Here is a 114,259-nt window from a genome sequence, read left to right as displayed (position 1 = left end):
AGGGACGTCAACTGGCTGATCGACAACGCCCGGGACAAACCCTACAAGGGCAATATCACGGTGATCTGGGATTCGGAGGTCGGTTAGCGGAGTGAGTCCTTGCGGCCATGCCATTCAGCTATCACGCAGGATGAGCGAAAACCAATTTGTGGCGTTACCAGAGGCCCTCGCAAAATATGCACATCATGATCACGACAAAAAAGGGTTGGGGCCTGTTGGCTTGGCTGCTGGCAGGTTTGTTTGCCTCCACGGTGCGCGCCGCGAGTCTGGATATCACCGCGGTGTTTCGCCCGGATCCGTCGAATCCTGCCCAAAATGAGTTTGAAAATACGACACCACAAGGCGGGTATTGCGGCAATTACCCGACGCTTTGCGAGAATGGCGTGTTCAGTCTTAGCCTACCCATTCGCTTCAAGGCGGTAGCGCCCATCGAGGCACTGCATGACGAGCGCAAAGGTCCGATGTTCCGGGTGCCGTCGTCATGGCGCGACGTCCAGGTCGTTCATGAAGGGACGGGGGAAACCGAGACCGTCAGGATGCGCGTCAATGGCATAGGTGCAACTTACGCCATCACGAAACCGCTTCTGGCCGGCACCTGGCCTGGTTGGGTCAATGCACCCGCGCCCTGTCGATACGGCGGTGTCGGCTACGGTACTCAAGTGTGGTACGCCTTTTTCTGGCGGGTGCCGCTCGATGCCGGGGTGTGCTCAAGGCAGGCAAAGTTAACGATCGACGAGAGCTACGGTTTTTCCTATCGGGATACGGGGTTTTCTTATCAACTCATCACCCCCAACCCGCTCAGAATGTCAGCCGGGGTCTATCGCGGCGTATTGAATTACACGGTCGGGCCGTATGGGGATTTCGACATGGGCGATGTCATGCTGGCGGATGACAGTGCCATCAGCCTCAACTTTGCCTTGTCCGTTGAACACACCCTGAAGGTCGACATCCCGCCCGGCGGCAACCGAGTGGTACTGGAGCCCGTCGGCGGCTGGCAATCCTGGCTGGATCAGGGCCGCAAGCCGACGCGTTTGCTGCGTGACCAGACTTTCAATATCTGGACGTCGAGCCATTTCAAGATGAACCTGCAATGTGAGTATTACAGCAACAACACCTGTGCGTTATGGGAGTCGACCTCCGGCCACTCGGCGCCGCTGGAGGTCAGTGTGACGTTGCCCAACGGCCTGACAGATGGCGCCGGCCAGCCGGTCAACCGCCGGCGGTTGCTGCGTGACGGCAGCGGCACCGAGTTGTTTCAACCGGGCTTTTACCTGGATCGCAAGGTCGGCACTTTGCACTTCGAAGTCGCGCAGGATGCGGTGGATGAAATGATCAAACCTGGCACTGCCCGAAGCTATTCGGGCAGTGTCACGGTGATCTGGGATTCTGAGGTGGGTTAGCGGAGTGAGTCTTCGCGGCCATGCCATTCGGATTCAGCCATTGCCGCCATCGTCACCTGGGTATTCGCCGGCGGTCGGCATTGCGAGTCGCTGCCCGGTTGCAGGTAGGGCGTCAGAATCGGCGCCATGCCCTTGAGCACCTGTGTGGGCAGGGCCGAGGTGAATTTGAAGGTGTCCGCTGAGCGCCCCGGCACGAACGCGGTGAGGGTGCCGAAATGGTGATCGCCGATGTAGAACACGAAGGTCGCGGTGCGGTTGATCGACTTCGAACTGAGGATTCTGCCGCCCGATCCGATGGCCTGTATGCGGTTATCACCGGTGCCCGTTTTGCCACCCATGGCCAATGGCGTGCCATCAGCCAGTTTGAAACTGCCGGAAACACGTTTTGCCGTACCGGCATCAACAACTTGTGAAAGCGCTTCACGCATGGCTCTGGCGACTTCTACCGGCATCACCCGTTTGCCGACATGCGGGTCGTTGACCAGGCGGGTTTCGTAGGGCGTGCCGGCAGCAAAATGCAGGCTGTCGATGCGCAGCGTTGGCAGGCGCACGCCGTCATTGAGGATCGTACCGATCAGCTCGGCCAGCGCCGCAGGGCGGTCGCCGGAGCTGCCGATGGCGGTGGCGAGTGACGGCACCAGGTGGTCGAACGGATAACCGACGCTCTGCCAGCGCTGGTGAATCTCAAGAAAGGCTTCAATTTCCAGCATGGTGCGGATTCGGCTGTCGCGTGCGCCCTTGTGCTTGCTCTTGAACAGCCAGCTGTAGACTTCCTGGCGCTCGAAATGGCTGGCTTTGACGATCTGACTGAACGTCGCGTCCGGATGGTTGAGCAGGTAGCCCATCAGCCATAGATCCAGCGGATGCACCTTGGCGATGAAGCCCTGATCCGGCAAGTCGTAGCTGCCCGGGCCGTAGGCATCGTAAAGCCTGATCAGGCGATCGTCGGTGAGTTTTTCGTTGAGTTTGCTGCCCTTCAGATGCGAGCGCACGAAGCTGTTGAAGTCTTTCTGTTCGGCCTCGGGCAGCAGGTAGCGATGCACGGCGGCCAGGCGGATCGGCGTCGGGCGCATGCCGTCGAGGAAGGTCTCCAGTCGCGCCTGGGTGTCCTTGTTCCGGTACTTTTTCCAGAACTTGAGCAGGAACGAGGTGCCCTCGCGGTCGGCAAAACTGGCCAGGTATTCCTGACGGCGCGGGTCGCGGTCATCCTTGAGCAGTTCGGCACTGCTGTTGGGGCCGGAGTAGGTGATGTAGCGCACCACGTCGCGCATCAGGCGAATGAACGGCAGGTTGATCGACTCGCGCAGGGCATCGCGCAGGGTCGGCAGGCGACCGTTGTCCTCTTTGCGAAAGTTATTGAAAGTGTGCAAGCCACCGCCGGTGAAAAACGCCTCGCCGGGACTCGCCGAGTATTTGCGGTCCAGCGCTGCGCCGAGCATCTTCGACAGGTCGTGGTCCTTGTTCTGGATCAGGTAATCGAGGACCCAACGGCTCAGGCGATCCTGCTCAGGGATCTCGACTTTTTTCAGTTCCGGCACGCCCATGGTGGCGTACTTGTCGTGCAGTTCGGCAATGATTTGCAGGTAAGTGGTCAGCACGCGCATTTTTGCGGTCGAGCCCAGTTCCAGTTTGCTGCCTTCGTTGATGTCGAACGGCTGGTCGGTGCTGTCGGTCTGCACACGCACGCGGGAGCCGTCCGGGGTCAGTTCGAACAGGGTGAAGCTGTAGCGCACCTGGGTGGTGCTGGTCGGAGTCAGCAGGCGTTCGCCGAGCAGACCGATTTCGGCGGCATAGGCCGGGTCGGCGAGTTTTTTCAGGTAGGCGGTGGCCTGGCTCTGCAAATCGCCTTGCAAGGTGCTGGTGGCGGAAAGGTCGAGGCGATCGAGGTCATACAACGGCCGGTTGAGCATGCTCGCCAGGCGGCTGCGGGCGACGCTGATGCCTTTGTTGGTTTCAATCGGCTGCATCGTTGGCTGGGTCTGCCAGTCGCGGTAGCTGACGGTGCTGGCCAGGGCGGCGTCGGCCAGTGCGCTGTCGATCACGCCGTTCTGCTTGAGCAGGCGCAGGTGGCTGTCGGTGAGGTTGGCGAGCTCTTCGCGGCCCTTGGTCAGGTAATGCGATGGGCGGCGCTGGGCGATCATCAGCGAGAGCATTTCGCGCAGGGCCAGGCCTTTGGCGGCCATGCTTTGCGGATCGGTGGCCGGGCTGTTGAGTTGTTCGTTGGCCTTGTTGAAGTCGCTGCCATACCAGACCCGCAACCCTTCGGCCATGCCGTGCACTTCACCATGCCCCGGCACCGCCGACAGTGGCACGCTGTTGAGGTAGTCGCGCACAACGTTCTGCCGCGCGCCGAGGGTTTGCGGACCCTCCTGATAGGCGCGCACGCTGGCGGAGATCATCTGGCGAATCTTTTCGGCACCCGACACAGTCAGGCCATCCGGTGAATGCCGGTACTTTTCCAGTTGCGTCGCCAGCGTACTGCCACCGGCCGACTGTCCCGGCAGGCGCAGCAACTTCGCCACCTGCGACCACGCCGCCATGCCAAAGCGCGGCCAGTCCACCGCCGGGTTGGCCAACGGTTGTTTCGGGTCAAGCAGAAAGCGGTTTTCGATGAACAGCAGGCTGTTGACCACCACCGGCGGAATCGCCGCGAAGCTGGCGTACAGCTGTTGCGGATAGTTGTATTGGTACAACGGCGCGGCGCGGCAATCGGTGATCGACAACCCGGCCTGAATCTTTTCGGAGTAGGGCACGAACAGACCCTTGTCGGTGTAGCTGAGCAGGGCCGGGGAAAAACGCGTCTGCTCGGTAATCACATAATTGCGTTTGAGCAGCCGCGGCAGAAATTCGTCGAGCGAGCTGTAGCCCAGGCGCAGATCGAACGGCCCGTTGCCGGGATAACGAATCGCTTCGCTGGGGCCGGGTTCAAGCTTGTAAGTCAGCGAAGCGGCGTACTGGCTCAATTCCCGGGACTGAAAACGCGAGGTGCGCATTTCCTTGGACGCAGCCAACCCCACAACGACCGCAATGATCACCAGCAACAACCAGAAAGCCTTCCACCCATGCCGGTGACGGCGGGTTTTTTCAGGAATAGGCGCTTCATCCACACGTTCAGTCGGAACCACGGCTTTACTCGAATCGGTTTGCCACAAAGCGCCCATAGTCGATTGATCCATTCACGCAGATTGATCGCACTTGCCTGAAGCTTAGACGGTGGTTGGCGCTGGTGAAAAAATTGTGAAGGGCGGGGGAGGCGGATTATCTGAATAAAACTGGAGCGGACAATTGAACGTAATGATGTATGGATTTATGCAACGAGCCGGTTTCCTCCGTCATGTGAAGATTCACCGTGGCGAGGGGATTTATCCCCGCTGGGCAGCGAAGCGGCCCCAAACCCGGCCAGCAGCGTTTTTGCAGGCACACCGCGTGTAGGGAAGTTGCGACTGCTTCGCAGCCGAGCGGGGATAAATCCCCTCGCCACAGAGATCCTGCTCCGCTCAACGCCGCAAGCATCTCAAGTGTTGTCGGTGTGACGAGAGAATTTTGTAACGAGCGGGTTTTCTCCGTCATGTGAAGATTCACTGTGGCGAGGGGATTTATCCCCGCTGGGCAGCGAAGCGGCCCCAAACCCTGGCAGCAGCGTTTTTGCAGGCACACCGCGTGTAGGGGAGTTGCGACTGCTTCGCAGCCGAGCGGGGATAAATCCCCTCGCCACAATAAATCCCCTCGCCACAATAAATTCACTTATTACAGAGAGCTGTTGCGCTCATAGCCAGCAGGCATCCCAAAGCGGGTAGTCACCGATTTTATCGACCAGTCCGGCTCGCAAGGGATTATTGATGAGGTAGCGGGCGAATGGCTCCCAGTCTTCGCCGTCACGGATCGCGCGGTCATGGTAGCCGGATTGCCACAGCGGTCCGTGACGTCCGGTTTTTCTGTTGACCGCGTGCGTGCAGCGAGCCTTGATACCGCCAATGACTTCGCCAAGTGAGCCGCTTTGCAACTGCATCAACCAATGAAAGTGGTCGGGCATGACAACCCAGGCAATGGATTTCGCGATGCCTTGCTCATGAACCCGACGCAGCTCTGCAACCAATAATCGGCCTGTTTGCCAATCTGAAAATACGGGCCGGCGCTGGTGGATAACCGCGGTGATGAAATAGGCACGCCCCTTTTCAGAGAATCGACCTTGGCGTAGACGGTGGGAATTGGGACGGACTGGCACGTGAGCTTCCTTGCTTGTGTTCCTGGCTTCTCTAAAGGTTAGTGGTTGATTGCTTTGGTTGGCGCTGCAATCGTTGAGTGAAATTTCTGAATTCGCCGGGTGATTTATCGGTGATGAAGCGCAAGGAGAGAGATAGCAGGTGAATCAAGTGCACGGGGGCTGGGGCATGACGCTGCACCATTGCTGTGCAATACTCGGCGCCTTTTTCAGTGGCGAGTCTTCCTACGCAAGGCAGGTAATGCCTTCTGCAAACCGCACTTGTGCCACGACTTGTCACTGAATGTTGTGATTTATAGAGTGAAAAGACCTGCGAAAGGCTTTTTATACTGCACGCCCCGCTGATCTTGCAGGTTGCCCTGCAAGACGCGTCTGCCCACGAAGCCGACGCGGTTTCCTGCCCAGCCAACGCCTATCGGCCGACGCTTCGAGACCCGGTGGTCATATCCAATAACAAAACGAGGTTGCACCCTTATGCCAGTCGGCAATCATCTGCCTCACGGCGAAACCGCTCAGGGCGGTCCGCTCAAACGCGAACTCGGCGAAAGGCATATTCGCCTGATGGCGCTCGGTGCCTGTATCGGCGTCGGTCTGTTCCTGGGTTCGGCCAAGGCCATTGAAATGGCCGGCCCGGCAATCATGCTGTCCTACATCCTCGGCGGTCTGGCGATCCTGGTGATCATGCGCGCCCTCGGCGAGATGGCGGTGCACAACCCGGTGGCCGGTTCGTTCAGCCGCTACGCCCAGGACTATCTCGGCCCGCTGGCCGGTTTTCTCACCGGCTGGAACTACTGGTTCCTGTGGCTGGTAACCTGCGTCGCGGAAATCACCGCGGTGGCGGTGTACATGGGCATCTGGTTTCCCGATGTGCCGCGCTGGATCTGGGCCCTCGCGGCGCTGATCAGCATGGGCTCGATCAACCTGATCGCGGTCAAGGCCTTCGGTGAATTCGAGTTCTGGTTCGCCCTGATCAAGATCGTCACCATCATTGCCATGGTCATTGGCGGCGTCGGCATCATCGCCTTCGGTTTCGGCAATGACGGCGTGGCGCTGGGCATTTCCAACCTGTGGGCCCACGGCGGCTTCATGCCCAACGGCGTAACGGGCGTGCTGATGTCCCTGCAAATGGTCATGTTCGCCTACCTCGGCGTCGAGATGATCGGCTTGACCGCCGGCGAAGCGAAGAACCCGCAAAAGACCATTCCTGATGCGATCGGCTCGGTGTTCTGGCGAATTCTGCTGTTCTACGTCGGCGCGCTGTTCGTGATCCTGTCGATCTATCCGTGGAATGAAATCGGCACGCAAGGCAGCCCGTTCGTAATGACGTTCGAGCGTCTGGGCATCAAGACCGCCGCCGGCATCATCAACTTCGTGGTGATCACCGCAGCGCTGTCGTCGTGCAACGGCGGCATCTTCAGCACCGGCCGCATGCTTTACAGCCTGGCGCAGAACGGCCAGGCCCCGGCCGGTTTTGCCAAGACATCGAACAACGGCGTGCCGCGTTGCGCGCTGCTGCTGTCGATTGCTGCGCTGCTGTTGGGCGTGCTGCTCAACTATCTGGTGCCGGAAAAAGTCTTCGTCTGGGTCACCTCGATCGCCACCTTCGGCGCGATCTGGACCTGGGTGATGATCCTGCTCGCCCAGCTGAAATTCCGCAAAGGCCTGAGCGCCAGCGAACGTGCCGGCCTCAAATACAAAATGTGGCTGTACCCGGTCAGTTCGTATTTCGCCCTGGCGTTTCTGGTGCTGGTGGTCGGCCTGATGGCGTACTTCCCGGATACTCGCGTGGCGCTGTATGTAGGGCCGGCGTTTCTGGTGCTGCTGACGGTGTTGTTCTATGTGTTCAAGTTGCAACCGACTCAGGTGTCGCAAGACACGGCGCGTTCGGTTTCGTAACGTTCAATCGCTGAAAACAGAAAAGCCCCGGTCGTGAGTGAGACCGGGGCTTTTTCGTGAGCGCTGCACAGCGGGGAAAACTACGTGTCAGCATATTGCCAGTCTCACGCAGCTGCCACCTCATTCGGCTCAAAACTGTCCGCCCGCGCCATCTGCCACATCCGCGAATAAAACTCCCCGTTCACTTCCCCGGTAAGCAATTCCCCTGGTTTCAAAAACACATGCAACTGCGAGAACAACTTGATCTCGGTCGCCGACATGCGCCGCACCAGATGCTTGGCCGACAGTTGCGACGGATGCTCAAGTCCGGCCGCCGCGAGCATTTCCGCCAAGGCTTTCAGAGTGCTTCGATGGAAGTTGAACACACGCTGCGCTTTATCCGGGACGACGAGCGCACGCTGGCGCAGGGCATCCTGAGTCGCCACGCCGGTCGGGCATTTGTTGGTGTGGCAGCTTTGCGACTGGATGCAGCCAATGGCGAACATGAAGCCGCGCGCAGAGTTGGCCCAGTCGGCGCCGATGGCCAGCACGCTGGCGATGTCGAAGGCGCTGACAATCTTGCCGCTGGCGCCGAGTTTGATTTTGTCGCGCAGGTTCAGGCCGACCAGGGTGTTGTGCACGAACAGCAGGCCTTCGCGCATCGGCACGCCGATGTGGTCGGTGAATTCCACCGGTGCGGCGCCGGTGCCGCCTTCCTTGCCATCGACAACGATAAAGTCCGGAAGAATGCCGGTCTCGAGCATGGCCTTGGCGATGCCCATGAATTCCCACGGATGGCCGAGGCAGAATTTGAAACCCACCGGTTTTCCGCCCGACAGCTCACGCAGTTGCTGGATGAACTGCATCATTTCGATGGGCGTGGAAAACGCGCTGTGGCGTGACGGCGAGACACAGTCTTCGCCCATCAGGATGCCGCGGGTGTCGGCAATCTCTCGGGTGACCTTGTGCTTGGGCAGGATGCCGCCGTGGCCGGGTTTGGCACCCTGGCTCATCTTGATTTCAATCATTCGCACTTGCGGATTCTGCGCCTGGACGGCGAAGCGTTCCGGGTCGAAACGGCCGTCGCTGGTGCGGCAACCAAAGTAGCCGCTGCCCAGTTCCCAGGTCAGGTCGCCGCCGTGTTCGCGGTGATACGGGCTGATGCTGCCTTCGCCGGTGTCGTGGGCGAAATTGCCAAGTTTGGCGCCCTGGTTCAGCGCGCGGATGGCGTTGGCGCTGAGCGAACCGAAGCTCATCGCCGAGATGTTGAAGATCGACGCCGAATACGGCTGCGTGCACTGCGGGCCGCCGACGGTGACCCGGAAACCGTTCGGGTCGCTCAACGGCGCCGGGCGCATCGAGTGGCCGATGAATTCGAAGCCGGACTGATAGACATCGATCAGCGTGCCGAAGGGTTTGTCGGCGGTTTCATTCTTGGCGCGCGAGTACACCAGCGAGCGCTGGGCGCGGGAGAAGGGCAGGGCATCGCTGTCTGATTCGAGCAGGTATTGGCGAATCTCCGGGCGGATGCCCTCGACCAGATAACGGACATTGCCCAGGATCGGATAGTTGCGGCGCACGGCGTGACGGGTCTGCACCAGATCGAAAATGCCGATCAGGCTCAGCACGGCAGTCACGGCGGTGAGTGGCCACAGCCAGTCGTGGTCGAGGAAAGGCAGGCTGGCGAGGGTGAAAATCACACAGACGGCAAAGAAGGCGTAGCGGCTCAGCAGCGACAGGCTCATACGGTTTCCTTGGGTTCGGACTCGAATATTCAGCGAAGATTTTGGGATATACACATTCCCCTGTAGGAGTGAGCCTGCTCGCGATAGCGGTATATCAGCTACAAAAGTTTCGCTGACCTGGCGCCATCGCGAGCAGGCTCACTCCTACAAAAGGCAACAATACCCGGCGCTCAGGCGTTCTGCGCCTGGAGAAAAATCGAAAACAGCTCGGACTGGGACTTGATTCCCAGCTTGCTGTACATGTGTTTCTTATGGACTTTCACGGTTTCCACGGAGATTTCCAGCTTACGGGCGATTTCTTTACTGGAGCAACCGCTGAGCATCAAGCGCCCGACATCCAGCTCGCGCGCGGTCAATTGTGCGCCCTTGAGCTGTTGCACCGACGCTTCCAGTTGCACCCGCCAGTCTGTCTGCGCAGGCGCGGCGGCGAGGGCCACGGTTTCGTTGATCTCGTATGGCAGGCGTTGGCGCAACAGACCCAGCACCCATGGCTGAATCAAAGACAGCAAAGCGATCTGTTCGCCAGTGAAACGTTTTTCACTGCCCAGCGACAGGCACAGCGTGCGCTCGCCTTCGAGCTGGCAATTGAACTGGACTTCGTCGGCCACCACATTCAGACGAAAGTATCGCTGGTAATACTCGGTCAGCTCGAAATGCTCCGGTGCAACTTCCGACAGGCGATACAGGCCGGTGCGCGATTGCTCGCGGCAGGCGATGTAGAACGGGTCGAGCAGGTACAGACCGCGCAGATAATCCTGAAACAACGGATCAGGACTGCCGTCCTCACCGGGGCATTCGGCGAAGACTTGCGGATGCTGGTCGGCACTGAACAGCAGCACCACCCAGCTATCGAACACCACGTACTGCTCAAGCAGACGCACCAGTTGCGCCCAGAAATTCGGCTTGTCGAGTGCGTCGATCAATTGCCCGACGGCGCGGTGCCAAGTGATGTCATTCAACGAAAGTGTCATTGATCTACCCCTATCGGGTTACCCCGGCCGCGTGATTCCCTGGCCGGTTGCTTGCTGCGCATACTGGCCCACAGACAGTCACCGGGCAATCTTTCAAGGCCCGGCGCGCATAACAAGGAATGCCCATGAAAGTCGAACTCGCCCAACTGGCGGGCCGTGACCACGACACGGCTTACAACCTCGAACGCGCGCTGGCGGCGATCGCTGCCTGCACGGCGGATACGCAGATGATCGTATTTCCGGAAACTCACCTGATGGGCTTCCCAAACGCTGAAACCGTGGCGCAGATTGCCGAACCGCTCGACGGCCCGACCGTCAGCGCCGTGCTCGCAGCAGCGCGTGAGCGCGATATAGCGGTGGTCATCGGCATGGCCGAGAGCGACAGCGGGCGCTTCTACAACACCACTTTGCTGATCACCCCCGAAGGCATCGCCCTGAAATACCGCAAAACCCACCTGTGGGCCTCGGATCGTGGTGTATTCGAAGCCGGCGACCGTTACGCCACCTGCGTGTGGAACGGCGTGCGCGTCGGCCTGTTGATCTGCTACGACATCGAGTTCCCGGAAACCGCCCGTGCCCTCGCGCAACTGGGGGTGGAATTGCTCATCGTCACCAACGGCAACATGGACCCGTACGGCCCCACCCACCGCACCGCGGTCATGGCCCGCGCTCAGGAAAACCAGGCGTTTGCGCTGATGGTCAATCGCGTTGAATCGGGCGATGACGGCCTGGTGTTTGCCGGTGGCAGTGCGCTGGTGGATCCGCTGGGGACGCTGCTGTTCGAGGCTGGGCGCGAAGAAGGGCAGTTCGGGGTCGAGCTGGATTTCGCTCAACTGGAAATTGCGCGCAAGGATTATCGCTATCTGGATGATCAGCGTTTGAAGTTGCCGGGGGAGAGGGTGGAGCAGGCTTCTGGTGTGCGGGAGCTGCTGATTCCTTAGCCCTTTACTCCGATCGTTCCCACGCTCTGCGTGGGAATGCAGCCCGGGACGCTCTGCGTCCCAAGAGCGGACGCAGAGCGTCCATTGAGGCATTCCCACGCGGAGCGTGGGAACGATCAGTCACACCCGAAATTTTCGCCGAATCCGGCTCTGCCATAAATCCAATAACATTCGGAGTAAGACGCCCATGGCTCGTTTGCAACGCACCCTTTCGCTAGGGTCGGTGGTGCTGTTTGGCATCGCCTACATGACGCCGATCATTGTCCTCGGCACCTTCGGCATCCTCGCCCAGGCCACCGCCGGCATGGTCCCGGCGGCCTACCTGGCAGCACTGGTGGCGATGTTCTTCACCGCCATGAGTTACGGACGCATGGCCGCCGCTTTCCCGGTGGCCGGCTCGGCTTACAGCTATGTACGCAAGGCAATCAGCCCCAAGCTCGGTTTCATTGCCGGGTGGGCGGTGTTGCTCGATTACCTGTTTCTGCCCATGGCCATCTGGTTGATCGGCTCGGCCTACCTGGCTTCGGCGTTCCCGTCGATCCCGCAGTGGATCTGGGTGCTGGCGTTCATCGGCATCACCAGTGCGATCAATATCATCGGCTTGAAACTGGCCAATGGCATCAACGCCTTGCTGATGCTGGTGCAGTTCCTCGTGCTGATCGCGTTCGTTGCGCTGTGCATTCACTACATCGGCGGCGATGCGAGTACGCCGCTGTGGTCGATCAAACCGTTCTTCAACGGCGACATGCAGATGCCGCTGATCATGAGCGGCGCGGCGATTGCCTGCTATTCGTTCCTCGGCTTCGACGCGGTCAGTACCCTGACCGAAGAAACCCGCGATCCGCGCCGCACCATTCCCCGGGCGATCATGCTGATCACCCTGATCGGCGGTTTGATCTTCGTCGGCGTCTCGTACTTTGTGCAAATCGCGCATCCGTCGTTCCAGTTCGACAGCGTCGATTCGGCAGCCTATGAAATCGCCCGCAACATCGGTGGCGATCTGTTTGTGTCGATCTTCCTCATTGGTCTGATCGTCGGCCAGTTCGCCTCAGGCTTGTCGGCGCAGGCCAGCGGTTCGCGGCTGCTGTTCGCCATGGGCCGAGACGGGGTCTTGCCGAAGTCGTTTTTCGGCACCTTGCACACGCGCTTCGGTACGCCGGTCAACAGCATTCTGCTGTGTGCGGCAGTGGCGTTGCTGGCGCTGAAACTCGACGTCACCACCTCGACTTCGTTCATCAACTTCGGCGCGTTCCTGGCGTTCAGCCTGGTCAACCTGTCGGTGATTTTCCACTACTGGATCGGCGGCGAGAAAAAAGGCCCGCGCGAGCTGTTGCTGTTTTTGCTCTGCCCGCTGATCGGCCTGGTTGCGGATTTGTGGCTGATGGTCAGCCTCGATCATCTGGCGGTCTGGCTGGGGTTGAGCTGGTTGGCGATTGGCGTGGTGTACCTCGCGGTGCTCACCGGTGGTTTCCGTCGTCAGCCGCCGGAACTGGATTTTCAGGAAGCCGGCTGAATGTGCCTCAAACGGCCAGTCGGTTCTGGCGTATGGGCAGTTCGACACGGAATGTCGTGCCCACGCCCAATTCGCTGCGAACCTGAATATCGCCGCCGTGTTTTTTCACGATACCGTAAGACAGCGACAGCCCAAGCCCCGTGCCTTGGCCGACCGGTTTGGTGGTGAAGAACGGATCGAAGATTTTCTGCAGCGTGTCCGCAGGGATGCCCGAACCGGTGTCGGCGACTTCGATCCAGACGTTGTCGCCCTCGACGCCGGTGCGCAAGGTAATGGTGCCGCGCTCCGGACCCATGGCCTGCGCGGCGTTGACCACCAGGTTCATGATGACCTGATTGATTTGCGAGGGCAGGCATTCGATGTCCGGCAGAGGCTGGTAATCCTTGACCAGATCAGCCTTGTATTTGAGTTCGCTGGCGACGATGTTCAGGGTCGATTCGATGCCTTGCTGCAGATTCGCCCATTGCCATTGCTGCTGGGTGTCGACGCGGGAGAAGTCTTTCAAGTCCTTGACGATCTGCCCGACCCGGCCGATGCCCTCCTTGGATTCACGGATCAGCAGCGGGATGTCTTCGAGAAGAAAATCCAGTTCGGCCGCTTCGCGCTGTTGCTGCAAACGGGCGGCGGACTCGCCGCCCAGGGTTTGGCCGATGCTGTGGTAGGCATCGAACAGGGGACGCAGCTGATTGAAGTAACCGTCGAGCGTGCCGAGGTTGGAAGAAATGAAGCCGATCGGGTTGTTGATTTCGTGAGCGACCCCCGCCGCCAATTGCCCCAGCGAGGCGAGTTTTTCCGACTGCACCAGTTGCCCTTCCAGTTGTTTGCGCTCGTCGATCTCCCGCTGCAAGTCTTCGCTGGCCTGCTTGAACTGGGCGGTGCGCTGATCGACCAGATGTTCCAGATGGTGCATCTGCAGCGAGGCTCTTTCGGTCATCTGCCATTTGGTCAGCAGCGTGTTGGCCATCTGCTGGACTTCGATGTTGTCGAAGGGTTTTTTCAGGATCAGCAAGCGATCATGGGCCTGGAGTCGGTCGAGCAGTTCGTCCCAGGAATAATCCGAATAGGCAGTACACACCACCACCTGTAATTGCGGATCGTGCTGCCATAGATGCTCGATGGTTTTCGCGCCATCCCAGCCATCGGGCATGCGCATGTCGACGAACGCCAGTGCATAGGGGCGTTGTTCCTGCAGGGCCTGGATCAGTTTGCCCAGGCCTTCCTCGCCGCCGTAGGCCGAGTCCAGTTCGAACAGCGGCCGCTCGGGCCGGGCCTGGGCGCCAAACAGCGCGGCTTCCATTTCGTCCAGCTCTACCGACTGTGGTGTGGCGGGCATGAGAATCTTGCGAAAGTCCTCGTGAATCGACGGCATGTCGTCGATCAGCAGAATGCGGCGGTTCGACAGCTCGCTCATGCGTTCTCCGTGACGGTGATCAAGGGTATCTGCAAGGTGAACAGCGCACCTGTGCCCGGCCCGTCGCTGTGGGCGGTGAGATGGCCGTTCATTTCGATGGCCGCCAGCGCACAGCTGTGCAAGCCGAAGCCGTGGCCTTCCTTGCGGGTGGTAAAACCGTGGGCAAAGATCCGCGTCATGTTCTCGGCGGCAATGCCTTCGCCGTCGTCCTTGACGCTGATTTCGAGAAAGCGCTCATCGACAGTCCTGACGCCCAGGGTCATGGTGCGCGGACGATTGCTCAGGTCCGACATCGCGTATTTGGCGTTGCTGATGAGGTTGATCAGGATCAGCAGCAAACGGTGCTTGTCGCCCATCACTTGCGGCACGTCGTCGTAGGCCTTGACCACGGTGACGTGATGTCGGGTCAGCGCGCCGGCGTTCATGCGCAAGGCATCTTCGAGCAACTGATCGATGTACAGCGGCTCGGTCATGCTGCTGGCGCCGGCGTAGGACTGCTGGGTAGCGACGATGTCTTTGATGTGGTCGACGCTTTTGCTCATCTGGGTCAACTCGTCGGCCATCTCCTGTTGTTCCTGGGCGATGGCGGTGACCAGTTGATTGAGATAGCCGGGCAGCAGTTTGCCCTTGGCGTCTTCGCTGAGAAATACCCCCAGGTCATCGGGATGGTCATTGATCAACTGCATGGCTTTGCCCAGGCCCTGGGTCTTGCTGCTGCGCAATTTGCGCGCGATCAGGTCAGAAGAAATATTCACGCTGTTGAGGACGTTGCCGACGTTGTGCAGCACATTGGTCGCAATTTCCGCCATGCCGGCCTGACGGGCCGCGTCGAGCAGTTCGCTCTGGGCATTGCGCAGCTCGCGGGTGCGTTCCTCGACCCGTTGCTCCAGCACATCGTTGGCGGTCTGCAACGCCGCGTTGACCCGGTTGATTTCCGCGAAGCTGCCGATCAGACGGATCGCCAGCCACACCAGCGACAACATCAGCAGCACAGAAAACAGCAGCAGGTAGAAGTGATACTGACGGTCGGTTATCTCGACGCGCCGCTGGTCGCGATCGAGCAGGGTGGTGAGGCTGTCCAGCTGTTCGGCGACGGGGACGGCCTCGATGCTTTCGAGTACCTGATTGACCACCGGCTGCTCCCGAGCAATCAGAGCGATGTGGTTGCTGAGGATTCTGATCGGGGCCTTGAAATCCGCTGGCAGGCGTTCGGCGTTGACCGCCAGTTTGTTCAGGCCCAGCTCGATTTCGGCGGCTTTTTCCACAGTGGTGACCTGGGCGTATTCCAGCGTGCTGAGCAGTAAGTCGTAGGTGTCGGTGACGATGTTTTGCTGCTGCAATTTGTCGAAATCGGACAGCGCGGCGAGTTGCTGCTGAATGTCGTCCTCGGCGGTCGGCAGAAACGCCAGTGAGTTGCGCAGCAGGGCGTTATGCGACTTGAACTGTTCGACCAGGCGGGTCTTTTCCTGCATCGCCTGCAAAAAGGCCTCATGGGCGCCGTTCCATTGCGCCAGGTCGTTACGACCGTGGCCGGACTCCAGCGAATCGAACTGCGCCCAGAGCCGGTTCATCTCGTTCATCGGCGACACCAGCGGGTCGTAGTTGTGCGAAATCGCTACCCTGGCCTTGAGGATCTCGTTTTCCCACAGCGAGTCCTGCTGCTTGATCTGCCGGATCAGATCCCGCGACTCGGTGTAAGTCATGGTCTGCTCGGAGTTGGACTTGAGATACAGAAACAGCAGCACCGAGGCCAGCGCCAGGGCAATCAGGGCGAGCAGCAACAGGCTGCGCCGGCGTGAAATGTCGATCATGGCTTGCCCTCCGTCTTGCCGGTCAGGGTCTTGAGAAACTGGATGATCAGGCTTTTGTCTTCAGCGCTGGGCATGCGGCCCAACTGGTACTGGAACATGATATCCACAGCCCGCTCGAGGTCGGGTGCCGAGCCGTCATGGAAGTACGGTGCGGTCAGCGCGACGTTGCGCAGGCTCGGCACTTTGAATACCGCACGATCGGCCTCGTCGGCGGTGACATTGAAACGCCCTTGGTCAGCCGATGTCGGGTTGCCGCGATCGGCGATGTAATCGCCGAACACGCCGAATTTCTGAAACATGTTGCCGCCGATATTCACGCCCTGATGGCAGGCGATGCAGCCGTAATCCTTGAAGCGCTGATAGCCTTGCTTCTCCTCATAGGTAATGGCGGCGGTATCGCCCAGCAGGTATTGATCGAAACGCGAACCGGGGGTCAGCAAGGTGCGTTCGAAGGCGGCCAGCGCCTGCTGGATATTGGCCCGGGTCACGCCGTCCGGGTAGGCCGCGGCGAAGTCCCGGCGATAACCGGCGTCGCTGACGATCCGCTCGATTACGGTCTTCCAGTCGCTGCCCATTTCGTGAGGACTGGTGATGACGATGTTGCTTTGTTCCTCCAGCGTTTCGACGCGACCGTCCCAGAACTGGCGGAAGTTGAGGCTGGCGTTGAATACCGTCGGTGTGTTGACCGCCACGGGTTTGCCGTCGAAACCCGTTGAAAGCGCTCGGCTGTCGGCACCGTTGTGCTCCAGTTGATGGCAACTGGCGCAGGACAAGGTGTTGTTGACCGATAATCTGGGGTCATGAAACAACTGCCGTCCGAGGACCACGCGTCCGGCATCCTGGCGGGGCACCTCGGGCAGCGGTTTGAGCGGCTCGTTCAGCGGTTCGGCGATGGCGCTGGCAGCGCCGCCGCTCAGCAGCAGCGCGAGGGCATAGGGCACCAGGCCCGTCGACCGATTCATGGTGCGCTCCACGGTGCACATTCTCCCGATGCCAGCCAGCGGGCGAAGGTATCTGCCGGCAAGGCTTCGCTGAAATAAAACCCTTGGCCTTCTTCGCAGTGATGGGCCTTGAGAAAGGCCAGTTGTTCGGCGGTTTCGATCCCTTCGGCGATGACGTTCAAACCCAGGCTCTTGCCCAGGTTGATGATGGCGCTGACCAGCGCGGCGTCGTGACTGTCGCTGCACAGGCCGCGAATGAACGACTGATCGATTTTCAGCACGTCAATGGGAAAGCGGCGTAGATAACTCAGGCTGGAATAGCCAGTGCCGAAATCGTCGATGGCCAGCCGTGTGCCCAGCGCCTTCAACCGATTGAGCGCGGTCAGGGTGGCCTCGACGTTTTGCATCAACACACCTTCGGTGATTTCCAGCTCCAGCCATTCGGCGGCCAGGTTGTTTTGCTTCAGCGCCTGTTCGACACCGTCAACGAAGTCGCGCTGGCGAAAGTCGATGGGCGAGGTGTTGATCGACAGGCGAATCGGCGGCAGTCCGGCCAGTTGCCATTCGCGCAGTTGACGGCAGGCCTCATTCAGCACCCACTTGCTCAACGGCACGATCAGACCAGTGTCCTCGGCCACCGGGATAAATGCCGAGGGATACACCCAGCCATGCCCCGGTTTCTGCCAGCGCACCAGCGCCTCGGCCCCGACCACGCGGGCGCTGCGCAGGTCGACCTTGGGTTGATAGTGCAGGACCAGTTCTTGCGCTTGCAGGGCCCGGCGCAGACCTGATTCGATGCTGTGCTGTTCCCGGGCGTGCTGGTTCATGGCTTCGATGAAAAAGCCGATTTCATCGGGACCGTGCTCCTTGACGTTGCGCATCGCGGTTTCGGCTTTTTTGATCAGCACGATGGCGTCCAGCCCGTCTTCGGGGTAGACGCTGATGCCCAGGCTGGCGGTAACGCTGACGTCATGCCCGGCAATCGTCTGCGGTGCACGAATGGCCGCGAGCAGTTTTTCTGCGACGCCGTGGGTTTGCTGCGGGTGGTTGATGTCGTTGAGGATCACCACGAATTCGTCGGCGCCGTAGCGAAAGACCGAGTCCGAATCGCGCAGGCAAAGCGTTAATTGCCGCGCGGTGCATTTGAGCATCTCGTCGCCCGCCGGATGGCCCAGGGCATGGTTGATGCGTTTGAAGCGGTCGAGACCCAGAAACATCACCACCAGTTGCTTGTCATGGCGCCGGCAGACCGCCAGCGCCTGACTCAGGCGATCGCCGAGCAGCGTGCTGTTGGGCAGCCCCGTGAGGGCGTCGTATTGCAGCAGGTGCGAGACTTTGAGCAGCTCATGCACCCTCGCCTCGATGGTTTGCTCAAGGGCGAGCATCTTCAACGCCGCGTCCTGCGCCAGTTGCCATTTCCAGGTCAGAGCGTTGGCCATCTGACGGATTTCCAGGCTGTCGAACGGCTTTTTCAAAATCAGCAATTGATCGCCGAACGCCAGCCTTTCGGCCATGGCTTCCCAGCTGTAATCGCTGTAAGCGGTGCATAAGGCGATTTGCAGGTTCGGATCGACCTGCCAGAGCTGCTCGATGGTTTCCAGACCATCCCAGCCGGGCGGCATGCGCATGTCGATAAAGGCCAGGGCATACGGGGTGCCGGCGGCCAGGGCGCGCTCGACCAGGGCCAGGGCTTCCTGGCCCTGATAGGCGGAATCGAGCTGGAAGGTCAGGTGGGCCGACGGGTGGGTGCCGAACAGCGTCTGTTCCAGTTGCTGCAGATCGGCCGGGTCCTGCGCCTGTGGCGCGAGAATCTTGCGGAAGTCAGCATGGATCGCCGGCGTGTCGTCGATGATCAGAATGCGCCGGTTGGTCTGCGGGAACGGGGTCTTCATGCCTCATTCCCCTTCGGCGGCAATTCGCTGTTGCGCAGCAGTTGCTCCGCCTGTTCGGCGCTGACCGCCTCGCTGAAGTACAACCCCTGCGCGCTGGAAAGTGGCGCTTCGCTCCCCTCAATCAGCGGCGCCTCGGGGGCTGTCTGACCTTCGGTAATGATGCCGATGTCCAGATCCCGGGCGAAGTTGACGATCGCACGCAGGGCGTTGGCGCTGGCCGGATCCCTGCTCGCGCTGTCGATGAACGTCTGAGCCAGTTTGAGGTGATTGACCCGGTAGGTTTTCAGGTAATCGAACGATGAGTACTCGGTGCCGAAGTCGTCGATGGCGATGGTCACGCCCAGCTCGCGCAAACGCGGCAACACATCGTTGTGGGTCCACTTGGTCTGCGCCAGCGTGGCCTCGGTGACATCGAAGCGCAGGTCCCACGGTGCGAGTTCCCAGCGTGCGGTGGTGCGCAGTACGTCGTAGATCAGTTCCGGACCGCTTTTGAGTTGCGCCAGGGACAGCTTGATCGCCATCACCGGCGGGGCCACGCCTTCATCGCGCCACAGGCGCATCTGGCGACAGGCGCGATCGAGCACCCAGCGCCCGAGCGCAATGATCGCGCCGGTGCGTTGCGCCGCCGGCACAAACGCGCTGGCCGGCAGCAGGCCCAGACGCGGATGCTGCCAGACGATCTGCGCCTCCATGCCGAGAATCCGGCGGCTGTGCAGATCCACTTCGGGCGCGTAGTTGAGGGTCAGTTCGTCGCCGTCCAGCGCCGTCAGCAACTCGCTGGCCAGGGTCATGCGTTCAGCCACCTCCCGGGAGATCTCGGCGCAGTGGAAGTGATATTGGTTGCGGCCCATTTCCTTGGCGCGGTACAGCGCCGTGTCGGCCTGCCCGAGCAGGCTGTCGGCGTCGAGGCTGGCCGCGGTGTAGGTGCTGATGCCGATGCTCACCGACACGTGCAGGGCATTACCGGCCAGGTGATAGGGCGCCAGCAGCGTGTCGCGGATGTTGTTGGCCATGGCCGCCGATTGCGTCGGGTCGCTGACGTCCAGTTGCACAATCGCGAACTCGTCGCCACCGAGGCGCGCGACCACGTCGTTTTCGCGCACGCTGGCCTTGATGCGCCGGGCGACTTCCTGCAACAGCAGATCACCCACCGGGTGGCCGAGGGTGTCGTTGATCCGCTTGAAGTGGTCCAGGTCCAGATAAAACACCGCGAACGGCGCGGCGCCCCGACGCGCGGCGGCGAAGGCCTGGTGCAGCCGCTCAATCAGCGTCGCGCGATTGGCGAGCCCGGTCAGGCCATCGGAGCGGGCCAGCAAGGCGAGTTTTTCCTCGGCCACGCGGCGCTCGGTGATGTCGAGGATAATCCCCTCTACTTCGAGCAGGCGGCCGTCATCGTCGCGCACCGGGATATAGCGGTTTTCCACCCAGCGCCAGGTGCCGTCCCCGGTCCGCATACGAAACTCGATCGAAGCGCCCAGCGCGTGCCGGTCAAGGACCCGGGCCATGGCCGTATCGACGCTGGCCTGGTCGTCGGGATGAATCAATGCTTGTGCCCAGTTGGGCGAACGCACCAGTTCTGCCGCCACATGGCCATAACGGGTGATGTTGTGGGAAATGTACATCAGCGGAAACGACGGCTCGCCGCGCAGCCGGTAAAGGATGGTCGGGCTGTTCTGCACAATGATGTTGGCGTCGGACAGCTCCCGGGTGCGCTCCTCGACGGCTTGCTCCAGCAGGTTCATTTTCAGCGCGGCGTCTTCGGTCATTTGCCATTTGACCGTAAGGGCGCTGGCCATCTGGCGGATCTCGATGGCGTCGAAGGGCTTTTTCAGGATCAGCAGGCGGTCGTTCAGCGCCAGGCGCTGGTCGATGTCTTCCCAGGAATAGTCGGAATACGCCGTGCACAGCGCGACCTGCAATTTCGGGTCGACTCGCCACAGCCGTTCGATGGTTTCCAGGCCGTCCCAGCCCGGCGGCATGCGCATGTCGATAAAAGCCATGGCATAGGGCCGCTGACTGGCCAGCGCGGCTTCGATCTTTTCCAGCGCCTGGTGGCCCTGGAAGGCCGAATCCAGTTCGAAGCGCAGGGGCGGCGCTGCCGACGGGGTGCCGAACAATAGATTTTCGGTGGCGCCCAACCCGTCATCGTCAAGCGCGACCGGACTGAGGATCTTGGCGAAGTCCTCATGGATCGACGCACTGTCGTCAACGATGAGTACGCGCCGATTGATCTGCGTAAGTGGCGCGTTCATCCCGTGCTGCTTGCGATTTCATACGCGGTTGTCGTCAAGAGCATCCCTTTCCCTTATTTCCTGGCCTATCAGCGGACGGAACCGCTCACTGTGTTGAGCGTAGTTGGCCGTTCGTCACTTTGCCTGCGCTTCCAGGCAGAAGTTTTGCGTGAGCAATCGGCAAAATCATCTAGCCTTTAAAGCAGATGCGGGTCGGTGCCGGGGGCAGAGCGCCGCGTCGTTGACCTCCACTGTTGCGCTTGAGGCCATACCATGGAAGAACAAACCACCTCGACGAGCCAGCGCCCCAAGGTGCTGCTGGTCGATGACGAAGAATCGATTCTCAACAGTCTGCGCCGCCTGTTGCGCGGCCAGCCCTACGATGTCCTTTTGGCCACCAGCGGTGCCCAGGCGCTGGAGATACTGGCGCAGCAGCCAGTGGACCTGGTGATGAGTGACGCACGCATGCCGAACATGGACGGCGCCTCGTTGCTGGCGCAGGTCCGTCAGCGCTGGCCAGCGACGATGCGCATCATGCTCACCGGCTATGCCGATCCGACGGCGATCATCAAGGCGATCAACGACGGCCAGATTCACCGCTACATCAGCAAACCGTGGAATGACGAAGAACTGCTGGTGATTCTGCGCCAGTCGCTGGAACACCAGCATTCCGAGCGCGAACGCCAGCGCCTGGAGCGTCTGGCCCGGGTGCAGAACGATCAGCTCAAGCTGCTCAACAGCACGCTGGAGAAGCACGTCGCCGCGCGTACCGCCGAGTTGCAGCAGACCGCCGACATGCTCGATCTGGCTTACGAAGAACTCAAACACAGCTACGTCACTGGCACCGAAGTGTTCTCCCTGCTGGCCAATCTGCGTCTGCCGCCGGCCAAACAGACCAACCGGCAAATCATCGAACTGGTGCGCGGCTACAGCAAGGCGCACGGCCTGGACGAAGCCACCAGCCGCGACCTGGCCATGGCGGCCGCCCTGTACAACATTGGCAAACTTAGTTGGCCCGACACCATGATGGTCACGCCGTCGGATCTGCTGCATTCCGCTGAGCGCGAGCGTTATCGCGGATATCCGAAGCAGAGCGAATCGCTGTTGATGACCCTCGATCCGATGAAGGATGCCGCGCGGCTGATCCTCCATCATCAGGAGCGCTGGGACGGCAGCGGTTTTCCCGATCGCCTCAAGGGCGAGGCGATTCCGTTCGGCTCGCGCTTGTTGAAACTGGCGGTGGACTTTGTCGAACTGCAACGCGGGCTGATTCTTGAACGGCAGATGAACAGCGACGAAGCCCTGCTTTACCTGCGTCAATACAGTGGCCGTCTGTACGACCCGGAACTGGTCGAGGATTTTATCCAGGTGTGCGCGGCGTTCCTCAGCGATATCACCCTGATCGACCCGGACGTCAAGGTCGTGACCACCCGCGAGCTGACAGCGGGAACAGAACTGGCGCGTAACCTCAACGCCGATAACGGCATGCTCCTGCTCAACGCCGGCAAGGTACTCAGTGCTCCGCTGATTGAAAAGCTGATTGCTTTCGAAGCGATGGAGGGCGGCAAGTATCAGGTTTTTGTCAAAGTGCCGCAGGACGAGCCGGGCTTGCTGCAGGCTGAGGGCTGAAGGGCATGACGAGACAGGGGCGGGCGTGGGATCCTTGGTTTTTTTGACCCAGGGACTGTTGTCACCCATGACGCTCGCATCTGTCGCTTCCGCTCAAACTATCCACATCGCCGCCGCGCTGCTGCTGAATGCGCAGGGCCAGACCCTGTTGGTACGCAAACGCGGCACCACGGCGTTCATGCAGCCGGGCGGCAAGATCGAACCCCGGGAATTGCCGGTGCACGCGCTGGCTCGCGAGCTGGAGGAAGAACTGGGCCTGTGCATCGATCCGGCGCAGGCTGCGTTCCTCGGTGAGTTTGCGGCGCCGGCTGCGAATGAGCCTGGGTATGTCGTCTGCGCACAGATTTTTCAATTGACGATCGATGCCGAGGTTTGCCCGGCCGCTGAAATCGAAGAGGTGATCTGGGTCGACCCGGCCACTGATCCGGCGGTTGATCTGGCACCATTGACACGCGACCTGATCCTGCCGTTTTATCGGCGCTCGCTGACCGCACTCGCCTGATCATTCACGCAAAGGACTTTGCCATGATCCCGCTTCCAGACCTGCTGATTTTCGCCGCTGCCGCGTTGCTGATGGTACTGACGCCGGGGCCGAACATGATTTATCTGATCTCGCGCTCGATTTGTCAGGGCCGCCGGGCCGGGGTGACTTCATTGCTTGGCGTGGTTGGCGGATTCTTTGTGCATATGTTCGCCGCCGCGGCCGGGTTGACGGCGGTGTTCCTCGCCGTGCCGATGGCCTATGAAGTGCTGAAGTGGGCGGGGGCGCTGTACCTGCTGTGGCTGGCTTGGCAAGCAGTCAAACCCGGGGCGCGTTCGCCGTTCGAGGCGCAACAACTGCCGCCGGACTCGTCACGCAAACTGATCACCATGGGCTTTCTCACCAGTGCGCTGAACCCGAAAATCGCCGTGTTCTATCTGTCGGTGTTTCCGCAGTTCATCAGCCCTGAACACGGCTCGGTGTTCGTCCAGAGCGTTGTTCTGGGGCTGACGCAGATCAGCGTCAGTTTTACCGTCAACCTGCTGATCGCGCTGTTTGCGGCGGGCATTGCCTCATGGTTCGTGCGTAACCCGACGTGGCTGGCGATGCAGCGTTATTTCATGGGGTTCGTGCTCGGCGGTCTGGCCGTACGGCTGATGCTCGAACAGCGCAGGACGGCCTGAACATGTGGATCGAGCGGCTCGATGCCAGCCATGCCCTGGCGTATCGCGAACGCATGCTTGAAGCCTATGACCGCCACCCGCAGGCGTTCACTTCCAGCGTGCGTGAGCGTGCGGTGATGCCGCTGAGCTGGTGGGAAGGGCGCTTGACCAGCAAACTCGATGTGCTGCTCGGCGCCTTTGACGGCGGCACGCTGGCCGGCATTGTCGGCCTCGCGCTCGAACCCAGGGAAAAGGCCCGCCATAAAGTTACTTTGTTCGGCATGTATGTCTCGACTGACTTTCGCCAAAGCGGCCTGGGTTACCAATTGGTACAGGCCGCACTGCGCGAAGCACAAAACCATGGCGGGCTGAAAGTTGTCCAGCTCACTGTCACCGCCGGCAACGATGTCGCCTTCAAGCTGTACCAACGCTGCGGCTTCATCCAGTTCGGCCTGGAACCGCTGGCGGTGCGGGTAGGCGAGGATTACTTCGACAAAATCCACATGTGGCGCCAGCTCTGACACAGCGCTGCTCTTGTTCCCTTGTGGGAGCAAGCCTGCTCGCGAAGGGGCCGTGTCAGCCGCCACAGATGTTGCCTGATTCACCGCTTTCGCGAGCAGGCTCGCTCCCACAGGTTGACCGCATTTCTCCAGCCCAAACGCAGCCCCCCTGTAGGAGCGAGCCTGCTCGCGAAGGGGCCCTGCCAGCCGCCGCAAATGTTGCCTGACCCACCGCTTTCGCGAGCAAGCCCGCTCCCACAGTTTTGACCGCATTTCTCCAGTCGAAACGCAGCCCCTCTGTAGGAGCGAGCCTGCTCGCGAAGGGGCCCTGCCAGCCGCCGCAGATGCTGCCTGACCCACTGCATTCGCGAGCAAGCCCGCTCCCACAGTTTTGACCGCATTTCTCCAGTCGAAACGCAGCCCCTCTGTAGTGAGCCTGCTCGCGATAGCGTCGTGTCAGTCAGCGAAAATGTTGACTGATCCAGCGCTTTCGCGAGCAAGCCCGCTCCCACAGGCTTGACCGCATTTCTCCAGTCGAAACGCAGCCCCCTGTAGGAGTGAGCCTGCTCGCGATAGCGTCGTGTCAGTCAGCGAAAATGTTGACTGATCCAGCGCTTTCGCGGGCAAGCCCGCTCCCACAATTTGACCGCATTTCTCCAGTCGAAAAGCAGCCCCCCTGTAGGAGTGAGCCTGCTCGCGATAGCGGTCGTTCAGACACATCACTATTGACTGACAGATGGCTATCGCGAGCAGGCTCGCTCCTACAGGGGATGTTCTGCGCAGCGGTTTCAGCGCACGGCGCTGACGCCATCGAGTGTTGAGAACGAGGTGTCCTTGGCGGTCAGCAGGAAGTCGCGCATGTATGGGGCGTCCAGCATGTCCGTGCGGATCGCTGCGTACAGCGTCGCGAACAATCCTTTCTCGCCCAGGCGCTTGGCCTTCACGTAACCGCGCGAGCTGTATTCGTGTAACGCCCAGTGCGGCATGCCGCAGACGCCGCGGCCGCTGGCGACCAGCTGCATCATCATCACCGTCAGCTCCGAGGTGCGCACCTGCGCCGGCTCGATGTCGGCAGGTTCGAGGAACCGGGTGAAGATGTCCAGGCGGTCGCGTTCCACCGGATAAGTAATCAGCGTTTCCGTCAGCAGATCGTCGGGCACGATGTACGGCTTGCTCGCCAGCGCATGTTGGTTGGCCACTGCCAGCATGGCTTCGTAAGTGAACAGCGGCACGTAGGTAATGCCGGCGATGTCCAGCGGATCGGAGGTCACCACCAGGTCCAGATCGCCACGGGCCAGGGCTGGCAGCGGTGCGAAGGAAAAACCCGAGGCCAGGTCGAGTTCGACTTCCGGCCACGCGTCACGAAACTGATCGATGGTGGGCATCAGCCACTGAAAGCAGCTGTGGCATTCGATGGCCATGTGCAGACGCCCGGCGGTCCCTCCGGCCAGTCGGCTGATGTCGCGCTCGGCGGCACGCAACAGCGGCAGGGTGGCGTCAGCCAGTTGCAGCAGGCGCAGGCCGGCGCTGGTGAAACGCACCGGTTTGGTCTTGCGCACGAACAACGCCATGCCCAGGCGCTCTTCCAGTTCCTTGAACTGGTGGGAGAGCGCCGACTGGGTCAGGTGCAGGCGGTCGGCGGCGTCGACCAGACTGTCGGCTTCGCGCAGGGCGTGCAGGGTTTTCAGGTGACGGATCTCAAGCACCGCAGGTCTCCATGAGTAGAACTCGTGATCAAATTAAAGATGTTGAGTTTGTCTCATGTTTAACCGGCTGTCGATGGCGCAACGTAGTCTCCGGGCCAGTGACCGCTCGGCGCTGTTCATCAAACTGTCACGCAACTGTGGCAGCGCGCTCGCACAAATATCATCAGACTCGCGCTCTACTGGGGTTCTGCGTTTTGGTGTTTTTTCATGCGTGTATTGTTCTTTCTGGCCGCGCTGTTGGTCGGCCTGCCGTCGTTGGCGGCTTCGCGTTGTGATGTCAACGTACCGACCGAGCGGGTCGACCTGCCGGCGGTGAGCATCGCCTATCAGAGCATCGGCCGTGCCTCGGATCCGGCGTTATTGCTGGTCATGGGGCTTGGCGGTCAGTTGATTCACTGGCCGGACGAAGTGGTTGTGGCGTTGTGTCAGTCAGGTTTTCGGGTCATCCGTTATGACAACCGCGATGTCGGCCTGTCGACCTGGCGCCAACCTCCGGTCGAGGCCAATCTGACGTTTGAAGTGTTGCGCTACAAACTCGGCCTGCCGGTTTCGGCGCCCTACAGCCTGACGGACATGGCCGACGATGCATTGGGGTTGATGAGCGCGCTGCAGGTCGAGCGCTTTCATGTGCTGGGCGCGAGCATGGGCGGAATGATCGCCCAGCACATGGCGGCAATGGCGCCGCAACGGGTCGAAAGCCTGACGCTGCTGATGACCACTTCCGGGGCCGCTGGCTTGCCGGCACCGAATGCGGCGTTGGTGCAGCTGTTGTCGCGGCGCGGCGCACCGAACCGTCAGGTGGCGCTGGAACAACAGGCTGATCTGCTCGCGGCACTCGGCAGCCCGGCGGTGACGGATGATCGGCAAGCGTTATTGCAACAGGCCGCGGCTTCCTATGACCGCGCGTTCAACCCTGAGGGCGTCAAGCGGCAGATCATGGCGATTCTCGCCGAGCCAAGTCGAGTGGCGTTGCTCAATCAACTGCGCGTGCCGACGCTGGTGGTGCATGGCACGGCCGATCCGTTGCTGCCAGTGATGCACGGTGTGCACCTGGCGGCGCATATCCGGGGCAGCCAGTTAAAACTGATTCCGGGGCTGGCCCATCGGTTTCAGGAGGCATTCAAGGAACCGCTGCTGGCGGCGGTGTTGCCATATCTTCAGGCGCACCGTGAGGACACTTCGCACTGGGCGCGGGTCGAGCCGGTGGAAAAGGGGAACTTGCTTTAACTGAAAGTTTTGCGGTGATCGTTCGGCCCCTTCGCGAGCAGGCTCGCTCCCACAGGGGAATGCATTGCAAATGTGGGAGCGAGCCTGCTCGCGAAGGGGCCATCATGGTCGCCAACACTGACCTTAGCTGTGAATACGCACCCAAACGGTCACCAAAACAGTCGCCGCCATCAACCACGCGACCGCCGCCACCGCGAGCGACGCCTCCAACCGCATCCGGTCAACCATCACATACAGCGTGGCCAGATAGACGAAGTACGGAATAATCGACCACATCCCAAACACGATCGTGGTTTTCAGATCATCGATCGAGCGGCCCTTGCCAACGATGTAATGGGCAATCAGCGCAAAGGTCGGAAACAGCGGCACCAAACCTGCGATGTAATAGTTTTTGGTCTTCGACAGCGCCGCGATCATCACCACCACGGCGGCGCCCAGCAGGGCTTTGAATATCAGGTCCACGTCGTTCTCGCTTAATGGCTCAGGCCGTATTTTTTCACTTTGTCGAACAGCGTAGTCTTGGCCATGCCCAGTTCCAGGCTGGCCTGGGTCAGGTTGCCGCCGCTGCGTTGCAGGGCGTCGCTGAGCAGGTTGCGCTCGAATGCCTCCACCGCTTCGGCGAACGCCAGGCCTTGACCGCCGCTGCCGGCGCCGGACTTCTTGAAGGCCGGCAGACCCAGGGCGAAGCGCTCGGCGACGTTGCGCAGTTCGCGCACGTTGCCGGGCCAGTCGTGGCTCATCAGGTGCGACAGGGTCTGATTGTCCAGCTCCGGCAATGCGCGGTCGAAGCGCAGGGCCGATTGCTGGGTGAAGTGTTCGAACAGTTGCAGGATGTCTTCGCGGCGTTCGCGCAGGGGCGGCAATTCCAGCGTCACCACGTTGAGGCGGTAATACAGGTCGCTGCGAAAGGCCCCCGCTTTGCTGGCTTCGTCGAGGTCGGATTTGGTCGCCGCAATCACCCGGCAATCCACCGCCACGCTCTGGTTTGAACCGAGGCGTTCGAGGGTGCGCTCCTGCAACACGCGCAGCAGTTTGATCTGCAACGGCAGCGGCATGCTTTCCACCTCGTCGAGGAACAGCGTGCCGCCGTCGGCGTGCTCGATCTTGCCGATACGGCGCTTGCCGGCACCGGTGAAGGCGTTCGCTTCGTGGCCGAAGATTTCACTTTCAAAGAGGTTTTCCGGCAGGCCGCCGCAGTTCAGCGCGACGAACTGTTTTCCGTGACGGCGGCTGAAGTCGTGCAGGCAGCGGGCGACCAGTTCCTTGCCGGTGCCGGTCTCGCCCTCGATCAACACGTTGGCCGAGGTATCGGCGACGTTGGCGATCAGTTCGCGCAGGTTCTGCATCGCCGGCGAGCGGCCGATGATCCGTCCTTCCAGAGAATCGCGTTCGGCCAGTTGCCGCCGCAACGACGAGACTTCGCGGGCGAGGCTGCGTTGCTCGAGGGCACGCCGGGCGACATCCACCAGTCGCTCTGGCGAGAACGGTTTTTCCATGAAATCGTAAGCGCCTTTCTGCATCGCGCCGACCGCCATGGAGATGTCGCCATGGCCGGTGATCAGCACCACCGGCAGGCTGCGGTCGCGTTGCTTGAGGCGGGTCAGCAGTTCCAGGCCATCGATGCCCGGCAGGCGGATATCGCTGATGACGATGCCGGCGAAATTATCGCCGACCTGCTCCAGCGCTTCTTCGGCACTGCCCACGCCGATGCAGGGAATATCTTCCAGGGTCAGCGCCTGCTGGCAACCGAGCAGCACATGGGGGTCGTCTTCGACAATCAGCACACTGAGTTCGTGGTTCATATTGGCTCGGCAGGTGTAGGGCTTACCAACGGTAAACTGAGGACGAAGGTGGTGCCACCGCTGGCCGGGTGTTCGACACCCAGATGGCCGCCGGTGGCGGCGGCGAGGCTGGCGGAAAGCGTCAGGCCCAGGCCCAGGCCTTGCTCGCCGGGCTTGGTGGTGAAAAACGGTTCGAACAAATGTTTGCGCGCCTCGGCGTCGATGCCGTGACCGTTGTCGCGTACGCGCAGGCGATATTTGCCGTTGAATTCTTCGCCTTCGAGCCACAGTTGCGGCTGCGCCTGGGCCTGCATGGCATCGAGGGCGTTGCCGATCAGGTTGAGCAGAATCTGTTCGAGACGGGTCTGGTCGATCTGCAATTGCACGTCGCTGAACTGCCGGTGCACTTGCAGCGCCGAGGTTTCCAGACGCGCGCCGAGCACTTGCAGCGCGGCGTCGACGGCTTTGCCGAGGCTGGCCTGGCCCTTGTTATCGCCGCGCCGGGCAAAGGAGCGCAGGCTGGCGGTGATCCGGCCCATGCGGTCGATCAGGTCGTTGATGGTCTTGAGGTTGGTGCTGGCGACATCGAGTTGGCCGCGCTCAAGAAAGCGCACGGTATTGCCTGACAGCGTGCGCATCGCCGCCAGTGGCTGGTTCAATTCATGGGCAATGCTGGTGGACATCTGGCCGATCGCGGCGAGTTTGCCGGCCTGCACCAGTTCATCCTGGGCGCGGCGCAAGGTTTCTTCGGCCTGGCGGCGTTCGCGGATCTGGCTCTTGAGCCGTTCGTTGCTGGCACGCAGATCGGCAGTGCGTTCGGTAATCCGTCGCTCCAGCTGGCTGTTGACTTCCTGCAAGGCTTCGCGGGCGGCGAGGCGGGTGGCGAGGACCTTGCGCCGCTCGTTCCAGGCGATCAGCAGGAAGGCGAACAGGGCGAACGCGACCGCCACCAGAATGCCTTGATTGATCGCCTCGCGGCGTAGGTCTTGCAGCGGCGTGAGCAGGGTGAAATTCCACGGCGTGTCGCTCAGCGGCCGGGTCTGCGCCAGGTAACTGATGTCATCTTCGTCGGACGCCACTTCGCTGTTGGCCGGGAAGGTGAGTTTTTCCACGCCTTCGGACAAGGTCTCGCGGGCCAGCGGTTGCAGCTCGTTGAGCGGGAACCAGTAGTACTGCAGGCTGCGGGCGAGTTTTTCCTTGACCTCGTCGCTCAGCGGGACCACCGATTTCAGCCGCCGGGCCGGATCGCTGGAAAGAATGATGATGCCGTTTTCGTCACTGACAAAAGCTTCCAGACGCGCGCGCTGCCAGCGTTCTTCCATGGCTTCCAGGCGCACCTTGACCACCGCGACGCCGATGATCTTGCCGTGCTCTTCCAAGCCATGGGCCAAGTAGTAACCGGGTTCGCCGTTGGTGCTGCCGATGCCGTAGAAACGCCCGGGCTGGCCGCGCACGGCGTCCTTGAAATAGGCGCGGAAGGACAGGTCCTCACCCAGGTAACTGTCGACATCGCGCCAGTTGCTGGTGGCCATGACGCGGCCGGTGGTGTCCATCACATAAATGGCCCGGCTGCGGCTGCGGCGGTTCAGGCCCTCAAGGTAATCGTTGACCGTTTGCCGGTGTTCCGGGGTCGGGTCGGCCAGCAACTGCGGCACACTCGTTTCGAGTTCCAGCAGGCTGGGCAGGTAGGTGTACTTGCTGATTTCGCTTTCGACCGCACGGGCGTGCAACTCCAACTGACGCTGGCCGTTCTCGCCGAGGCTGCGGATGCCGAAGTGCTCACTGGTCCAGAAGCCGATAAACCCCAGGCCAATCATCAGGGCGATGACCAGCGGCGGCAGGAACAGATGGCGAATCAGACGGGGTTTCACGGCAAGTGATGGCTTTGCAGCGCGATAGAGGGTGGGGTCGCATTTCATCACAGATGCCTTGGGTCAACCACAACACTTGTTTGTGCATCACCGTTGCTTTGAGGTGAACCCTGTGGCGAGGGGATTTATCCCCGTTCGGCTGCGAAGCAGTCGTCGAACCGCTAGATGCGGTTTGACTTTGAAATGCCAGGGCCGCTTCGCAGCCCAACGGGGATAAATCCCCTCGCCACAGAAGCTCGCCACACCACAGGGTTCTGCGTGGTTTTTTAGTGCTGCAAGATTTTCTCGAGGAAGTGCTGCGCGCGTTCGGAGCGGGCGCTGATGTCGCCGAAGAATTCCTCTTTCGGGCAGTCTTCGATGATCTTGCCCTGGTCCATGAAAATCACCCGGTCCGCCACTTTACGGGCGAAGCCCATTTCGTGGGTCACGCACATCATGGTCATGCCTTCATGGGCCAGCTGCACCATGACGTCGAGCACTTCGTTGACCATTTCTGGGTCGAGCGCCGAGGTCGGTTCGTCGAACAGCATGACGATCGGGTCCATCGCCAGCGCACGGGCAATCGCCACACGCTGTTGCTGACCGCCGGACAGTTGCCCCGGATGCTTGTGGGCGTGCGCCGACAGGCCGACGCGCTCAAGCAGTTGCAGGCCTTTTTTGGTCGCCTCTTCCTTGCTGCGGCCCAACACCTTGATCTGCGCGATGGTCAGGTTTTCGGTGATGGTCAGGTGCGGGAACAGTTCGAAATGCTGGAACACCATGCCCACCCGCGAGCGCAGTTTCGGCAGGTTGGTCTTCGGGTCGGCAATCGAGGTGCCGTCAACCACGACGTCACCCTTCTGAAACGGCTCCAGCGCGTTGACGCATTTGATCAGCGTCGACTTGCCGGAACCCGACGGGCCGCAGACCACGATCACTTCGCCTTTTTTGACCTCGGTGCTGCAATCAGTCAGCACCTGGAAGTCCCCATACCACTTGTTGATATTTTTGATAGAGATCATACGGCGAACCTTTTTTGCAGTTGCTTGACCAGCCGCGAGGCGGCGAAGCTGATAATGAAGTACACAAGACCGGCGATAATCAGGAACTCGTTGGAGCGGCCGATGATGTCGCCGCTGGCGCGGGAGGCATTGAGGAAGTCAACCAGGCCTACGGTGTAAACCAGCGAAGTATCCTGGAACAGAATGATGCTCTGCTGCAGCAACAGCGGGGTCATTTTGCGGAACGCCTGCGGCAGGATGATCAGGCGCATCATCTGCCCGTAAGTCATGCCCAGCGCTTGCGCCGCGCCCATCTGACCTTTGGGGATCGACTGCACGCCGGCACGGACGATTTCGCAGAAGTACGCCGCTTCGAACATCATGAACGCCACGATGCATGAGGTGAACGCACCAATCGGCGTGTCTTCGCCGGTGATCCAGCGCAGCACGAACGGCACCGCCAGATAGAACCAGGTGATCACCAGCAGCAGCGGGATCGAACGGAAATAGTTGACGTAGGCGCCCGCGATGCTCGACAGCAGTTTGCTGTGCGACAGACGCATCAGCGCGAGAATGGTGCCGAGAATGATCCCGCCGACCACGCCCATGGCCATCAGCTTGAGGGTCATCACCATGCCGTTCCACAAACCGGGAATGGCCGGGACGATGCCGCTGAAATCGAATTCCATTATTTACCCCCCACGGAGATCAGGCCGGGCACGGCGACTTTCTTCTCGACCATGCGCATCAGCAACATCAGGCTCATGTTGAGGGTGAAGTAGATCAGGGTCGCCAGGGTGAACGCTTCAAACAGGTTGGCCGAGAACTCGGCGGTCTGTTTGGTTTGCGCCAGTAGCTCCATCAGGCCGATCAAGGACGCCACGGAGGAGTTCTTGAACACGTTCAAAAATTCCGAGGTAAGCGGTGGAATGATGATCCGGTAGGCCTGGGGCAGCAGCACGTTCCAGTAGATTTGCGGCAGCTTGAAACCCATGGCGCGGGCGGCCGATTCCTGGCCGCGGGGCAGCGCCTGGATACCGGTGCGCACTTGCTCGCAAACACGCGCGGCAGTGAACAGGCCAAGGCACACGACGACGCTCAGGTAGGCCGAGGTAGTCGGGTTCAGGTCCTGTTTGTACCACTCCTGCATATCCGCCGGCAGCAGATCGGGCACCAGGAAGTACCAGATAAACAGCTGAACCAGCAGTGGCACGTTACGGAACAGTTCGACGTAGCAGGTCGCGATGCCCGACACGATGCGGTTCGGTACGGTGCGCATCACGCCCAGTATCGAGCCCAGCAGCAGGGCGATGATCCACGCGACGATGGCGATGGCGATGGTCCAGCCCAGCCCGGAGACGAACCAGTCGAGATAAGTCTCGCTGCCCACGCCGGTGGACTTGAAGAACACGCCCCAGTCCCAGTTGTAATTCATTAGGGTCTCCCCTCGATTCGATCGATGTACAAGTGCCCGCCTGGGGAAACTCCGTTCCCGCCTGATGTGAACATCAGGCACACGCGATCGGCTCGACAGCCACCGGTTCGAGTGTTTCCAAAAAAGTGCCAGCAGGGAGTGGCCATCCCCTGAAAAGGCAGGCGCCTCCTCAGGGGATAAGGTTAGTCAGAAATCAGGACTTCTTGTCGTCAGCCGCTTTGTCGGTCGGGTTGGCGATCAGGGTCTTGAGCTCGTCGCTCATCGGGAAGTTCAGGTTCAGGCCTTTTGGCGGAATCGGCTGCATGAACCACTTCTCGTAGATCTTGTTGATTTCGCCCGACTTGTAGGTGGCGACGATGGCGTCATCCACAGCCTTTTTGAACGGGGCGTCGCCCTTGCGCATCATGCAGCCGTAGATTTCGTACGACTGCGCGGTGCCAGTGACTTCCCAATCGGCGGCTTTCTTGGCCTTGGCCGCTTCGCCGGCGAGCAGCGCGTCGTCCATCATGAACGCCACGGCACGGCCCGATTCCAGCATCTGGAAGGACTCGCCGTGGTCTTTGGCGGAGATGACGTTCATGCCCATCTGCTTGTCGGCGTTCATCGCCTTGAGGATGCGCTCGGAGGTGGTGCCGGCGGTGGTCACGACGTTCTTGCCTTTCAGATCGTCGAAATCCTTGTACTTGGAGTCTTTCTTGGAGAGCAGACGGGTACCGATTTCGAAGATGCCGACGGAGAAGTCGACCTGCTGCTGACGCTCGACGTTGTTGGTGGTCGAACCGCACTCGACGTCCACGGTGCCGTTCTGCACCAGCGGGATCCGGGTTTGCGAAGTCACCAGGTTGTATTTGACTTGCAGGTTGGGCAGGTCGAGGTCTTTCTTGATCGCTTCGACGATGGCCAGCTGGATATCGTGGGAGTAGCCGACCGGCTTGCCGGAAGCGTCGGCGATGTAGGAGAACGGAATGGAGGCGTCACGGTGGCCCAGGGTGATGACACCGGACTCTTTGATCTTCTTCAGGGTGCCGGTGAGCTCGGCGGCGAAAACTGGCGTGCTGATCAGAGCGGCAGCAATGGCTGCGCCCAGGATATGGGGAACGATGCGCATCAAATTTTCCTCGACATTGTTTTTTTTATGGAGCCAGTTTGTCGGCCCTTTTTGTGCTTCGAATGCCTGACGGCTCCTGAAGTGTTGGCACAGCAGGCATTCGTCGAGAGAGTGTAGAGCAGAAGTCGTGCCAGACCAGTCGATAATGGTCAATACGTTGATTTTTAACGTTATTAAAGTTTTGTGGCGGTGATTTTAGGCGGAACTGATCCGGTTAACCGAATCGACCGGAGAGTCGCGTTCGGAAAACCGAATGAGCTGTAACGCGCAGTCTCAGCGATCGCGGTTCAAAGGCGCTTCGTGCAAATACAGCCACTTCACCCCGTCTGCCTGCGCCCTCAGGATTGCCACCGACACGCGTGAGTGTTCAGTCCCGTTTAACCGCTGGGTTTCTACGTAGCTCAGAGCCAGTGTCTCGTCCTGCTGCCAGACCGTATGCAAATCGCTGATGTCGATATCAAGCCCTGCCTTGGCGCCCACAGCTCCCCTGAACAGTTGCTCGACCTCGGACCGGTTCAACGGAATCGCCGAGATGCCAACCATGCTGAAGTCCTCGGCAAATGCCTGCATCAACGGCTCGATGCTTGCGGCACCAGTGCCGTCGGCATCGGTGAATACGCGATGAATCAGTTCGTGGACGTAGTGAATACTGTGTATGGCTTGTTCAGCCAGATCGTTGCTCATGGGCACTCCTTTCAGGTTTCAATTGGCGCATCTGAAACAGCGGCAGCAGCCCGACCAGCGCCGCAACCGCGAAGGTCGCGTGGTAGGCCTGCGTGGTGTCGAACTGCTTGAGCAGCACATTGAAAATCATCAGAAACAGCGCGGCGCCGAGGCTGAAAGACATCTGGCGATTGATGTTCCAGATGACACTGGCCTTGTGCGTATCGCCGCCGGCGAAGTCCATCAATGAGGTGGTCTGCGCGGTATTGGCACCGATGCCGCCACCGATGCCCATCAGGCTGTAGGCAAGGACGATGATCCACAGATCACCGGGTGCATTGACCAGCACCAACGTGGCGATGCCAGCGCTGTGCAACAACATGCCGAGAATGAACAGGCGCTTGGCGCCGACCCGGTTGTAGACCCTGCCGCAAAGGGTCATCGCGATGAACGCACCGATGGCGTAGATAATCATGAACATCCCGGTCAGCCTGGCGCTGAAGTGCAGGGTGTCCTGTAAAAAGAAAATACTCATCAGATTGACCCCGGTGAACACGCCCGGAATCGCGTAATAGACGAGAATCGAGGTGCTGAGTTTTTTACTTCTGAGCAAGCTCAACTCGACAATCGCGTTGTTGCAACGGCGGTAGTGCAACACATACAGGGCGATGAGCAGCAGGCCCGCGATGACAAAAACCAGCGCTGCCAACGGCGGATAGTCGCCGCCGTACAGCGACATACCCATCAGCAGGCTGGCGAGTGCTGCGCTGACGAACACCAGACCTTTGATGTCGGGGCGCCGAAGCTCGGCGGGTTTGCGTTCCCTGATCCAGAACCAGGACAACCCGGCGGCAATCAGCGAAAACGGAATGTTGCTGTAGAACACCCAACGCCATGAACTGCTGTCGACGATGATGCCGCCCACGGTGGGTGAAATGGCCGGTGCGAGCAGTGCGACGGCCATCACCAGCGTGGATATCTTCGCCCGTTGCTCGCCCTGGAAAAGATTGAACGTCAGCGCCTGTCCGACCGGAATCAACAAGCCGCCACCGATGCCCTGGACGAAGCGCCAGAGCACCAGTTCATGGAAACTGTCGGCCTGCCCGCACATCCAGACCGAGCCGCTGAACACCAGCATCGACGCGGTCAGGATTTCCCGGTTGCCGAAGCGTGCGGCCAGCCATGTACTCACAGGAACGATCAGCGTAAGGCCGAGAATGTAGGCATTGCCTACCCACGCCACCGCTGAGCTGTTGGCGTGCAAGGTTGCCGACAGACTGGGCAACGCCACGGCCGACATGAAGATATTGATGCAGTCGATGAAGAAGCCGAGCAGATACACCGACGCGACTTTGTAGCGGTAACTCATGCTGTTTCCCCTTTGTCGTCGAGCATAGGGGCGCTAGACTCCGGCCGTCGATGCAATGGGGCTGAACACAATGTTTGAAGGGATTTAACCGTGACTCAGGGCGCCCTGCACACGCACTTGAATCGGGTCCAGACGTTTCTGGCGATTGTCGAACTGGGTTCATTCACCAAGGCTGCGAGCCATCTGAACCTCAGCCGGGCCATGGTCAGCCTGCACATCAAGGCGCTGGAAGCGGCGTTGTCGACGACCCTGCTGATGCGTAACAGTCGTGTTGTGTCCCTGACCGAGGCCGGGCAAAGCTTTTACAACGAATTCAAAATTATCGTCGCCGATATCGACACAGCTTTTGACAGGGTAATGCACGGTGCAAGCCGGGTATCGGGAACGTTGCGGATCAGTTCAACCAGTGAGTACGGCGAGCGATTCATCCTGCCGTTGATTCCGCTGTTCACCGAGCGCTATCCAGACATTCGCCTGTGCTACGACTTCAACTCTTCGCTCAATGATCTGCTTGGAGAACGGCTGGACCTGGTGATTCGCCTGGGCAGTCTGGCAGACTCGTCTTTCAAGAGCCGGAAGCTGGCGGACTATGAGATCGTGCTGGTGGCTACCGAAAAGTTTCTGGCTCGCCATCCGCTGCGAGAACCGCAGGATCTGAATGCCCTGCCGTGGATTGCCAACAGCAACCTGCAGGCGCCGGCGCAGTGGGTGTTACGTGATGGTCTGGGGGAGGGGATTGAGGTCAACGGCAGCCGGCATTTCGAGTCGAACTCCTCGACGGCAATTCGTTCAATGACCTTGTCCTCGCTGGGGGTGTCGGTGTTGCCGGTATGGATGGTCGAGAGCGATATCGCCAGCGGGCGTCTGCTGCGCGTACTGCCTGAATACTCGCTGCCTTCACAGCCGATCAGTCTGGTGTTTCCTGATACGCCGCATCTGCCGCGCAAATCGCGGGTGTTCATTGATTTTCTGATGGCGCATCTGGGGCGGTGAGTTCATCCAGAAAAAGCCCCTCACCCTGACTGGGTGAGGGAGAACAATCCCACTGATCCAATCCGCTCGCCCGAAATCCACATACCAAAAAGCCCCTGAATTTCACAATTCAGGGGCTTTCGTTTTAGCGCTGGATGAGGATCAAGCCGCCTCGATCTTCCGATTCTGCTCAACCTTGCCCAGATACGACGCCAGCTTCTGCTGCTCATCTGCCGTGGTGAACAACCCGAGCTTGGTGCGACGCCAGAGAATGTCGTGCGCAGTGGTCGCCCACTCTTCGCTGCACAGGTAATCGACCTCGCGGGTATAGAGCCCGCCGCCGATGTGCTCACCCATGTCGGCCAGGGTTTCCACGCCTTCAAGCATGCGCCAGGTGCGGCTGCCGTAGGTGACGGCCCAGCGCCGGGCGATTTCTGTCGGGACAAAATCGAACTTGTCGCGAATCAGCGCGCTCAAGGCTTGCGGTGTGGTCATGTCTTCGCCGCCGGGCAGGGTGGCGGTGGCCGTCCAGCTCGGGCGCATCTGGGTGAAGAACGGCATCAACTGCGCCATCGCTGATTCGGCGAGTTTGCGGTAGGTGGTCAGCTTGCCGCCGAACACCGACAGCAGGGGCGCTTCTTCGCCGCCGCCAGACAACGCCAGGGTGTAATCGCGAGTGACCGCCGAAGGGTTGTCGGATTCGTCGTTGCACAGTGGACGCACGCCCGAGTAGCTGTGCCGGATGTCATCGCGGCTGAGCTGCTGCTTGAAGTGGGCGTTGACCACTTTCAGCAGGTAATCGGTTTCCCCTTCGGTGATCGCGACTTTGGCCGGATCGCCGGTGTATTCGCGGTCGGTGGTGCCAATCAGGGTGAAGTGGTTCAGGTACGGAATGGTGAAAACGATGCGCTGGTCTTCGTTTTGCAGAATGTGCGCATGCTCACCTTCGTACAGTTTCGGCACGATGATGTGGCTGCCCTGAATCAGACGAATGCCGTACGGCGATTCCATCTTCAGGTCGTCACGGATGAATTTGGCTACCCACGGGCCGGCGGCGTTGACCAGCGCTTTGGCGGTAATCGAAAACAGGCTGCCGTCGGCGCGCTCCAGATGCAGATGCCACAGGCCTTTGGCGCGACGGGCGCTGACGCAGCGGGTCTGGGTGTGCACGTGGGCGCCTTTTTCTCGGGCGGCCATGGCGTTGAGCACCACGAGGCGGGCGTCATCGACCCAGCAGTCGGAATATTCGAAGCCTTTCTTGATTTCACTTTTCAGCGCGCTATCGGCGCCGAATTTCAGGCTTTTCGAACCCGGCAGCTTTTCCCGTTTGCCGAGGTTGTCATAGAGAAACAGGCCGGCACGAATCATCCACGCCGGACGCAGGTGCGGGCGGTGCGGCAGCACGAAGCGCATCGGCTTGACGATGTGCGGTGCCTTGGCCAGCAGCACTTCACGTTCGGCCAGCGCCTCACGCACCAGACGGAATTCATAATGTTCGAGATAGCGCAGGCCACCGTGGATCAGCTTGCTGCTGGCCGACGAAGTGTGGCTGGCGAGATCGTCCTTTTCGCAAAGGAACACCGAAAGACCGCGACCGGCGGCATCCGCTGCGATCCCCACGCCATTGATCCCGCCGCCGATTACGGCAACGTCATAGATCTCGGAGAGAGGGGGCGTACGCAAGGTAGAGGTGGACATCGGCTGGCCTCGGGTTCTTTTTGGTTTTCGATATTTGAAATCGAACATGAATGTTCATTTGCGAAAATGGTAGCCCATAAAGACGCGCGCAGCCAGTCGACTTCGATTGAAAAAACTCATCGAAGGACAGGGAAAGGAAAATTTTCGAACATTCAAGCGGGAGAATACGGTTGTGGCGAGGGAGCTTGCTCCCGCTCGGCGGCGCAGCCGTCGTAAATCCAGCAAGCACGGTGTGCATGGATTAACGGTTGGATTTCGCAGGGGGCCGCTTCGCAGCCCGGCGGGAGCAAGCTCCCTCGCCACAAGGGAGTCGCGCTCGAGAGGGTTAAACGACTTCCAGACGAATCTTGTGCTGGCTCAACAACTGCGCCAATGCCGGCACCGGTTGCTGATCGGTCACCAGGCAATCGATCAGGCTGATCGGCCCCAGTCGGATCATCGCGTTACGGCCGAACTTGCTCGAATCCGCCGCTAGAATCACCTGGCGCGCATTGGCGATGATCGCTTGGCTCACCCGCACTTCCTGATAATCGAAGTCGAGCAGGCTGCCGTCCTCATCGATCCCGCTGATGCCGACGAGCGCGAAATCAACTTTGAACTGATTGATGAAATCGACACTGGCCTGGCCGACAACACCGCCGTCACGGCGCACGTTGCCACCGGTCAGCAGCACGTCGAAGTCATCCTTGGCGCTGAGCATCGAGGCGACGTGCAGGTTGTTGGTGATGATTTTCAGGTGGCTGTGATTGAGCAGGGCGCGGGCAATCGATTCGGTGGTGGTGCCGATGTTGATGAACAGCGAGGCGTGATCGGGGATCTGCGCGGCGATCGCTTCACCGATGCGTTGCTTTTCATCGCGCATCTGGTCGGCGCGCATCGCATAGGCGGTGTTTTCGACGCTGGAATCATAGGCGGCGCCACCGTGGTAACGGCGCAGCAGATTGGCTTCGGCGAGCTGATTGATGTCGCGACGAATGGTTTGCGGGGTGACTACGAACAGCGTGGCCATTTCCTCGATGCTCACATAGCCGCGTTCGCGGACCAGCTCGAGGATTTGCTGCTGACGGGGAGGCAGATTCATGGGGCTTCCTTTGGGCTGCCGTGCAAAATTTGCCCATGATGCCGCAGGAATCCGCTCCCGACCAGTTAGATGCCTATCTGTTACTCAAGCCTGGCTTATTCAGCGTCCTCACGCGCCCAGTCACGGGTGCGGCTGACGGCTTTTTTCCAGCCTTTGTAGAGTTTCTCTTTCTCGACTTCGTCCAGGCTCGGTTCGAACTCGCGCTCGATCACCGCTTTGCCGCGCAGTTCTTCCAGGCTGCCCCAGAAACCGCAGGCCAGACCGGCCAGGTATGCGGCGCCGAGTGCGGTGGTTTCGCGCATTTGCGGGCGTTCGACCTGGGTGCCGAGGATGTCAGCCTGGAACTGCATGAGGAAGTTGTTGGCGACCGCGCCGCCGTCCACGCGCAGAGCCTTGAGGCGTTCGCCGGAGTCCTGCTGCATGGCGTCGAGCACATCGCGGGTCTGGTAGGCGATCGATTCCAGCGCAGCGCGGATGATGTGGTCGACGCGCACGCCGCGGGTCAGGCCGAACAGCGCGCCACGGGCATACGGGTCCCAATACGGGGCGCCCAGACCTGTGAACGCCGGCACCAGGTACACACCGTTGCTGTCCTTGACCTTGTTGGCGAAGTACTCGGTGTCGTGGGCGTCATTGATGATCTTCAGTTCATCGCGCAGCCACTGCACGGTCGAACCGCCGTTGAACACCGCACCTTCCAGCGCATACGCCACTTCGCCACGCGGACCGCAGGCGATGGTGGTGAGCATGCCGTGCTGCGATTTCACTGCCTTGTCGCCGGTGTTCATCAGCAGGAAGCAGCCAGTGCCATAGGTGTTTTTCGCCTGGCCCGGCTCGACGCACATCTGCCCGAACAGCGCCGCTTGCTGGTCGCCGGCGATACCGCCGATGGCGATGCCGCTCTTGGTGCGCCCGTAGATTTCCGAGGAGGCTTTGACCTCCGGGAGCATTTCGCGAGGAATGTCGAGGATCTCCAGCATCTTCGAATCCCATTCCAGCGAATGGATGTTGAAGAGCATGGTGCGCGAGGCGTTGGTGTAGTCGGTGACGTGTACCCTGCCGCCGGTAAATTTCCAGATCAGCCAGCTGTCGACGGTGCCGAACAACAGTTCGCCGTTGCGCGCGCGTTCGCGGCTGCCTTCGACGTTGTCGAGGATCCACTTCAGCTTGGTGCCGGAGAAGTACGGGTCGGTGACCAGACCGGTAGTGTCGCGGATGTAGTCTTCGTGGCCATCGCGCTTGAGCTGCTGGCAGATCTCGGTGCTGCGGCGGCACTGCCAGACGATGGCGTTGTACACCGGGCGACCGGTGGTCTTGTCCCACACCACGGTGGTTTCGCGCTGGTTGGTGATACCGATGGCAGCGACCTGATCATGATGCAGGCCGGCCTGAGCCAGTGCTTCGACCATCACTGCGCTCTGGGTGGCGAAGATTTCCATCGGGTCGTGTTCGACCCAGCCAGCCTGCGGGTAATGCTGGACGAACTCGCGCTGCGCGGTGCAGACCACATTCGCATCGCGGTCGAAAATGATCGCGCGGGAGCTGGTCGTACCCTGGTCGAGGGCAATGATGTAGTTCTTGTTCTGAATGTCGGTCATGTCGATTGCCTTGGACGAAATAAGGGAGAGTGGGCCGGGGCGCAGGCTCTGTCGGGCAGGAGCCGGCGCCGACTGTTTCAAGAAGTTCTTGGTTTGCCGTCAATGGCCGGTTCTGCATCCTTTGTAGCAGGTGTGGCGCAGGTCAGGTGGCGGGCGATCAGCCCGCGATACCCGGCGGCGCCGAGGCAGGCACCGACAATCGGTGCAAAAATCGGAATCAGGAAGTACGGAATATCGCGGCCGCCAGTGAAGGAAATTTCACCCCAACCGGTGAAGAAAGTCATCAGCTTGGGACCGAAATCCCGGGCCGGGTTCATCGCGAAACCGGTCAGCGGACCCATCGAACTGCCGATCACGGCAATCAGCAAACCGATCAGCAGCGGCGCCATCGGGCCTCGCGGCAGACCGTTGTTGTCATCGGTCAGGGCCATGATCACGCCCATCAGGATCGCGGTGATGATCATCTCGACCAGAAACGCCTGGGCCGTCGACAGCACCGGATTGGGGTAGGTCGAAAACACCGAGGCCAGTTCCAGGCTGGCGGCCGAGCCGCGAACCATTTGGTGAGTCTGTTCGAAATCGAAGAACAGGTTGCTGTACAGCGTGTACACCAACAGCGCGCCGCAGAAGGCGCCGGCGATTTGCGAAAGAATGTAGAACGGCAGTTTGCGCTTTTCAAAGTCAGCGAAGATTGCCAGGGCGATGCTCACGGCAGGGTTCAGATGCGCGCCGGAAACCCCGGCGGTGAGGTAGATCGCCATGCTCACGCCGACGCCCCAGATGATGCTGATTTCCCACAGGCCGAAGCTCGCGCCTGCGACTTTGAGCGCGGCGACACAACCAGTGCCGAAAAAGATCAGTAATGCAGTCCCCAGAAACTCGGCCATGCATTGGCCCGAAAGCGATGGTTGCGGTAAAGCAGTTGTCATTGAAAACCTCGGTTTTTGTTGTTGTCTGGCGCCTTGCCGTCAGGGCAGGGCGCGATTTTCACCGGGTTGGAATCCCCATTCTTTTCCCGGTTTACTGCTGGGTGCTGCGATGTCGCTGATTCTTGCATTATTCAGATTCGAAAAAATATAGACAAGAAACAAACCTGTCAAAGGTCGAAAGTGAACTGTCGGTCACAATAAAACTATTCGCTGGGTGAATGATCAGCGCAGAGGCGCGCCCGAATATGTCTACAGGCCACGGCAATCGCGGCCGGAGATAGAGCCTTTTGCCAAGTGATGCTCTAGAATCGACCGCAGGTTTTTCTCTGATTGCCGGACCCGGAGCTGCCATGACCCCAGCGTTGGACTTGTTGAAAAAAGTTCGTGCCGAACATCGCGTGCACAGTTACGAACATGATCCGAAGGCCGCGTCCTACGGGCTCGAGGCCGCGGAGAAACTGGCGCTTGCGCCGGCCCAGGTGTTCAAGACCCTGCTGGCGTCCAGCGAAAAAGGTGAGTTGCTGGTGGCGGTGGTGCCGGTCGTCGGAACGCTCGACCTCAAAGGGCTGGCGCATGCCGCCGGAGTGAAAAAAGCTGAAATGGCCGATCCGGCTGCGGCGCAGCGTTCCACCGGTTATCTGTTGGGCGGTATCAGTCCGCTGGGGCAGAAGAAACGCCTGCGCACCTTCATCGATACCTCGGCCCAGGCGTTTGCGACTATTTATGTCAGCGCCGGTCGACGCGGACTGGAAGTCGAACTGGCGCCTGCGATACTTGCGCAACACACCCAGGCGATATTTGCCGACATCGGCCGCGCATAGCCTCGCGCTGTATGCAGAAAATTCGCCGGTTCTGTCACTGGCGCTGAGGTCGCAGTCGCTGCAAGCTTGCGCCAACTCACTCAGGGAGAAAGTCATGCAGCTTGCGTTTCATCAGGTCGACGCGTTCAGCGATCGGCCGTTCAGCGGCAATCCGGCGATGGTTTATCGGCTCGAGGCATGGCTGGCGGATGAGTTGATGCAGAAGATCGCCGCCGAACACAACCTCGCGGAAACGGCGTTTCTGGTGCGTGAGGGCCAAGCCTGGCATATCCGCTGGTTTACCCCGACCACTGAAGTACCGTTGTGTGGGCACGCCACGTTGGCCAGCGCATTTGTGCTGTTCGACATCTATAAGGAAAGCGCCGAGCGCATCGACTTCACCTGCAAGTCCGGCCCGTTGAGTGTCAGCCGCGAAGGCGATCGGCTGTGGCTGGATTTCCCGACGATCGTGCCTTCGGAGATCGGCGTGACGCTGGACGTTGAGCGGGCGCTCGGCGTGGAGGCGGTTGACGTACTCGGTTCCAACGAATTGTTCGTGGTGCTGGACTCGGAGCAGGCCGTGCTCGATTGCAAGCCGGACATGGCGGCGCTGGCGAAACTGCCGTGGCTGGGCGCGATCGTCACCGCGCGCGGGAATCAGCACGACTTCGTCTCGCGCTATTTCGCCCCGGCCATCGGCATCGATGAAGACCCGGTGACCGGGTCGACCCACTGCAGCCTGATTCCGTATTGGGCCAAACGGCTGGGCAAGTCGAACCTGACCGCATGCCAGCGCTCGGCGCGGGGCGGGGAGTTATTCTGTCGGCTGGAGGGTGAGCGGGTGAAGATCGGCGGGAATGCGACGCTGGTGGCCAGCGGCACCCTTCACCTGAGTTGACCGCCATCCATTGTAGGAGTGAGCCTGCTCGCGATAGCGGTTTATCGGTCAACATCTTCGGCGACTGATAGACCGCTATCGCGAGCAGGCTCACTCCTACAGGGGTATGGTGTTTGATCAGAGGCTGGTGCTGAACCGGCGCACGCCGTTCTCAACCACCGGAATCTGCGCCGCGGTGCTGCCGGAGGCCTGGAACAGCACCAGATGATCAGCCGCTACACGAATCCCCACCTCAGCCCCGACCAGATGATCGGCATGGCTCGGGAAGATCGATTCCAGCTGTGCCCCGGTCGGCAATTGCAGGCGATACAACGTTGCCGCACCGAGGAACGTCTTGCCGACAATCTGCGCTTTCAAGGCACTGTCCGGTGCATAAACGATGTCATCCGGACGCAACAGCACATCCACCGCACCGCCAATCGGCCAGGTGTAAGCGCGATTGCCGCGCAGTTCACCCAGTTCCGTCTGCACCGATTCCGGGCTGGCGAGCTGGCCGCGAATGAAATAGCCCTGGCCGATGAAACTGGCGACATAAGGCGTCGCCGGTTCGTGGTAGAGGTTGTACGGCGTGTCCCATTGCTCCAGCCGACCTTCCTTGAACACGCCAACGTGATCGCTGACGGCGAAGGCTTCTTCTTGATCGTGGGTGACCAAGATCGCACTGGTGCCCCGGGACTTGAGAATGTCGCGCACTTCATGGCTGAGCTTGCGTCGCAGTTCGCCATCGAGGTTGGAAAACGGCTCGTCGAGCAGCAGCAGTTGCGGTTCTGGCGCCAGAGCACGGGCGAGGGCGACGCGCTGTTGCTGGCCGCCGGACAATTCGTGCGGGAAGCGTTTGCCAAGGTTTTTCAGGTTGACCAGTTCGAGCAGCTCTTCTGTGACGCGCGTCTTGTCGGGATGCTTGCGGATACCGAAGGCAATGTTGTCCGCGACACTCAGGTGCGGGAACAGCGCGTAGTCCTGAAACACCATGCCGATGCGACGCTTCTCCGGCGCCAGGGTAAACCCGGCGCTGGACAGCGTCTCGCCGCCGAGGGTGATCTCACCTTCGTGCACCGGTTCGAAACCGGCGATGGCGCGCAGGGTGGTGGTTTTGCCGCAGCCGGACGAACCGAGCAGGCAACCGATGTCACCGGCGTTGAGGTGCAGATTGAGGTTCTGCACCACACGTTGATCTTGATAGCCGCAAGCGAGGTTGCGCAGGTTCAGCAGTAATTCATGGCTCATGCGTGGTGATATGCCGGTTCGACGAGGAACTCGAGCAGGGCCTTCTGTGCGTGGAGACGGTTTTCTGCCTGATCCCAGGCGACGGAGCGCGGGTCATCGAGCAGGTCGAGGCTGATTTCTTCGCCGCGGTGCGCCGGCAGGCAATGCATGAACAGCACGTCCTCGGCAGCGAGGTCGAGTAGCGCACGGTTGACCTGGAACGGCGCGAACAGCTTGAGGCGTTTGGCAGTTTCCTCTTCCTGGCCCATCGAAGTCCAGACATCGGTGCTAACCAGATGCGCACCGCGCACCGCGTCTTGCGGGTCACGGACGATGCTCACGCGATCGCCGGCCCTGGCGACGAACTCGGGGTTGGGCTCGTAGCCTTCAGGACAGGCAACGCGTAACTGGAAGTCGAACTGGATCGCCGCTTCTATATAGCTGTTGCACATGTTGTTGCCGTCACCGATCCACGCCACGGTCTTGCCCTGAATCGAGCCACGGTGTTCAAGGAAGGTCTGCATGTCGGCCAGCAACTGGCACGGGTGCAGGTCGTCGGACAGTCCGTTGATCACCGGCACGCGCGAGTTGGCCGCGAATTCGGTCAGGGTGCTGTGGGCGAAGGTGCGGATCATCACCGCATCGAGCATGCTCGACATGACGATGGCACAGTCGCTGATCGGCTCGCCACGGCCCAGTTGGGTGTCGCGCGGGGACAGGAAGATCGCCTGGCCGCCGAGCTGGATCATGCCGGCCTCGAAGGAGATCCGGGTACGGGTCGAGGATTTTTCGAAGATCATCCCCAGCACGCGGTTTTTCAGAGGCTCGAACAGTACGCCGCGGTTACGCAGGTCCTTGAGCTCAACGCCTCGACGGATCACGCTGACCAGCTCTTCGGGCGTGCAATCCATCAGGGAGAGAAAGTGCCTTGCGCTCATCATTGACTACCTTTTTGCTACAAACCGCAGATGCTCAAAGCCTTGTTTAACGGAACAACGGGCGAGACCTGCGGCGTAAGCCGCACGGGGCGACGAAATAGGGGAAGGCGCGATATTGACACTAAATGTCGCGTTACGCCAATAGGCTACGGTGTTTGCAGGATTCGCAGGGCGCAGTGCCGTGGCACTTGCGCAAATGAAGCCGGATTCAGTAAAGCAGCGAGCCTCTTTGTACACTGGCCCCGCCGGGCTTGGCAATGCGCCGCGGCGGCGACGGTGTGGCCTTGGTCGGTTTACGGCCACGGCGCCGTGTATTCGCTTGGTCGGATGTTCAGATTGAAACATTTGCTAAAGCAAAGTGCTGGGTTATAAATGACTTTCGAGCGACGCAGGAAGCCTCCGCATGGAATCGAAAGAACAACTGTTAATGGAACTGCTGGGCCATACGGCTCGCTCTCTGACCCATCTCACCGCGTCGGTCACCTCGATGTCGTTCGAGTTGCTGCGCAGTGAAGATGAAGTGGTCAAGTCGGCCGGGCGGCACATGATCGACCGCATGGCGACGATCAGCGCCGGGCTTGATGAGCATTGGCGGTTGATCGGCGAACTCACCGGCGTACACGTCGCCCACGAGCAGATCGAAACCATTCAGGAAATCCAGCTGGCCGCGCCACCCCAGTTGCCGCCCAACTGATCGCGCCGGTTTATCGGTGCACCTGATAGCCGTCGATTCACAAGACGAACGTCGCTGGCGCGGGATCCGCGCACGGGCCATAGTTTTGTTCCCGCGGGTGCGATTGCCCGCCCAGAACAAGACAGAGACTGGCCATGACCAAGACTCTTCATCACCGTGCGTGTCACCTGTGCGAAGCCATTTGCGGGCTGACCATCGAAACCACAGAAACCGATGGCAACGTCGCGATCACCTCGATCAAGGGCGATGCCCTCGACACCTTCAGCCGTGGCCACATCTGCCCAAAGGCCGTGGCCCTGCAAGACATCCAGAATGATCCGGACCGCCTGCGCCAGCCCATGCGCCGGGTCGGAAGCGAGTGGTTGCCGATCGAATGGGACGAAGCGTTTGCGCTGGTGGCAGAGAAACTGGCGGCGATTCAAGAGCGTCATGGACAAAACGCGGTGGCGGTCTATCAGGGCAACCCGAGTGTGCACAACTATGGGCTGATGACCCACAGCAACTATTTCCTTGGCCTGTTGAAGACGCGCAATCGTTACTCGGCGACTTCGGTCGATCAATTGCCGCACCACTTAAGCAGCTATTTGATGTACGGCCATGGCCTGTTGCTGCCGATTCCGGACATCGACCACACCGATTTCATGCTGATCCTCGGCGGCAATCCTCTGGCTTCCAACGGCAGCATCATGACCGTGCCGGACGTAGAGAAACGTCTCAAGGCGATTCAGGCGCGCGGCGGCAAAGTGGTAGTGGTCGATCCGCGCCGTAGTGAAACTGCAGCGATGGCTGATCAGCACGTGTTTGTTCGCCCCGGTGGCGATGCAGCGCTGTTGTTCGGGATGCTCAACACGCTGTTCAGCGAAGGGCTGGCCCGCGACAGTCACTTGCCGGTCGATGGGCTGGACGATGTGCGCAGCGCCGTGGCGTCATTCACCGCCGAGGCCATGAGCCCGCTGTGCGCGGTGCCTGCCGGGCAGATCCGCCAACTGGCCCGGGATTTCGCTGCCGCGCCGACGGCCGTCTGCTACGGACGCATGGGCGTCTCGACCCAAGCCTTCGGCACCCTGTGCCATTGGGTCGTGCAGTTGATCAACCTGGTCACCGGCAACCTCGACCGTGTTGGCGGCGCCCTCTGCACCGAGCCAGCGGTGGATCTGGTGGCCTCGACCTCGGGCGGGCATTTCAACAAGTGGCAAAGCCGTGTATCGGGGCGGCCAGAGTACGGCGGCGAGTTGCCGGTGTCGGCGCTGGCCGAAGAAATGCTCACCGCCGGCGACGGGCAGATTCGTGCGCTGGTCACTGTAGCCGGCAATCCGGTGCTGTCGACGCCCAACGGTCGGCAACTGGAGCAGGCGCTGGATGGCCTCGACTTCATGGTCAGCATCGATCTGTACATCAACGAAACCACGCGTTATGCCGATCTGATCCTGCCGTCGACCTCGGCGCTGGAGAACGATCACTACGACACCACGTTCAATCTGTTCGCGGTGCGCAATGTCACGCGTTTCAATCGTGCGATCCTTGTCAAACCCGAAGGCGCGCTTCACGACTGGGAAATCTTCGTCGGGCTGGCCAAGGCGTTTGCCGAGCGGACCGGCAAGGAACTGAAGCCAACAACGCCGCCGGCGAAGATGATCGACATGGGTTTGCGCATGGGCCGCTACGGCGATGCGTCCGAACAGAAACTGTCGTTGGCGACGCTGTTCGATCATCCGCACGGCATCGACCTTGGCGCACTGAAACCGAATCTGGCCACACGCCTGAAAACGCCGAATCAGCGTGTTCAGGCTGCACCGCCGGAAATCCTCGCCGACCTCGCACGCTTTGCAGCATTGCAGGCGCCGGCAGCCGATGAGCTGTTGATGATCGGTCGCCGCCATGTGCGCAGCAACAATTCCTGGATGCACAACTTTCACCGGTTGGTGAAGGGCAAGCCGCGTCATCAGTTGCTGATGCACCCCGATGATCTGGCCAGCCGGGGGCTTGCCGATGGGCAGCGCGTTCGGGTGAGCTCGCGGGTCGGGCAGATTGAAGTGGAGGTGCTCGCCAGTCTCGACATGATGAAAGGCGTGGTCAGCTTGCCGCACGGTTGGGGCCATGCACGGCCAGGCGTGCAGATGGCGATCGCCAGCAGTCAGCCGGGGTCGAGTGCCAATGACCTGACCGATGAATGCCAGCTCGACGAACTGTCGGGCAACGCTGCATTGAACGGCGTGCCGGTGACGGTGGCGGCGGCTTGAGGATGTCTGTCGGGGAGACCGAGCAGGGCGCTCGGGATTCCGTTACAATGCGCCACCGTGCCGACCCATGAGTCGGAAAGTTCAGCCGAGGTGCTCCATGGATATCATCGAAACGATTAAAGAGCAGATTGCCAACAACACCATTCTGCTTTACATGAAAGGCTCGCCGAATGCCCCGCAATGCGGCTTCTCCGCGAAAGCTGCACAGGCTGTGATGGCCTGTGGCGAAAAGTTCGCTTACGTGGACATCCTGCAGAACCCGGAAATCCGCGCCAACCTGCCAAAGTACGCCAACTGGCCGACTTTCCCGCAACTGTGGGTCGGCGGTGAACTGATCGGCGGCAGCGACATCATGACCGAGATGGCTGCTGACGGTTCGCTGCAAAGCACCATCAAGGCAGCTGTCGAAGCGGCTGCGACGAACAAGTCCGAAGCCTGATTCGCCTCCCTGTAGGAGTGAGCCTGCTCGCGATAGCGGTGTGTCAGTCAATATTCAATAACTGACAGAACGCTATCGCGAGCAGGCTCACTCCTACAGGGATTGTGGTGTTGCTTGAATTGCACCAGCCAATAAAAAGCCCCGCTCCTCGAAAGAGGGCGGGGCTTTTTAGTGTCTCGGATCTGGCAAATGTCAGATCACTCTTCGCCCATCTGCGACTGAAGGTAGTTTTCCAGGCCAATCTTGTCGATCAGGCCCAGTTGGGTTTCCAGCCAGTCGATGTGTTCTTCCTCGGACTCGAGAATGTCCTCAAGCAGTTCACGGCTACCGAAGTCGCCGACGGATTCGCAATGTGCGATCGCCACTTTCAGATCAGCGTGGCCGGTCTTCTCGATACGCAGGTCGCACTCGAGCATTTCGCGGGTGTGCTCGCCGATATGCAGCTTGCCCAGATCCTGCACGTTCGGCAGGCCTTCGAGGAAAAGGATGCGCTTGATGAGCTTGTCCGCGTGCTTCATCTCGTCGATGGATTCTTTGTACTCATGCTTGCCGAGCTTGTTCAGGCCCCAATCTTCATACATGCGCGCATGCAGAAAGTATTGATTGATCGCGACCAGCTCATTGGCAAGGATCTTGTTGAGATGCTGGATGACTGTAATGTCGCCTTTCATGATCGGAGTCCTGCCCTGTAATAACCGTATATAGAGCAGAGTTTGAGCTTCGTGTTTATAAGTGTCAAACCTAAGTTATTGAATAATAAATGAAAATTAATCGGAATAAGAATGTTTGTGTTCCGCGTCTAGCGTCTAAGCAATTGATTTTCAGGCATAAAAAAACCGGACATAAGTCCGGTTCTTGGAAAATGGGGGATTTACGCGGCAGTAAATTCTACCGGGTAGGGGATCGCGGCCTGGGCGGTTTGCAGCTTGGTCAGGGTTTCGCGCACCACTTCCTTGGCAAGGCAGGCGCATTTGCCACACTGGCTGGCGACGCCGGTGGCCTGGCGAACTTCTTTGTAGCTGCAGCAACCTTCATAGATCGCTTCGCGGATCTGTCCGTCGGTGACGCCAGTGCAGAGGCAAACATACATAAGTAAGAACCGTCGCTGGTTGTGACTCAATTGCGATGGATCTTAATGTTAACGAGAATGATTGTCAAAGTGCTTTCTGAATGCTTCCCACGCTAAATGGCCTGAGGCTGACGAACGGTAATGGTTCGCCGTTTGTCTTGCGCATAAATGCCGGGTGATGAGCCAGACCGGGAAAAACCGTTGAGGACAGCGCAAATACGCAGTGTATGATGTTGGTCCCTTGCGAAGAGGGTTCGTGTCACAGGGCTGTCGCCTGAGGGTGACAGGCTGGCCCGGACCCTGAACTTCAAGTCTTTACACCAGGAGATATCAATGAGCGTACTCGTAGGCAAACAAGCCCCTGACTTCACCGTCCCGGCCGTACTCGGCAATGGCGAGATCGTTGACAGCTTCACCCTGTCGTCGGCCATCAAAGGCAAATACGGCCTGGTGTTCTTCTACCCGCTGGACTTCACCTTCGTCTGCCCGTCCGAGCTGATCGCTCTGGACAACCGCATGGAAGACTTCAAGGCACGCAACGTTGAAGTGATCGCCGTGTCGATCGACTCGCACTTCACCCACAACGCGTGGCGCAACACCCCTGTGAACAATGGCGGCATCGGCCAGGTGAAATACACCATGGCTGCCGACATGAAGCACGACATCGCCAAGGCGTACGACGTTGAATCCGAAGGCGGCGTAGCGTTCCGTGGCGCCTTCCTGATCGACGACAAAGGCGTGGTTCGCTCGCAGATCATCAACGACCTGCCACTGGGCCGTAACATGGAAGAGCTGATCCGTCTGGTCGACGCGCTGCAATTCCACGAAGAGCACGGCGAAGTCTGCCCTGCCAACTGGAAAAAAGGCGACAAAGGCATGGACGCTTCGCCAGAAGGCGTTGCCAAGTACCTGACCGAGAACGCTGCCGGCCTGTAAGGCGCAACGTCGAGGCACAAAAAAACCGGCTCAGTGAGCCGGTTTTTTTACGCGCGGGATTTGTCCGACCTCGTTCAGTCGTCGAAATCTTCCCAGCCGCCCATCTGCTTCCAGCGGTTGACGATGCCGCAGAACAGCTCAGCGGTTTTCTCGGTGTCGTAACGCGCCGAGTGCGCCTCACGACCGTCAAAATCGATGCCGGCGGCCTGACAGGCTTTCGCCAGCACGGTTTGCCCATAGGCCAGACCGGCGAGCGTCGCGGTATCGAAACTGGAAAACGGGTGGAACGGGTTGCGCTTCATGTCCAGCCGCGCAACCGCCGCGTTAAGGAAGCCCAGGTCGAAACTGCTGTTGTGCCCGACCAGAATCGCACGCTTGCAGCCGTTGGCCTTCAACGCCTTGCGAATGCCGCGGAAAATATCGGTCAGCGCGGTTTCTTCACTGACGGCCATGCGCAGCGGGTGATCGAGCTTGATGCCGGTAAATTCCAGAGCCGCCGCTTCAACGTTGGCGCCTTCGAATGGCTCGACACGGAAGAAATAGGTGTGGTCTGGATAAACGAAACCCTTTTCATCCATGGCGACGGTGGTTGCGGCAATTTCCAGCAAGGCATCGGTGGCCGCGTTGAAACCACCGGTTTCTACGTCGACGACCACCGGCAGGTAACCACGGAAACGTGCTGCCATGGGATGACGCGGGCCGCCGCCACTCTGACCGTCCAGTTCGTCGTCGAAATGGTCTTCACTCACGCGTGTTCCTCCAGCAGGCGCCAGCGCAGTTTTTCACCGGCGCGCAGCGGGATAACGGTCAGCTCGCCAAACGGCAGGCTGGTCGGGGCGGTCCATTCGTCACGAACCAGGGTGATGCGATCGGTGTTCGCCGGCAGGCCGTAAAAGCGCGGGCCGTTGAGACTGGCGAAGGCTTCGAGCTTGTCCAGCGCATTACGCTGTTCGAACGCTTCGGCATACAACTCGATGGCAGCATAGGCGGTGTAGCAGCCGGCGCAGCCGCAAGCGGCTTCCTTGGCGTGCTGCGCGTGCGGTGCCGAGTCGGTGCCGAGGAAAAACTTTGCGCTGCCGCTGGTGGCGGCGTCGAGCAGGGCTTCCTGGTGCGTATTGCGCTTGAGAATCGGCAGGCAGTAGAAGTGCGGCCGAATTCCGCCTACCAGCATGTGGTTGCGGTTGTAGAGCAGATGATGTGCGGTGATGGTCGCGCCGACATTGGCCGATGCCTCGTTGACGAACTGCACGGCGTCGCCAGTGGTGATGTGTTCGAACACCACTTTCAGCGTCGGGAAGCGCTCGACGACACGGCGCATGTGCTCATCGATAAAGATTTTTTCGCGGTCGAAGACGTCGACATCGCCGCGCGTGACTTCGCCGTGGATCAACAGCGGCATGCCGACTTCGGCCATGGCCTCGAGCACCGCAAAGATCTTGTCGATGCTGGTGACACCGGAATCGGAGTTGGTGGTCGCACCGGCCGGGTACAGCTTGGCGGCGTGCACGAAACCGCTGGCCTTGGCTTCACGAATTTCTTCGGGCTGGGTGCGGTCGGTGAGGTACAGCACCATCAGCGGCTCAAAGCGACTGCCGGCCGGGCGGGCAGCGAGAATGCGCTGACGGTAGCCGTCGGCTTCAGCGGCGTTGCGCACCGGCGGTACCAGGTTGGGCATGATGATGGCGCGACCGAAGGTGCGCGCAACATCGGCAACGGTATTGGTCAACACGGCACCATCGCGAAGATGAATGTGCCAGTCGTCGGGACGCAGCAGGGTCAGGCGGTCGGACATGAGGGGATTCCAGGCGGGTCAAACTGAGGCGAATGCTACCGGAAAAGACTCTTGCAGGCACTCGCTATCAAGTTTTGCCGCCAGCGTCCGATATCCCGAAGGTATGCCGTAAACATTGTGTGAATCGGTGTTTGTGTTTCACAAGCCAATGGAGCCTCCCGTGCGCCAGCGTTATTTAGCCCTGCTCAGTGTGTTTGCCAGCCTTCCCGCGATGGCGCTGACGTACCAGACTCGTCTGGAGAGCATTGAGTGGACGGTCGCCGGCGACAAGTTCGAATGCCGTCTGACCCAGCCGATCACTGATTTCGGCTCGGGCGAATTCGTGCGCAAGGCCGGCGAGCAGGCGATCTTTCGTCTCAACGCTTACAACGCCATGCTCGGCGGCGGGTCGGCAACGCTGCTGGCTGCCGCTGCACCGTGGCAGCCGGGGCGCGGCGACATCAATCTGGGCAGCGTCAGGCTGGGCAGTGGCAACGTACTGTTCAACAGCTCGCAATCGCAGGCCGGCGGCTTGATCAGTGGATTGCTGGATGGTCGCAGTCCGGTAGTGCGCCGCGCGTCTGGCGATGGCCGTGTTTCGGAAGTACGTCTGCTTCCGGTCAAATTCAGCAAAGCGTTCAACGATTACCAGACCTGTGTGGCGAAGTTGCTGCCGCAGAATTTTGATCAGATCAAGCAATCGCAGATCGGTTTTCCCGGCGAAGGCGTTGACCTGGACCCGGCCGCCAAGGCCAAGCTGCAAGTCATGCTCGACTATATGAAGGCCGACCCGACGGTCAATCACATCGAACTCGACGGCCATTCCGACAACAGCGGCAATCGGTTGACCAATCGTGAGTTGTCGCGCCGCCGGGCGCTGGCGGTGGTCGATTTCTTCAAGGCCAACGGCATCCAGGAATCACAGATCACCGTGCGCTTCCATGGCGAGCAATACCCCATTGTGCCGAACACCAATAAGGCCAATCGCGCGAAGAACCGTCGGGTCAATGTCAAACTGGCGCGCGTGGCACCGACAACGGCCCCGGTTCCTGCACCGCAAGCGAGCACGCCGGCCAGCACCGCAGCGACTTCCTGACTCGCCAGTCATCGTCGCGCTCTCGAAACATTCTGTCGCTTTGTCGTCTTAAGCTGTCGCGCCTCTGTAAATTATCGCGTTTGAGCGGTAGACTCCCCGGCTTTCCGTAGAACCCCGTGGAGTGATGGCATGGCGGACGTAAACAAGGTCGTTCTGGCGTATTCCGGCGGCCTGGACACTTCGGTGATCCTCAAGTGGCTGCAGGATACTTATAACTGTGAAGTGGTGACCTTCACCGCTGATCTCGGTCAAGGCGAAGAGGTCGAGCCGGCCCGCGCCAAGGCCCAGGCCATGGGCGTCAAAGAAATCTACATCGACGACCTGCGCGAAGAATTCGTGCGTGATTTCGTGTTCCCGATGTTCCGCGCCAACACCGTTTACGAAGGTGAGTACCTGCTGGGTACGTCCATCGCACGTCCGCTGATCGCCAAGCGCCTGATCGAAATCGCCAACGAAACCGGCGCCGACGCCATTTCCCATGGCGCCACCGGCAAGGGCAACGACCAGGTGCGTTTCGAACTGGGTGCCTACGCACTCAAGCCAGGCGTGAAAGTCATTGCGCCGTGGCGCGAGTGGGACCTGCTGTCGCGCGAGAAGCTGATGGACTACGCCGAGAAGCACGCGATCCCGATCGAACGCCACGGCAAGAAAAAATCCCCATACTCGATGGATGCCAACCTGCTGCACATCTCCTATGAAGGCGGCGTGCTGGAAGACACCTGGACCGAGCACGAAGAAGACATGTGGCGCTGGACCGTCTCCCCGGAGAAAGCTCCCGACACCCCGCAATACCTGGAACTGACCTACCGCAACGGCGACATCGTGGCGCTGGACGGCGTCGAAATGACCCCGGCCACCGTACTGGCGACGCTGAACAAGATCGGTGGCGAGCATGGCATCGGCCGTCTGGACATTGTCGAAAACCGTTACGTCGGCATGAAGTCCCGTGGCTGCTACGAAACCCCGGGCGGCACGATCATGCTGCGCGCTCACCGCGCCATCGAGTCGATCACTCTGGACCGCGAAGTCGCTCACCTCAAGGATGAGCTGATGCCGAAGTACGCCAGTCTGATCTACACCGGTTACTGGTGGAGCCCGGAGCGTCTGATGCTGCAACAGATGATTGACGCTTCGCAGGTCAACGTGAACGGCGTGGTGCGCCTGAAGCTGTATAAAGGCAACGTCATCGTGACCGGCCGCAAGTCCGACGATTCGCTGTTCGATGCCAATATCGCAACCTTCGAAGAAGACGGCGGTGCTTACAATCAGGCTGACGCAGCGGGCTTCATCAAGCTCAATGCGCTGCGCATGCGCATTGCTGCCAACAAGGGCCGCAAGCTGTTCTGAGTGACTCAGACTGACGCGCAATGAAAAAACGGCCGTGTCGCAAGACGAGGCCGTTTTTTTTACAAAATTTTTGATCGGGCCGCCATGGTGCAGGTTCTTTCAGCGATCGAGCGAGCGGGTAACGCTTCATTCCCGCCCCAGCAATGTCAGTGTTTGCGACGGCAAGTTATAAATAATGCAGAGGGGTGAGCCTTTCTTCGTGTGCTTGATGTGCCGCATTGCCTGCCGCATCCGCGAAACATCCGACGCCTGACTGGACAGAAACACGATGGCATGGGCAGTTTTTTTGTCGGTGTGTCGAATTTTATCCAGCAGGATGTCGACTTCTCTCGAAACATCAACCTCTCGCGCATCAATGATATGCAGATGGCTGACGGCGGCGGGCAGCCGGATATCGTGATGTAAGACCGGACTGCTGCCGGGAGCGAGGTTTGTCGGTGGATCAAGCGAGTTATGCGTTTCGTATGCTTCCTTGCATTGAGTGTTATCGGTTTTCGCGGGCACGATGCGGCTGGTTACTTTGAATGTACAGTGCCGGGCGGTCGGGAGGCCGATTGTAGATCCTTTGTTGTCGCGTTCATTGTTATCGATGGCCTTCAAGAAATTTTTGTCGTTGCAAAAGTCAGAAGGTGAATAGAGCGAGCGGTGGTTGAAGTTTAGAGTGATGAAGAACAGGAACAGCAAGTAAAAAGGGAAACTGATCAGAAACCAGACATAGATTGCACGGTCATGATGATCGAGGAACGGCAGGGATACCGCTGCTGATGTTTCCGATATGACCGCGAAGATGGCAATGACGGTCATGGGGTTGGTTATTTTGTTTTTAATTTTTAATGTGGTCATGTTTTGTTCTTGCTCTCGTAAAGTATGTATGTGCTGTCAATTTATTGCAGTTTGGTGTTCTTCCTGGGTATTTCTATTTATAGCAAAAGAACATATTTAAGTATCGGGCTGTTGTTTCAGGTTTTTTTAAAGTTTCGGCTGAACCAGTGTTCATGGGAAAGCGGGGGGCGGAGTTTCAGGGTGGCCGGTGGCGGTTGCGCCGCAGGCCAGCGGATTCGATAAGCCATGGCACCCGTGCAAGAGGTTTCAAAATCGCGTGCGGAAGTTGTTACGAATTGCAAGCGGATGTATTCCTTCGGTGTGAAGCGGGTACTGTCCGATAAACAAAGCGAATTTTTGTGGGAATTATCCTCAATCGGTGTAGGGAATGTCTCGCGATGTAAGTGCGTGTCAGACTTGGCATGCCATAGGTCAAGTGACTGGGATATTGTGCGTGTTCTAAAAAATCGAACCGCGAAAACTGGACCTGCCCATGAATAAAGTGCTGATCGTGGATGACCACCCCGTCATTCGGCTTGCAGTGCGTATGCTGATGGAACGGCATGGCTACGAAGTCATTGCAGAAACTGACAATGGTGTCGATGCCTTGCAGATTGCTCGCGAACAAATGCCGGATATTGTCATTCTGGATATAGGAATACCGAAACTTGATGGCTTGGAAGTTATTGCGCGTCTGACGTCCACCGCCATGCCTATTAAAGTCCTGGTTCTGACCTCGCAGGCGCCGGGACATTTTTCGATGCGCTGCATGCAATCAGGCGCGGCGGGATATGTCTGTAAACAGCAGGATCTGACTGAACTGCTTAGCGCCATCAAGGCGGTTCTCTCTGGCTACAGTTATTTTCCCAATCAGGCGCTGCATACCGTGCGTACCAGCTTGGGCAATGCCAGTGAAGCCGACATGGTCGATCGTCTTTCCGGACGGGAGATGATGGTGTTGCAACAGTTGGCGCGGGGTAAAACCAACAAGGAAATCGCCGACGGCATGTTTTTGAGTAACAAGACGGTGAGTACGTATAAAACCCGCTTGTTATTGAAGCTCAACGCCCGCTCGCTGGTTGATCTGATCGAACTTGCACAACGCAACGGACTTGTTTGAGTACGCGCATAGCTGACAGGGTCATGGGCCGATCGCATTCAGCTAGTCGTAGAAAGTAAAAAGCCTCCGGGTCGGGAGGCTTTTAAAACTCAGAGGTCAAAATCGTAATCGGCCAATTGCCGTTGCAATCGGCGCTCCTCCAGCAGGTTATCGATGGTGCGACGTTTGCTCAGGTTGGTTTTCGCCACCTCGACCGCTACAGGTTCCACGTCGTCCGCGTCCGCGACGACAAAATCTTCGTCTACATCCAATTGTTCTTTGTCGGTACTCATCGGCTAACTCCCGGCTAAGACTGCCTTTGGCGCCCCTTATATCGACAATACTGCGGCGGGTAAAAAAGATTTTTTCAATCGATGGGTGCAAAAACCTGATAACGCTCAATCGTCCGAGGTTTTGGCTTTGTATTCGCACAGATCCTCGATGCGGCAGCTGCCACACCGCGGTTTGCGCGCCAGGCAGACGTAACGACCGTGCAGGATCAGCCAGTGGTGGGAATCAAGCAGGAATTCTTTGGGTACAAACTTCATCAGTTTCTTTTCCACCTCGACCACATTCTTGCCCGGTGCAATGCCGGTGCGATTGCTGACGCGGAAAATGTGCGTGTCGACCGCCATGGTCAACTGGCGAAACGCGGTGTTGAGCACCACATTGGCGGTCTTGCGTCCTACGCCGGGCAGGGCTTCAAGTTCTTCGCGGGTCTGCGGGACTTCACTGTTGTGGCGCTCAACCAGCAAACGGCAGGTTTCAATGACGTTTTTTGCTTTGCTGTTATACAGGCCAATGGTCTTGATGTACTCGGACAAGCCTTCGACACCCAAGGCGTAGATCGCCGCGGGGGTATTGGCCACCGGGAACAGTTTTGCAGTGGCCTTGTTGACGCCCACGTCGGTTGATTGCGCCGAAAGAATCACCGCGATCAACAGTTCGAAAGGCGATGAGTAGGCCAGTTCGGTCTTCGGTTCGGGATTGTCTTCGTGCAGGCGGCGAAAGATCTCAAGACGTTTTGCGGCATTCATAGATGATGCTTTTCCTTGGTAACAGAGTGCGGGCGAGTCATCGCCTGACGGGCCGCCAACAACAGCCCCAACACTATAAAGGCGCCGGGAACCAGCGTGAACAGATGCAGCCCCTCGCTGAATACAACCAGGCCATGCCAGTGTTCAAACAAGCCCTGACCCAGACTGCCGCGTCCGATGACTTCACGCAGCCCGGCAAGCAGCAGCATCAGGCTGGCGAACAGACCGCAGCGTCTGCAGCGCACGGCCAGCGGATAGCGAAAGAAACCGCTGTGTTCCAGCACCACGCATTGCCAGGCGATCAACCCCGCATAGAGGGCCGAGGTCTGATACCAGGGCAGAAACCAGCGCTGCGCAATGATCTCGGCACAGCTGGTGATTGTGGCCGCGAGTACCACGCTTGCCAGCACTGCGCTTGCCTGCGTCAGGCGCGACCGCAAAGCCGACATGCACACGCCATAGCTGATGAGCACTGTAAAAAATAACAGGGTGGTCCCGAACGCCGCGCCCAGAGAGCCGGTAGCGCCGAGCAACGGCACCAGCATCAAGGCGCTTGCCGAGGTTGCCGCTGCGTTCATGTGCCGTTCTCCAGCAACGCCGACCGATGCGCGTCGAAGTAACGCAGCGCATCACGGATGGCCTCAAGGGTAGCGCGGGAAGTGATGGTCGCCCCGGCCATCTGATCAAACTGTCCCTGATCTTTTTTCAGCGCCCAGTCTGCGTCCGGGGGGGCAGTGAGCGATTTGCCGGTAAACATCTGTAGCCAGGCATTCGGCCTGTCACCGACAGGACCACCGAGGGCCGGTGTTTCGGTGTGTTTGAGCGTCTTTACGCCCATCAGCCTGCCGGTGGAATCGATAGCGATCAGCAATTCAAGCGGGCCCGCGTAGCCTTGGGTCTGACTGCGTAACAGCACCGCAACCGGCAGCCCAGCCTTGGTCGCACGATAGCCGGCTGTCAATTTGCTGTGGAGCAAGGCCGTGTCGACCAGTGTCAGTGGTTGTTCCAGCGGTTGATTGTCGTAGCGCTCGGCGGGCAGCACATCGAGCAGCTTGCGGCTGTCGATCAGACGCTGTTCGGCGGCAATCTGCGGCGCGCTGCTGCGCTGTAACAGATACGTCACGCTCATTCCGGCGATAGCCAGTAAACCCACCGTCAGGACATTTTTCGTACGGCTCATGGGGCAACCTGCGTTTGCCGCTTGGCGGCAAACCGCTCCAGCGTCGGAACACACAAATTCATCAGCAGCACTGCAAACGCGACACCGTCAGGGTAGCCGCCCCATGTACGGATCAAGTAGGTCAGCAGGCCGACGCCGATGCCGAACAGCAGGCGGGCAAGGGCACTTTTGGCACCGGACACCGGTTCGGTAATGATGAAAAAGGCGCCGAGCATGGTGGCGCCGCTCAGCAGATGGAACAGCGGTGAGCCATTTGAATCCGACCCGGAGCCGTTCCAGCAAAACAGGCTGATCAGCGTCAGGCTGGCAAGCATGCCCAGCGGCGCGTGCCAGCCGAACACTCGGCGCTGGAGCAAAAACAGACCACCGGCAAGAAACGCCAGATTCACCCACTCCACCCCGCGCCCGGCGAAATGACCGAACGCGGGATGTCCGGCGAACAGCTCGTCCATGGTCAGGCTTTTGTTGATGCGCAAAGCGTCCAGCACGGTGGCCTGCACCCACGCGTCCGGCGCTTGCGACGAAGCGAACACCTGTTGCAGGGCGCTGAACAGATCCATGCCCTGGGCAGGCCACTGGGTCATCGGCTGCGGGAACAGCACGATCGCCAGAGCGAAACCGAGCATCGCCGGGTTGAACGGGTTCTTCCCGAGGCCGCCGTACAGGTGTTTGCCGAACAACAAGCCGGCAGCCATCGCCGTCACGGTCAGCCACCAAGGGCAATAGGGCGGCAACGCGGCGGCCAGCAATGTTGCGCTGACCAACGCGCTGCCATCGCTCAGCGTGGCCCGCATGGCCTGACCGCGCAGCTTTATCACCGCTGCCTCGACGAACAAACCGGTGGTGATGCAAAGGGCCAGGTTAATCAATACCCCCCAGCCATACACCCAGAACAAGACCAACAATCCCGGAACGACGGCGAGCAGCACTCGTTTCATCGCCTGCGGCAGGCGATCATCCGTGGACTCAAGGGGCAGCATGGTCTTGCACCAGACGTTCGGCGTCGCGTAGCGCTTGTTCCAGCGTGGCGATCTGTTCCGGTGGCGCTTCTGCTGCCTGGGCTTTTTTAAGTTCGGCGCGGCGCATGGCCAGTTGAATCTTCGCTCGCTTCAGCTCCGCGTCTGCCGCCGGGGCCGGGGTTGCTGCCGGAGCCGGCACAGCCGCGCGTTCGAGTGCAACCAGTGCCTGTTCGGCTGCTTCGAACTGTTGTTGCAGCACGATCAGTTGCGACTGTTGTTCGAATGTCGGCGGGTGGCCGAACGCTTTCAGCGACTTGTGCAGTTGCGCACGGCTCATCGCCACGTCGATTTTGGCTTTTTTCAACGCGGCGTCTGCGTTTGCGGTTTTTTGCGCTCGCACCCGCTCCAGTGCCGCCTGCACGGGATCCGCCGTCGAGACTTGCGGCTGGACTGCGCGTCTGGCCCGGGCTTCGCGCTCAGCCTGCTTTTGCTGTTCCTCGCGTTGCAGGCGCGCGTTGCGCCGCTCGAAGCGCTGGCGGGCATGATCGCGTTTGGCATTGCGTGCGCGTTGCTCGTCGAGGCTGAAGGCCAGGCCCCCGGTGACCGGCAATGCTGTGGGTGGCAAAGGGCGCATTTCGATGCAATCGACGGGGCAGGGCGCTACACACAAGTCGCAGCCGGTGCACTCATCAATCAATACGGTGTGCATCAGTTTTGCTGCGCCGACGATGGCGTCGATCGGGCAAGCCTGAATGCACTTGGTGCAGCCGATGCATTCAGCTTCGCGGATATACGCCACTTGCGGTGGCGCCGCGCCGCGGCTGACGTCCAGTTCCAGCACCGGCACTTTCAACAACTCGGCCAGGGCCGCGATGGTTTCGTCACCCCCCGGAGGGCACTTGTTGATCGGCTCGCCGTCGGCGATGCCTTGCGCGTACGGTTTGCATCCCGGGTGGCCGCATTTACCGCACTGGGTCTGCGGCAAAAGGGCGTCGATGCGCTGAATCAGACTCATGTTTTGATCAGTCCACTGAATCCGAGAAAAATCACTGCGATCAGTCCGGCCCCGATCAGATCGATCGGCAGGCCGCGAAAGGGCAGGGGGATATCGTTGTCGGCGCTGCGTTCGCGTAAATCGTTGAACAGGCCAAGCACCAGCCAGAAGCCGAGTCCGGCACCGAGGCTCAGTGCTGTCGCGTGCAGCAGGCCTTTATCGATTTGGGCATTGATCAGTGCCAGCCCAAGCACACCGGCATTGCCCAGCAACAGCGGCCATAGCCCATCGAATGGCAGGTTTGGCAGCCAACGCGCCAGCCGCTTCACCAGCGGCGCAATCAGTAACACGCTTAACGGCAGGAACACGAACAGGCGCAAGGCTTGCAGTTGCAGTGGCACGAGCAGCCAATGCCAGACCGCGTAACCGATGACACCGACAATCACCATCAGACACAGCGTCGCCAGCCCCAACGCATGCACCTGGCGACGACTGCTCGCCAACAGCGGGTCGACGCCCAGCGGCCAGTGCAACACCAGGTTGTTGAGCAGCGCAGCACTGATAAGCGTAAGCACAAGTTCGGTCATGGTTCTGCCGGCAAACGGGCGGGTGTCTCGTAAGGTTAGGCATTATCCGGGCGCCAGGGTGGCCCGGCCAGATATGAAAAATCCCACCGGCATGCGGGGCACGCCGGTGGGATCGATTTACCGCAAGGTCTTACTTGATGCGTTGACCTGGCTTGGCGCCGCTGTCCGGGCTCAGCAGGTAGATTTCTTCACCGCCAGGGCCTGCCGCCATCACCATGCCTTCGGAAATGCCGAACTTCATTTTTCGTGGCTTGAGGTTGGCGATCATCATGGTCAGGCGACCGTCGAGTTTCGACGGATCCGGATAAGCGCTCTTGATCCCGGAGAATACGTTGCGTTGTTCGTCGCCGATATCGAGGGTCAGACGCAGCAGCTTGTCGGCGCCCTCAACGTGTTCGGCCTTGACGATCAGCGCCACGCGCAGGTCGATGGCGGCGAATGCGTCGAAGTCGATCTCCGGCGACAGCGGATCCTTGGCCAGCTCGCCGTTGCCCGCAGGTGCGGCGGCGCCGGTGTCAGTCTGGCTGGCGGTCAGGTCTTCTTTCGAGGCGTCGGTCATGGCTTGTACTTTTACCGGGTCGATGCGGGTCATCAACGGTTTGAATTCGTTGAGCTGATGGTTGGCCAGCAAGGTGGTGTGGTCGTTCCAGGTCAGCGGTGCGACGTTGAGGAACGCCTCGGCATCGGCGGCCAGCAGCGGCAGTACCGGTTTGAGGAAAATCACCAACTGGCGGAACAGGTTGATGCCGGTGGCGCAGATCGCCTGGACTTCATCCTGTTTGCCTTCCTGCTTGTTCAGCGACCACGGTGCCTTGTCGGCGATCCACGCATTGGCGCGGTCGGCCAGGGCCATGGTTTCGCGCATGGCACGGGCGAAATCGCGGGCTTCATAAGCGTCGGCAATGCCGGGCGCGGCGGCGAGGAAGGCCTCGGTCAGCTCCGGCGCGGCATTGTTGTCGACCAGCAGCCCGGCGTTGCCCTTGTGGATAAAGCCGGCGCAACGGCTGGCGATGTTGACCACTTTGCCGACCAGGTCGGAGTTGACCTTCTGCACGAAGTCTTCGAGGTTCAGGTCCAGATCGTCGACGCCACGGCCCAGTTTGGCCGCGTAGTAGTAGCGCAGGTATTCCGGCGACAGGTGATCCAGATACGTCCGGGCCTTGATGAAGGTGCCGCGCGACTTGGACATCTTCTGGCCGTTGACGGTCAGGTAGCCGTGCACGTTGATTGCGGTCGGCTTGCGGAAGCCCGCGCCTTCGAGCATCGCTGGCCAGAACAGCGCGTGGAAGTTGACGATGTCCTTGCCGATGAAATGGTACAGCTCGGCGGTCGAGTCCTTGCCCCAGAACGCGTCGAAGTCCAGCTCCGGCGTGCGATCACAGAGGTTCTTGAAGCTGGCCATGTAGCCGATCGGCGCGTCCAGCCACACGTAGAAATACTTGCCCGGTTCGCCCGGAATCTCGAAACCGAAGTATGGCGCGTCGCGAGAAATGTCCCACTGTTGCAGGCCGGCATCCAGCCATTCGGACAGCTTGTTGGCGACAGCGTCTTGCAGGGTGCCGCTGCGAGTCCAGGCCTGCAGCATTTCCTGGAAGTCCGGCAGCTTGAAGAAGAAGTGCTGGGAATCCTTGAGCACCGGGGTGGCGCCGGAGATCGCCGACTTCGGATCCTTCAGGTCGGTCGGTGCGTAGGTTGCACCGCATTTTTCGCAGTTGTCGCCGTACTGGTCTTCAGTGCCGCATTTCGGGCAGGTGCCCTTGATGAAGCGATCGGCCAGGAACATTTTCTTTTCCGGGTCGAAATACTGGGTGATCGAGCGCTGGGCGATGTGCCCGGCGTCACGCAGCTTGAGGTAGATCTGGCTCGACAGCTCACGGTTTTCTTCGGCGTGAGTGGAGTGGAAGTTGTCGAAGTCGACCAGGAAGTCGGCAAAGTCGGCGCTGTGTTCAGCCTGCACGTTGGCGATCAGTTGTTCAGGGGTGATGCCTTCCTTTTCCGCACGCAGCATGATCGCCGAACCGTGGGCGTCGTCGGCGCAGACATAAATGCATTGGTTGCCGCGATGCTTCTGGAAGCGCACCCACATATCGGTCTGGATGTATTCCAGCATGTGGCCAAGGTGGATCGAACCGTTGGCGTAGGGCAGGGCGCTGGTGACGAGGATCTTGCGTGGCTCGGACATGGGGCTTCGCTACTTGATGAAACGGAGGTCGGCCACTATAAAGCGCCGGCGCATATTTTTCACCCCTGTGCCGCTGGGTACTTTGAGAGCTCTTGTGGCGAGGGGATTTATCCCCGCTGGGTGGCGAAGCCGCCCCAAAACCTGCTTTCTCGGCGTAACAGTCATACCGTGTGCATGAATTGGCGACTGCTGCGCAGCCGAACGGGGATAAATCCCCTCGCCACAATGGCTTTCCAGCTCGGGTAATCTGTTCGCCTCAGATCGGTCTCCAGCGTAGGATAGCCGTCATCTTTTCCAGTCTTGTTATCGGAGTTGCCCATGAGCGCCGTCACTCGCGCAGCGGTGGAAGCCGTCCTCAGCCAATACACCGACCCCTACCTGAACCAGGACCCGGTCAGCGCCGGTTGTGTGAAAAACATCGAGATCGTCGGTGATCGCGTCAATGTGCAGATGGAAATCGGTTATGCCGCCGGCCTGTTCAAGAGCGGTTGGGCGCAACTTCTGCAACTGGCCATTGAAAACATCGAAGGCGTGGTGATTGCTCGCGTCGAAGTGACCAGCGTGATCGCCGCGCACAAGGCCCAGGCGCAGATTCCGGGGCTGGCCAACGTCAAGAACGTGGTCGCGGTGGCGTCCGGCAAGGGCGGCGTGGGCAAATCGACCACCGCCGCCAACCTCGCGCTGGCGCTGGCCCGCGAAGGCGCGAAGGTGGGCATTCTCGACGCCGATATCTACGGCCCGAGCCAGGGCATCATGTTCGGCATTCCCGAGCGCACCCGCCCGGAGGTCAAGGATCAGAAGTGGTTCGTGCCACTCAAGGCCCATGGCGTGGAAGTCATGTCCATGGCGTTCCTGACCGACGACAACACGCCGATGGTCTGGCGCGGGCCGATGGTTTCCGGGGCGTTGCTGCAACTGGTCACACAAACCGCGTGGGGCGACCTGGACTATCTGGTGATCGACATGCCGCCGGGCACCGGTGATATCCAACTGACCCTGGCGCAGAAAGTCCCGGTGGCGGGCGCGGTGATCGTCACCACGCCGCAGGACCTGGCGCTGCTCGACGCGCGCAAAGGCGTGGAAATGTTCCGCAAGGTCAACATTCCGGTGCTGGGCGTGGTGGAAAACATGGCGGTGCACATCTGCTCGAACTGCGGCCATGCCGAGCATTTGTTCGGTGAAGGCGGCGGTGAGAAACTGGCGACCCAGTACGGCGTCGAATTGCTGGCCTCGCTACCACTGTCGATGCTGATCCGTGAGCAGGCCGACGGTGGCAAACCTACGGTGATCGCCGAGCCGGACAGCCAGATTGCCATGGTCTATCAGGAACTGGCCCGCCACGTTGGCGCGCGCATTGTGTTGCAGGAAGCGGCAACGCCGGCGATGCCGAATATCACCATCAGCGACGATTAAACAAACGCTGGATAAAAATGTGGGAGCGGGCTTGCTCGCGAACGCGGTGTGTCATTCAACTGATTAGTTGTCTGACCCAACGCGTTCGCGAGCAAGCCCGCTCCCACAGTTGTTTTGTATCGTCGGTTAGATGCGCAACCCGCCATCCATCTCCAGAATCCGCCCGGTGTAATAGTCGTTTTCGAAGATGTATGCGGCCGAATGGGCGATCTCTTCCGGCCTGCCCATGCGCTTGAGCGGAATCCCCGAAGTCATCTTTTCCAGCGCTTCCGGCTTCATCCCCAGCGTCATTTCTGTTTCGATGAAACCTGGTGCAATGCCCGCCACCCGAATGCCGTAGCGCGCCAGTTCTTTCGCCCAGGTCACGGTCGCCGCCGCCACGCCGGCCTTGGCTGCGGAATAGTTGGTCTGGCCAACATTGCCCGCACGAGAAATGGACGAAATGTTGATGATCGCGCCGCTATTCTTCAACTCGACCATCTTCGCCGCCACCTCACGGGTGCAGAGGAAAACGCCGGTCAGGTTGACGTCGATCACCGCCTGCCACTGGGCCAGGCTCATCTTGGTCATTTCGCCATCCTTGACCTTCAACAGCAGGCCATCGCGCAGGATGCCGGCATTGTTGATCAGACCGTGAATCGCGCCGAAATCGGCGGCGACCTGAGCAACCATGTGCTCGACCTGCTCTTCATTGGCGACGTTGCACAGGTAACTGCGCGCTTCGACACCCTTGGCTTTGCAGGCGGCCACGGCGGCGTCGAGTTTTTCCTGGTTCAGATCGACCAAGGCCAGTTTCGCGCCTTTGCCGGCGAAATACTCAGCCATGGAACGGCCCAAACCCTGGCAACCGCCGGTGATAATGATTACTTTGTCGTTGAGTTGCATTCGCATGTCTCGCTGGCAGGTCTGAGTTGTTTTTGTTGTCGGCAACGCTCGCTCGGCACCGGTCCAGGCCAGGATGCCCGTGAACATTGCGCGATGCGTGCCGGTTACTTTTATCCGCGCGCCTGTCCGTTTTCTAGACGGAATCCATTTAAGGAGTCATAAATTGAGCGTTGAAGTGGCGAAGAATGCCCGAGAATTGCTTCTCAAGGAATACCGCGGAGTGCTGTCGACCCACTCCAAGTCGATGCCGGGATTTCCGTTTGGCTCCGTTGTGCCGTATTGCCTGGACGAGCAGGGCCGTCCGCTGATCCTGATCAGCCGCATTGCCCAGCACACGCACAATCTGCAAAAAGACCCGAAATGTTCGATGCTGGTCGGCGAACGTGAAGCCGACGACGTGCAGGCTGTCGGGCGTCTGACCTATTTGGCCGAAGCGCAAAAGCTGGAAGATCCTGCCACCATCGACGCCGCCGCCGAGCGTTATTACCGTTACTTCCCGGATTCGCAGAACTATCACAAGGCCCATGACTTTGATTTCTGGGTGCTCAACCCGGTGCGTCACCGCTACATCGGCGGTTTCGGTGCGATCCACTGGGTTGAGGATCTGACCCTGGCCAATCCGTTCGTCGGCAAGGCTGAGATCAGCATGGTCGAGCACATGAACAGTGACCACGCCAAGGCCATCGCCCATTACGTCGAACTCGCCGGGTTGCCGAGTACCGTGCCGGCGCAACTGGCCGGGATCGACAGTGAGGGTATGCACGTGCGCATTGGTCAGGCGCTGTATTGGTTGCCCTTCGCAGCGCCATGTAATACGCCGACACAAGTACGCGAGGCCTTGGTTTCTCTGGCTCACGCCGCATCCTGGCCAAAAAATACGGCAGATTAAGCTTGAATTCACGCAAGGGCGACGTCATCTAAGGCTTACTGCAAGGCATTTCTTGCGTTGAGGAAACTTTGATGCGCCCTTTTCTGTTGCTCTTTCTGCTGTTTCCAGTGCTGGAGCTGTTCGTATTCGTCAAAGTGGCAGGGGCGATCGGGTTTTTCCCGGCCCTGCTGCTGATCATTGTCGGCTCGATGTTCGGTGTGTTTGTGTTGCGCATCGCCGGTCTGGCCACGGCACTGCGTGCCCGTGAAAGCCTGAACCGCGGCGAACTGCCCGCACAAACCATGCTCGAAGGCCTGATGCTGGCACTGGCCGGTGGCCTGTTGATCATTCCGGGTTTCATCAGCGATGTGGTGGGTCTGGTGATGCTGTTGCCGTTCACCCGTCGTCTGCTGGCAAACAAAATGCGCCAGCGCGCCGAAGACCAGGCCATGCGCCAACGCGCCTTTGCCGACGACCTGCAACCGCGTGGCGGTCCTGCGCCGCGCGAGCCGCTGGGACGCGAGCCGAATGTGATCGAAGGCGAGTTCGAACACCGCGACCACAAGTAACCTCTGCATCGACACGGCACCTTCGGGTGCCGTGTTCGTTTGGGCACTTTTTTACGCTGCCGCAATGAAAAATTTTTTCCGTCAGCCCTTGTAATCGGCTTGTACGCCCCTATGTATCGGTCACCGAAAGGTTTCCGGTATTCAAACCGGACAGACTTGCGCGGTTCGCTCGACGGACCGCAACCGGCGCAGGCCGGATTCGTTAAACCCGCCGGGACTACACCGGCCGATGAAAACCACAATTAGGAGAGATCGACAATGAAGCTTCGTCCTCTGCATGACCGCGTCGTTATCCGTCGCAGCGAAGAAGAAAAGAAAACCGCTGGCGGTATCGTCCTGCCAGGTTCGGCTGCTGAAAAAGCCAACCACGGTGTGATTCTGGCTGCGGGTCCAGGCAAGGCACTGGAAAACGGTGAAGTACGTGCGCTGGCCGTGAAAGTGGGTGACAAGGTTGTTTTCGGCCCTTACTCCGGCAGCAACACTGTGAAAGTCGACGGCGAAGACCTGCTGGTAATGAGCGAGAACGAAATTCTCGCCGTTCTGGAAGACTGATTTCCCGTTCATTTTCCCGTTACTACAAAGTATTTAAGGAATATCGATCATGGCTGCTAAAGAAGTTAAATTCGGCGATTCCGCCCGCTCCAAGATGCTCAAAGGCGTCAACGTTCTGGCTGACGCGGTAAAAGCGACCCTGGGCCCGAAAGGCCGTAACGTGATCATCGAGAAAAGCTTCGGCGCTCCGACCATCACCAAGGATGGCGTTTCCGTAGCAAAAGAAATCGAACTGGAAGACCGTTTCGAAAACATGGGCGCGCAGCTGGTCAAAGACGTTGCCTCCCGTGCCAACGATGACGCAGGCGACGGCACCACCACCGCTACCGTTCTGGCTCAGGCAATCGTCAACGAGGGCTACAAGGCCGTCGCTGCCGGCATGAACCCAATGGATCTGAAGCGCGGCATCGACAAGGCAACCATCGCCATCGTTGCCGAGCTGAAAAAACTGTCCAAGCCATGCGCTGACACCAAGGCTATTGCTCAGGTAGGCACCATCTCTGCCAACTCCGACAGCTCCATCGGCGACATCATTGCCGAAGCCATGGAAAAAGTCGGCAAAGAAGGCGTGATCACCGTTGAAGAAGGCTCGGGCCTGGAAAACGAACTGTCGGTTGTAGAAGGCATGCAGTTCGACCGTGGCTACCTGTCGCCGTACTTCGTCAACAAGCCAGACACCATGGTTGCCGAGCTGGACAGCCCGCTGATCCTGCTGGTCGACAAAAAGATCTCCAACATCCGTGAAATGCTGCCAGTACTGGAAGCCGTTGCCAAAGCCGGCCGTCCGCTGCTGATCGTTTCCGAAGACGTTGAAGGCGAAGCCTTGGCGACGCTGGTCGTGAACAACATGCGTGGCATCGTCAAAGTCGCGGCCGTCAAGGCTCCAGGCTTCGGCGACCGTCGCAAGGCCATGCTGCAGGACATCGCTGTTCTGACCGGCGGTACTGTCATCTCCGAAGAGATCGGCCTGAGCCTCGAAAGCGCCACCCTGGAAAACCTGGGTAGCGCCAAGCGCGTGACCATCTCCAAGGAAAACACCATCATCGTTGACGGTGCTGGCGTGCAGGCAGACATCGAAGGCCGTATCGCTCAGATCCGCGCCCAGGTTGCCGAAACTTCCTCGGACTACGACCGTGAAAAACTGCAAGAGCGTCTGGCCAAGCTGTCCGGCGGCGTTGCAGTGATCAAGGTTGGCGCCGGTTCCGAAGTTGAAATGAAAGAGAAGAAAGCCCGCGTTGAAGACGCCCTGCACGCAACCCGTGCAGCCGTTGAAGAAGGCGTGGTGCCTGGCGGTGGCGTTGCGCTGATCCGTGCTCTGGAAGCCTTGACCGGTCTGACCGGCGACAACGCTGACCAGAACGTCGGCATCGCTGTGCTGCGTCGCGCGGTTGAAGCGCCGCTGCGTCAGATCGCTGCCAACTCCGGTGACGAGCCAAGTGTTGTCGTTAACGAAGTGAAGAACGGCAAAGGTAACTACGGTTACAACGCCGCTTCCGGCGAATACGGCGACATGATCGAACTGGGCATCCTGGACCCAACCAAGGTGACTCGTTCGGCGCTGCAGGCAGCATCCTCCATCGGCGGTCTGATCCTGACCACTGAAGCGGCGATCGCTGATGCACCGAAGAAAGAAGGCTCGGCTGGCGGCGGTATGCCAGACATGGGCGGCATGGGTGGCATGGGCGGCATGATGTAAGCCAGCCCTGGCCCTGTAACGCAAAACCCCGCCTGCGCGAGCAGGCGGGGTTTTTTATTGCCCGGATTTCAGCTTCACACCGATCCCCTGTAGGAGTGAGCTTGCTCGCGATAGCGGTGTGTCATTCAAATGGTCAGTGACTGACACACCGCTATCGCGAGCAAGCTCACTCCTACATTGAATGCGTGTTTCAGGCGTTGATCGGGTGTGGATTCATTACCGTCGCAGCCTTGCTCGCCGGACGATAAAGCACCCAGTAATACGCCCCCAGACAAATCAGCCAGCAAAAAATTGCCGTCCACACGTTGTGCGAAAAGAAGTGTGCGCCCTGCATCATGCGGCTGATCGAGAACACTGAACCCAGTGCAAAGGCAAACACGAACGCCTGCCGCGCCAGTCTTGGACGACGGTCGCGCAGCACGAAAAACAGCGCAAACAAGGTGAACCCCGTTGCGGCATGACCGCCGGGCCAGCACCGTCCCGGCTTGTCGGTGGCCGGGCGATGTTCCATCAGTTTGCTGTAGGTTTCATGGCCGCCGAATTGCTCCAGGCTCCACGGGCATTGCACCGCGGTCACCGCTTTGACGGGCGTCACGAACGAGGTGGCCAAACCGAGCGACAGCACCAGGCAACCCAGTTCGCGCTTGAACGGCTTGAGCCGGTCGAGGAAAAAAGTGCCGACGAAGCCAAGGATGGCAAACACCGAGAACGCGATCACCACCTGTTTGGCCCGGTCATGCAGGATGTCTTCGAGAAAGTAGCTATGGCGTCCGATAAAATCGCCGGCAACCGGGTCGTAGAACAGGCGCGCCAGGGTCATATCCAGATCGGTCAGTTCCAGCAACACCAGCATGATCGCCGCGGCGATGGGAATGCCCAGGCACAGCCACAAATTCAAAGGCCTGGAAATGGGGCGGGCAGAGGTCGTTACCATGGGTTTTTTCCTGGGTCGGTCAGTGTGTTCTAAGTGCGCAACCGCGCGGAGTCTGCCGCCCTCGGCGTCGGCGAATCGTTAACCGAAAGTGAAAAAAGCGTTGCGTGCAGCAATCAGCATCTTTCTCGCGAAACAACCCGACACATGCCTAGCTCTGGACCACACTTGGCCGTAAGCTGCGCGGGCCAAGACGGCCGCTACCCCGTTCGGAGGAGGTACCCATGCGTATTCTGCTGGTTGAAGACAACCGCGACATCCTGGCCAATCTGGCCGATTATCTGGGCCTCAAAGGCTATACCGTCGATTGCGCACAAGACGGCCTGTCGGGCCTGCATCTGGCGGCCACTGAGCATTACGACCTGATCGTGCTCGACATCATGCTGCCCGGTATCGATGGCTACACGCTGTGCAAGCGTCTGCGTGAAGACGCCCGGCGCGACACCCCGGTGATCATGCTCACCGCCCGCGATCAGTTGGATGACCGTTTGCAGGGCTTCAAGTCCGGAGCCGACGATTACCTGATCAAGCCCTTCGCCCTGTCGGAGCTCGCCGCACGTGTCGAAGCCGTGATGCGCCGCGCCCAGGGCGGCGGACGGCGTGCCTTGCAGGTCGGTGACCTGAGCTACGACCTCGATACCCTGGAAGTGACCCGCGAAGGCAAGCTGCTGAAACTCAACCCGGTTGGCCTCAAATTGCTGGCGGTGTTGATGCAGAAAAGTCCGCACGTCTTGCGCCGGGAAATTCTCGAAGAGGCCTTGTGGGGCGATGATTGCCCGGACAGCGATAGCCTGCGCAGCCATGTCCATCAGTTGCGCCAAGTGATCGACAAACCGTTTGCCAAGCCGCTGCTGCACACCGTGCACGGAGTCGGTTACCGCTTGGCCGATGCCTGATGGAGTTCAGGCAAAGTCTTTCCCAGCGGATCATCATTGCCTTTGCGCTGATGAGCGCGCTGGTGGCGGGGGCCTTCGCCATGGGCATCGTCGCGACGGTGCACCTGGTCGAAGAAAAACTGATCTCGGCAGGCTTGGGCGGTGACCTGCAGCGCCTGCTGTTGATGGACAACGTCTCGGACTGGAGCCATCGGCCCGAGCCGGATCAGTTGTTCTATTTCAGTGGCGGCCCCGGTGATTTCGAGCTGCCCAAGGATCTGCGTCATCTGGATTCGGGTTTCCACGAAGTCTTTCGCGAGCAACTGTCCTACCACGCGATGGTCGAGATCGTGGATGGCCGTCGCTACGTGCTGCTGCAGGATCAAAGCGATTTCGAGGAGCGCGAGCGCGTGCTGTTCGCCGTGGTCCTGGTGGGTTTCGTGCTCAGCCTGGCACTGGCGGTGTTTCTCGGCTGGGTACTCGCGCGCAAGGTGATGGCGCCGGTGGTGCGCCTGGCGCGCCAGGTCCGCCATCGCGACCAGTTGCTCGGATTGGCGCCACCGTTGGCGCCGGATTACGCGGCTGACGAGGTCGGTGAGTTGGCAGTAGCGTTCGATGCCACGTTGGGGCGCTTGCGTCAGGCATTGACGCGTGAGCGCCTGTTCACCAGCGACGTCAGCCATGAGTTACGCACGCCGTTGATGGTGTTGGCCAGCTCCTGCGAACTGCTGCTGGAAAATCCGGGTATCGACCAGCGCGGTCGGGCTCAGGTGGAGCGCATTGCTCGAGCCAGTGAAGAGATGCGCGAGCTGGTGCAAACCTTTCTGATGCTGGCCCGCGCGCAGAACGAAGAACCTGGCGCGGCACCGCAGCAAAACCTCACGCAGGTGGCGCAAAGCTTGCTCTGCCTGTGGCGTGAGCCGATCGAACGCAAGGGCCTGACATTGATGTTCGAGCCGGGCAACCCAGCGGATAGCCGTTACAACGCGACGTTGCTCAACGCGGTCATGGGCAACCTGCTGCGCAACGCGCTGCATTACACCGAACAGGGTTTCATTCGCCTGACGCTCACTGCCAACGGCTTTATCGTCGAGGATTCCGGCGTTGGCATCCCTGAAGAAAAGCGCGAGGCGATGTTTGAGCCTTTCGTGCGCGGCAGCGAAAAACGCGGTGAAGGCCTGGGGCTTGGCCTGTCGCTGGTGCAGCGCATCTGCGAAAACCAGGGCTGGACCGTGAGTCTCAGCACGATGGAGCCCAATGGCTGCCGATTCGAGGTAGATCTTGGCGGGAATGGACGCAAATAGTCGCTTCAGGCTACTCCCGCCCACCTGTCTAAATCCTGTATAACGTTGTAATAATTTGTCGGTTTACCTTACATTTTTTTCACAATTGGATGACCTGACGCTGACACGCCACTGATTAAGGTGGCGTCATCAGACATTCAGGAGTCCAGATGATGGCCGACCCGATCAAGCTCGATTTTTCCGAAAAGTACGACGACCAGCACGCACAGCGATACCTGCGCAAGCACAAGGAAAGTCTGGGCCGTCGTCTGTCCCACTGGCGCGATGAGCAATTGGCACGCAAGGCCCTGGCGCTTGCGGGTGACCCTGGCCTGGTGCTGGATCTGCCCTGCGGTGCCGGGCGGTTCTGGCCGCTGCTGGCAGAAAAACCCAACCGGGTGATCATCGGCGCGGACAACTCCGAATCGATGATCAAAACGGCGTTGCAAGGGCAACCGGCCGATGTGGTAAAGCGCGTTCAGCCGTTGCACACCTCGGCGTTTGATATCGCCCTGCCGGATAACGCGGTCGACAGCATTTTCTGCATGCGTCTGCTGCACCATATCGGTGAGTCCGAGCACCGTCAGGTGATCCTGCGCGAGTTCGAACGGGTAACCCGCGACAGTGTGATTGTTTCCTTGTGGGTCGACGGCAATTTCAAAGCCTGGAAGCGCAAGCGCGCCGAGCTGGATCGCCCGAATCGCGACTACCAGAATCGTTTTCTGATTCCGGCGGCGACGATCGAAAAAGAATTTGAACAGGCCGGTTTCCGCATTCAGGAACAACTGGACTTTATTCCGCTCTATGCGATGTGGCGGGTTTACGTATTACGCAAGAGGTAGAGGATGGCAGTGCAAGCAGCGGTTGAAGCGGATGTCGCAGCACAGGATCGTTTCGATTACTACTGGAACCAGCGTGGCGAATGGGTTGAAGAACCCAACGTGCGTCGTGGTGGCGAAAGCGGTGTGCAACGCGTGGTCGGGCGTGACGGCCAACTGCTGTACGCCAAGCGCCAGACGGGGCACATCTACCGCAGTTGGCTGCACCCGTTCGGCCGTCCGACCGTATTGCGTGAACTGGATGCGCTGACCGGCGTCAGCAAGCTGGGCGTGCGCGTCCCCGAGATCGTGTTTTGTGGTGCACAGCCTGATCCGCAGCACAAATGGCGCGCGCTGCTGGTGACCAGGTCCCTCGACGGATTCCAGGAACTGGAACACTGGCTGGCCGCTGCTGGCGGTCGCGATCAGTGTGGCGACGGGGTCTTTGAGCGGGTGCTCAAGGATCTGGCCGAGAACCTGGCACGCATGCACAAGGGCCGCTGGCAACACAGCTGCATTTACATCAAGCACGTATTTGTCCGGGTGACCGGTGAAGGCGAAGCGGCCAAGGTCGAAGTGGCATTGATCGATCTGGAAAAATGCCGTCAGCGTCTGACCGCCTATCGCGCAGCGCAGCATGACATGAAGCAATTGCGGCGCCATTCGTCGTTCCGCGAAGCCGACTGGAAAAAACTCGTCTATTTTTATGAGACGGCGTTTGGCAGCGCTATCAAAGGTTTATAGCGATGAAACTCGAAATTGCACGAGGTATGTTCCTGGTAGGGGCCTTGGCAGTTGCTTCTCTGGCGGTGGCGGCCTGGGAGCAGCCGCGCATGCAGGTCATCGGCGCGTCTGAAACAGACGCTCACTGCGCGGCACCACGGGTGGCGAAGGCCTCCGTGGCAACCCAGCCAGATCATGATCTGCTGTTGTTCATGTTTGGTCTGTCGCAAGGGATGAGGCCAGCCAGTTGAAACGATTGAAGCCCAAATAAAAGGCCTCGCAAATGCGAGGCCTTTTTTATTGTCGGTATTCGAGCCAATACATATCCCCTGTGGGAACGATCAAACCGCATTCGCGAGCAAGCTCGCTCCCACAGGGGGGACACAGGTGTTATTTGGGATCCGGTTTCGCCAGAAATGTGTAGACGCACGGCAGCACGAACAACGTAAACAGCGTACCGATCGACATCCCCGTGGCAATCACCATGCCGATATCAAAGCGGCTGACCGCACCCGCCCCGGTCGCCAGAATCAGCGGCACCATGCCGAACACCATCGCCGCTGTGGTCATGAGCACCGGGCGCAAGCGAATCGCTGCGGCTTCTTCCACCGCCTCTCGCGCCGTCAGGCCCTTGTCCTTGCGCAACTGGTTGGCGAACTCGACGATCAGAATGCCGTGTTTGCTGATCAGGCCAATCAGCGTCACCAACCCGACCTGGGTGTAGATGTTCATGCTCGACCAGCCGAGGAACAGCGGAATCAGCGCGCCGCAAATCGACAGCGGCACGGTGACCAATATCACCAAAGGATCGCGGAAGCTTTCGAACTGCGCCGCCAGCACCAGAAAAATGATCGCCAGCGCCAGGGTGAAAGTCACCCACAAGGCGCTGCCTTCCTGCACGTATTGGCGCGAAGCACCGCCGTAGTCGAAGGCAAACCCGGCCGGCGCTTCTTCCCGGGCGATCTGCAGCACAGTGTCGATGGCTTCGCCCATGCTCACCAGCGGGAAGCCGGAAATCTTCGCCGCGTTGAGCTGCTGGAACTGATTGAGCTGGCGCGGCCGCGCACGGTCGCTGACCTTGATCAGGGTCGACAGTGGCAGTAACTCGCCCTGGGTATTTTTCACGTAGTAATTGTTCAGCCACTCCGGATTGTCGCGGTAGGCCCGTTCGACCTGCGCGATCACCTTGTAGCTGCGCCCGTCGATGGTGAAACGGTTGATTTCCGCCTCACCGAGCAATGTCGCCAGCGTGCCGCCGAGGTCAAGCATCGACACGCCCATCTGCGCGGCCTTGGCGCGGTCGATATCGACCACTACTTCCGGTTTGTCAAAAGCCAGGTCGAGGTCGACGAAAGCGAATTTGCCCGATTCCATGGCGCGTTTTTTGATCCGGTCGGCGACTTGCAGCAGCAGCTCATAGTCGTTGGCGGTGTTGACGACGAACTCGAACGGTAAGCCTTCACCGGTGCCGGGCAGGGAGGGCAGGTTGAAACCGAAGATCTGCAAGCCGGAAATGCCTTCCAGTTTGCTCTGCACCTCGGGAAGGATTTCCATCTGGGTGCGGCTGCGCTCGTTCCATGGCTTGAGCAGGAAACCGCCGATCCCGGCCTGCACGCCGTTGTAGCCGTTGATCTGGAACGAGGAGTAGTACTCGGGAAACGCTTTGAAGATGGTAATGAATTCGTCGGTGTAGGCGCTCAGGTACTCAAGGTTGGTCGGCTGCGGCGCGCTGGCCATCATGAAAATGATGCCCTGGTCTTCGTCCGGCGCCAGTTCCGACTTGGTGAACTTGAGGAACACCGGGATCAGGCACAACACGATCAGCGCGAACACCAGCACCACCGGGCGGGTGTTGAGCGTGCCGTGGAGCATGCTTTGATAGCGGCGCTTGAGGCTGTCGAAGATGCGGTCCAGGCGATGGGCCAGGCCGCTGGGGTTTTCTTCGTGGCGCAGCAAATAGGCGCACATCATCGGCGACAGCGTCAGGGCGACGATGCCGGAAATCACCACCGCACCGGCCAGGGTCAGCGCGAACTCCTTGAACAGCGCCCCGGTCAGTCCGGTGAGGAAACCGATCGGCGCGTACACCGCCGCCAGGGTGATGGTCATCGATACCACGGGCATGGCGATTTCCCGGGCGCCTTCCAGCGCAGCATCGAACGGCGTCTTGCCTTCCTCTATGTGCCGGTGGATGTTTTCCACCACGACAATCGCATCATCCACCACCAGACCGATGGCCAGTACCATCGCCAGTAGCGTCAGCAGGTTCATCGAGTAGCCCATCATCTGCATGAAGAACATCACGCCGATCATCGACAATGGAATGGTCACCACCGGGATCACCACCGAGCGCAACGCCCCGAGGAACAGGAACACCACGACGATAACGATCAGCACTGCTTCGAACAGGGTTTTCACCACCTCGTCGATGGACGCCTGAATAAACAGCGTGGCGTCGTAGGCGATTTCGCTTTTCAGGTTCGGTGGCAACTGTGCCTCCAGCTCGGGCATCAGCTTGCGTACTTCCTTGATCACGTCCAGCGGGTTGGCCCCCGGCGTGGCCTTGATGCCGATGTACACCGAGGGCGTGCCGCCGAACGAACTGATCGTGTCGTAGTTTTCCGCGCCCATTTCCACCCGCGCCACATCGCTGAGCAGCACGCGGCTGTCGCCATCGACCTTGAGCGGAATCGCCGCAAAGGCCTCAGCGGACTTCAGTTCGGTGTTGGCGTTGATGCTGGTGACGGTGTATTCACCTTTCACTTCGCCGGCAGCGGAGAGGAAGTTGTACTGGCGCACCGCAGCGGTCACGTCGGCGGCGCTGAGGCCGAAGCCGGCGAGTTTCACCGGGTCGAGCCACAGGCGCATGGCAAACACCTGGTTGCCGAGAATTTCCGCTTCGGCCATGCCCGGCAGGGTTGCCAGTTTCGGCTGGATCACCCGGGACAGGTAGTCGGTGATCTGCGGGTTGCTCAAATCCTTGCTGAAGAAGCTGATGTACATCAGCGCCGAGGCGTCGGCGGACTCTTTGCTCAGCACCGGATCTTCGGCGTCCTGGGGCAGCTTGTTCTTGACCTCGTTGGCCTTGGCCAGTAACTCGGTAAACAAGCGGTCAGTGTTGGCACCGATGCGCGCGTAGATCGAGATCGTCGAGAAGTTCTGCCGGCTGACCGAGGTCATGTAGTCGATGCCTTCGGCGCTCGCCAGGCTCTGCTGCATCGGTTGGGTGATATAGCCCTGAATGGTTTCCGCGTTGGCCCCGGGGTACGCCGTGGTCACGGTGATCAGGGCGTTTTCCATTTGTGGATATTGGCGCAGCGGCAGCTTGCTCCAGGCCTGGAAGCCCAGCAGCACAATCAGCAGGCTGACCACGGTGGCCAGCACCGGGCGGCGGATGAACGGATCGGTAAAAGCCATGGGGATTCCTTGATCAGTCGGCGCGGGGCGGACTGTTCTGCTCGCCGAGGGTCTTGTCGGCGCTGATGGCAATGCGCGCGCCGTTGTCCAGTTTGATCTGGCCGGCCGTCACTACCTGCTCGCCGTTCTGCACGCCCTTGTTGATCAACACCAGGCCATCACGGCGTTCACCAGTCTCGATGAAGCGCCGTTCGGCGATCAGCACCGGTTGGCCCTTGTCGTCTTTTTCGACGCTGCCGTCCTCGGCCTTCTTCTGTGCGACCACGTAGACCGAGTTGCCGTAGAGCGTGTAAGTGATTGCGCTTTCCGGCACCACGATGTGTTTCTGCTGATCCGGCAGCAGCACCTGGAGGCTGGCGAACATGCCCGGCAGCAGTTTGCCGTCGGGGTTGGCCAGGGTGGCGCGGACCAGAATGTTGCGCGTGGTGCTTTCGACGATCGGGTTGATCGCGCTGATCTTGCCGGCGAAGTTCTGCCCGGGGTACGCGGCGACGCTGATCTGTACGGGCTGGCCGACGGCGAGTTTCGGCACCGATTGTTCGGGCACGTAAAAGTCGGCGTAGAGGCTGCTCAAATCCTGCAACGTGGCAATTCGGGTGCCGCTGGCGAGGTAGTCGCCGACGTCGACCTGACGGATGCCGATGGTGCCGCTGAAAGGCGCGAGGATGCGTTTTTTCGCCAGGGAGGCGTTGAGCTGATTGACCGTGGCCTTGTTCTTTTGCAGCACGGCGGAGAGGCGGTCGTATTCGCCCTTGGAGATGGCGCGGCTGTCGACCAGTTGGCTGCCCCGCGCGAAATCCAGTTGCGCCAGCCCGAGGTCAGCCCGGGCGGTTTCCAGCAGAGCGGTTTCGACGGCGCTGTCGAGTTGCAGCAGCGGTTGCCCGGCCTTGACCTTCTGTCCGGATTCGAACTTCAGTTCAGTGACGGTGCCGGCGACTTCCAGACTCAGCTCCACGCCTTGCAACGCCTTGAGCGTGCCGACGGTGGGCAAGCGCATCTGCCACGGCTGTTCGCTGGCATTGGCGACGGCGACACTGATCGGTGGCTTGGGCTTGGAGAAGCCCTGGATCATCGTGTAGATCGAAAAGGCCTTGTAACCGCCCAGTACCAGGACGATCAGCAAAACAACACCCAACATGATCAGCATGCGGCGACGCAGCATATGTCCAGTTCCTTGGATAAATCATGAGACAGGCGGGCACATTACTCCGAGTGCAGGGGGGATTCCAACTGGCAGTTGTTACAGGTGGGTGCGAATAGAAACATTGTGGCGAGGGGATTTATCCCCGCTAGGTGGCGAAGCCGCCCCAAGACCTGAGATCACGGTCTGTCTGTCAAACCTTGTCGGATGGTTTTGGGGCGGCTTCGCCACCCAACGGGGATAAATCCCCTCGCCACAGGGTGGGGGCCATCCAGAGGTGGGGCGTTATCAGGCCATCAAGTGAAGATGGTTATCCCAGAGCCCCGCCGGCAGTTCCAGCGGTTTGGCCAGCAGTTGTTCCTGGCGGCAATCGTAGTAACGGCAACGGCCCTGTCCCGAGGTCACCACGAAACCGTCCTTCACCGCACCAACCCCGGCGCAATCCGGCAACGGCGCATCAAGGCGAACCTCTGCGCTGTCCAGATCCCAGATAAAGAAGCGGTTGCCGCGCGGAGCGGTCAGGGCGACCAGACGCAGCTCGCTGTGCACGGCGACGCTGGCGGTGTAATGCCCCATCGCCTGCAACTGATGTTCGGCTACCGGGAACGCCACGAACGGTTGCCCTGGCCGCTTGATCGCCAACAGCTCCGAGCGCTCGTGGGACGGGCCCATGAATTGCTGGCCGGCGACGATGGTGCCGTCGCTGGCGATGCCCAGATGGCGCACGCTGTTCATCTGCTGGGCAAGGGTTTCCTTGCTCAGCAGCGTACCGTCGCGTTGCATCAGGACCAGGCTTGGCTCCATGGCGTCGAGGTTCATGTCGACGCGGCTTTCCGCCTCGGTGCGAATCCCGCCGTTGGCCACCACCAGCGTCTCGCCGTCAGGCATCCATGACACCTGATGCGGGCCGAGGCCGTGGGTGGAGATCTCGCCTGTGTGCAGCAGCCGTTCGCCGTCGAACTTGTACACCCCGAGCAAACCACGACCAGGATCGGTCGTGTCGTTTTCAGTGGCATACAGGTATTCGCCGTCCTTGTGCACCACGGCGTGGCCGTAAAAGTGCCGGTTCGGCTGCGAGGTCACGGTTTGCAGCAGCTTGCCGTCGCGCAGGTCGATCAGGTAACTCTCGGTGCCCGGACGCCGTGCGACGAACAGCGCCAGCGGCTGCGTCGGGTGATTGATGATGTCATGGCAACGCTGACCGACGTGGGTGGCGAACACCCGCGTGCCGTCGAGGCGATAACCGACCGCGTAATGCTTGCCATCGGTGTCGTCGCGCGCCGACAGCAACAGCGGGCTCTGATCCTTGCGTTTGAACAGCGTCCAGCCGCCCAGCGTCACTGCTCCCAGCAGTGCACTTCCTAAAGTCAGCACCTGACGTCGCAGCATGGCACTTGCCCTCATCAGTCACCGTCGTTGGCGTTGAAGCCCAGTTGGATGCCCAGCGCCTTGGCCAGCTCGCCTTCATGCAGGCGATGGACGACGTTGAGGCTGTCGTAGATGTCGTTGAGCTGCTGGCGACCGGCGTCGTCCTGAAGCATTTCAGTCAGCGAACGCTGGGTGCTGTCAAACAGCTTCAGCGACGCGGCATAAGCGGCGTCGATCTTGTCCGCCAGCGGCTTCTGCTCGGCGGGCAACAGACCGCGCAGACCTTTGTTGTCGACGCCTTCCCAGACGGTTTTGGCGGCGGCAAGGCTGGCTTCCAGCGCCGTCAGCGACGACTGGCTGCGCCACGCATCGGCCTGGAACGGTTGCGGCACGCCTTTGCTCTGACGGCCCATCGGCGTGCCGAGTTTTTTCTTCAAGGTGTCCAGCGCTGTCACTTGTACGCGCAGCAGATCGGCGATCGCTTCGTGGGAGTCGGCATAGCGCTGGTTAGGGAATTTGCTCATCTGCGCGAGCATGCCGTCGGTGTTGTTCCAGCCTTGCAGGATCTCTTCGGCCAGTTGCTTCTGACGTTCGCCGATGGCGATCAGCAGCGGGCAGTACTTGGCTTTCTGCGCCTCGTTGGCGACGTCAGGCTTGGCGTCGAACAGGATGTATTCGTAGGCCGACAGGCCTTGCACCACGACGCTGGATTTGGCCAGGGCGGCGGCATCGATCTGCGGCTGGGCGCTGACCAATTGCTCGACCTGACGGCCGACGAGGTTTTTCTTGTCCGGCCAGAACTGCACCTGCCACGAACGGTTGCCTTCGGCCAGCGGGCCGATCAGCAGCGGTTGCAGCTCGGCCCAGGCTTTCTGCGCATGCAGGAAATCGGCGCGGGCGGTTTCCAGGGTTTCCTTGCCCTGGCAGTAGGCGAGGGCGCTGACCGCCAGTTGCTTGTCGGCTTCGACCCAGCGGGTGTAGGTCGGCAGGATCACCGATTTGGCGATGGCCGCCGAGGTGACCGCTTGCGGATCCTGCGGCGAGCAGGCGCCGAGGGCGAGCGCGGCAAGGCTGGTGAACAGTAACTTGGGACGGAACATGTCGGGCTCCCGATGCTTTTTCAGAATTTAAAGTGAGTTCAGAAACGCCAGCAGCGCAGCGCGTTGCTCGGCATTGAAAGACAAAACCTGTTGCTGCGCCGCCGTCGCTTCGCCGCCATGCCACAGCACGGCTTCGAGCAGATTGCGGGCGCGACCGTCATGCAAGAATTGCGTGTGGCCACTGACCGCTTGCGTCAGGCCGATCCCCCACAACGGCGGCGTGCGCCAGTCGCGGCCGGAAGCCTGGAACTCACTGCGGTGGTCGGCCAGACCTTCGCCCATGTCATGCAGCAGCAAATCGCTGTACGGACGAATCACCTGGTTGGCCAGTTCGGGTTCGGCGGCATTGGCGGCGGTGGTGTATTTCGGCGTATGGCACGACTGGCAACCCGCCTGGAAGAACAGATTCTTGCCGGCCAGCACCTGCGGATCGCCGACGCCACGGCGCGCCGGGACCGCCAGGTTGCGGCTGTAGAACAGCACCAGCCGCAGGATGTTATCGCTGACTTCCGGTTCGCCGTCCGGACCGTTGCCGTTCGGCGCCTGTTTGCAGGCGGTTTGCGCGTCGGTGCAGTCGTCGAACGGCCGCAGGCTGGTGGTCAGGCCCATGTCACCAGAGAACGCGTGAACGTTCTGTTGATTGAGGTTCGGTTGTCCGGCCTTCCAGCCGAATCGACCGATGACGGTTTTCTGTAACTGATCATCCCAGACCCGGTTGGGCCGACCGTTGATGCCGTTTTTCGCCTTGGCCTGGGCAGCGGCGTTGGCAAGGATCGCTTCTTCCGGGATGGCTTCGAGCAGGCCCAGGCCGATCATCGGCGGCGCGACCCGCGCGGAGAAACGTGTGTCCGGGTGCATCGGACCGTAACCGAGCTGAGTGATCTGCAGCGTCGGCTTGCGCAGCTCGATCTCGGTGCCATCCTTGAAGCGCACCGGCACCGGCGTGTAGTCGACCCGCACTTTGCCTTCCGGGGCGACACCGGGCACGGCCATGTCCTGGAACTGTCCGCCATAGACCGGCTCCGGCACCACGCCGAGCTGCTCGATGACCTTGGCATAGGGCGGCGCGTCGGGAATCGACAGGCGCACCAGCATCGACACCGCATTGGTTGCATCAGGTGCGGGCGGATGACCGCGACCGTCCTTGATGTGGCAGTTCTGGCAGGCGTTGGTGTTGAAGAGTGGGCCGAGACCGTCGCGCGCAGTGGTGGTCGATGGCGCGATCACCCAAGGGCTGCGAAAGAAGCTGTTGCCGACACTGAAATCCACCCGCCGTGACGGCGGCAGGTTGGCCGAGGGCAGGGAGAAGGCGTTCTGATCGCTCTTGCGCACGGTCGCTGCACCGCCCGAACGCGCTTCACCGGGCTCGGCCTCGGTAAAACGCGGGGCGTCATCGCAGGCACTCAGGCCCAGGGCCAGCAACAGTGCGGACAAGCGAAGCGGCAACGACGGCATCAGACATCCTGCAAACGGGCGAAAACAAAGGCGCAAAGTCTAACAGGGCGAGGGGGATTGAATAAGAGGAATTATCGTTTGCTTGATACAACGCAAATCTGCAGACCGATGTAAAACCCCTGTAGGAGTGAGCCTGCTCGCGATAGCGGTGTCTCAGTTACGAATTCATCAACTGACAGTCTCCTATCGCGAGCAGGCTCACTCCTACAGGGGGCGATGAACATCAGACATTTAGTGGTGATCCCACAAGGATCAGTGGTGCGGCAGGTATGAAAAAGGCGACCCGAAGGTCGCCTCTTTTTGACGCGCACGCTTCGATCAGAACTCGTGATCGGCATTGTCCGGGTTCAGGTCGCTGATGCCCAGTTTGCCAGCCGCGGCTTCGATCGAGCCGGTCTGCTTGACCAGTGCGGCGATGGCGTCGCGAACGATCTGGTTGCCAGCGGTGTTGCCGGCAGCGATCAACTGGTCGTAGTGCTCACCCTTGTTGGCGTGATCGACCATGACCTGGATTTTCGCTTCGGTCGCGGCCAGATCGGCTTTCAGTGCGCTGTCGGCGGCCGGGTCGGCCTTGGCCACCAGCGACGACAGGCTGGCGCCGGTCAGCTTGGTGCCGTCCACACGGGTGTACTCGCCCAGATAAACGTTACGGATACCCTTGGCGTCGTAGAAGTGCGAGTAGTGGGTGTTGTCGCTGAAGCAATCCTGTTCGTCTTCAGGCGAGTTGGCTTCCAGGGAAACCTTCATGCGCTCGCCGGCCAGTTCACCCAGCGACAGGCTGCCCATGCCGAAAAGCATTTTGCGCAGGCCGCTTTCGCCAGGCTCGGCTTCCAGGGTGGCGCGATAGTTGTCGGCCACGTTCGGTTTCCAGTTGCCGACCATTTCTTCCAGATCGCTGACCAGCAGTTGGGTCACGGCTTTGAGATAGGCACGACGACGCTCGTTGTGACCGCCAGTGGCGCCGGCGCCTTCCAGGTAGTCCGAGGCCGGACGGTTGCCAGCGCCAGGGCCGGTGCCGTTGAGGTCCTGGCCCCAGAGCAGGAATTCGATGGCGTGGTAGCCGGTGGCGACGTTGGCTTCGGAGCCGCCCAGCTCGTTGAGGCTGGCGAGTTTCTCCGCGGTGATGTCTTTGACGTCGACCTTGTCTTCGCCGACCTGGACTTCGGTGTTGGCGATGATGTTGGCGGTGGCACCCGGGTTACCCAGTGCGTGCTCGTAGGATTTGTCGACGTAGTCGATCAGGCCTTCGTCCAGCGGCCAGGCGTTAACCTGACCTTCCCAATCGTCAATGATGGTGTTGCCGAAACGGAACACTTCGCTTTGCAGATACGGTACGCGTGCGGCGACCCAGGCAGCCTTGGCGGCTTTCAGGGTGTCGGCGTTCGGTTTGGCGAGGAACGCGTCGATGGCGCTCTGCAGGGTTTTCGCGGTGGATTCGGCATCGCTGTAGACGGCGAAGACCATGTCGGCGTAGTGCGCGACCACAGCCTTGGCCGCGGCGTCGTCGACTTTACCGGCAGCAGGAGCAGGCGTAGCGGCAGGGGCTGGAGCAGCGCTGCTGGAAGCCGGCGTCATCTCTGAGGCTTTTTCTTTGTCCTTGCCTTCGCCGCAACCGGCGAGGGAAATAGCGATGGCCAGCAGACTGGCGGTAGCCAGAGGCATACGAATCATGGCGAACATCCTGCTTCGGTAGTTGAGTGGACTGGCGCCGGGGGCGCGCAAAACTGCGACATAATGCAAATCTTTCGCATTATGTGTAAAGGGAGTGTCTGGAAATATTTCTTATTTGCGCTTAAAGATCAAAAGATCGCAGCCTCGTTGCCCTGTAGGAGCTGTCGAGTGAAACGAGGCTGCGATCTTCTGCTTTTATAAAATAGCCGCATTGCTGCGTTGGGCCTGCTTGAGATAAGCCGTCAGCTCCCGCGCCGGCAACGGTTTGCTGTAGTGATAACCCTGACCTTCATGGCAACCTTCGGAAATGATGTAAGACTCCTGCTCCGCGGTTTCCACGCCTTCGGCAATCACCTGCATGCCCAGACTCTTGCCCAGTTGAATGATCGCGCGAACGATGGTCGCGTCATCGTCGTCATCGAGCAGATCCTGGACAAAGCTCTTGTCGATCTTGATCTTGTCCAGCGGCAGGCTTTTCAGATAGCTCAACGATGAATAGCCAGTGCCGAAGTCATCGATGGCGATCAACGCACCGGAGCGGCGCAGGCTCAGCAGGTGCTGGGCGGCGGTGGTGATGTCTTCCATCAGGCCGGTTTCGGTGACTTCCAGTTCGAGGCTGCGCGGCGGCAGGCGGTACATCTGCAACAGGTTGTTGACCACTCGTGGCAACTCGGCGTGATGCAGTTGCACGGTCGACAGGTTGACCGCCATGCGCAGGTCGACAAAGCCCTGGTCGTGCCAGTCGCGCAATTGCTTGCAAGCCTGGTCGAGCACCCATTCGCCGATGGCAATGATGGTGCCGTTCTGTTCGGCCAACGGAATGAACAGGTCCGGCGGTACCAGGCCATGTTCCGGGTGCTGCCAGCGGATCAGCGCCTCGACGCCGACCACGCGGTGATCGCGGTAGCTGATCTGAGGCTGATAGACGAGATAGAACTGGTCGCGGATCAACGCATCGCGCAGGTCTTTTTCCAGTTCACGGCGGCGACGCATCTCGCTGTCGACGCTGGCGATGTAAAACTGATAGCGATTGCGCGACCGGGTCTTGGCCAGCGTCATGGTCTGCTCGGCTTTTTGCAACAGCTTCTCGGTACTGTCGCCGTCCTCCGGAAACAGGGTGATGCCAATGGTCGCGCGCAGGCGGATCTCCTGATGATCGAGGGCAAACGGTGCCTCAAGGTCATCGAGAATACTTTGTGCCAGTTCGGCGGCTTCGTACGGCTGCTCAATGTCGGCCTGCACCAGCGCGAACTGGTCGCCACCGAGGCGGGCGAGGGCGCCCAGGCGTCCGCTGTGGGCGCGCAGGCGATCGGCCAGGGCCAGCAGCAATTGGTCGCCGGTCTGGTAGCTGAACTGCTCGTTGATGCCTTTGAAATCATCCAGCCCTACGCACAGCACGGCGACGCGTCGTTGCAGCTTGCCGGCGTCGACCAGAATCTTGTCCAGTTGTTGCTGCAGCTGCTGGCGGTTCGGCAGGCCGGTGAGGAAGTCGTACTGGGCCATGCGCAGCAGGCTGTTTTCCGCCTCGTGGCGCAAATGGGTGTTGCGTTCTATGGACTCGAGCAACTGGTTGGCGGTGTTGATCCACAGTCCCAACTCGTTTTTTTCGTGGCCCTTGATCTGTGGAATCTTGTGTTCGCTGGGACGATCCGGATTGATCTCGGTGAGGTGCTCGATGATGCGCGACAGCGGTTTGGTCAGCAGCCAGTGATAGACCAGATACAACACCAGCCCCAAGGCCAGCGCGCGCAGTACCCCGGAAATGAAAATGATCACCGAGCTGACGATGAATCCTTCGCCATAGGTGGCGGTGTCGAGGGTGATGCTCAGGTCGCCGTAATACTCGCTGTACGGCCCGCGCCCCACCAATTGGGTGGTGAAGGTGCGTTCCTGGCCAAGAATAAGGTCGGTCAGCCAGCGGCTGTTGGAATGCTGCAGGTCGCGGGATTTCTGCGCGAGCATGGCTTCGTTGGGATGGCCGATGGACGCCTGACGCACTGCATCATCCTGAAACAGGCCTTCGATCACTTGCATGCCCATTTCCCGGTCCAGGCTGTAAACGGCTTGGGTCGAGGGATCGCGGAACATGTCGAGGATGCGTTCGGCGTCGCCGGCCACCGCCTGGCGGGTTTTATAGGCATCGAACACAATCTGCGCGCAGCTCAAGACTACGCCGACGATCAATGCCGACAGGAGCACGACCCGGAGCAACTTCACCGACAAGCTGTTCTTGAGTTCCAGCTTCAAAGGGGTATTCCTTGTTCCGTGCGGGTAGCGTCAAGTTGCCATGAGTATTGGCAATCCCGTGGTGGCAGTCAAAGGGACAATCGGGCCGAGCAGGATTTGACTGAGGTCTGGCCGCCATACTGCCTTTGGAGTATTAGCTCTGAATTCACTGTGTCGGTAATGGTCGCCCTCAACTTGAGCGCAGCGAAGGATATTTTTGACTGATGGTAGTGCGCTGTGACGCCTTGGCAAACGGCGCGAAGCTGCTTTTGGCGTAGGATAATCACCCGGCGCGGGCATAAAAAAACCCGGCAAAGCCGGGTTTTTGTCTGGCGCGCAGCTTAAGCGGTGAAGGTTTTGCCTTCGAACTGCTCAGCGACGAACTTCCAGTTGACCAGGTTCCAGAACGCTTCAACGTACTTTGGACGCAGGTTGCGGTAGTCGATGTAGTAAGCGTGTTCCCAGACGTCGCAGGTCAGCAGTGGGGTGTCGCCGCTGGTCAGCGGGTTGCCGGCGCCGATGGTGCTGGCCAGGGCCAGGGAACCGTCAGCCTTTTTCACCAGCCAGCCCCAGCCGGAACCGAAGGTGCCGATCGAGGTTTTGCTGAACTCTTCCTTGAACTTGTCGAACGAACCGAAGGCTGCGTTGATGGCATCTGCCAGTGCGCCGGTTGGCTGACCGCCGGCGTTTGGCGCCAGGCAGTTCCAGTAGAAGGTGTGGTTCCAGACCTGAGCGGCGTTGTTGAAGATGCCGCCCGAGGAAGTCTTGACGATTTCTTCCAGGGTCTTGCCTTCGAACTCAGTGCCTGGCACCAGGTTGTTCAGGTTCACGACATAGGTGTTGTGGTGCTTGTCGTGGTGAAATTCCAGGGTTTCCTTGGAAATGTGCGGCTGCAGGGCATCGTGTGCGTAAGGCAGCGGCGGCAATTCGAAAGCCATGATGATTCTCCTAATCAGGTCTGTTGCGGTGAGCGCAAGGCCGATCACGGGCGGCCAGAAATGCACCGGCGAGTTTTTACTCTTTGCGGCGCAGGGTTCGGATCATAGCACCGGGGTTGCGGCTTAACCACGCAACAACTGTGTGGGATAGAGGTTCCAGAGCGCTTTGGAATAAATCACGAGGCCAATATCAACTGCCCTGCAACCGTGAACATCATCAGCGCCACGAGCAGATCGAGGATGCGCCAGGTACTCGGGCGGGCCAGCCACGGCGCCAGCCATGCCGCGCCCAGTGCCAGAGTGAAAAACCACAGCAGCGATGCACTCGCCGCGCCGACCACATAAGCGCCGGGTACCGATTGCTGCGCGCCAAGCGAGCCGATCAGCAATACCGTATCGAGATAAACGTGGGGGTTGAGCAATGTCACCGCCAAAGCGCTGAGCATTACTGCGCGCAGCGAGCGCACGGTCTGGTTTTCACCTTGCTCAAGGCTCTGTTTCGCGCAGGCCCGACGCAGTGCCTGGCTGCCATACCAGATCAGAAACGTCGCGCCGCCCCAGCGGGCAATCGCCAGCAATGTCGGATTCTGCGCCAGGATCGTCGCCAAACCGAACACCCCGGCGGCAACCAGCAACGCATCACACACAACGCACAGCGCCGCCACCGGCAGGTGGTGCTCGCGGCGCAGGCTCTGGGCAAGCACAAAAGCGTTCTGCGTGCCGATCGCCATGATCAGCCCGAACGCCACCAACAGACCGTTCACATAGCTTTGCCACATAAGGTTCACTCCGCGTTCGCTGCGAGGTCGCGCAGCACGTGCATGGCACGTTCGGCGTCGGCCTGGCCGACAAACAAATGGTCGTGGTAGTAACCGGCGATCACGTTGCAGCTGATGCCAGCCTCGCCCAATGCCGTGGCGAAGGCGGCGGTCAGGCCCACCGCTTGCAGCGCCGAATGCACGTTCAAGGTGATCCACGCGGCGACGTAGTCGAAGCTCAAACCGGCCTGTTCGGCGTCGGAGCGCTTGAGAATGACCGTCAGGCCTTCCTGTTCACGGAAGCTGCCGATGAGCTCCAGGCCGGTTGGCAACTGAGCGTCGGGCAAGGTGCAGAACACGTATTCACCGCTGTTGAGTTGCGGGCTCATGCTGCGCAGCAGCGTTGAGAGTGAGGTTTCGCCGGCCATGAAAGGAATCCTTGAGAGAGTGCTTGCTGGCTATTCTCTGGGCGAACGCTGTATAAGAAAAACCAATATTGATGATCGCCCATTAGGAAAACTGATGTTCGACTACAAATTGCTTTCCGCCCTGGCCGCGGTGGTCGAGCAAGCCGGTTTCGAACGGGCCGCGCAGGTTCTCGGCCTGTCGCAATCGGCGATCTCGCAGCGGATCAAACTGCTGGAGGCACGTGTCGGTCAGCCGGTGTTGATTCGCGGTACGCCTCCGGCGCCAACCGAGATCGGCCGGCGCCTGCTCAACCACGTGCAACAGGTGCGTTTGCTTGAGCGTGACTTGCAGACGCTGGTGCCGGCACTGGACGAAGAGGGGCTGCCGGAGCGTTTGCGCATCGCCTTGAACGCCGACAGCCTGGCGACGTGGTGGGCGCAAGCCGCGGGCGACTTTTGCGCGCAACAGCATTTGCTGCTCGACCTGATCGTCGAGGACCAGACCGTCGGCCTCAAACGCATGCGTGCTGGCGAAGTGGCCGCCTGCCTGTGTGCCAGCGAACGGCCGGTGGCCGGCGCCCGCAGCGTGTTGCTCGGGGCGATGCGTTATCGCGCGCTGGCCAGCCCGGCGTTCATCGAACGGCATTTTCCCGAGGGGGTGCGCGCTGAACAGTTGCCACGCACCCCGGCACTGGTGTTCGGCCCGGACGATTTTCTACAGCATCGTTACCTCGCTGCCCTCGGCGTGGATGGCGCTTTCGAGCATCATTTGTGCCCGTCCTCGGAGGGTTTCATCCGCCTGACGGAAGCCGGGCTCGGCTGGGGCCTGGTGCCGGAGCTGCAAGTGCGCGAGCAACTGCAACGCGGCGTGCTGCGTGAATTGTTGCCAGATAAACCGATCGATGTGCCGTTGTACTGGCATCATTGGCGCAACGGCGGGCAGTTGCTCAACCAACTGACTGAGCAATTGGTGCGCTCATCCAGGCAATGGCTAGTGGCTTGAAGGCAGCTGCGAGCGTCAAGCTGCAAGCGGCAAGAACAAGCACCGTTTCAACTTGCAGCTGAAAGCTCGTAGCTTGCAGCTGCTTTCCTGGAGTTTTTGATGAAAATTTTGGTTACCGGCGCAAGCGGCTTCATTGGCGGACGCTTTGCGCGTTTCGCTTTGGAGCAGGGCCTGGAGGTGCGGGTCAACGGTCGCCGGGCCGAGAGTGTCGAGCACCTGGTGCGCCGTGGCGCCGAGTTCGTTCCCGGTGACTTGACCGATGCGGGGCTGGCGCGCGATCTGTGCAGCGACGTCGACGCCGTGGTGCATTGTGCCGGCGCCGTTGGGCTGTGGGGCCGTTACGAAGATTTTCATCAGGGCAACGTGCAAGTCACCGAAAACATTGTCGAGGCGTGCCTGAAGCGACGGGTGCGGCGCCTGGTGCACCTGTCGTCACCGTCGATCTATTTCGATGGCCGCGACCACTTCAATCTGACCGAAGAACAAGTGCCCAAGCGCTTCAGGCATCCTTATGCAGCGACCAAATACCTGGCGGAACAAAAGGTGTTCGGCGCGCAGGAATTCGGCCTCGAAACCATTGCCTTGCGCCCGCGCTTCGTCACCGGTGCCGGCGACATGAGCATCTTCCCGCGCCTGCTGAACATGCAGCGCAAGGGCCGGCTGGCGGTCATCGGCGATGGCTTGAACAAAGTCGATTTCACCAGCGTGCAGAACCTCAACGAAGCCATGCTCAGCAGTCTGCTGGCCGCAGGCTCAGCGTTGGGCAAGGCCTACAACATCAGCAACGGCGCGCCGGTGCCGCTGTGGGATGTGGTCAATTACGTGATGCGCAGGATGGAGGTGCCACAGGTCAGCCGGTATCGGTCCTACGCGCTGGCCTACAGCGTCGCGGCGCTCAACGAAGGCGCGTGCAAACTGTGGCCGGGGCGTCCGGAGCCGACGCTGTCGCGGCTGGGCATGCAGGTCATGCACAAAAATTTCACCCTCGACATCAGCCGCGCCCGGCATTATCTGGATTACGATCCGAAAGTCAGCCTGTGGACGGCCCTCGACGAGTTCTGCGGCTGGTGGAAAGCTCAGGACGTTCGCTGAAACCGGTTGAAACGAATCGGCTGGCCGGCAATGAACCGCGCCGCCGGTTGAGGGTCAATGCCTGCGGCTGCGGCGGTTATACTTCGCAGCATTTAGCCATCACCGCGTTTCACAAAGGTTGCCTCAATGTCCATGCGTAACGATGCCCACGACGACGATTTCGATAACGTGCCGAGCCTGCGCGCCGACCCCTTCGACGACGATGACATTGCGCCCGACGCACGTACCACCGTGCGCTCGCGCAGCGCGCCTGTGGTCAAGGTCAAGGCCGCCAGTACCGGGCCGCTGTGGGCACTGGTCGGGGCGCTGTTCTTCGCTTTCATCGGCCTGGCGTGGTGGAGCTTCCAGCAGATTTCCCTGATGGAGCAGCAACTGGTCGCGACCCAGGAGAGCTTTGCGCGCATCAGCGAAGAAGCGGCCGGACGTCTGCAGGATATTTCCGGCAAGGTCGTGGCCAGCCAGACCAACGTCACCAGCGATAGCGAAGCGTTGAAATTGCAGATCAGGCAACTCGAGGGCAAGCTGCTTGATCAGAGCAAACAGCAGCAGGGCGTGGCCGGGCAGGCCAGCGATCTGGACAAGCGCCTGGCGCAGATGACCGCGCAGACCACCGAACAGCAGAACGCCAATGCTCAATTGCAGGCACAGGTCAAAGCGCTGAGTGCCGAACTGGCGGCGATCAAAAGCACCCCGGCCGATACCAGCAAGGTCGATGCGCAGTTGAAAGCCTTCGACGCGCAATTCAAGAGCCTTGGCGCCGATATCGCCGCGCTGAAGAAGCAGGGCAATCCAAGTGCAGCGATTGATCGTCTGGAGCAGGACATCGTCGTGCTCAAAAGCCAGCAGGACAACCGCCCGGCGACTCCGCCGGGAGGCGGCAATACGGCTGAGTTCGATGCGTTCCGTGCGCAGATGACGCGCAACCTCAATACGTTGCAGGCGCAGATTCAGAATTTGCAGCAGCAGATCAACGCCCGCCCGTAAGGACTGATCCGTTGTCTGGGGGGCTTTGTGGCGAGGGGATTTATCCCCGCTGGGCTGCGAAGCAGCCCCAAGGCCTGTCACCGCCACCGTTAAGGCAAACGCGTCAGGATTGCGACGGCTGCGCCGCCGAACGGGGATAAATCCCCTCGCCACAGAGGGCGGCAACTTCTGGATTCATCTTCAACCGCCGTCCAACCCCAAGCCGTCTACGCTCTTGAAACACCAACAAGAACGAGGGATGCGCTATGGGGTTTTTGCATAAAGTGGCCTGGCTCGGCCTGATGCTGCTCGCCGGTTTTGGCCAGGCCAGCGCCGCGACCACCGACAAGAACGACAGCCAGGCCGCCATCGCCTTGCTGGAAAAAGCCCTGGCTTACTATCACGAAAACGGCGACAAGGCCTTTGCCGCGTTCAGCCGTCAGGGTGAGTTCGTCGACAAGGATCACTACGTGTTCGTACTCGACACCAAAGGCGTCATGCTCGCCAGCGGCGGACCGTCGTCGGCGTTGATTGGCCGCGATGTCAGCGAAGTGCTCGGGCCGGATCTGCAAAAAGCTTTCAAGGAGGCGCTGAAAGTGCCGGAAGGCAACGGCATTCAGCAGGCCGAGTATCGTTGGCAAAACTGGGCCGACGGCAAGGTCGAGCGCAAACATGTGTTTTATCAGCGTGTCGGCCAGCGGATTCTGGCGGTGGGCTATTACCTGCCACGGGCTTCCGCCGAACAGGCAAGGGCGCTGCTGGATAAAGCCGCGACGGATCTCACCAAGGACGAGAAGGGCACGCTGATCGCGATCAACTCGCTCAAGGGCGGTTACTTGCAAGATGATCTGTATGTGTTCGTCGTCGACCTCAACACTCGGCGTTACGTTGCTCACGGCACCAACCTGCGCTTGATCAACACCGACTTCGGCAAGGTCAAGGATCCGCAGGGCAAACCGGTGGGCGAGCCTATTCTGGCGTTGATCGGCAAACAGGATGAAGGCGAATACGAATACCGCTGGAACAATCCGGTGACTGGCAAGGTCGAGGACAAGCATGCGTACCTGAAGAAGGTCGGGCATTTCCTCGTCGCGGTGGGTTACTACAGCCCTTGAGCGAAACACCTTACCCTGTCTGATCGTTCCCACGCTCTGCGTGGGAATGCCTCAACGGACGCTCTGCGTTCGGCTTGGAAGGGACGCAGAGCGTCCCGGGCTGCATTCCCACGCAGAGCGTGGGAACGATCGGTACAGGAGGCTCATTTCGCGCCGTGCTCGCGCCCGCGCAGCAGATTGTTCGGCATGGCAATGGCCGCCGCCAGGCCGAGCAGCGACACCGCCGCGCTGACGCACAGCAAATGCCGGAACGTCACCAGCAGGTCCGCGCGCAAGGCGTTCTGCGCGTCGCCGGGCGCAGCGTTGAGACCGTCCAGCAGGACGTTGCCCGAATGCCCTTCGCTCATCAGCGAACTGCCTGCCAGCTGTGCAAAACCTGAGTCCTGCAGCAGCGCCAGTAACAGCGCCGACATCAGCGCCACGCCCATCGCGCCGCCCAGTGAGCGGAACAGGTTGGTGGTGCTGGTCGCCACGCCAATGTCGCGTTGCTCCACCGAATTCTGCGTGCCGACCAGCGAGGTCGGGAACTGCATGCCGCCGGCAATGCCGCTGAGCAACATGAACAAGCCGCTGAGCAGTGTCGCCTCTGGCGCACTGAAGGCCATGCCAAGAATCGAGATCGGCATCAGGATCGCGCCGCTGAGGATCTGTGGTTTGTAGCGCCCGGTGATCGAGGTGCGGCGACCGGCAAAATAGGCGCCGATCGGCAGTCCCATCGCCAACGGCAGCAAGTGCAGTGCCGCGCTGTCCGCGCCAGCACCGGTGACGCTTTGAAAGCGCAGAGGCATCAACACGATCAATGAAATCGCCTGGAAACTGGTGAAGAAAATCGTGCACCAGCACAGCAGGGCGTTGCGGTTGGCGAACAGGTGCATCGGCAACAAAGGTTCCCGCGCCCGCCGTTCGTGCCAGACAAATATCGCCAGGACCAGCACCGCACAGGCCAGCAATCCGAGCACTTCACGGCTGCGCCACGAATGTCCCTGACCGACCTCGGTGATACCGAGCAGCAGCGCCGTCAGGCCGATGATCATCAGCACCGTGCCGAGGTAATCGATCACCGGTTTGCGCTGCGGAATCGGCAAGCCGCGCAGGTTACGCCGCGCCACCCACCAGGCGCCGAGGCCCAGCGGCAGGTTGATCAGAAACACCCAGCGCCACGACAGGTATTCGGTCATGTAACCGCCCAGCACCGGGCCGGCCACGCTGGCCACCGCGTACATGCTGCTGAAGTAGCCCTGATAGCGTCCGCGTTCACGCGGCGGCACGATGTCGCCGATGATCGCCTGACTCACCGAAATCATCCCGCCGGCGCCGATGCCCTGGACAATCCGCGCCAGCACCAATTGCTCCATGCTTTGCGCCATGCCGCAGAGCAGCGAGGCTAGGGTGAACAGCCCCATGCCGAACAGCATCAGTTTGCGCCGCCCGTACAGGTCGCCGAGCTTGCCGTAGATCGGCACTGCCACCGTCATCGCCACCATGTACCCGGAAATCACCCAGGCCAGCAGGCTGACGTCCTTGAATTGTGCGGAGATGGCGGGCATCGATACGGCGACGATGGTCTGGTCCAGCGCGCCGAGAAAGATTGCCATCATCAGCGCGACCAGCACGCTGCGAATGGCCGGTTTAGGCGTTTCAGGCTGATTGAGAGTGGTCACGGAAAACCTGCGGGCAGTGATTGACCCGCGGGCGGGGCGAGCGGGTGAGTGCTCGCCACTATAAGTCGATAGCAGGCTATTCGATAGCCTCGTATGGAAGCCCGACGTAATTTTCTGCAATGGTTTTTCGCCCGGCTTCGGAGCTGACAAAGTAGTCCAGCTCCGAAGCGCTGATGCGCTGGCTGAACGCATCGTGCTCCTCGAACCGATGCAACATCGAGGTCATCCACCAGGAAAACCGCTCGGCTTTCCAGACCCGGCGCAGGCAGATTTCCGAATATTTGTGCAACAGATCGCTGCGGCCGTCGCGGTACACCTTCAGCAGGATATTGAACAGCGTGCTGACGTCGCTGGCCGCCAGATTCAAGCCCTTGGCGCCGGTGGGCGGAACGATGTGCGCCGCATCGCCGACGAGAAACAGGCGCCCGTACTGCATGGGCTCGACGACGAAGCTGCGCAGCGGTGCGATGCTTTTTTCAATCGACGGGCCGGTCACCAGTTTTTCTGCAAGCGCCACGGGCAAGCGCTTTTTCAGCTCATCCCAGAAGCGTTGATCGCTCCAGTTTTCGACCTGTTCATCGGCCGGTACTTGCAGGTAATAGCGGGTGCGCGTGGCCGAACGCATGCTGCACAAGGCGAATCCGCGCTCGTGGCGGGCGTAGACCAGTTCGTCGTGGACCGGCGGCGTGTCGGCCAGAATGCCCAGCCAGCCGAACGGATAAACCCGCTCGAACACCTGCAGGCAATCGGCAGGAATCGACTGCCGGGCGACGCCGTGAAAACCGTCGCAACCGGCGATGTAATCGCAATCGACGCGCCAGGTTTCACCGTCCTTTTCGAAGGTGACGAACGGCTCGTCGCTTTTCATGCCGTGGGGAACCACGTTGCCGGCCTGGTAAATCGTCGTCGCGCCGGCCTCCCGACGAGCGGCCATCAGGTCGCGGGTGACTTCGGTCTGACCGTAGATCATCACGCGCTTGCCGCCGGTCAACGAGTGCAGGTCGATGTGCACTTGTCGCCCGTCCAGGGCCAGGTCAAATCCTCCGTGAACCAAACCTTCAGCGTCCATGCGCTGACCCACGCCGGCCTGCCGCAACAGCTCTACCATGCCTTGTTCAAGTACGCCGGCGCGGATGCGGCCGAGGACATAGTCAGGTGTCTGCCGCTCGAGGATGAGCGTGTCGATCCCGGCGTTGTGCAGCAACTGACCGAGGAGTAAACCGGACGGACCGGCACCGATAATGGCGACTTGGGTTTTCAGCGTTTTCATTGTTTTTATGACTCGCAAGCTTCACGCGGCAAACACCGGTGAATGATATTTATGGATCGAGTGCTTGCATTTTTCCCTTGCGGGTCTGTCAATTGAAGGTGAAAACTGAGCCGATACCTGTACTTTCTGCCAATCGGTGCGATTATCGCCCATAACCCCGAGGCCTGGATTGAAGTGATGAACAAGCCTGACCTGCCTTCGATTCCCGTGTTCAAGCTCTACGGTGAAAGCCTCGACTGGCCGACCCCTGACTTGCTGCACTGTGAAACCATTTCCTCGCGCAGCCGCGAACATCAATGGGAAATCAAACCCCACCGCCACGCGGACCTGTGCCAGTTGCTGTTCGTGTTCAAGGGGCAGGCGCAGCTCGAAATCGAAGGGCAGTGCACGCAGCTTCAAACCCCGGCGATTCAGGTGCTGCCACCGTTGTCGGTGCACGGCTTTCGGTTTTCCGAAGATGTCGAAGGGTTCATCGTCACCCTCGCCACACCGCTGATCAACCACTTGCAGGCGCAGCTGGGCGATTCGGTGCAGGCGCTGGCCCGCGCCGAACACTACGCGGCCGGCGCTGACGGCGATTACCTCAACAGCCTGTTTACAGCGTTGCAGGCCGAGTACAACGGCCATCAACCGGCGCGGGAAATGCTCATGCATTCGCTGGTCAGCGTGATCATGGTCTGGGTCAGCCGTCAGGCAATCGTCCGGCACAAGGCCAGCCAGCGGCCGCAACGCCAGCGCGAATACCTCAATGGCTTTATTCAGTTGGTAGAAGAGACGTATCGCCAGCATGTGAAGGTCGAAGACCTCGCCCATCGCCTGGGCATTTCCGTATCGCACCTTAACGGCACCTGCCGGGAACTGGCCGGGCAGCCGGCGTTGCAGATCATGCACGAACGCCAGCTCCTGGAAGCCAAGCGCCTGCTGACCTACACCAGCATGACGATTTACGAGATGTCGGAGCTGTTGGGATTTTCCGATCCGACCAACTTCACGCGGCTGTTCCGGCGGCGGGTGGGGATTTCGCCAAAGGCGTTTCGCGACCGGTTGAAGGCCGAGCAATAATTTGTGCGTCGCGGCGGACCCTCTGTAGGAGTGAGCCTGCTCGCGATAGCGGAGTGTCAGTCAAATCAACTCTGGCAGCCACACCGCTATCGCGAGCAGGCTCACTCCTACAGTTGAAAATCAGCGCAGCGCGTTGAGCGTCGCATTGTGCGGAATACACCGCTCATAGTTGCAACTGGCATATTCGCGGGGCAGTTGTCGCAACTGCTCGACCCGCCAGGCAGCGGTGCCGTACAGCGCCAGCGTGGCAGCGCAGGTGATGAAAATCGCGACGTATCTTCTTGTTTTGATGTTCATGGTGTTCGACCTCTGAACGTCTACCTTGCGGTATTACTTTCAGCATAGGTCAGCGGCGAGCACTTTCCAGCGACTGCGCTCAAGGATTTACCCGGCTATTCAGCACACTGATGAATCCCTGTAGGAGTGAGCCTGCTCGCGATAGTGATATTTCTGTCAGCATTGAGGTGACTGACACACCGCTATCGCGAGCAGGCTCACTCCTACAGGGATCCGGTTTACAAGGCTTCATCCCAGGCGGGATTTTCGGGGAAGCGCTGGACAAGAAAGTCGAGCATGCTACGCAGCGCCGCCGGCATGTGTTTGCGCGAGGCATAGACCGCATAGATGCTCAGCTGCCGCGGCTCGGCATGGGGCAGCAAGCGCAGCAGTTCACCGTTGTGAATCGGCCCGCCGGCCAGATAGGTCGGCAGCATCGCGACCCCGGCGCCGGCCAGCGTCGCGCGCAACAAGGTACTGGCTTCGTTGGCGCTGATGTTGCCCTGTACCGGCACCGAAACAGGTTCGCCATTCTCTTCGAAATGCCACAGGCTTTTACCGAAGTAGGAATGCGTCAGGCAGTTATGGCGGCTGAGTTCCTCGACCCGTGATGGCGTCGGATGCTCAAGCAGATACGCCGGCGCCGCGCAGATTACCGAGCGACACGCGGTCAGGCGTCGGGCGATCAGGTTGGGATCCAGATCATTGCTGGTGCGGATCGCCAGGTCGATGCGCTCATCCACCAGGTTCACCGTGCGGTCGAGCATTTGCAGGTCGATGCTCACCCCGGGGTAGAGTTTGACGTAGGCCGCCATCGCATCGGCCAGTTGCGCCTGGCCGAACGAGGTGCTGACACTGATCCGCAGCAGCCCGCGCGGGGTGTCCTCGGGTTCGCTGACGGCGGCCTGCATGTCGCTGGACAAATCGAGCATCTGCCGACAGCGCGGAAGGATCTCACTGCCGGCAGCGGTCAGGCTCAATTTGCGCGTGGTGCGGTGCATCAGGCGTGCGCCGACCCAGTCTTCCAGCTCCGCCAGATAACGCGAAACCACCGGCCGCGACAGTTCCAGATGATCGGCCGCCGCCGATTGGCTGCCCAGATCGACGACAGTGACAAACACCCGCATTGCTTGGAGACGATCCATGATTTGCCCGCTTTCAGAAACAAACTATGTTCAAGCATCGCATTTTTTGTACTGAGTCAGGCAACTAAGCTCTGTCCCATCGCCAGACACGGCATTCGGACCTCGGAGCACCCCATGATCGGCTTCACTTTTTTCAAACGCGTTCTGCTCGCCACTGCCTCGCTGGGGTTCGCGGCGCATGCCGCCGCGGCCAGCCTGAGCCTGGACGTCTACAACCCGGGCGCTGCGGCGATTTTTCCGGTGACCTCGGTGCTGGTCAGTGGCGAGAAAGAGGCCATTCTGGTCGATGCGCAATTCGGCAAGGCCCAGGCGGAACAGGTCGTGGAAAAGATTCGCGCCAGCGGCAAGCACCTGACCACGATCTACATCAGCCATGGCGATCCGGATTACTACTTCGGCCTCGACACCCTGACCCGCGCCTTCCCGGACGCCAAGGTCCTCGCATCGCAGCCGACCGTGGATCACATCAAGCAGACCGTCGCCGGCAAACTCGCCTTCTGGGGCCCGAAAATGGGCGCTGACGTGCCGGCAAGAACCATCGTGCCGGGCGTGCTCAAGGGCGACAGCCTGATGCTCGAAGGACAGAAGTTGCAGGTGATCGGCCTTGACGGCAAGCAGCCGGACCGCAGCTTCGTGTGGATTCCGTCGCTCCAGGCCGTGGTCGGTGGCGTGGTGGTCGCCGAGAACATTCATGTGTGGATGGCCGACACGCAAACCGCGCAATCCCACGCCGACTGGCTGCACACCTTGCACGCGATCGAAGCCCTGAAGCCGAAAACCGTCGTGCCGGGCCATTACCTGGGTGACAGCAGCCGCTCGCTGGCCAGCGTGAAATTCACTGCCGATTACATCAAGGCCTTCGATGCCGAAACCGCCAAGGCCAAAGACGCCGCTGCGCTGATCGCGGCGATGAAAAAGCGTTACCCGCAACTCGGCGAAGAAAGCTCGCTGGAACTGAGCGCGAAAGTCGCCAAGGGCGAAATGCAGTGGTAGGCCCATCATTGAAAACGCAGCACTCTCAAGCCAACTGGAGAATGTCATGAGCAAGATCGCAATCATTGGTGCCACCGGACGTGCCGGCAGCCAATTGCTGGAAGAAGCCCTGCGCCGCGGCCATAGCGTTACGGCCATCGCCCGCGACACCTCGAAGATCGGCGCCCGCGCCGGTGTGGTCAGCAAAAATGTCGATGTACTGAATGCCGCGGCGCTGCAAGACGCGGTGGCCGGTCACGATGTGGTGATCACCGCTGCGCATTTCGCCACTGTGCCGGCGTCGGCGATTGTCGGACCAGTGAAACAGGCGGGGGTGAAGCGTTTGCTGGTGGTCGGTGGTGCCGGTTCGCTGTTGTTGCCGGATGACACGCGAGTGATCGACAGTGCGGGTTTCCCCGCCGAATACAAAGCGGAAGCCAGCGCGGGGGCGGCGTTTCTTGAGGCGTTGCGTCAGGAAAAGGAACTGGACTGGACGTTCCTGTCGCCGTCGGCAGAGTTTGTCGAAGGTGCGCGCAGCGGCACCTTCCGTGTCGGCCAGGACCACCTGCTGGTGAGTGGCGAGGGGCGCAGCTGGATTACCTTTGCCGATTACGCGATTGCGTTGATTGACGAGGTGGAAACACCGAAGCATTCGCGGCAGCGTTATACCGTCGGTTACTAAGACCAGGCACCGTTCATTTGTAGGAGTGTGCCTGCTCGCGATAGCGGTGGATCTTTCACACCAGCGGTGGCTGACCCGGCGCTATCGCGAGCAGGCTCACTCCTACAAGGATTTGTGTGCTCAGCGCAAATGAGCCTGCTCGACCAGCCAGAGCATCAACTCTTCCAACGGCGGCGAAGGCTCGGCTCCGGCAGGCACTACCACGTAATACGCCAGCCCCGTCTTCACCTTCAAATCAAACGGCATCACCAGCCGTCCGGCGTGCAAATCATCGCCTATCAACGACCAGTCGCCGATCGCCACGCCCGTGCCGTGAGACGCCATCGACATCGCCTGATCCAGCGTTTCGAAGTGCTGGCCGCTGCCCAGATTACTCAGTCGCAACCCCGCCGCCTCAAGCCACACCGACCAGTCCTGAAGGTCATGGGTCGGGTGCAGCAACAGATGTTCCTGCAGATCCTGCGGAGCATTCAGCGCGGGCGAACCTTCGAGCAATTGCGGCGAGCAGACCGGTGTCAGTTGCTCGTCGAACAGGTGTAACGCGCCCGGCGAATTGTCCGGCGGCGGGCCATAGATCACCGCGGCGTCGAATGGCTCACGCTGAAAATCCACGCTGTGTTGCAGTGATGCCGTCAGCTTGACCGGCACGTCCGGGCGCTCCTTTTGCCATTGCAACAGGCGCGGCAACAGCCAGCGCATCACACAGCTGGGCGCCTTCAGTTGCAGGGTTTCGCGCTGCACACCGATCTGCTCGGTGGCTTCGCCGATCAGGCCGAAGACCTTCTCCACCCGTGGCAACCACTCGCGACCTTCGGCGGTCAACGCCAGGCCGCGGGCCTGACGAATGAACAATGGATAACCGAGATGATCCTCCAGCCCGGCGATCTGCCGGCTCACCGCGCCCTGAGTGATGTGCAGTTGCTCGGCGGCCCGGGTGAAGTTGCAGCACTGCGCGGTGATCAGAAACGTATGCAGGGCGGGGAGGGGCGGCAATCGTTTCATGGGGACCCAAGGTATGACGTGAGGACATGGCTAGTATGACTTTTAATCGATTGTTGCCGCTAGCTGCGCGCCGTTCCAATGGGCACATAAGCAGGCCATGTGGGAGCGGGCTTGCTCGCGAATGCGGTGTGTCATTCACATCATTATTCATTGACGAACCGCCTTCGCGAGCAAGCCCGCTCCCACATTGGGATCTATGTTTCAGCGAAAAAAAAGGCAATCGACAATGGCAACGTGCGGCGAAGTACTGGTCAAGCTGTTGGAAAATTATGGCGTCGAGCAGGTGTTCGGCATTCCTGGGGTGCACACCGTTGAGCTGTATCGCGGGCTGGCCCGTTCGACGATCAACCACGTCACCCCTCGGCATGAGCAAGGCGCCGGTTTCATGGCCGACGGTTACGCGCGCACCAGCGGCAAACCCGGCGTGTGTTTCATCATCACCGGGCCGGGCATGACCAACATCACCACTGCCATGGGCCAGGCCTACGCCGATTCGATCCCGATGCTGGTGATCTCCAGCGTGCAGTCGCGCAGTCAGTTGGGCGGCGGGCGCGGCAAGCTGCACGAACTGCCGAACCAGAGCGCACTGGTCGGCGGTGTCGCAGCGTTCTCCCACACACTGATGTCGGCGTGCGAATTGCCCGGCGTCCTCGCCCGCGCGTTTGCCCTGTTCCAGGCCGGGCGTCCGCGTCCGGTGCACATCGAAATCCCGCTGGACGTGCTGGTGGAAGAAGCCGATGAGCTGCTCGCCAGCGTCCCGGTCAGCATCGATCGCGCGGGTGCCGCACCCGCTGCCGTGAGCCGCATGACCGAGCTGCTGGCCGGCGCACAACGACCGTTGATTCTCGCCGGTGGCGGTGCGATCGATGCCGCTGCCGAACTCACCGAGCTGGCGCAGTTGCTCGACGCGCCGGTCGCGCTGACTATCAACGCCAAAGGTTTGTTGCCGTCCGCTCATCCCCTGCTGATCGGCTCGACGCAAAGCCTGGTCGCCACCCGCGCACTGGTCGCCGAGGCCGATGTGGTGTTGGCCATCGGCACCGAACTGGCCGAGACCGATTATGACGTGACCTTCGCCGGCGGCTTCGAGATTGCCGGCAAGCTGCTGCGCATCGACATCGATGCCGATCAGACCGTGCGCAATTATCCGCCTTACGTCGCGCTGGTGGCAGATTCGCGCAACGCCGCCCAGGCATTGCTCAGCGCCTTGTCACACAAGGCGCTGGCCGAGCGCCGCAACGACTGGGGCCAGGTGCGCGCTGCGCGTCTGCGCGAGGAGCTGGCCGCGAGCTGGGATGCGCCGACGCTGGCGCAGACGCGCTTTCTCCAAACCGTACTGCACGAATTGCCCGACGCAGTGTTCGTCGGCGACTCCACACAACCGGTGTACACCGGCAACCTGACGTTCAATCCGCAACGTCCGCGGCGCTGGTTCAACTCATCCACCGGCTACGGCACCCTCGGCTACGCGTTGCCCGCCGCCATCGGTGCGTGGCTCGGTGGCAGCGCCGCAACAGGCGTGCGACCACCGGTGGTTTGCCTGATCGGCGATGGCGGTCTGCAATTCACCCTGCCGGAACTGGCCAGCGCTGTCGAAGCGCGCACGCCGGTGATCGTGCTGCTGTGGAATAACCAGGGCTACGAGGAAATCAAGAAATACATGGTCAACCGTGCGATCGAACCGGTGGGTGTCGACATTTACACCCCGGACTTCATCGGCGTCGCCAAGGCGTTGGGCTGTGCTGCCGAAGCGATCGGCTCGGTTCAGCAATTACAAAGCGCGCTGCGTGCCGCGAGTGATCGCCAGGGCCCGACGTTAATTGAAATCGACCAGACCCAATGGATGCAGGCGGTGGCCCCATGATCAGTTTTCCAATCAGGCTCGACGGCCTCTTCATCAACGGCCATTGGTCGGCAGGTCGCGAACATCTGCGGGTGATCAACCCGGCCAGCGAAGCGCTGCTGACCACGGTCAATGGCGGTGACGAGCAGGCCGTCGATCAAGCGATCAGCGCGGCGACCGAAGCGTTCACGCACTGGTCGCAAACCACTGGCGCCGAGCGCGGGACGATCCTGCGCAACATCGCCAACGGCGTGCGCAACGGTCGCGACCACCTGATGAAATTGCAGTCGAGCAACAACGGCAAACCGCTATTTGAAGCCGCCATCGACGTCGACGATGTGATCGCCACCTTCGAGTATTACGCAGAACTCGCCGCAGGCCTCGATGCACAACAGGACAGCCCTGTGGCGCTGCCCAGCGATGACTTCAGTGCACGCCTGCGCCGCGAACCGTGCGGCGTGGTCGGGCTGATCGTGCCGTGGAATTTCCCCATGGTCACCACCGCCTGGAAACTTGCACCAGCGCTGGCGGCCGGTTGCTGCGTCGTACTGAAACCGTCGGAGGTCACGCCGCTGGCGGAACTGGAACTGGCGTCGATCATCGCCGAGTCCGGTTTGCCCGACGGCGTCTTCAACCTGGTCTGCGGCACCGGCCTGGCGGTGGGCGCGCCGCTGTCGGCGGATCCGCGAATCGCGAAAATCTCTTTTACCGGCAGCAATGCGGTTGGTGTGCAAGTGATGCAGCGCGCGGCGGAAACGGTGAAGGGCGTGAGCCTGGAACTGGGCGGCAAATCTTCGCTACTGGTGCTCGACGACGCCGATCTCGAACTGGCTGTCGATCTGGCCTGTGGCGGCGGTTTCTTCAACGCCGGACAGATGTGCTCGGCCACCAGTCGCGTATTGGTTGCCGATGAACTGGCGGATGAATTCCTCGAGCGTCTGCAAAAACGTGCGCAGGCGATTCGCGTCGCTGACCCGTTCGACCCGGATGTGGAGATGGGTGCACTGGTCAATCAGGCGCAATACCAGCGCGTGCTCGGGCACATCGATCGCGGCCTGAGTGCCGGGGCGAAGCTGGTGTGCGGCGGCAATCGTCCGGCGCATCTGCCGCGCGGTTATTTTTTGCAGCCGACGGTCTTCACCCAAGTGCCTCTGGACAGTGCGCTGTGGTGCGAAGAGATTTTCGGGCCGGTGCTGTGCGTGCGCAGTTTCAGCAGTGAAGCCGAGGCGATTGCGCTGGCCAATGACAGTCAGTTCGGCCTGGTCGCCACGGTGGTGACGCGTAACGCCGAGACCGCCGACCGCGTCGCCAATGCCCTGCAAGCGGGACTGGTGTGGCTCAACGCGCCGCAGGTGATCTTCCCGCAGACGGCGTGGGGCGGTTACAAGCAAAGCAGCATCGGCCGCGAATTGGGGCCATGGGGCTTGGCCGCGTTTCAGGAGATCAAACATGTAATCCGGGCAGTCTGATCACAGATCTTCTTCGCCTGTACCGGCCCAATCGCGAGCAGGCTCACTCCTACATTTGGAATGCGTTTCTCTGTAGGAGTGAGCCTGCTCGCGATGACGTCATTAGCCGCGCTGCACAATTGGCATCAGACAGAAAGCCGCAACCGCGCCAGATCTCTTAATGGCGGCGCACCAAACAAGCGGCTGTACTCGCGGCTGAACTGCGATGGACTTTCATAGCCGACCCGGTACCCCGCCGCCGAGGCTTCCAGGCCTTCGGTCAGCATCAACCGCCGCGCCTCTTGCAGACGCAGCTGCTTCTGATATTGCAGCGGGCTCATGGCCGTCATCGCCTTGAAGCGGTGATGCAACGTCGAGACGCTGAGGTTCACGGTTTTGGCCAGATCATCGATGCGCAGTGGCTGCTCGAAGTTGCTGTTGAGCCATTTGATCGCCTGGCTGATGCGGTGGCTCTGACTGTTGGCAATCGCGATCTCATACAAGCGATGACCCTGGGGACTGCGCAGCAGGCGATAGAGAATTTCCCGGCGAATCAGCGGCGCGAGCATGGCGATGTCTTTCGGTGCATCGAGCAGCCGTGCCAGACGCAGCACGGCGTCGAGCATCGAACTGTCGATCTGCTCGACGTACAGACCACGCCCGGTCGGTCGGGTCGGCACGCCCATCGGTCCGGCGTCGGCGATCAGGGCGGTGATTTCCGCCGGGTCGATATCCAGACGCACGGCGAGGATCGGTGCTTCTGGCGACACGTTGACCACGCGCCCGCTCAGCGGCATCGAGACCGACACCACCAGATAATTCAGCGGGTCGTAATTGAAGTATTCATCGGCCAGTCGCACCTCTTTGCGCCCCTGGGCCATGATGCACAGCGCCGGCTGCGCGAGCACCGGGGCGAAGTCGTGGGACCGGGTGTGGCGCGACATGTACAGCGAACCGATGGCGGTTTCATAGCTGCCATCGTCGCGGGTGTTGCGGCGAATGATCGCCGCCAGCTCCGCGCGCTGCTTTTCCATGTCAACGGTGGGTTGGGCTTGAAAATGATCGAATGACGTCATGCACGGCATCCTCGGCAGGGGAGGTGGAATGCAGCAGAGCATATGTTTGTGCAAGCAGCGGCGGTAGACACATTCTGCCAAATGCTTGCCTGATTCTGCCCGGAGCGGTGCCTGCGTCCGCCGCCATACGAACCTGTAGGCGCTGCCGAAGGCTGCGATCCGTTGATCTTCAAGACAAAATCAAAAGATCGCAGCCTTCGGCAGCTCCTACACAAAACGCGTATGACAGACGTGTGACACGGGTTTACAGGTTGTTACAGGTCGTCTGCGCAGTCTCGCAGGATTGTGCAACGCGACGGCAGGAATCGACTAACGGCGCAGATGCCCCGGCCCTTAACCTTTGCTCCAGTCGCAGCCCGTCCCCCGGCTGCCACGCGATTTCATGGAGGGTTGATCATGTCCAAGCAGATGCCTGTCAGTCATATGGCCTTCGTTCGTGCCCAGGCCGGGCGCTCGGCAGAACTCGGTGTGCGCCTGAGCGCGTTGATCGAAGTCTCGCGCGCCGCGCCCGGTTGCCTGAGTTTCTCGTTGCAGCAGTCGCAGTGCGACGCCGACCTGTGGCTGGTCAGTGGCTACTGGAGCAGTCAACAGACGATGACCGCGTATTTCAACAGTCCGTCGATGGAAGTCTTCGCCGAGCTGGTTCAGGACCTGGTGGTCAATAGCCTCGATTTCCACACCTTCAAGGACGTCTCGGCAGCGCAAGCGCTCGGTCAGTGCCCGTCAGCGATACACAAACTGGCCGGTTGAGGGTTTAATGTCCGGCTTAATTGATTGAGCCAGGATCCGCGACATGGCACGTAAAGAGTTTGAACGCTTCGAAGCAGTCTCCGCCGTCGTTCCCGTCGAACTGGGCGGCAACAAGGGGTATTACGCGGCAATCGCGGTCAAGGCCCTGGTCGATGGCGGCGCACCGCGCTTTCACAAATTGCTGGATGAGCAGGTGTTTCCCGGCGCCATCGCCGCCGATGACGCAGCGACCGCCGAGCTGGATAAACTCAAGGGCGTCACTGATGACGCCGAGTTGATCTGGTAATCACTTCTGCGCCCCCGGGCGCCACATCTTGAACAGCGCTTCAGGCCCCAGCTGGAAATAATCCGCCGGCCCGCCGCCGCGCAGAATCGGTTCTGCCGCGGCGGTGTCGTAGATGCCGTCCTTGAGCAGCCATCTGGCAATGTGCACGGCGACCACTTCGCCGAGGACCAGCCAGCTCGGCACGGTCTGGCCATCGGCGCGTTGCAGCTGAATGATCTGCGTGACCTTGCACTCGAAGGACACCGGGCTTTGCGCGACCCGTGGCACTGAAATTACCTTTGACGCCGCTGTCGTCAGCCCCGCCAGTTCAAACTCGTTGACCTCTGGCGCAACCATCGCGCAGCTCTGGTTCATCTGCTCGGCCAACGGGCGGGTGGCGAGGTTCCAGGCGAATTCACCGGTCTGCTCGATGTTGTTCAGGCTGTCTTTGCGCCCGACGCTGGAGAAACCAATGATCGGCGGGACGTAGTTGAAGGCATTGAAGAAACTGTACGGCGCCAGATTGAGCTGGCCGTTGGCATCCTGCGAGGAAATCCAGCCGATCGGGCGCGGGCCGACGATGGCGTTGAACGGGTCGTGGGGCAGACCGTGGCCGTGGGCGGGTTCGTAGAAATGGATGTCATCGGGCATGGGCGGTGTTCCTCAAAGGCATAGGGCTGAGGCCAATAGTGCTGGCCCGCAGAACCGATTTCCAGTCGATCACAAATATTCCTTTCCACGGCATGACCCTTGCTCGCGAAAGGGTCGTCACATCCGAATTGATGGCGACTGACCTGCGGCTTTCGCGAGCAAGCTCGCTTCCACAGGTTTTGCGCTAACCGCGAAATCTGCAAACCCGGGAACGACTAAGCCCGGCCGAGGCCGGGCTTTGGCATCCAGCACAGCATTAGCTGATGGCAGCGGCAGTACCGGTTTTTTCGAAACCGTCGGCAGCAATCGCATTGGCAGTGCCGGTCTTGTCGAAGCCGTCAGCCGCGTAATGGGCAGAGCGGCCGGTGTCGATGGCAGCGCTGGCGCCGGAAATGAAGTCGGCTGATTGGGTGCGGTCCGAACCGTCGGCAGCGTAGGTGTTGGCGGCCAGTACGGACAGGGTCAAGGCGAGGATCAGTTTGGTTTTCATGACGGTTACTCCGGATTCGTTGGCGATGGGTGTGTTTCATGGGATTAATGCTACGCCAACTAAGTTGATTAAAAAGCGCAAAATAATGCTAAAAACAATCGATTAAGTTGATATTAAGAGCGGTGCGTCGGGGTCGCTTACGGGTTGGCAGCGAGCGTTGCGCGGTTCATCGATTAGAGTGGGCAGGATGCGGCAGCAGGATTAATCAGCGATTAATTGCTTCTTGGCGGGGGTTAAGGCGGGAGATTGCGGTGGACCCATTCGCGAGCAAGCCCGCTCCCACGGGATTTGTGTCGATCATTGATCCAGTGTCGGAGCGAGCCTGCTCGCGAAGGTGTCCGAACAGCCACCGTTGCAGTGGCTGTGTAATGCGGTCAGTCAGTCACGATACGCGAGTGCTTCTGGGTGTCTTTCATGGTGATGTACACCAGCAGCGACACGGCAATGCACGCGGTGACGTACCAGTAGTAACCGGTTTCCATGCCGATGCTCTTGAACCACAGCGCGATGTACTCGGCGGTGCCGCCGAAGATCGACACGGTCAATGCGTACGGCAGGCCGACGCCCAGCGCGCGGATTTCGGTCGGGAACAGCTCGGCTTTGACCACCGCGTTGATCGAGGTATAGCCGCTGACGATGATCAGCGCCGCCATGATCAGGAAGAACGCGCCCCACCAGGTCTGGATGGTGTGCAGGGTCATCAGGATCGGCACGGTGAAGATCGTACCGAGCACGCCGAAAGCGATCAGGATCGGACGACGACCAATCTTGTCCGACAGGCCGCCGATGATCGGTTGCAGGCACATGAACAGGAACAGCGTGGCCGCCGAAATGGTGGTCGAGTCGGAAATGCTCATGCCGACGGTGTTCACCAGGTATTTCTGCATGTAAGTGGTGTAGGTGTAGAACGCCAGGGTGCCACCCATGGTCAGGCCGACCACGGTCAACAGTTCCTTGGGGTGACGCATCAAGGTGCGCATGGCGCTTTCTTTGGACTTCTCTTTTTTGGTGAACGACTCGGTCTCTTCCATGCCGCGACGCAGGTACAGCGCCACCACTGCACACAGCGCGCCGATGGCGAACGGAATGCGCCAGCCCCATGCGTACAGCTGTTCGGTGGTCAGTGTGTTTTGCAGCACGATCAACACGCCCAGCGCGATGAGCTGGCCGGAGATCAGCGTCACGTACTGGAAGCTGGAGAAGAAACCGCGACGTTCCTTGGTCGCCATCTCCGAGAGATAGGTCGCCGAGGTGCCGTATTCGCCACCGACCGACAGGCCTTGCAGCAGGCGCGCGAACACCAGCAGGATCGGCGCGCCGATGCCGATGGTTTCGTAGTTCGGGCTCAGCGCGATCAGCAGCGAGCCGAAGCACATCAGGTACACCGAAGCCATCAGCGCTTTCTTGCGTCCGACCTTGTCAGCGTACATGCCCATCAGCCAGCCGCCGATCGGACGCATCAAGAAGCCCACGGCGAAGATCGCAGCGGTGTTCATCAGTTGCGCGGTGGTGGAACCGGCGGGGAAAAAGGTCTTGGCGAAGTACAGGGAGAAGGCGGCATACACGTACCAGTCATACCACTCGACCATGTTGCCGACAGAGCCGCTGAAGATCGATTTGATCCGGCTGGCGGTGGTTCTTGGCTTGGCCGGCGCGGCAGCCGACCCAAGGGGCAGGGCGTTGGAGTTATCCATTGAAGGATCCTTCATTTAATTGTTTTTGTGGAGCGCGTCGAAACGCAGCCTGCCGGAGCTATAGCAGGAGCTGTGCCAATGGGCAGGGGGCCGGTTTAGAGGGGGCGGCCGGATCAATTGAGCGGAAATCCGCTTACTGAGAGCTCAGGGTGAGCGGGAAATTGCTCATCGGGCTGAGCATTGTGCTGAGCCGGCTTCCCTCTTCGCGAGCAAGCTCGCTCCCACATTGGATCTGTGACCGGCACAAATCCCCTGTGGGAGCGAGCTTGCTCGCGAAAGGGCCTGTCCAGTCACCGCCAAGCTCAACTGTCAGGAACAAACATCTCCCGACTCAACCCATGCCGCTGCATCTTTTCATTGAAGGTCCGGCGCGGCAGTTGCAGCTCTTCAAGTACCGCTTTTACATCACCTTTATGCCGAGTGAGCGCCGAACGCAGGCACTGCGCTTCAAACGCCTCCTGCTGCGCCGCCAGCGATTGCCCCGGATCGATTCCCGGTGCCGGCTCGTCCAGGCCCAGCACCTGACGCTCGGCAACGTTCGCCAGTTCGCGCACGTTGCCTGGCCAGTCATGGCTGAGCAGATGACTCAGTTGCGCTCCGGTCAGCGGCGGGAATGTCCGCCCCAGACGTTGAGCGGCGCTCTGGGCGAAGTTTTCGAACAACAGGGGAATGTCTTCGCGACGGTCGCGCAGCGGCGGCAGACGCAGTTCGGCGACATTCAGGCGATACGCCAGGTCTTCGCGAAAGCGTCCGGCCCGCGCTTCGTCGAGCAGGTCGGGCTTGGTTGCCGCGACGATGCGCAGGTCGACGCGGATACTCTGGTTCGACCCCAGTCGCTCAAGCTTCTGTTCCTGGAGGACGCGCAGCAGTTTCACCTGTTGGGCCAGCGGCATGCTTTCGATCTCATCGAGAAACAAGGTGCCGCCATCAGCGTATTCCAGCTTGCCGATGCGCTTGCCCGAGGCGCCGGTAAACGCGCCGCTTTCGTGGCCGAACAACTCGGCTTCAAACAGTTGTTCCGGGATCGCCGCGCAGTTCAGGGCCACGAAGGGTTTGTCGGCGCGCGGACCGAAATCATGCAGGCAACGCGCAACCAGTTCCTTGCCGCTGCCGGTTTCGCCACGGATCAGCACGTTGACGGGCAGCGCCGCCAGATCCAGCACTTGCCGGCGCAAAGTCTGCATACCCCGGGACACACCGAGCAATGTCGCATCGAGTCGGGCGCGGTTGTCGGCCTGTTCGTGCAGGGCGCGGTTTTCCAGGACCAGTCGGCGTTTCTCCAACGCCCGACGCAAGCTGCCGAGCAAGGTTTCCGGGCTGAACGGTTTTTCCAGAAAGTCGTAGGCACCGTCACGCATGGCAGCGACCGCCATTGGCACATCGCCGTGGCCGGTGAGCAGGATCAGCGGCAGGTCGGCATCGCGTCGCTGCACCTGGGCGAGCAATTCCAGGCCACCCATGCCGGGCATGCGCACATCGCTGAGGATGACGCCGGGAAAGTGCGCGGGCAGGGCGGCGAGGCATTCTTCGGCGCGGCTGAACAGTTGCACCGCGAACCCCGACAGGCTCAGCCACTGTTCGACAGCGCTGCGAATGCTGCTTTCGTCGTCGACCACCATTACCGAATTGAGCATCAGACAGGCCCCTCCAGATCGATCGGCAAGGTCAGCGTGAACACCGCGCCGCCGTCGCCATTCTCGGCGCTCAGGCGGCCGCCGGATTCATGCACGATGGCAAAGGATACCGCCAGCCCCAGGCCCAGACCGTCGCCCACCGGTTTGGTCGTGAAGAACGGGTCGAACACCTGATTCAGGTGCTCGTCGGCGATGCCGCCGCCGTTATCCATAACGCTGAGGCGCCACAGTTGCTCGTCGGCTTCCAGACGAATTTCCAGACGTTTGCAGACTTTGCCCTGCATCGCATCCAGCGCATTGCGCAGCAGATTGATCAGCACTTGTTCGAGACGAATCGCATCACCGCGCATCCACGCCGGGCGCGCCAGGTGCAGGACCAGACTGACCTGCTCATCACGCAACCGCGCATCGAGCAACTGTAGCGACTGATCGACCACTGTCGCCAGATCCAGCCGTTCGCGCAAGCCGCTCGGGCTTTTGCGGGCGAAGGTCTTGAGGTGGCCGGTGAGCGCGGCCATGCGCGTGAGCATATCGTCCACCGGTTTGAGCGCCTTGTACGCGTCATCGACGCGGCCATGTTCAAGTAGCAGGCGCAAGGTTGCCAATTGCATGCGCTGAGCGGTCAGCGGTTGATTGATTTCATGGGCCAGTGCCGCCGACATTTGCCCCAATGCGGCAAGTTTGGCCGACTGCACCAGACCCTCCTGGGCGGTGCGCAGGTCGCGGGTGCGTTCTTCTACCAGGCGCTCCAGTTCTTCGCGGTTGCGCTGACGGATTTTTGCCAGGCGCCAGCGCTGGCTGAGAAACAGCAACAGAAACACCAGCGCCAGCCACACCCCGGCGGCGGCGAGCCCGGCATTGCGCTGGTCTTCGAAGGCCACTTGCGGGCGCCGCAGCAGGTGCAAGGTCCAGCCTTCCGCCGCCAGCGGCAGTGATTCCCACAGATAATCCGCGGTGCCCTGTGGCCCTTCGACCCGACGCAGATCGCTGTTGTCATCGAAGCGGCGCAGCGACAGATGCGTCAACGGCACCAGCGATTGTTTGTCGTACTGCCGGGTCGCCTTGATCTCGGCCAGGTCATCGGCGTCCAGCGGGCGTAACGCGCGATAGCGCCAACCCGGCTGGTTGGCGATGAAGATGATGCCGCGGGCATCGCTGACCAGCAGGGTGTCGCTACCCTGGCTCCACTCACGTTCCAGCTCGGGGAATTCCAGCTTGACCACCATCGCCCCGAGAAACGCATCGTTGTCGCCGAGCACGGCGCTGGACAGAAAATACCCGGGAATGCCACTGGTCACGCCGACGGCATAAAACCGCCCGCTGCCCTGGGTGCGGGTCTGCCTGAAATAAGGCCGAAAGCCGTAGTTGTGACCGACGTAACTGCTGGGCAGGCGCCAGTTGCTCGCGGCCACGGCCAGACCGGTGTGATCGAGCAGCTCAAGCGTCGAGGACTGCGCCGCGCCGTTGATCTTTTCCAGCTTGAGGTTCAACGCCGCCTGCTCCTCGGCGTCGACCGTGCCAGCCAGCGCCGCGCGTAATTGCGGGTCGAGCGCCAGCACGGCGGGCAGGGCGCGATAGCGGTCGATCAGGGTGTGCAGCGAGTTGGCATAGAGCGCCAGTTGCTGGCTGGCGCGCGCGGCATCCTCTTCCAGCGCCTGACGTTCGGCGTGGCGGATGGCCAATGTCGCGGCGAGCGCGGCACCGGCAATGATCAGCAGGGTATACAACGACAGACGCAGGAAACGGGAAGTCGGCAGCATGCTGGGCAAACGGATGGCAGGTCGGGCGGGCACGATAGCATGTCGCTCGGCAGGGTTGTCGTCACCCGCAAAAACCGGCTTGGCAGGTAATCGGGCGCACGGACAGGCCACGGCCGTCGCTCACCGCAAGTGTTGGCGTGTGCCAGTGCCCTGACTGACTCATCGCCCCTGATCTTTGGTCATGTTCAGGCGGCCTTTTTCCTGGCGGCTGCGTGTCTTTGCTTGAGCAAAAACTGATTGTCAGTGGTTCCCATCTCTTTGTACGCGCCCAGCCCAGCCTGTGCCCTGGCAATGTTCGCCAGTATTGCCTGGCTTTTCTGGCGCAGTGCCGAACGGCTGATGGGGGCCAGGGTTTCACTGGAGGTGGTGCCGTT

The 114,259-nt window shown here is 60.3% G+C and carries 103 protein-coding genes (2 of these 103 only partly in view); 41 read left to right on the top strand and 62 right to left on the bottom strand.

What is annotated here, in order from left to right; translation table 11 throughout:
* Positions 1-87 carry the final stretch of a cupredoxin domain-containing protein gene (locus HU739_RS23480; protein ID WP_225922766.1) on the top strand. It extends 1,164 nt beyond the left edge of the window, so 87 of the gene's 1,251 nt are visible here — the last part of the coding sequence; its start codon lies beyond the left edge, outside the window; it ends in the stop codon at positions 85-87.
* A gap of 89 nt (positions 88-176) precedes the next feature.
* Positions 177-1,400: a hypothetical protein gene (locus HU739_RS23475; RefSeq protein WP_407681934.1), complete on the top strand. Its 1,224-nt coding sequence runs from the start codon at positions 177-179 to the stop codon at positions 1,398-1,400.
* Here the strand turns inward: HU739_RS23475 and HU739_RS23470 are convergent.
* Positions 1,397-4,561 carry a transglycosylase domain-containing protein gene (locus tag HU739_RS23470; protein ID WP_186552384.1) on the bottom strand — a complete coding sequence of 1,055 codons (3,165 nt, stop codon included), beginning with the start codon at positions 4,559-4,561 and terminating at the stop codon, positions 1,397-1,399. The two genes, HU739_RS23475 and HU739_RS23470, sit on opposite strands and share 4 nt — an antisense overlap.
* A 605-nt stretch (positions 4,562-5,166) precedes the next feature.
* Entirely contained in the window at positions 5,167-5,625 is a 459-nt protein-coding gene (locus HU739_RS23465; RefSeq protein WP_186549958.1) for an REP-associated tyrosine transposase, read from the bottom strand.
* A gap of 471 nt (positions 5,626-6,096) precedes the next feature.
* Between HU739_RS23465 and HU739_RS23460 the strand changes: the two genes are divergently transcribed.
* The gene (locus tag HU739_RS23460) at positions 6,097-7,518 is read left to right on the top strand and encodes an amino acid permease (protein WP_186549960.1); all 1,422 of its coding nucleotides are present in this window, start codon (positions 6,097-6,099) and stop codon (positions 7,516-7,518) included.
* Between the two features lie 104 nt (positions 7,519-7,622).
* On the opposite strand, the gene HU739_RS23455 is transcribed toward HU739_RS23460, so the two are convergent.
* Together HU739_RS23455 and HU739_RS23450 are read right to left on the bottom strand one after the other, a co-directional pair.
* Positions 7,623-9,242 (bottom strand): FMN-binding glutamate synthase family protein, encoded by a 1,620-nt coding sequence (locus tag HU739_RS23455; RefSeq protein ID WP_186549962.1) that lies wholly within the window; start codon positions 9,240-9,242, stop codon positions 7,623-7,625.
* 170 nt (positions 9,243-9,412) lie between these two features.
* Positions 9,413-10,213, bottom strand: coding sequence for a helix-turn-helix transcriptional regulator (locus tag HU739_RS23450; RefSeq protein WP_186549964.1), 801 nt, complete (start codon positions 10,211-10,213; stop codon positions 9,413-9,415).
* A gap of 125 nt (positions 10,214-10,338) precedes the next feature.
* On the opposite strand from HU739_RS23450, the gene HU739_RS23445 reads away from it, so the two are divergent.
* Positions 10,339-11,154, top strand: coding sequence for a carbon-nitrogen hydrolase family protein (locus HU739_RS23445; RefSeq protein WP_186549966.1), 816 nt, complete (start codon positions 10,339-10,341; stop codon positions 11,152-11,154).
* A gap of 187 nt (positions 11,155-11,341) precedes the next feature.
* Complete coding sequence (locus HU739_RS23440) at positions 11,342-12,667, top strand: APC family permease (protein WP_186549968.1); 1,326 nt, start codon at positions 11,342-11,344, stop codon at positions 12,665-12,667.
* A 7-nt stretch (positions 12,668-12,674) separates the two neighbouring features.
* Here the strand turns inward: HU739_RS23440 and HU739_RS23435 are convergent, their stop codons facing one another.
* Genes HU739_RS23435 through HU739_RS23415 form a run of 5 tightly spaced genes read right to left on the bottom strand, consistent with a single transcriptional unit; the run spans position 12,675 to position 20,974 of the window.
* Positions 12,675-14,078, bottom strand: coding sequence for an ATP-binding protein (locus HU739_RS23435; RefSeq protein WP_186549970.1), 1,404 nt, complete (start codon positions 14,076-14,078; stop codon positions 12,675-12,677).
* On the bottom strand, positions 14,075-15,889 hold the full coding sequence (locus HU739_RS23430) for a DAHL domain-containing protein (protein ID WP_186549973.1): 1,815 nt from the start codon (positions 15,887-15,889) through the stop codon (positions 14,075-14,077). Before HU739_RS23430 ends, HU739_RS23435 begins: the two co-directional genes overlap by 4 nt.
* Positions 15,886-16,851 (bottom strand): cytochrome-c peroxidase, encoded by a 966-nt coding sequence (locus tag HU739_RS23425; protein WP_225922764.1) that lies wholly within the window; start codon positions 16,849-16,851, stop codon positions 15,886-15,888. Before HU739_RS23425 ends, HU739_RS23430 begins: the two co-directional genes overlap by 4 nt.
* Positions 16,848-18,722, bottom strand: a complete 1,875-nt coding sequence (locus HU739_RS23420) for a putative bifunctional diguanylate cyclase/phosphodiesterase (RefSeq protein WP_186549977.1) — start codon at positions 18,720-18,722, stop codon at positions 16,848-16,850. The genes HU739_RS23425 and HU739_RS23420 overlap by 4 nt, the downstream gene beginning before the upstream one ends.
* Positions 18,719-20,974 carry a GGDEF/EAL domain-containing response regulator gene (locus HU739_RS23415; RefSeq protein ID WP_186549979.1) on the bottom strand — a complete coding sequence of 752 codons (2,256 nt, stop codon included), beginning with the start codon at positions 20,972-20,974 and terminating at the stop codon, positions 18,719-18,721. The genes HU739_RS23420 and HU739_RS23415 overlap by 4 nt, the downstream gene beginning before the upstream one ends.
* Positions 20,975-21,226: 252 nt before the next feature.
* On the opposite strand from HU739_RS23415, the gene HU739_RS23410 reads away from it, so the two are divergent.
* The 4 genes from HU739_RS23410 to HU739_RS23395 all read left to right on the top strand — a co-directional run bounded on the left by HU739_RS23410 (position 21,227) and on the right by HU739_RS23395 (position 24,246).
* Positions 21,227-22,582: an HD domain-containing phosphohydrolase gene (locus tag HU739_RS23410; protein WP_186549981.1), complete on the top strand. Its 1,356-nt coding sequence runs from the start codon at positions 21,227-21,229 to the stop codon at positions 22,580-22,582.
* A 67-nt stretch (positions 22,583-22,649) separates the two neighbouring features.
* Positions 22,650-23,084 carry an NUDIX hydrolase gene (locus tag HU739_RS23405; protein WP_186549983.1) on the top strand — a complete coding sequence of 145 codons (435 nt, stop codon included), beginning with the start codon at positions 22,650-22,652 and terminating at the stop codon, positions 23,082-23,084.
* 23 nt (positions 23,085-23,107) lie between these two features.
* Positions 23,108-23,746 (top strand): LysE family translocator, encoded by a 639-nt coding sequence (locus tag HU739_RS23400; RefSeq protein WP_186549985.1) that lies wholly within the window; start codon positions 23,108-23,110, stop codon positions 23,744-23,746.
* A gap of 2 nt (positions 23,747-23,748) precedes the next feature.
* Complete coding sequence (locus HU739_RS23395; protein ID WP_186549987.1) at positions 23,749-24,246, top strand: GNAT family N-acetyltransferase; 498 nt, start codon at positions 23,749-23,751, stop codon at positions 24,244-24,246.
* Positions 24,247-25,013: 767 nt separating this feature from the next.
* Here the strand turns inward: HU739_RS23395 and metR are convergent.
* Positions 25,014-25,931, bottom strand: coding sequence for a transcriptional regulator MetR (gene metR / locus HU739_RS23390; protein WP_186549989.1), 918 nt, complete (start codon positions 25,929-25,931; stop codon positions 25,014-25,016).
* 207 nt (positions 25,932-26,138) lie between these two features.
* On the opposite strand from metR, the gene HU739_RS23385 reads away from it, so the two are divergent.
* Positions 26,139-27,158: an alpha/beta fold hydrolase gene (locus HU739_RS23385; RefSeq protein WP_186549991.1), complete on the top strand. Its 1,020-nt coding sequence runs from the start codon at positions 26,139-26,141 to the stop codon at positions 27,156-27,158.
* Positions 27,159-27,281: 123 nt separating this feature from the next.
* Here HU739_RS23385 and HU739_RS23380 read toward each other — a convergent pair whose 3' ends face one another.
* The 9 genes from HU739_RS23380 to HU739_RS23340 all read right to left on the bottom strand — a co-directional run bounded on the left by HU739_RS23380 (position 27,282) and on the right by HU739_RS23340 (position 36,365).
* Complete coding sequence (locus tag HU739_RS23380; protein WP_186550135.1) at positions 27,282-27,611, bottom strand: GlpM family protein; 330 nt, start codon at positions 27,609-27,611, stop codon at positions 27,282-27,284.
* A 20-nt stretch (positions 27,612-27,631) separates the two neighbouring features.
* Positions 27,632-28,960 (bottom strand): two-component response regulator AauR, encoded by a 1,329-nt coding sequence (gene aauR, locus HU739_RS23375; protein WP_186549994.1) that lies wholly within the window; start codon positions 28,958-28,960, stop codon positions 27,632-27,634.
* Positions 28,957-30,858 (bottom strand): two-component sensor histidine kinase AauS, encoded by a 1,902-nt coding sequence (gene aauS, locus HU739_RS23370; RefSeq protein ID WP_186549996.1) that lies wholly within the window; start codon positions 30,856-30,858, stop codon positions 28,957-28,959. Before aauS ends, aauR begins: the two co-directional genes overlap by 4 nt.
* A 218-nt stretch (positions 30,859-31,076) precedes the next feature.
* A complete protein-coding gene (locus tag HU739_RS23365; RefSeq protein ID WP_016773390.1) occupies positions 31,077-31,811 on the bottom strand; it encodes an amino acid ABC transporter ATP-binding protein in 735 nt (244 codons plus the stop codon).
* Positions 31,808-32,479, bottom strand: a complete 672-nt coding sequence (locus HU739_RS23360; protein ID WP_186549998.1) for an amino acid ABC transporter permease — start codon at positions 32,477-32,479, stop codon at positions 31,808-31,810. The genes HU739_RS23365 and HU739_RS23360 overlap by 4 nt, the downstream gene beginning before the upstream one ends.
* The gene (locus HU739_RS23355; protein ID WP_186550000.1) at positions 32,479-33,225 is read right to left on the bottom strand and encodes an amino acid ABC transporter permease; all 747 of its coding nucleotides are present in this window, start codon (positions 33,223-33,225) and stop codon (positions 32,479-32,481) included. Before HU739_RS23355 ends, HU739_RS23360 begins: the two co-directional genes overlap by 1 nt.
* Before the next feature lie 193 nt (positions 33,226-33,418).
* Positions 33,419-34,333: a glutamate/aspartate ABC transporter substrate-binding protein gene (locus HU739_RS23350; RefSeq protein WP_186550002.1), complete on the bottom strand. Its 915-nt coding sequence runs from the start codon at positions 34,331-34,333 to the stop codon at positions 33,419-33,421.
* A 273-nt stretch (positions 34,334-34,606) separates the two neighbouring features.
* Positions 34,607-35,017 carry a DUF4440 domain-containing protein gene (locus tag HU739_RS23345; RefSeq protein ID WP_186550004.1) on the bottom strand — a complete coding sequence of 137 codons (411 nt, stop codon included), beginning with the start codon at positions 35,015-35,017 and terminating at the stop codon, positions 34,607-34,609.
* Positions 34,998-36,365 (bottom strand): MFS transporter, encoded by a 1,368-nt coding sequence (locus HU739_RS23340; RefSeq protein ID WP_186550006.1) that lies wholly within the window; start codon positions 36,363-36,365, stop codon positions 34,998-35,000. Before HU739_RS23340 ends, HU739_RS23345 begins: the two co-directional genes overlap by 20 nt.
* Positions 36,366-36,470: 105 nt before the next feature.
* Between HU739_RS23340 and HU739_RS23335 the strand changes: the two genes are divergently transcribed.
* A complete protein-coding gene (locus tag HU739_RS23335; protein ID WP_186550137.1) occupies positions 36,471-37,358 on the top strand; it encodes a LysR family transcriptional regulator in 888 nt (295 codons plus the stop codon).
* A 141-nt stretch (positions 37,359-37,499) separates the two neighbouring features.
* Here the strand turns inward: HU739_RS23335 and glpD are convergent, their stop codons facing one another.
* The 4 genes from glpD to HU739_RS23315 form a co-directional block, all read right to left on the bottom strand.
* On the bottom strand, positions 37,500-39,035 hold the full coding sequence (gene glpD / locus HU739_RS23330; protein ID WP_186550008.1) for a glycerol-3-phosphate dehydrogenase: 1,536 nt from the start codon (positions 39,033-39,035) through the stop codon (positions 37,500-37,502).
* A 325-nt stretch (positions 39,036-39,360) separates the two neighbouring features.
* Positions 39,361-40,116 carry a DeoR/GlpR family transcriptional regulator gene (locus HU739_RS23325; RefSeq protein WP_007953179.1) on the bottom strand — a complete coding sequence of 252 codons (756 nt, stop codon included), beginning with the start codon at positions 40,114-40,116 and terminating at the stop codon, positions 39,361-39,363.
* Between the two features lie 95 nt (positions 40,117-40,211).
* Positions 40,212-41,714 carry a glycerol kinase GlpK gene (gene glpK / locus HU739_RS23320; RefSeq protein ID WP_186550010.1) on the bottom strand — a complete coding sequence of 501 codons (1,503 nt, stop codon included), beginning with the start codon at positions 41,712-41,714 and terminating at the stop codon, positions 40,212-40,214.
* A gap of 77 nt (positions 41,715-41,791) precedes the next feature.
* Complete coding sequence (locus tag HU739_RS23315) at positions 41,792-42,643, bottom strand: MIP/aquaporin family protein (protein WP_186550012.1); 852 nt, start codon at positions 42,641-42,643, stop codon at positions 41,792-41,794.
* A 350-nt stretch (positions 42,644-42,993) separates the two neighbouring features.
* Here HU739_RS23315 and ybaK point away from each other — a divergent pair, with 350 nt between their 5' ends.
* Positions 42,994-43,464, top strand: a complete 471-nt coding sequence (ybaK, locus tag HU739_RS23310; RefSeq protein ID WP_186550014.1) for a Cys-tRNA(Pro) deacylase — start codon at positions 42,994-42,996, stop codon at positions 43,462-43,464.
* Between the two features lie 94 nt (positions 43,465-43,558).
* Positions 43,559-44,341 carry a PhzF family phenazine biosynthesis protein gene (locus HU739_RS23305; RefSeq protein ID WP_186550016.1) on the top strand — a complete coding sequence of 261 codons (783 nt, stop codon included), beginning with the start codon at positions 43,559-43,561 and terminating at the stop codon, positions 44,339-44,341.
* Positions 44,342-44,458: 117 nt separating this feature from the next.
* Here HU739_RS23305 and HU739_RS23300 read toward each other — a convergent pair whose 3' ends face one another.
* Positions 44,459-45,568 carry an ABC transporter ATP-binding protein gene (locus HU739_RS23300; RefSeq protein ID WP_186550018.1) on the bottom strand — a complete coding sequence of 370 codons (1,110 nt, stop codon included), beginning with the start codon at positions 45,566-45,568 and terminating at the stop codon, positions 44,459-44,461.
* On the bottom strand, positions 45,565-46,485 hold the full coding sequence (gene argF, locus HU739_RS23295) for an ornithine carbamoyltransferase (RefSeq protein WP_186550020.1): 921 nt from the start codon (positions 46,483-46,485) through the stop codon (positions 45,565-45,567). The genes HU739_RS23300 and argF overlap by 4 nt, the downstream gene beginning before the upstream one ends.
* A gap of 403 nt (positions 46,486-46,888) precedes the next feature.
* Here argF and HU739_RS23290 point away from each other — a divergent pair, with 403 nt between their 5' ends.
* The 3 genes from HU739_RS23290 (at position 46,889) to grxD (ending at position 49,858) form a co-directional block, all read left to right on the top strand.
* Positions 46,889-47,179 (top strand): hypothetical protein, encoded by a 291-nt coding sequence (locus tag HU739_RS23290; protein ID WP_186550022.1) that lies wholly within the window; start codon positions 46,889-46,891, stop codon positions 47,177-47,179.
* Positions 47,180-47,313: 134 nt separating this feature from the next.
* Entirely contained in the window at positions 47,314-49,419 is a 2,106-nt protein-coding gene (locus HU739_RS23285) for a molybdopterin oxidoreductase family protein (protein ID WP_186550024.1), read from the top strand.
* Between the two features lie 97 nt (positions 49,420-49,516).
* A complete protein-coding gene (gene grxD, locus HU739_RS23280; protein ID WP_186550026.1) occupies positions 49,517-49,858 on the top strand; it encodes a Grx4 family monothiol glutaredoxin in 342 nt (113 codons plus the stop codon).
* Between the two features lie 197 nt (positions 49,859-50,055).
* On the opposite strand, the gene bfr is transcribed toward grxD, so the two are convergent.
* Both bfr and HU739_RS23270 read right to left on the bottom strand, forming a co-directional pair.
* Positions 50,056-50,529, bottom strand: coding sequence for a bacterioferritin (gene bfr, locus HU739_RS23275; protein ID WP_186550028.1), 474 nt, complete (start codon positions 50,527-50,529; stop codon positions 50,056-50,058).
* A gap of 200 nt (positions 50,530-50,729) precedes the next feature.
* Positions 50,730-50,948, bottom strand: a complete 219-nt coding sequence (locus HU739_RS23270) for a bacterioferritin-associated ferredoxin (protein WP_003227725.1) — start codon at positions 50,946-50,948, stop codon at positions 50,730-50,732.
* A 312-nt stretch (positions 50,949-51,260) separates the two neighbouring features.
* On the opposite strand from HU739_RS23270, the gene HU739_RS23265 reads away from it, so the two are divergent.
* Positions 51,261-51,863, top strand: a complete 603-nt coding sequence (locus tag HU739_RS23265) for a peroxiredoxin (RefSeq protein WP_186550030.1) — start codon at positions 51,261-51,263, stop codon at positions 51,861-51,863.
* A 74-nt stretch (positions 51,864-51,937) separates the two neighbouring features.
* On the opposite strand, the gene rnt is transcribed toward HU739_RS23265, so the two are convergent.
* Together rnt and pyrC are read right to left on the bottom strand one after the other, a co-directional pair.
* Complete coding sequence (gene rnt / locus HU739_RS23260) at positions 51,938-52,612, bottom strand: ribonuclease T (protein WP_186550032.1); 675 nt, start codon at positions 52,610-52,612, stop codon at positions 51,938-51,940.
* Entirely contained in the window at positions 52,609-53,655 is a 1,047-nt protein-coding gene (gene pyrC, locus HU739_RS23255; protein WP_186550034.1) for a dihydroorotase, read from the bottom strand. Before pyrC ends, rnt begins: the two co-directional genes overlap by 4 nt.
* Positions 53,656-53,815: 160 nt before the next feature.
* Between pyrC and HU739_RS23250 the strand changes: the two genes are divergently transcribed.
* A complete protein-coding gene (locus tag HU739_RS23250; RefSeq protein WP_186550036.1) occupies positions 53,816-54,730 on the top strand; it encodes a flagellar protein MotY in 915 nt (304 codons plus the stop codon).
* A 129-nt stretch (positions 54,731-54,859) separates the two neighbouring features.
* On the top strand, positions 54,860-56,077 hold the full coding sequence (locus tag HU739_RS23245; RefSeq protein ID WP_007953201.1) for an argininosuccinate synthase: 1,218 nt from the start codon (positions 54,860-54,862) through the stop codon (positions 56,075-56,077).
* A 126-nt stretch (positions 56,078-56,203) separates the two neighbouring features.
* Here the strand turns inward: HU739_RS23245 and HU739_RS23240 are convergent, their stop codons facing one another.
* The gene (locus HU739_RS23240; RefSeq protein ID WP_186550038.1) at positions 56,204-56,920 is read right to left on the bottom strand and encodes a hypothetical protein; all 717 of its coding nucleotides are present in this window, start codon (positions 56,918-56,920) and stop codon (positions 56,204-56,206) included.
* A 472-nt stretch (positions 56,921-57,392) separates the two neighbouring features.
* Here HU739_RS23240 and HU739_RS23235 point away from each other — a divergent pair, with 472 nt between their 5' ends.
* Positions 57,393-58,019: a response regulator transcription factor gene (locus HU739_RS23235; RefSeq protein WP_186550040.1), complete on the top strand. Its 627-nt coding sequence runs from the start codon at positions 57,393-57,395 to the stop codon at positions 58,017-58,019.
* Between the two features lie 89 nt (positions 58,020-58,108).
* Here HU739_RS23235 and HU739_RS23230 read toward each other — a convergent pair whose 3' ends face one another.
* From HU739_RS23230 to metG, 8 genes are all read right to left on the bottom strand, one after another.
* Positions 58,109-58,291: a PA3496 family putative envelope integrity protein gene (locus HU739_RS23230; protein ID WP_186550042.1), complete on the bottom strand. Its 183-nt coding sequence runs from the start codon at positions 58,289-58,291 to the stop codon at positions 58,109-58,111.
* 105 nt (positions 58,292-58,396) lie between these two features.
* Positions 58,397-59,035: an endonuclease III gene (gene nth / locus HU739_RS23225; protein WP_186550044.1), complete on the bottom strand. Its 639-nt coding sequence runs from the start codon at positions 59,033-59,035 to the stop codon at positions 58,397-58,399.
* Positions 59,032-59,613 (bottom strand): Rnf-Nqr domain containing protein, encoded by a 582-nt coding sequence (locus HU739_RS23220; RefSeq protein WP_186550046.1) that lies wholly within the window; start codon positions 59,611-59,613, stop codon positions 59,032-59,034. The genes nth and HU739_RS23220 overlap by 4 nt, the downstream gene beginning before the upstream one ends.
* Positions 59,610-60,215 (bottom strand): RnfABCDGE type electron transport complex subunit G, encoded by a 606-nt coding sequence (locus tag HU739_RS23215; protein ID WP_186550048.1) that lies wholly within the window; start codon positions 60,213-60,215, stop codon positions 59,610-59,612. The genes HU739_RS23220 and HU739_RS23215 overlap by 4 nt, the downstream gene beginning before the upstream one ends.
* A complete protein-coding gene (locus HU739_RS23210; RefSeq protein ID WP_186550050.1) occupies positions 60,212-61,195 on the bottom strand; it encodes an RnfABCDGE type electron transport complex subunit D in 984 nt (327 codons plus the stop codon). Before HU739_RS23210 ends, HU739_RS23215 begins: the two co-directional genes overlap by 4 nt.
* Positions 61,182-62,189: an electron transport complex subunit RsxB gene (rsxB, locus tag HU739_RS23205; RefSeq protein WP_186550052.1), complete on the bottom strand. Its 1,008-nt coding sequence runs from the start codon at positions 62,187-62,189 to the stop codon at positions 61,182-61,184. The genes HU739_RS23210 and rsxB overlap by 14 nt, the downstream gene beginning before the upstream one ends.
* Complete coding sequence (locus HU739_RS23200) at positions 62,186-62,755, bottom strand: electron transport complex protein RnfA (protein WP_186550054.1); 570 nt, start codon at positions 62,753-62,755, stop codon at positions 62,186-62,188. The genes rsxB and HU739_RS23200 overlap by 4 nt, the downstream gene beginning before the upstream one ends.
* Positions 62,756-62,885: 130 nt before the next feature.
* Positions 62,886-64,937 carry a methionine--tRNA ligase gene (gene metG / locus HU739_RS23195; RefSeq protein WP_186550056.1) on the bottom strand — a complete coding sequence of 684 codons (2,052 nt, stop codon included), beginning with the start codon at positions 64,935-64,937 and terminating at the stop codon, positions 62,886-62,888.
* A gap of 318 nt (positions 64,938-65,255) precedes the next feature.
* On the opposite strand from metG, the gene apbC reads away from it, so the two are divergent.
* Positions 65,256-66,350, top strand: coding sequence for an iron-sulfur cluster carrier protein ApbC (apbC, locus tag HU739_RS23190; protein ID WP_186550059.1), 1,095 nt, complete (start codon positions 65,256-65,258; stop codon positions 66,348-66,350).
* 126 nt (positions 66,351-66,476) lie between these two features.
* Here apbC and HU739_RS23185 read toward each other — a convergent pair whose 3' ends face one another.
* Positions 66,477-67,235, bottom strand: coding sequence for an SDR family oxidoreductase (locus tag HU739_RS23185; protein WP_186550061.1), 759 nt, complete (start codon positions 67,233-67,235; stop codon positions 66,477-66,479).
* A gap of 163 nt (positions 67,236-67,398) precedes the next feature.
* Between HU739_RS23185 and HU739_RS23180 the strand changes: the two genes are divergently transcribed.
* From HU739_RS23180 to groL, 4 genes are all read left to right on the top strand, one after another.
* Positions 67,399-68,124, top strand: a complete 726-nt coding sequence (locus HU739_RS23180) for a HugZ family pyridoxamine 5'-phosphate oxidase (protein ID WP_186550063.1) — start codon at positions 67,399-67,401, stop codon at positions 68,122-68,124.
* A gap of 71 nt (positions 68,125-68,195) precedes the next feature.
* The gene (locus HU739_RS23175) at positions 68,196-68,672 is read left to right on the top strand and encodes an FxsA family protein (RefSeq protein WP_090285827.1); all 477 of its coding nucleotides are present in this window, start codon (positions 68,196-68,198) and stop codon (positions 68,670-68,672) included.
* Between the two features lie 258 nt (positions 68,673-68,930).
* Entirely contained in the window at positions 68,931-69,224 is a 294-nt protein-coding gene (locus HU739_RS23170) for a co-chaperone GroES (RefSeq protein ID WP_057723898.1), read from the top strand.
* A 49-nt stretch (positions 69,225-69,273) separates the two neighbouring features.
* Entirely contained in the window at positions 69,274-70,920 is a 1,647-nt protein-coding gene (groL, locus tag HU739_RS23165; protein ID WP_186530161.1) for a chaperonin GroEL, read from the top strand.
* Between the two features lie 190 nt (positions 70,921-71,110).
* On the opposite strand, the gene HU739_RS23160 is transcribed toward groL, so the two are convergent.
* The gene (locus HU739_RS23160; RefSeq protein ID WP_186550065.1) at positions 71,111-71,854 is read right to left on the bottom strand and encodes a phosphatase PAP2 family protein; all 744 of its coding nucleotides are present in this window, start codon (positions 71,852-71,854) and stop codon (positions 71,111-71,113) included.
* Between the two features lie 221 nt (positions 71,855-72,075).
* Between HU739_RS23160 and colR the strand changes: the two genes are divergently transcribed.
* The 5 genes from colR to HU739_RS23135 all read left to right on the top strand — a co-directional run bounded on the left by colR (position 72,076) and on the right by HU739_RS23135 (position 75,801).
* The gene (gene colR, locus HU739_RS23155) at positions 72,076-72,747 is read left to right on the top strand and encodes a two-component system response regulator ColR (RefSeq protein WP_186550067.1); all 672 of its coding nucleotides are present in this window, start codon (positions 72,076-72,078) and stop codon (positions 72,745-72,747) included.
* A complete protein-coding gene (locus tag HU739_RS23150) occupies positions 72,747-74,030 on the top strand; it encodes a sensor histidine kinase (protein ID WP_186550069.1) in 1,284 nt (427 codons plus the stop codon). The genes colR and HU739_RS23150 overlap by 1 nt, the downstream gene beginning before the upstream one ends.
* 152 nt (positions 74,031-74,182) lie before the next feature.
* Positions 74,183-74,851: a class I SAM-dependent methyltransferase gene (locus tag HU739_RS23145; protein WP_186550071.1), complete on the top strand. Its 669-nt coding sequence runs from the start codon at positions 74,183-74,185 to the stop codon at positions 74,849-74,851.
* A 3-nt stretch (positions 74,852-74,854) separates the two neighbouring features.
* Positions 74,855-75,571, top strand: a complete 717-nt coding sequence (locus tag HU739_RS23140) for a lipopolysaccharide kinase InaA family protein (protein ID WP_186550073.1) — start codon at positions 74,855-74,857, stop codon at positions 75,569-75,571.
* A 2-nt stretch (positions 75,572-75,573) separates the two neighbouring features.
* Entirely contained in the window at positions 75,574-75,801 is a 228-nt protein-coding gene (locus HU739_RS23135; protein WP_186550075.1) for a hypothetical protein, read from the top strand.
* Positions 75,802-75,940: 139 nt separating this feature from the next.
* On the opposite strand, the gene HU739_RS23130 is transcribed toward HU739_RS23135, so the two are convergent.
* The 10 genes from HU739_RS23130 to HU739_RS23085 all read right to left on the bottom strand — a co-directional run bounded on the left by HU739_RS23130 (position 75,941) and on the right by HU739_RS23085 (position 90,052).
* Positions 75,941-78,967 carry a multidrug efflux RND transporter permease subunit gene (locus HU739_RS23130; protein ID WP_186550077.1) on the bottom strand — a complete coding sequence of 1,009 codons (3,027 nt, stop codon included), beginning with the start codon at positions 78,965-78,967 and terminating at the stop codon, positions 75,941-75,943.
* A 13-nt stretch (positions 78,968-78,980) separates the two neighbouring features.
* Positions 78,981-80,129 (bottom strand): efflux RND transporter periplasmic adaptor subunit, encoded by a 1,149-nt coding sequence (locus HU739_RS23125; RefSeq protein ID WP_186550079.1) that lies wholly within the window; start codon positions 80,127-80,129, stop codon positions 78,981-78,983.
* Between the two features lie 267 nt (positions 80,130-80,396).
* Positions 80,397-81,497, bottom strand: coding sequence for a DUF1513 domain-containing protein (locus HU739_RS23120; RefSeq protein ID WP_186550082.1), 1,101 nt, complete (start codon positions 81,495-81,497; stop codon positions 80,397-80,399).
* A gap of 14 nt (positions 81,498-81,511) precedes the next feature.
* Entirely contained in the window at positions 81,512-82,576 is a 1,065-nt protein-coding gene (locus HU739_RS23115; RefSeq protein WP_186550084.1) for an imelysin family protein, read from the bottom strand.
* 27 nt (positions 82,577-82,603) lie between these two features.
* On the bottom strand, positions 82,604-84,031 hold the full coding sequence (locus HU739_RS23110; protein WP_186550086.1) for a di-heme oxidoreductase family protein: 1,428 nt from the start codon (positions 84,029-84,031) through the stop codon (positions 82,604-82,606).
* A 318-nt stretch (positions 84,032-84,349) separates the two neighbouring features.
* Positions 84,350-85,702, bottom strand: coding sequence for an imelysin family protein (locus HU739_RS23105; protein WP_186550088.1), 1,353 nt, complete (start codon positions 85,700-85,702; stop codon positions 84,350-84,352).
* A 195-nt stretch (positions 85,703-85,897) separates the two neighbouring features.
* Positions 85,898-87,949: a putative bifunctional diguanylate cyclase/phosphodiesterase gene (locus HU739_RS23100; protein WP_186550090.1), complete on the bottom strand. Its 2,052-nt coding sequence runs from the start codon at positions 87,947-87,949 to the stop codon at positions 85,898-85,900.
* 320 nt (positions 87,950-88,269) lie between these two features.
* On the bottom strand, positions 88,270-88,866 hold the full coding sequence (locus HU739_RS23095; RefSeq protein ID WP_016773431.1) for a superoxide dismutase: 597 nt from the start codon (positions 88,864-88,866) through the stop codon (positions 88,270-88,272).
* A gap of 176 nt (positions 88,867-89,042) precedes the next feature.
* Positions 89,043-89,645, bottom strand: coding sequence for a LysE/ArgO family amino acid transporter (locus tag HU739_RS23090; RefSeq protein ID WP_186550092.1), 603 nt, complete (start codon positions 89,643-89,645; stop codon positions 89,043-89,045).
* 5 nt (positions 89,646-89,650) lie between these two features.
* Complete coding sequence (locus tag HU739_RS23085) at positions 89,651-90,052, bottom strand: ACT domain-containing protein (protein ID WP_186550094.1); 402 nt, start codon at positions 90,050-90,052, stop codon at positions 89,651-89,653.
* A 94-nt stretch (positions 90,053-90,146) separates the two neighbouring features.
* Here HU739_RS23085 and HU739_RS23080 point away from each other — a divergent pair, with 94 nt between their 5' ends.
* The 4 genes from HU739_RS23080 (at position 90,147) to HU739_RS23065 (ending at position 94,204) form a co-directional block, all read left to right on the top strand.
* The gene (locus HU739_RS23080) at positions 90,147-91,034 is read left to right on the top strand and encodes a LysR family transcriptional regulator ArgP (RefSeq protein WP_186550096.1); all 888 of its coding nucleotides are present in this window, start codon (positions 90,147-90,149) and stop codon (positions 91,032-91,034) included.
* Positions 91,035-91,133: 99 nt separating this feature from the next.
* Positions 91,134-92,126 carry an NAD-dependent epimerase/dehydratase family protein gene (locus HU739_RS23075; protein WP_186550098.1) on the top strand — a complete coding sequence of 331 codons (993 nt, stop codon included), beginning with the start codon at positions 91,134-91,136 and terminating at the stop codon, positions 92,124-92,126.
* Positions 92,127-92,252: 126 nt separating this feature from the next.
* A complete protein-coding gene (locus HU739_RS23070; protein ID WP_186550100.1) occupies positions 92,253-93,110 on the top strand; it encodes an ATPase in 858 nt (285 codons plus the stop codon).
* Between the two features lie 245 nt (positions 93,111-93,355).
* A complete protein-coding gene (locus HU739_RS23065) occupies positions 93,356-94,204 on the top strand; it encodes a cache domain-containing protein (RefSeq protein ID WP_186550102.1) in 849 nt (282 codons plus the stop codon).
* Positions 94,205-94,347: 143 nt separating this feature from the next.
* Here HU739_RS23065 and HU739_RS23060 read toward each other — a convergent pair whose 3' ends face one another.
* Together HU739_RS23060 and pobA are read right to left on the bottom strand one after the other, a co-directional pair.
* Positions 94,348-95,865 (bottom strand): MDR family MFS transporter, encoded by a 1,518-nt coding sequence (locus tag HU739_RS23060; RefSeq protein ID WP_186550104.1) that lies wholly within the window; start codon positions 95,863-95,865, stop codon positions 94,348-94,350.
* 76 nt (positions 95,866-95,941) lie between these two features.
* Positions 95,942-97,126 carry a 4-hydroxybenzoate 3-monooxygenase gene (pobA, locus tag HU739_RS23055; protein ID WP_407681966.1) on the bottom strand — a complete coding sequence of 395 codons (1,185 nt, stop codon included), beginning with the start codon at positions 97,124-97,126 and terminating at the stop codon, positions 95,942-95,944.
* Between the two features lie 186 nt (positions 97,127-97,312).
* Between pobA and HU739_RS23050 the strand changes: the two genes are divergently transcribed.
* On the top strand, positions 97,313-98,197 hold the full coding sequence (locus tag HU739_RS23050; protein ID WP_186550108.1) for a helix-turn-helix domain-containing protein: 885 nt from the start codon (positions 97,313-97,315) through the stop codon (positions 98,195-98,197).
* A 120-nt stretch (positions 98,198-98,317) separates the two neighbouring features.
* On the opposite strand, the gene HU739_RS23045 is transcribed toward HU739_RS23050, so the two are convergent.
* Positions 98,318-98,494, bottom strand: coding sequence for a hypothetical protein (locus HU739_RS23045; RefSeq protein WP_178113631.1), 177 nt, complete (start codon positions 98,492-98,494; stop codon positions 98,318-98,320).
* 218 nt (positions 98,495-98,712) lie between these two features.
* Complete coding sequence (locus HU739_RS23040) at positions 98,713-99,618, bottom strand: LysR family transcriptional regulator (protein WP_202884243.1); 906 nt, start codon at positions 99,616-99,618, stop codon at positions 98,713-98,715.
* A 114-nt stretch (positions 99,619-99,732) separates the two neighbouring features.
* On the opposite strand from HU739_RS23040, the gene HU739_RS23035 reads away from it, so the two are divergent.
* Complete coding sequence (locus tag HU739_RS23035; RefSeq protein WP_186550110.1) at positions 99,733-100,611, top strand: MBL fold metallo-hydrolase; 879 nt, start codon at positions 99,733-99,735, stop codon at positions 100,609-100,611.
* Between the two features lie 46 nt (positions 100,612-100,657).
* Entirely contained in the window at positions 100,658-101,272 is a 615-nt protein-coding gene (locus HU739_RS23030; RefSeq protein ID WP_186550112.1) for an NAD(P)-dependent oxidoreductase, read from the top strand.
* Between the two features lie 120 nt (positions 101,273-101,392).
* Here the strand turns inward: HU739_RS23030 and HU739_RS23025 are convergent, their stop codons facing one another.
* On the bottom strand, positions 101,393-102,274 hold the full coding sequence (locus tag HU739_RS23025) for a LysR substrate-binding domain-containing protein (protein WP_186550114.1): 882 nt from the start codon (positions 102,272-102,274) through the stop codon (positions 101,393-101,395).
* A gap of 226 nt (positions 102,275-102,500) precedes the next feature.
* Between HU739_RS23025 and HU739_RS23020 the strand changes: the two genes are divergently transcribed.
* Both HU739_RS23020 and HU739_RS23015 read left to right on the top strand, forming a co-directional pair.
* On the top strand, positions 102,501-104,138 hold the full coding sequence (locus HU739_RS23020; RefSeq protein WP_186550116.1) for a 5-guanidino-2-oxopentanoate decarboxylase: 1,638 nt from the start codon (positions 102,501-102,503) through the stop codon (positions 104,136-104,138).
* Entirely contained in the window at positions 104,138-105,586 is a 1,449-nt protein-coding gene (locus HU739_RS23015) for an aldehyde dehydrogenase family protein (protein ID WP_186550142.1), read from the top strand. The genes HU739_RS23020 and HU739_RS23015 overlap by 1 nt, the downstream gene beginning before the upstream one ends.
* Before the next feature lie 125 nt (positions 105,587-105,711).
* Here the strand turns inward: HU739_RS23015 and HU739_RS23010 are convergent, their stop codons facing one another.
* Entirely contained in the window at positions 105,712-106,641 is a 930-nt protein-coding gene (locus HU739_RS23010; RefSeq protein WP_186550118.1) for an AraC family transcriptional regulator, read from the bottom strand.
* Positions 106,642-107,037: 396 nt separating this feature from the next.
* On the opposite strand from HU739_RS23010, the gene HU739_RS23005 reads away from it, so the two are divergent.
* Entirely contained in the window at positions 107,038-107,391 is a 354-nt protein-coding gene (locus HU739_RS23005; RefSeq protein WP_186550120.1) for a putative quinol monooxygenase, read from the top strand.
* A gap of 43 nt (positions 107,392-107,434) precedes the next feature.
* On the top strand, positions 107,435-107,677 hold the full coding sequence (locus tag HU739_RS23000; RefSeq protein WP_186550122.1) for a hypothetical protein: 243 nt from the start codon (positions 107,435-107,437) through the stop codon (positions 107,675-107,677).
* Here the strand turns inward: HU739_RS23000 and HU739_RS22995 are convergent, their stop codons facing one another.
* The 6 genes from HU739_RS22995 to HU739_RS22970 form a co-directional block, all read right to left on the bottom strand.
* The gene (locus HU739_RS22995) at positions 107,678-108,307 is read right to left on the bottom strand and encodes a flavin reductase family protein (protein ID WP_186550123.1); all 630 of its coding nucleotides are present in this window, start codon (positions 108,305-108,307) and stop codon (positions 107,678-107,680) included.
* Between the two features lie 256 nt (positions 108,308-108,563).
* Complete coding sequence (locus HU739_RS22990) at positions 108,564-108,797, bottom strand: hypothetical protein (RefSeq protein WP_186550125.1); 234 nt, start codon at positions 108,795-108,797, stop codon at positions 108,564-108,566.
* Between the two features lie 374 nt (positions 108,798-109,171).
* Positions 109,172-110,491, bottom strand: coding sequence for an MFS transporter (locus HU739_RS22985; protein ID WP_186550127.1), 1,320 nt, complete (start codon positions 110,489-110,491; stop codon positions 109,172-109,174).
* Positions 110,492-110,793: 302 nt separating this feature from the next.
* Entirely contained in the window at positions 110,794-112,125 is a 1,332-nt protein-coding gene (locus HU739_RS22980; protein ID WP_186550129.1) for a sigma-54-dependent transcriptional regulator, read from the bottom strand.
* A complete protein-coding gene (locus tag HU739_RS22975; protein WP_186550144.1) occupies positions 112,125-113,885 on the bottom strand; it encodes an ATP-binding protein in 1,761 nt (586 codons plus the stop codon). Before HU739_RS22975 ends, HU739_RS22980 begins: the two co-directional genes overlap by 1 nt.
* A gap of 185 nt (positions 113,886-114,070) precedes the next feature.
* Positions 114,071-114,259, bottom strand: partial view of an RHS repeat domain-containing protein gene (locus HU739_RS22970; protein ID WP_186550131.1) — the 3' end only. Its footprint extends 2,574 nt past the window's final position; the window shows 189 of its 2,763 coding nt (coding positions 2,575-2,763); its start codon lies beyond the right edge, outside the window; the stop codon is at positions 114,071-114,073.

This window comes from Pseudomonas hamedanensis, from assembly GCF_014268595.2.
In the GTDB taxonomy this organism is placed as follows: Bacteria; Pseudomonadota; Gammaproteobacteria; order Pseudomonadales; family Pseudomonadaceae; genus Aquipseudomonas; species Aquipseudomonas hamedanensis.
Note: the sequence above shows the minus strand (reverse complement) of the source record. Positions and strands in the feature narration are given on the sequence as shown.

What these genes read in the sequence shown, in the direction of transcription:
- grxD (WP_186550026.1), top strand. Translation starts at nt 49,517, where the DNA reads ATGGATATCATCGAAACGATTAAAGAGCAGATTGCCAACAACACCATT.
- ybaK (WP_186550014.1), top strand. Translation starts at nt 42,994, where the DNA reads ATGACCCCAGCGTTGGACTTGTTGAAAAAAGTTCGTGCCGAACATCGC.
- HU739_RS23365 (WP_016773390.1), bottom strand. Translation starts at nt 31,811, where the DNA reads ATGATCTCTATCAAAAATATCAACAAGTGGTATGGGGACTTCCAGGTG.
- HU739_RS23140 (WP_186550073.1), top strand. Translation starts at nt 74,855, where the DNA reads ATGGCAGTGCAAGCAGCGGTTGAAGCGGATGTCGCAGCACAGGATCGT.
- HU739_RS23300 (WP_186550018.1), bottom strand. Translation starts at nt 45,568, where the DNA reads ATGAGCCATGAATTACTGCTGAACCTGCGCAACCTCGCTTGCGGCTAT.
- HU739_RS23430 (WP_186549973.1), bottom strand. Translation starts at nt 15,889, where the DNA reads ATGATCGACATTTCACGCCGGCGCAGCCTGTTGCTGCTCGCCCTGATT.
- HU739_RS23175 (WP_090285827.1), top strand. Translation starts at nt 68,196, where the DNA reads ATGCGCCCTTTTCTGTTGCTCTTTCTGCTGTTTCCAGTGCTGGAGCTG.
- HU739_RS23405 (WP_186549983.1), top strand. Translation starts at nt 22,650, where the DNA reads ATGACGCTCGCATCTGTCGCTTCCGCTCAAACTATCCACATCGCCGCC.
- HU739_RS23360 (WP_186549998.1), bottom strand. Translation starts at nt 32,479, where the DNA reads ATGGAATTCGATTTCAGCGGCATCGTCCCGGCCATTCCCGGTTTGTGG.
- HU739_RS23075 (WP_186550098.1), top strand. Translation starts at nt 91,134, where the DNA reads ATGAAAATTTTGGTTACCGGCGCAAGCGGCTTCATTGGCGGACGCTTT.
- HU739_RS23395 (WP_186549987.1), top strand. Translation starts at nt 23,749, where the DNA reads ATGTGGATCGAGCGGCTCGATGCCAGCCATGCCCTGGCGTATCGCGAA.
- HU739_RS23245 (WP_007953201.1), top strand. Translation starts at nt 54,860, where the DNA reads ATGGCGGACGTAAACAAGGTCGTTCTGGCGTATTCCGGCGGCCTGGAC.
- HU739_RS23385 (WP_186549991.1), top strand. Translation starts at nt 26,139, where the DNA reads ATGCGTGTATTGTTCTTTCTGGCCGCGCTGTTGGTCGGCCTGCCGTCG.
- HU739_RS23050 (WP_186550108.1), top strand. Translation starts at nt 97,313, where the DNA reads ATGAACAAGCCTGACCTGCCTTCGATTCCCGTGTTCAAGCTCTACGGT.
- bfr (WP_186550028.1), bottom strand. Translation starts at nt 50,529, where the DNA reads ATGAAAGGCGACATTACAGTCATCCAGCATCTCAACAAGATCCTTGCC.
- groL (WP_186530161.1), top strand. Translation starts at nt 69,274, where the DNA reads ATGGCTGCTAAAGAAGTTAAATTCGGCGATTCCGCCCGCTCCAAGATG.
- HU739_RS23145 (WP_186550071.1), top strand. Translation starts at nt 74,183, where the DNA reads ATGGCCGACCCGATCAAGCTCGATTTTTCCGAAAAGTACGACGACCAG.
- HU739_RS23035 (WP_186550110.1), top strand. Translation starts at nt 99,733, where the DNA reads ATGATCGGCTTCACTTTTTTCAAACGCGTTCTGCTCGCCACTGCCTCG.
- HU739_RS23030 (WP_186550112.1), top strand. Translation starts at nt 100,658, where the DNA reads ATGAGCAAGATCGCAATCATTGGTGCCACCGGACGTGCCGGCAGCCAA.
- HU739_RS23290 (WP_186550022.1), top strand. Translation starts at nt 46,889, where the DNA reads ATGGAATCGAAAGAACAACTGTTAATGGAACTGCTGGGCCATACGGCT.
- HU739_RS23440 (WP_186549968.1), top strand. Translation starts at nt 11,342, where the DNA reads ATGGCTCGTTTGCAACGCACCCTTTCGCTAGGGTCGGTGGTGCTGTTT.
- apbC (WP_186550059.1), top strand. Translation starts at nt 65,256, where the DNA reads ATGAGCGCCGTCACTCGCGCAGCGGTGGAAGCCGTCCTCAGCCAATAC.
- HU739_RS23285 (WP_186550024.1), top strand. Translation starts at nt 47,314, where the DNA reads ATGACCAAGACTCTTCATCACCGTGCGTGTCACCTGTGCGAAGCCATT.
- HU739_RS23470 (WP_186552384.1), bottom strand. Translation starts at nt 4,561, where the DNA reads ATGGGCGCTTTGTGGCAAACCGATTCGAGTAAAGCCGTGGTTCCGACT.
- HU739_RS23080 (WP_186550096.1), top strand. Translation starts at nt 90,147, where the DNA reads ATGTTCGACTACAAATTGCTTTCCGCCCTGGCCGCGGTGGTCGAGCAA.
- HU739_RS23150 (WP_186550069.1), top strand. Translation starts at nt 72,747, where the DNA reads ATGGAGTTCAGGCAAAGTCTTTCCCAGCGGATCATCATTGCCTTTGCG.
- HU739_RS23345 (WP_186550004.1), bottom strand. Translation starts at nt 35,017, where the DNA reads ATGAGCAACGATCTGGCTGAACAAGCCATACACAGTATTCACTACGTC.
- HU739_RS23025 (WP_186550114.1), bottom strand. Translation starts at nt 102,274, where the DNA reads ATGAAACGATTGCCGCCCCTCCCCGCCCTGCATACGTTTCTGATCACC.
- HU739_RS23460 (WP_186549960.1), top strand. Translation starts at nt 6,097, where the DNA reads ATGCCAGTCGGCAATCATCTGCCTCACGGCGAAACCGCTCAGGGCGGT.
- HU739_RS23115 (WP_186550084.1), bottom strand. Translation starts at nt 82,576, where the DNA reads ATGTTCCGTCCCAAGTTACTGTTCACCAGCCTTGCCGCGCTCGCCCTC.
- glpD (WP_186550008.1), bottom strand. Translation starts at nt 39,035, where the DNA reads ATGTCCACCTCTACCTTGCGTACGCCCCCTCTCTCCGAGATCTATGAC.
- HU739_RS23130 (WP_186550077.1), bottom strand. Translation starts at nt 78,967, where the DNA reads ATGGCTTTTACCGATCCGTTCATCCGCCGCCCGGTGCTGGCCACCGTG.
- HU739_RS23110 (WP_186550086.1), bottom strand. Translation starts at nt 84,031, where the DNA reads ATGCCGTCGTTGCCGCTTCGCTTGTCCGCACTGTTGCTGGCCCTGGGC.
- HU739_RS23040 (WP_202884243.1), bottom strand. Translation starts at nt 99,618, where the DNA reads ATGGATCGTCTCCAAGCAATGCGGGTGTTTGTCACTGTCGTCGATCTG.
- HU739_RS23415 (WP_186549979.1), bottom strand. Translation starts at nt 20,974, where the DNA reads ATGAACGCGCCACTTACGCAGATCAATCGGCGCGTACTCATCGTTGAC.
- HU739_RS23090 (WP_186550092.1), bottom strand. Translation starts at nt 89,645, where the DNA reads ATGTGGCAAAGCTATGTGAACGGTCTGTTGGTGGCGTTCGGGCTGATC.
- HU739_RS23095 (WP_016773431.1), bottom strand. Translation starts at nt 88,866, where the DNA reads ATGGCTTTCGAATTGCCGCCGCTGCCTTACGCACACGATGCCCTGCAG.
- nth (WP_186550044.1), bottom strand. Translation starts at nt 59,035, where the DNA reads ATGAATGCCGCAAAACGTCTTGAGATCTTTCGCCGCCTGCACGAAGAC.
- rsxB (WP_186550052.1), bottom strand. Translation starts at nt 62,189, where the DNA reads ATGAGTCTGATTCAGCGCATCGACGCCCTTTTGCCGCAGACCCAGTGC.
- argF (WP_186550020.1), bottom strand. Translation starts at nt 46,485, where the DNA reads ATGAGCGCAAGGCACTTTCTCTCCCTGATGGATTGCACGCCCGAAGAG.
- HU739_RS23240 (WP_186550038.1), bottom strand. Translation starts at nt 56,920, where the DNA reads ATGACCACATTAAAAATTAAAAACAAAATAACCAACCCCATGACCGTC.
- aauS (WP_186549996.1), bottom strand. Translation starts at nt 30,858, where the DNA reads ATGAAATGCGACCCCACCCTCTATCGCGCTGCAAAGCCATCACTTGCC.
- HU739_RS23410 (WP_186549981.1), top strand. Translation starts at nt 21,227, where the DNA reads ATGGAAGAACAAACCACCTCGACGAGCCAGCGCCCCAAGGTGCTGCTG.
- HU739_RS22980 (WP_186550129.1), bottom strand. Translation starts at nt 112,125, where the DNA reads ATGCTCAATTCGGTAATGGTGGTCGACGACGAAAGCAGCATTCGCAGC.
- HU739_RS23000 (WP_186550122.1), top strand. Translation starts at nt 107,435, where the DNA reads ATGGCACGTAAAGAGTTTGAACGCTTCGAAGCAGTCTCCGCCGTCGTT.
- HU739_RS23220 (WP_186550046.1), bottom strand. Translation starts at nt 59,613, where the DNA reads ATGAACGCAGCGGCAACCTCGGCAAGCGCCTTGATGCTGGTGCCGTTG.
- HU739_RS23230 (WP_186550042.1), bottom strand. Translation starts at nt 58,291, where the DNA reads ATGAGTACCGACAAAGAACAATTGGATGTAGACGAAGATTTTGTCGTC.
- metG (WP_186550056.1), bottom strand. Translation starts at nt 64,937, where the DNA reads ATGTCCGAGCCACGCAAGATCCTCGTCACCAGCGCCCTGCCCTACGCC.
- aauR (WP_186549994.1), bottom strand. Translation starts at nt 28,960, where the DNA reads ATGAACCACGAACTCAGTGTGCTGATTGTCGAAGACGACCCCCATGTG.
- HU739_RS23085 (WP_186550094.1), bottom strand. Translation starts at nt 90,052, where the DNA reads ATGGCCGGCGAAACCTCACTCTCAACGCTGCTGCGCAGCATGAGCCCG.
- HU739_RS23315 (WP_186550012.1), bottom strand. Translation starts at nt 42,643, where the DNA reads ATGACAACTGCTTTACCGCAACCATCGCTTTCGGGCCAATGCATGGCC.
- HU739_RS23450 (WP_186549964.1), bottom strand. Translation starts at nt 10,213, where the DNA reads ATGACACTTTCGTTGAATGACATCACTTGGCACCGCGCCGTCGGGCAA.
- HU739_RS23005 (WP_186550120.1), top strand. Translation starts at nt 107,038, where the DNA reads ATGTCCAAGCAGATGCCTGTCAGTCATATGGCCTTCGTTCGTGCCCAG.
- HU739_RS23210 (WP_186550050.1), bottom strand. Translation starts at nt 61,195, where the DNA reads ATGCTGCCCCTTGAGTCCACGGATGATCGCCTGCCGCAGGCGATGAAA.
- HU739_RS23170 (WP_057723898.1), top strand. Translation starts at nt 68,931, where the DNA reads ATGAAGCTTCGTCCTCTGCATGACCGCGTCGTTATCCGTCGCAGCGAA.
- HU739_RS23070 (WP_186550100.1), top strand. Translation starts at nt 92,253, where the DNA reads ATGTCCATGCGTAACGATGCCCACGACGACGATTTCGATAACGTGCCG.
- HU739_RS23400 (WP_186549985.1), top strand. Translation starts at nt 23,108, where the DNA reads ATGATCCCGCTTCCAGACCTGCTGATTTTCGCCGCTGCCGCGTTGCTG.
- HU739_RS22975 (WP_186550144.1), bottom strand. Translation starts at nt 113,885, where the DNA reads ATGCTGCCGACTTCCCGTTTCCTGCGTCTGTCGTTGTATACCCTGCTG.
- HU739_RS23420 (WP_186549977.1), bottom strand. Translation starts at nt 18,722, where the DNA reads ATGAAGACCCCGTTCCCGCAGACCAACCGGCGCATTCTGATCATCGAC.
- HU739_RS23185 (WP_186550061.1), bottom strand. Translation starts at nt 67,235, where the DNA reads ATGCAACTCAACGACAAAGTAATCATTATCACCGGCGGTTGCCAGGGT.
- glpK (WP_186550010.1), bottom strand. Translation starts at nt 41,714, where the DNA reads ATGACCGACATTCAGAACAAGAACTACATCATTGCCCTCGACCAGGGT.
- HU739_RS23120 (WP_186550082.1), bottom strand. Translation starts at nt 81,497, where the DNA reads ATGCTGCGACGTCAGGTGCTGACTTTAGGAAGTGCACTGCTGGGAGCA.
- HU739_RS22995 (WP_186550123.1), bottom strand. Translation starts at nt 108,307, where the DNA reads ATGCCCGATGACATCCATTTCTACGAACCCGCCCACGGCCACGGTCTG.
- HU739_RS23340 (WP_186550006.1), bottom strand. Translation starts at nt 36,365, where the DNA reads ATGAGTTACCGCTACAAAGTCGCGTCGGTGTATCTGCTCGGCTTCTTC.
- HU739_RS23265 (WP_186550030.1), top strand. Translation starts at nt 51,261, where the DNA reads ATGAGCGTACTCGTAGGCAAACAAGCCCCTGACTTCACCGTCCCGGCC.
- HU739_RS23325 (WP_007953179.1), bottom strand. Translation starts at nt 40,116, where the DNA reads ATGAATCTGCCTCCCCGTCAGCAGCAAATCCTCGAGCTGGTCCGCGAA.
- HU739_RS23200 (WP_186550054.1), bottom strand. Translation starts at nt 62,755, where the DNA reads ATGACCGAACTTGTGCTTACGCTTATCAGTGCTGCGCTGCTCAACAAC.
- HU739_RS23105 (WP_186550088.1), bottom strand. Translation starts at nt 85,702, where the DNA reads ATGATTCGTATGCCTCTGGCTACCGCCAGTCTGCTGGCCATCGCTATT.
- HU739_RS23020 (WP_186550116.1), top strand. Translation starts at nt 102,501, where the DNA reads ATGGCAACGTGCGGCGAAGTACTGGTCAAGCTGTTGGAAAATTATGGC.
- HU739_RS23010 (WP_186550118.1), bottom strand. Translation starts at nt 106,641, where the DNA reads ATGACGTCATTCGATCATTTTCAAGCCCAACCCACCGTTGACATGGAA.
- HU739_RS23125 (WP_186550079.1), bottom strand. Translation starts at nt 80,129, where the DNA reads ATGCTGCGTCGCCGCATGCTGATCATGTTGGGTGTTGTTTTGCTGATC.
- pyrC (WP_186550034.1), bottom strand. Translation starts at nt 53,655, where the DNA reads ATGTCCGACCGCCTGACCCTGCTGCGTCCCGACGACTGGCACATTCAT.
- HU739_RS23135 (WP_186550075.1), top strand. Translation starts at nt 75,574, where the DNA reads ATGAAACTCGAAATTGCACGAGGTATGTTCCTGGTAGGGGCCTTGGCA.
- HU739_RS23270 (WP_003227725.1), bottom strand. Translation starts at nt 50,948, where the DNA reads ATGTATGTTTGCCTCTGCACTGGCGTCACCGACGGACAGATCCGCGAA.
- HU739_RS23435 (WP_186549970.1), bottom strand. Translation starts at nt 14,078, where the DNA reads ATGAGCGAGCTGTCGAACCGCCGCATTCTGCTGATCGACGACATGCCG.
- HU739_RS23475 (WP_407681934.1), top strand. Translation starts at nt 177, where the DNA reads ATGCACATCATGATCACGACAAAAAAGGGTTGGGGCCTGTTGGCTTGG.
- HU739_RS23305 (WP_186550016.1), top strand. Translation starts at nt 43,559, where the DNA reads ATGCAGCTTGCGTTTCATCAGGTCGACGCGTTCAGCGATCGGCCGTTC.
- HU739_RS23065 (WP_186550102.1), top strand. Translation starts at nt 93,356, where the DNA reads ATGGGGTTTTTGCATAAAGTGGCCTGGCTCGGCCTGATGCTGCTCGCC.
- HU739_RS23045 (WP_178113631.1), bottom strand. Translation starts at nt 98,494, where the DNA reads ATGAACATCAAAACAAGAAGATACGTCGCGATTTTCATCACCTGCGCT.
- HU739_RS23425 (WP_225922764.1), bottom strand. Translation starts at nt 16,851, where the DNA reads ATGAATCGGTCGACGGGCCTGGTGCCCTATGCCCTCGCGCTGCTGCTG.
- HU739_RS23235 (WP_186550040.1), top strand. Translation starts at nt 57,393, where the DNA reads ATGAATAAAGTGCTGATCGTGGATGACCACCCCGTCATTCGGCTTGCA.
- HU739_RS22985 (WP_186550127.1), bottom strand. Translation starts at nt 110,491, where the DNA reads ATGGATAACTCCAACGCCCTGCCCCTTGGGTCGGCTGCCGCGCCGGCC.
- colR (WP_186550067.1), top strand. Translation starts at nt 72,076, where the DNA reads ATGCGTATTCTGCTGGTTGAAGACAACCGCGACATCCTGGCCAATCTG.
- HU739_RS23160 (WP_186550065.1), bottom strand. Translation starts at nt 71,854, where the DNA reads ATGGTAACGACCTCTGCCCGCCCCATTTCCAGGCCTTTGAATTTGTGG.
- HU739_RS22990 (WP_186550125.1), bottom strand. Translation starts at nt 108,797, where the DNA reads ATGAAAACCAAACTGATCCTCGCCTTGACCCTGTCCGTACTGGCCGCC.
- HU739_RS23350 (WP_186550002.1), bottom strand. Translation starts at nt 34,333, where the DNA reads ATGCGCATCGTTCCCCATATCCTGGGCGCAGCCATTGCTGCCGCTCTG.
- HU739_RS23355 (WP_186550000.1), bottom strand. Translation starts at nt 33,225, where the DNA reads ATGAATTACAACTGGGACTGGGGCGTGTTCTTCAAGTCCACCGGCGTG.
- HU739_RS23215 (WP_186550048.1), bottom strand. Translation starts at nt 60,215, where the DNA reads ATGAGCCGTACGAAAAATGTCCTGACGGTGGGTTTACTGGCTATCGCC.
- HU739_RS23445 (WP_186549966.1), top strand. Translation starts at nt 10,339, where the DNA reads ATGAAAGTCGAACTCGCCCAACTGGCGGGCCGTGACCACGACACGGCT.
- HU739_RS23455 (WP_186549962.1), bottom strand. Translation starts at nt 9,242, where the DNA reads ATGAGCCTGTCGCTGCTGAGCCGCTACGCCTTCTTTGCCGTCTGTGTG.